Here is a 115,343-nt window from a genome sequence, read left to right on the forward strand (position 1 = left end):
CGCGGGTCCCAGGCGGCGGTGAGGTCGTTGGCGCCGTACATGCGCACGAAGTGGGCGGCGAGGCGGGCGCTGTGCTCGGCCCAGTCGTCCGTGACGAACAGCGCGACGAGTACCGGGTCCTCGGCGACGAGTTCGTAGAAGCGGGTGGCCAGCGCCTGGAAGAACGGTTCGCCGCCGATGCCCTCGTAGAAGTCCTCCACCTTGCGGTCGACCTGCTGCGGGGTCAGGTGCTCGCCGGACTGGAGCCCCTGGTCGGCGACGAGCAGGACCTTGCCGTCGTGGTGCGGTACCGGTGGTTGCGGCACGGACTTCTCCTCATCGGTCGAGCAGCAGGGCTGCCGCGGAAAGGGTGTTGACGGTGCATCCGCGGAGCTTCTTCGCCTGGAGCGTCCCGAGGCCGTACGCCATCGACGTGATCCCCAGGCGGGGGGCGAGTTCCGCGGGGCGGTAGAACATCGTGGCGAAGTAGGTGAAGGAGGCGTCGGGGCGGTCGTAGTCGGTGCCGCTCATCAGGACGGTCCACTGCGCGCCGTCGCGGACGAGGATGCTGAACGAGAGCAGCGCCCCGTCCCGACGGGCCTCCACGACGGTGACGTTCTCCGGGCCGAAGTGCTCGCGCAGGTGGCGCAGCGAGCCGGCCTCCCGCTCGGCGTCCGGGACGCCGCCGTACTTGGTGACGATCTGGTGGCGGAGCCTGACCAGTTCGGGCTCCTCCTCCCCCACCGGGCGCTCGCCGACGACGACGCCGGCCAGCGCGATGTCGCGCAGCTCCCGGCGGACGGCGAACCGGCGCTTGCGCGGCAGCGTCGCGAGGTAGCCGTCGAAGTCCTGCCAGGTGACGTCCATGTCGCAGCGGTCGACCATGGGGACGATGTCGAAGCCCCGCTCGCGCAGGGCGTCGGTGAAGACGGGGAAGTCGGGGCGCAGGAAGAGGCCGGCCACGGACCGCATGCCGTTGTCCCGGGCCCAGTCCACCAGGCCGTCGACCCAGCGGCCGCAGGCCACCGGGTCGTGGGCGCCGGGGCCCGCCGGGGCGGTCTCGTAGTTGGGGAACATCAGCAGGCAGCACGGGAAGACGTCCTCGGGGGCGCGTCCTCGCCAGGGGTGCGGCCCCAGTTCGGCGACGCCGTCGGCGGCGCTGCCGCCGGAGAGCACCCGGAAGGGGTCGAAGCGCACATGGCCGGTGGGCTCGGCGACCGGGCCGCCGACGAGGGCCACCGAGGGGCCGTGCCCGCCGTTCAGCGCCAGGGTGCGGGCGCCGCCGGGGATGCGGCCCTCGGCCAGGGTGATCCAGCGGCGGCTGAGCGTCGCCGGGGAACCCGCTCCGAGGAGCGCGTCCCAGTCGTCCGGCACGCCGGGGCGCACGGTGAAGGCGCCGGGCGGCGCGGGTCGCACGGCGGGGGCCGGGAGGTCGTCCATCTGCGTCACGGCGGTTGTCCTTCGGTCGTGTCCCGGCCGCCGGTGGAGCCGGTGCGGGGCCCGGGGGCCCCAGGCCCCGCACCGGTGCTTGCGGTCGGCCGGACGGGGTCGGTTCACCCCTCGGGCCTCTCGTCCGGATCTCGGCGTGCGCGCGGGCCCCGATCCGTGCGGGAGGCCCCCGGGCCGGGAGGGATCAGACGGTGGCCAGGTCCCAGACCTTGGCCGTGTCACCCTGCTCGTGGGCGTCCCAGACCTGGATCAGGTCCCAGACGGTGAGCTCGTCCCACACCTTGAGCTCGTCCCACACGGGCAGTTCGTCCCAGACCTTCAGCTCGTCCCAGACCTTGAGCTCGTCCCAGACCGGCAGGCGGTCCCAGACCTTGAGCTCGTCCCACACGGGGAGACAGTCCCAGACCTTGAGCTCGTCCCAGACCTTCAGCTCGTCCCAGACCGGCAGGCGGTCCCAGACGGGCAGGCGGTCCCAGACCGGCAGCCGGTCCCAGACCTTCAGCTCGTCCCAGACCGGACTGGCCGTGACGTGCATGTCGTGCATGTCGTGTCCTTCCGATGAGTGCGGCAGTCCGTTCCATTCCAGGAGTCACCGCCTCAACCGTGGGCCGGAGGGCGCAAGCCGTGGGCACTCGGGGAGCTGTACCGCTCGCAGTGAAGCGGTCCTTCCTGGCCATGGCCCGGCGGGGGCCTGATCCGGCCCCCGGTCCGCCGAGTGTTGCAGAGCGGGCAAAGGCCCGTCTTCTCCCAGATTGCTCGGCGCCGCACACTCCGGAAGACGGACGGAGCCGCCGACGAAGCCGCAGGTCACAGCGGTCGGGCGAGGTCAGGTGCCGAAGGCGAGCACCACATTGTGACCGCCGAACGCGAAGGAGTCGGACAGCACGGCCCGCAGGGCGGCCGGGCGCGGTTCGGCACCCACCACGTCGAGCCCGATGGCCGGATCCGGTGAGTCGAGGTTGAGCGTTGGCGGGACGGTGCCGTGCCGCAGGGCCAGCACGCTCGCCACCGCCTCCACGGCACCGGCGGCGCCCAGCGCGTGCCCGGTCATCGACTTGGTGGCCGACACCGGGACGTGCGCCGCGGCCTCGCCCAGCGCGGCCCTCAGGGCCCTGGCCTCGGCGTCGTCGTTGTAACGGGTGCCGGTGCCGTGGGCGTTGACGTAGGAGACGTCCGAGGGCGCCCACCCGGCGGACCGCAGCGCCCGGCGGATCGCGCGGGCCGCGCCCGCGCCCTCGGGGTGGGGGCCGGCCACATGGTGGGCGTCGGAGGTCCGTCCCCAGCCCGCGAGGACGGCGAGCACCTCGGCGCCCCGGGCGCGGGCGTGCTCCTCCGACTCCAGCACGAGCACCGCCGCGCCCTCGGCGAGCACGAAGCCGTCCCGGTCGGCGCCGAACGGGCGGCTGGCGGCGGCGGGTTCGCCACCCCGGCCGGACAGGGCCCCGGCCCGGGCGAACCCGGCGACGATCAGCGCGGTGACGGGCGCCTCGGCGCCGCCGGCCAGCACCACGTCGGCCTCGTCGGAGACGATCATCTGGGCGGCCGTGACCAGGGCTTCGGCGCCGGAGGCGCAGGCGGTGACCACGGAGGTGCTGGGGCCGGTGATGCCGTGGGCGATGGCGACGTTCGCCGCGGGGGCGTTGGCCATCGACATCACGACCGAGCGGGCGCCGATCCGGCGGGGCCCGTCGGTCTGGAGCAGCCGGGCGTTGCGCTCCAGGCTGCCCACGCCGCCGGCGCCGGTGCCGATGGCCACACCCACCCGGTCGCGGTCCAGGGCGGTGAGGTCGAGGCCGGCGTCGTCGAGGGCGAGCCGGGCGGCGGCGAGCGCGAGATGGGTGGCGCGGTCCGTGGCCAGTTCCTCGCGCCGCCCGGGGGCGAGGCCGGGCGGCAGGTCGACCTCACCGGCGATGCGGACGGGGAGGCCGGTGGCGTCGAAGCGGGTGATGGCGCGGATCCCGCTGACCCCCTTGAGCTGGGCCTGCCAGAAGTCGTGGCGCCCGGTGCCGATGGGCGTGACGGGCCCGACCCCGGTGACGACCACCCGCGGGCCGCTCACCGCCGCGCTCCGCTCCCGTGCGCGACGAGGTAGCCGACGACGTCGCCGACGGTGGCGAGCCCGAGGACCGCGTCGTCGTCGACGGGCCGCCCGCTCTCCGTCTCCATGATGGTCAGCAGCTCGACCATGTCGAGCGAGTCGAGGCCCAGGTCGTCCTTGAACCGGGCCTCCGCGGTGATCTCCTCGGGGAGGAGGCCGAGCTTCTCCTCCAGCAGCGCGCTCACACGGTGGAGGATCGCGTCGGCCGAGGTGGTTCCTGTCGTCATCGGTTCGTCCTTCGGTCGAGGGTCGAGGGTGGGGGCGGAGGTGGGGGGCGGAGGTGGGGGCGAAGAGTCGGGGCCGAGGTCGACGGGGTCGACGGGGACCCGGGGGTACTGCGGGCGCGGCGGGCGCGGCCGGTTCAGGTGCGGCCGGCGGGTCCCGGCGCGGGGGGCGCGGTGACGCTGCCTGCGTGCAGCGCGAGATCGGCGCAGACCGCGGAGACGGCGGCCGTGAAGGCGTCGGCCTGGGCGTCGGTCAGGGTGAGCGGCGGCTGGATGCGCAGCACCCGGTTGCTGTTGGCCGTGACGAAGGTGAGCATCCGGTGGTCGCGGGCGAGCTGGGCGGCGAAGCGCAGGCACAGCATGTCCCCGAGGGAGGACTCCAGCGCCTCGCCGGCCCGGCGCACCGCGCTCCGCACGTCGTCGGGCAGCCAGTCGACGAGGCCGTGCAGATCGCCCGGGAGGCGGGTGAGGAGTTCGTCCGCGAGGGCTCCGGCGGCGCCGGAGAAGTCGCCGTCGAACTCGACGGCGTTCATCAGTCCGATGCCGCGCACCTCGCGGACGAAGCCGTACGGGGCGCAGGCCGTGCGCAGTCCCTCGCGCAGCCGTGCGCCGGTCGTCCGGGCCCGCTCGGGGAGGTGCTCCTCCTCCACCACGTCCAGTGCCGCGAGGGCCACGGCGGCGGCGAGGTTGCCGCCGCCGAAGGTCGACGAGTGGAGCACGGCCCGGTCGGTGCTGCCGTAGGCGGCGTCCCAGAGCTCCGCGCGCACCAGGGTGGCGGCGATCGGGACCAGTCCCCCGGAGAGCGACTTGGCGAGGCACACCACGTCCGGTTCGAGCCCGTCGTGCGCGGCGGCGAACATGGCCCCGGTGCGGCCCAGTCCGGTCTGGATCTCGTCGAGGACGAAGGCGGCCCCGGCACGGCGGCACAGGCGCTGCGCCTCCAGCAGGTAGCCGGGCGGCGGCAGCACCACACCGCCCTCGCCCTGCACCGGTTCGACGATGAAGGCGGCGGCGCCCTCGACGGCCCGGGCGAGGGCTTCGGTGTCGCCGTAGGGGACGGAGACGACGTCGCCGAGCAGCGGGGCGAACGCCCGGCCGTGCGCCGCGCGTCCGGTGACGGACAGCGCGCCCATCGTCTTGCCGTGGTAGCTGTTGGCGGTGTGCACCAGGCGGGTGCGGCCGGTGCCGGCGCGGGCGGTCTTCAGCGCCGCCTCCACCGCCTCGGCGCCGGAGTTGCTGAAGAAGACCCGCTCCAGGCGGCCCGGGGCGAGGGAGCTCAGCCGTTCGGCGAGTTCGCCGGTCTGCACCGGCACCGAGACGTACTGGGTGAAGGTGGGGGCGCCCCCGTCGAGGAAGGCGCGCAGGGCCCCCACCACCCGGGGGTGGTTGTGGCCCAGGCTGACGGCACCGTAGCCGGCGACGAAGTCCAGGTAGTCGGTGCCGTCGGCGGTGGTGAGCACACAGCCGTCCGCGCGGGTGAACACCCGGTCCATCCCGTGGGCGGCGAACAGCCGGGACAGGGGCGGGTTGACGTGGTCGCGGAAGCGCCGCCGGCTCGCCGCGTCGGCGGACTCGGACGCCTCGGCGGGTGCGGGGGCGGCGGTTCCGGACGCATCGGCCGATCCGGGGGCGGCGGCGGTTCCGGATGCCTCGCCCGATCCGGGGGCGGCGGCGGACGCGGCGGGTCCGGTGGTCGAGGGGGCCGCGGCGGGTCCGGTGGTCGCGGGGGCCGCGGCGGGTCCGGTGGTCGCGGGGGCCGCCGGCCGGGGCCGCGGGGTGTGGTGGGGGGCCAGCCGGGCGATGTCCTCGTCGGCGAGCGGGCGGCCGAACATGGCGAGCGGGGTGGGCAGGAAGCCGTGGCGGGCGGCGAGCGCGCCGATGCGGCGCACCCCGGCCACGTCGATCTCCCGGCCGAGGGACCAGTTCTCGGCCGTGCCCTCCAGGGCGAGCACCAGGGTCTCGGCCAGGCAGCCGTTGAGCTGCTGGGTGGGGGCGGGGAGGCCGCCGTCGCCGACGCGCACGGACGCGTCGGCGCTGACCAGGCCGCCGTCCACGACGAGCACGTCCCGGCGGGCGGGCGGCAGGGGCGCGTCGCGGGGCAGGGCGACGTCCACGACCACCGAACCGGGGTGCAGCCGGCCGGTGTCGACGACCCCGCCCGAGGAGGTCGCCGCGATGTACAGGCGCGGGGCGGCGTAGCAGCCGGCGATGTCGTCGAGGAGCACCACCCGCTCCCGTTCCGCCGGGTCCAGCCAGCGCAGCAGCCCCCCGGCGGCGCGGCCCCGGCGGACGACCAGTTCCAGGCGGAACCCGTCGGCGAGCAGCAGCCGGGCGACCGCGAGGGCGATCGAGCCGGGGTAGCCGACGACCACCACGGGCGCGTCGGCCGCGGCGGGGCCGAGCAGCCGCGCGCAGCGGCGCAGCGCCTCGTGGGCCGCGTAGGCGGTGAGCGAGTTGCCGCTGGTGACGGGGACGCCGGACCGGGCCGCGGTCCACAGGCCGCGGTCGCCGACGATGGAGGTGGCGCCGCCGAGTCCGACGATCTCCGCTCCGGCGTCCCGCAGCGCGGCCACCTCGGCGGCGACCATCTCCCGGGCGGCGGTGGGGCGTTCGAGGATCTGCTCGGCGGTGAAGGCCAGGCCGCGGACCTCGCCGTCGCACCGGTCGCCGGTCGGCGAGGTGACGGAGGTGAGCATCGGCAGCGGGACGTGCAGCCGCGGGCCGGGCGGGCGCACGGTGCCGCGGTGGTCGTCGAGGAGGCGGCCCAGCAGGTCCAGGCCGCGCATCTGGTTGCGGTGGGCGGGGCTGACGGCGTGGGCCAGGAAGCCGAACTTCACCGGGCTCTCCTTCGTCTGGGAACGAGCGGGTGACTCTCCGCGCGGGTGGCGGGGACGGCCCGGGCGGGGGCGGGGCCGGGAGACGGGCCGGGACCCTGACGGGACGGCGGGGCGCGGTGCCGGGCGGGCCGGGTCAGCGGGCGGGGCGCGGGCCCGGGCGCCGGGCCATGCCGAAGGCCAGGTCCGGCAGGCGGTCGCGCTGCCAGCCGAGGGAGGAGAGCAGACTCAGGCCGTCGCCCTCGTTGTTGTGCTCCAGCGGCACCGTCCAGAGGTCGACCGCCCCCGGTCTGCGCAGGCGGTCGGCGAGCTCGTCGTGGTCGACGTCGTCGAGAACGCGGCGGGTGACGGTCAGTCCGCCGTAGTCGGTCTCCCCCTCGGCTTCCAGCAGATGGAGGACCTGGGTCTGGCGCCCGGCCGGTCCGGCCCGGCGCCCCTCGCGGTAGGTGCGGATCACCGAGTGGCCGCCGTCGACCAGCCGGAAGACGCTCAGGTGGCCCGCGAGGCGGTGCCCGTTGAGGGTGACCTCCTGCACCAGGGTGGGCACGATGTCGGGCACCAGCGCGGCCGCCCCGTCGCCGACGAAGGCCAGCACGTTGTCGTCACGGGTCAGCGCCAGCGCCGGCACCGCCTGGAGGGCGTCGCCCATCAGGGCCCTGCCGTACCAGCCGGAGAAGCCGGGGCCGGTGCGGGGGAGGTTGCGGATCGCGGACAGCCCGCCGCGGCCGACGTCGAAGACACCGGTCCAGGTGTAGCCGTGGCGGCGGACGAGGGTGTCGAGCACGGCGCCGAGCCGGGCGAAGAAGTAGTTGGCGCTCATCGGCCGCACGGGCAGGGTGTGCAGCACGTCGGAGGCGCTGTCGCGGCTGAGCGCGATGGCCCGTTCGCGCCGGTCGCGCAGGGCGTCCGGCACGTCGAGCCGTGCGCGGACGGCGCGCAGGAACGCGGCCGCGTCGCACTCCAGCGGGTGGTCGGCGAACGGGGCCAGATGGGCGCGTTCCCTGGTCACCTGCACGATGCGCAGCGATCGGGCCAGGGCGCGCGGGGAGAACGGGGTGGCGGCCTCCGGTATGCGGCTCTTGAGGAAGAACAGGCACTGCTCGTCCCGGGGGCGCAGGGCGCCCCCGTGGTGGAGGAAGTCGTGGACGCGGTCCGAGTACCCGTAGAGCCCGAGGGTGCCGAGGTAGTACGGCACGGGGCGGCCGTCGCGGAACCGGGCGACGGTGCCCGGGCGGGTGAGCGAGTCGGCGAGGGCGACGCCGGCGCGGGAGGCGATCTCGTGGACCAGGCCCTCCTCCTGCGCGTCGAGCGGCCCGCACTGCCAGAGCACCCGGTCCGGGCCGCGGTTGAGCAGGTCCATGACGGGGGCGAGTGCGTCCTCGCGGACCGTGAGGACGGGCCTCGGGCGCGGGGGCGGCGGCGCGGGCCGGCGGGGCTCGGCCCGCGCCGGGGCGCGCAGCACCGCCGGGGTGGCGAGCAGCACGACGGGGCCGCGGTCCTCCTCGAACGAGGCGTAGGCGGCGCGCAGTTGCTCCTCCAGGCGGGCCGGGTCGTCGAGGTGGTGGAAGGGCACGCCGCGGGCGCGCAGCACCTCGCGGGAGTCCTCGGCGGCGTGGACGGTGCCCTGGAAGGGGAACCAGGCGTCCTCGGGCGAGTCGGCGCAGACCAGGAACCCGCGGGCGCGGGCCTCCCGGAGGTTGGCCAGGGTGCCGCGGAACTCGTCGACCATGCCGCTGGTGACCACGACGAGGAACGGCGCCCCGTCGAGCTGCCAGCGGGCCAGCGCGCCGCAGGCGAGGCTGTGTTCGCTGGGGCCGCGCAGCACGGGGTTGCCGCCCCGGGCGGCGTGCTCCTCCAGGTCGCCGATCAGCCCCGACACCACGGAGCCCGTGTAGTAGTGCAGGCCCCAGCGGGCGCCGGCGCGGGCGTCGAGGAAGGCGGCCAGCTGCTCGCCGAGCAGCGAGCGACCGGTGGCCGACGCGCTCCGCAGCGCCGTGGAGGCGTAGTCGAGCTGGACCCAGTCGGTGAAGGCGACGGCGACGTCGGCGGCGAGCACCCAGTCCCGGTCCGGGGCGCGCCGGCGGCCGTAGGGGCCGGCGACGAGGGCGGGGCCGAGCGGGGCGCGGTCGTAGACGAGGACGGTCCGGGAGGTGAAGGTGTGGGGCGTGTCGCCGAGCGCCTCGGCGAGCAGGGCGAGCCCGGCGGCGATCGTCCCGTCCGGCTGCCGCCGCGGTCCGTCCGGTTCGGTGAGGACGAGGGCGAGCCTGTCGTCCCCGGAGCGCCGGCGGGCCAGTGCGCCGGCCAGCGCCCCGGCGGCGGCCGGGAAGGTGGCGGCGGCGAGATGGCGGACCTCGGCGTCGGGCACCACCCGGTCCAGGAACCTGCGGGCGCGTCCGGCAACGGTGTGCCACTCGGGGTGGTCGGGCGGCGCGGGCAGGGGCCCGGCGACATCGGTGACCAGCCGGGACGCGGCGCCCGGGTCCCCGTCTCCGGTCAGGCCGTTCAGCGCGGCGGCGACCGCGGTGTGGAAGGCGGCGCGGCTCCCCACCGTGACGACGAGGAACCTCGGCCGTTTGTCGCTGTCACTGCCGCTGTCCACCCTTGCCACTCCCCCGTCGACGCGCAGGGCCGCTGTGCCCGTCCAGCAGTCTGCATCGCGCCCGCTGAAGGCGATCTGCATAACCTCTGGAGGCGGCCGGGCGGCAAACGGGCCGTCAGGCGTCCCCGATCAGGTGGCAGCAGAGGCTGTCGTAGGCCCAGTCCTCCCACTGCTCCCTGGTCCAGTTCCGTTCCGTGGCGAGCAGGTGGTAGAGCTCGGGGCCGAGCAGCGCGCCGCAGATGTCGAGGGCGCGTTCGTGTCCGAGCCCCTCGCGCAGGACCCGGCGTTCGGCGAGGGAGTCGACGAAGTGGCCGTGCAGCGTGCGCCGCCGGCTCCGGTTGACCTGCCACTCCTCCATGCCGTCCCCGTAGGTGACGGCGGCGTTGCGGAGCACCTCCAGCAGCGGCGCCGCCTGCGCGTTGACCGTGCTCATGAGCTGGGCGAGGTGGCGCATCTGCTGACGGGGGTCGCGGACGGCGAGCGCCTCGGCGACCCGGGTGAAGGAGGTGAGCCCTTCGGGGCCCTCGGTGCACGGGAGATGGAGGTCGACGAGATGGCCGAGAAGGCGCTGCTTGTTGCCGAAGGCGAAGTAGACCGTCTGCACGGCGACGCCCGCGTGGCGGGCGATGGACTCGATGGTCGTGGCCACGTAGCCGTGATCGGAGAAGAGCTGCATGGCGGCGTCGAGGATGCGCTGACGTGTCAACTGTGCCCGCGTGCGCTTGACATCCTTCGGCAGCACCGGAACTCCTCTTGCTATAGTCGCCGTCTAGAGTCGCCATATATTCACATCGACGGACCAGGGGTGCAAGCGTGACGGCTGATCCCGGCGAAAAGACGACACCGCGCACCACACGTCCTCCCTCGGCCCTCCTCCCCCTCCTCACGGGCGGCATGGGCTTGTCGATGTTCGTGCTCTACGCCATCGGCGCGCTCGGACCGTTCCTCGTCGCCGACCTGGACCTGTCGGGTCCCCGCCTCGGTCTGCTCACCGCGGTGACCTTCGGCACCGCGGCGCTGCTGTCGCTGTACGCGGGGCATGCGGCCGACCTGGTCGGCGGGCGGCGGGCGCTGGCGCTGCTGGGGGTCCTGGTCGCCTGCGCGTTCGCCGCGCTGGCCGCCTCGCACAGCTACGGGCTGCTGCTCGCCGCGCTGGTCGCGGGCGGCGCGGCGCAGTCGCTCGCCAACCCGGCGACCAACAAGCTGATCGCCGCCCATGTGCCGCCGCAGCGGCGGGCGATGGCGGTCGGCGTGAAGCAGTCGGGGGTGCCGCTCGCCGCGTTCACCGCCGGACTGGTCCTGCCGTCGCTGGCGCAGGCCACCTCGTGGCGCACCGCGCTGGCCCTGGTGGTGCCGCTCGCGCTGGCCGCGGCCGGGGCGGCGCTGCTGCTGCCGGCGGACGGCCCGCCGCCGTCCGGGGCCGCCCTGTCGCTGCCGTCGCCGCCGAACACGCCCACCCGCTGGCTGATGGGCGTCTCCTTCTTCATCGGCTGCGGCCTGGCCTCCCTGACCACGTATCTGCCGCTCTACGCCCATGAGCGGCTCTCGCTCGGCGAACGCGGCGCCGGCGCGCTCATCGCCGCCGTCGGGGTCTCGGGCATCGCGGCCCGGCTGCTGTGGTCGAAGTACAGCGACCGGCTGGACGTCCCCCGCTCGCTGCTCGTCCTCGCGGTCGCCGCGGTGGCGTCGGCCCTGCTGCTGCCCGCCGCCGCTGCCGGGACCTGGCTGGTGTGGGCGGGGGCCGTGGGGCTCGGCGGGTCGGCCGCCGCGGCCAACGCGATCACCATGGTCGCGGTGACCAGGGGCAGCGGCTTCGGCAGGACGGGGCACGCCTCGGCCCTGGTCTCCCTCGGCTTCTTCGCCGGCTTCGTGGCGGGCCCCCCGGCCTTCGGCCTGCTCGTCGCGTCCGCCGGCGGCTGGACGGCCGGCTGGGCGCTGGTGACGGCGGCCTTCGCGGTGGCCGCCGTGCTGTCGTGGGCCGGCCGCGGCCCGGTGCGCCGCAGCGTCTGACCGGACCCCGGGGCCGGGCTCCGGGGCCGGGCTCCGGGGCCGGGCTCCGGGGCCGGGCTCCGGGCACGCCGGCGGGCCCGGGAGCAGGCTCCCGGGCCCGGTGGCGCGCCGCCCGTGCGGCCGGTCTCAGGACATGAAGTCGTAGTCCAGGTGCCGGTCCTCGTCCGTGTCCGTCCAGAAGCCGTAGCGGCGCATCCCGTACATCAGCGGGAGCTGGAGCTGGAGCTGGGTGATGGCGGCGACGCGCCCCATCACCACCGCGTGGTCGCCGACCTTCTGGATCTCGTGCACGGCGCAGTCGGCGATGGTGTGCGCCGCCTCGTGCAGGTGCGGGCCGCCGATGTCGCCCACGGTGCGCCAGGCGACCTTGTCGAAGCGCTCCCGGACACCGGACGCGAACAGCTCGGCGGTCGCCCGGGCCTGGCTGTGCAGCAGGTTGACCGCGAACGCGCCGCTGCCCTGCACCGCCTGGAGCGTCGGACTGCCCTGGCGCAGGCAGACCAGCAGGGTGGGCGGGTTCAGCGCCACGCTGCACAGCGAGGTGCAGGTCATCCCCCACGGCTCGCCGTCGGGCGCGACGGCGGTGATCACCGAGACCCCGGTGGGGAACCCCGCCATGAGCGGTCGGATGTCGGGCTGCTCGGACTGCGGCGTCATGATGTCGGCCTCCTGCTGGGTGTCACGTGGACGAGCGGACGAGATCGGGCGAGGCGTGGGCGCCGGGCGGCAGCGCGGCCCTGACCTCCGCGGCCAGGTCCCCGGCGAAGGCACCGAACGCGTCGCCGAGGAAGTGGAAGTGGCCGCCGGGATAGACGCGTTCGGTGAAACGGGACCGGGTCTGCCGCGCCCAGGGCGACATCGCCACCATCGGCGCCCAGGAGTCGTGCGTCGCGGCGAAGACGGTCACCGGGGCGGCCATCGGGGTGCGGTGGGCGTCGGGCCGGTAGCCGGCCACCGCCCGCAGATCGCTGCGGACCAGCCGCAGGAAGCGGTCGCGGAAGTCGGGCACCGCGTCCAGTTGCTGCGGCATGCCGCCCATCTCCCGCAACCGCGCCAGCAGTTCGGCGTCCTCGCTGCCGGGGTCGGGCAGCCGGGTCAGCACCTCGTGGCCGGGCGCCCCGCGCCCCGAGACCCCGACCCAGCGGGGACGGACGCCCCGCTGCTCCAGCGCCCGGGCGGTCTCGTGCGCGACGATCGCGCCGAGGCTGTGCCCGAAGAGCACCAGCGGCGCCCCCTGGGCCCAGGGCAGGACGTCCTCGGTGGCGGTCGCCACGATCTCGTCCATCGACTCCAGCGCCGGTTCGGTGTGGCGCTTGCCGCGTCCCGGGAGGTCGAGCAGGAGCACGTCCCAGTCAACGGGCAGATGGCGGGTCAGCGGGAACCAGGACGCGGCGGAGCCGCCCGCGTGGTGGAAGGCCACCAGGCGGACGGCGGGCGCGTCGAGCCGGCGCGGGCGCACGAAGTTGCTCATGCGTCCCGCTCCGGCGCGCCCTCGGCCGCGGCCGTCGCCGCGATGTCGTCGGCGAGCTTCGCGAACAGCTCCCCGAGGGGCAGGTCCAGTGGCAGTTCCTCGGCCGTCAGCCGCAGCCGGTAGTTCTCCTCGACCTTCGTGATGAACAGCACCGACAGGAACGAGTCGCCGCCGGAGTCGAGGAACGACAGGGTGGTGTCGGGCTCCTCGGACGCGTGCAGCGCCTCGGTCAGCTCGGCGAGCAGATAGGCGCGCACGGCCGCGCGGTCCTGCGGGTCGGGCGCGCCGCGCTTGTGCTCCGGGGCCGCGGCGGCGCTCTCGCCGCCCGCCCCGGTGAGCGGCTCCTCGATCCAGAACCGCCTGCGCTGGAACGGGTAGGTCGGCAGGTCGCCGGTGAACCGGGCCCGCGGTGCCCGCAGCGCGTCCAGGCGGAGGTCGGCCCCCGCGGTGAAAAGGGTGCCGAGCGCGGCGGACAGCAGCGCGGGCGCGCCCTCGGGGTCGTCGCCGACGAGCGGCGCCGTGCGGGTGGCGCCGCCCGCCTCCCACTCCAGCACGGCCGCCTCGCCGAGCTCCGGGTCGAGCCGCGGGCGGACCCGCAGGCCGAGGACGCCGAGCAGACCGGCCAGCCGGGCGGCCGGGGTGCCCTCCTCCTCGGCGCCGCCGGCCGCCGCGGGATACGCCGCGGCGAGGGCGGCGAGGGCCGCGGTGAGCCGCTCCTCGTCCCCGGAGATCCGCAGCACGGCCGTCCGGGGCGCGGCGGGGGTCCGGGCGTCGTCGGCGGGGGTCCGCGCGTCGAGCGCGGCGCCGAGGGCCTCGGCGAGTTCACCGGCGGTGGCACCGGTGACGGCGACGCGGTGGGCGAAGGGGGCGCGGCCGGCACGCAGCGTGTGGCAGACGGACGAGAGCCGCGCCGGTTCGGTCTGCTTGAGACAGGCCCGCACGGAGACGGCGAGTTCCGCGAGGGCCGCCGGGTCCTTCGCGGAGAGCGTCAGCAGCTCCGTCCGCGCGCCGCCGGCGGCGGGGGTCGGGTCCGGGTCCGGGGCGTCGTAGCCCTGGAGGACGACATGGGCGTTGGTGCCGCTCATGCCGAAGGAGTTGACGCCGGCCACCCGGGGCCCGGCGGGCCAGGGCCGGTTGCGGCGCGGCACCGTGACGGAGAGCCGGTCCCACGGGATGTGGGGGTTGAGCGCCGAGCCGTCGTCGGGGAGCGCGGCGGGGATCTCGCGGTGCCGGAGCATCAGGACGGTCTTGATGACGGCGGCGATGCCGGACGCCGCCTCCAGGTGCCCGAGGCGGGCCTTGACGCTGCCGATGGGCAGCGGCGCGCCCCGTTCGCGCACGGCGTCTCCGACGACGGCGTCCAGGGCGCCGACCTCGATCGGGTCGCCGAGGGCGGTGCCGGTGCCGTGCGCCTCGACGTAGCCCAGCTCGCCCGCGCCGACCCGGGCGTCGGCCAGGGCGGCCCGGAACACCTCTTGCTGCGCGGGCCCGTTGGGGGCGGTGAGGCCGGAGGCGGCGCCGTCGTGGTTGACCGCGGAGCCGCGGACGACGGCGAGCACCTCGCGCCCCTCCGCCTCGGCGTCCTCCTGGCGCATCAGGACCAGGACGCCGACGCCCTCGCCCCGGCCGTAGCCGTCGGCGCTGGCGAGGAACGACTTCGACCGCCCGTCCGGCGAGACGGCACGGGTCTGGCAGAGCGAGACCATCAGGCTCGCCGACAGCAGCAGGTTGGACCCGCAGACCAGCGCGTAGCGGCACTCCTCGCCGCGCAGCGCGCGGGTGGCGAGGTGCAGCGCCGACAGCGAGGAGGAGCAGGCGGTGTCCACGCTCAGCACCGGGCCGCGGAAGCCCATCACATGGCTGATGCGGCCCGCGCCGAAGCAGAGCCCGCCGCCGGTGGTGTAGTACGGGTCGATCCGCGTCATGTCGGCGCGGTCCTCGAGGCGTTCGCCGTACTCGGAGGCCATCATGCCGAGGAACACACCGACGTCGAGACGGTCGGAGCGCCGGACGGCGATGCCCGCGCGCTCCAGCGCCTCCCAGGCGGTCTCCAGGAGCATCCGCTGCTGCGGGTCGAGCAGCTTCGCCTCGCGCTGCGAGATGCCGAAGAAGTCGGCGTCGAAGTGGGAGATGTCGGAGAGGAAGCCGGCCCGCCCGACGTAGGAGCGGCCGGGCCTGCCGGGCACCGGGTCGTAGACGGCCCGCAGCCCGGGGCGTTCGTCCGGGATCTCCGAGTCGGCGGTGCCCTCGGCTCGCAGCCAGTCCCAGTAGGCGTCGGGGGTGTCGAGCCCGCCCGGCAGCCGCAGGCTCATGCCGACCACGGCGAGGGGTGCGTGCCGGCGGCCCTCCAGCTCCTGGACGCGGGCCTGGAGCCGCCGGGAGTGCTTGAGCTGCTCCTCCATCAGCTGCCGGATCTGCGCGGGTTCCATGCTTCGGGCGCTCATATCTCTGTCCCCACATCTGCCTGTACGGCTTGGACGAGTTCGTCGAACGACAGTTCCGCCGGGTCCGACGGGTCCGGCCCGGGTGCGGTGTCCCGCGCGGCGGGCGCGGGGTCCGGGGGCGTCGCGGGGGCCGCGGGCCGCTCGGTGGCGGTGCGGTCGCCGGCCGGGTCCGGCGCCGCGCCGGCCTCCGCCGGGAACAGCAGGCCCGTGACGTAGGCCGCCAGCCGGGAGACGGTGGGGTGGTCCAGGGCCACGGTCGCCGGCAGATCGGTGCCGAGCGCGTCCGCCAGCCGGGTGCGCAGATCGATCACCATGATCGAGTCCAGGCCGGTCTCGGTGAATCCGGTGTCGTCGGCCACGGCACCGGGGTCGCCGAGCACCTCGCCCGCCAGGGCGCGGATCTCCCGGTGCAGGAGTTCGCCGCGCTCCTCCGCGTCGAGTCCGGCCAGCTCCCGTGCCAGCCGGCCCCGGCCCGGCCGAGCGGCGGCGGTCCGTGCCGGGCCCGAGACGAGCTGGCGCACCAGGGCGCCGCCGGGGTGCCCCGCGAGCCGCTGCGCGTACGCGTCGCGGTCCATGGCCACCGCGACGAGCCGGCTGCCGGTGCCGCCGGCCAGGACGGTGGCGAGCGTCTCCTCCGCCTCCTCGTCGGTGAGGGGCCGCAGGCCGCGCCGCTCCATGGCCCGCCCGGTGGCCGCCGACGCCGCCATGCCGCCCCGGGCCTTGGGGGCCCAGGGACCCCAGGCGACGCTGGTGGCGGGTGTGCCGCGGGAGCGCAGCAGCGCCGCGAGTCCGTCCAGATAGCCGTTGGCGGCGGCGTAGTTGGCCTGTCCGGCGGAGCCGAGGACGGCGGAGGCGGACGAGTAGAGCACCAGGGCGTCCAGATCCTGCCCCTCCAGCGCCGCGGCCAGGTGGGCGGCACCCTCCGCCTTGGCGGCGAAGACGGTGGTGAAGGCGTCCTCGTCGAGCCGGTCGAAGGACCGGTCGTCGCCCGCGCCGGCGAGGTGCAGTACCGTGCGCAGCGGGGCGTGCTCACCGGCCGCCGCGACGGCCGCGCGGCACGCCTCGGGGTCGGTGACGTCCCCGGCGACGACCGTCACCCGCACGCCGGCCGCGGTGAGTTCGTCGATGACGGTGCGGGCGGTGGCGTCCGGGGCGGACCGGCCCATCAGGGTGAGCGCGGTGGCGCCGGCCCGGGCGAGGAAGGCGGCGCTGCTGAGTCCGAGGGCGCCGAGGCCGCCGGTGATCAGCGCGGCGCCGCCGCGCCCGGACGGGCGGGATCCGCCGTGGCCCCGCGCGGTGTCGGCGTCGTGCGGGACGAGCCGGGCGACCGCGACACCGTCGCCGCCGACGCGCAGCCACGGGTCGGGGAGCCCGGCCGTGACCGCACGGGTCACGGTGGCGGCCAGCGGGGCGGCCTCCCAGCCGGCGCCGAGCGCGACCCGCAGCAGCGGCCGGTCGGTCTGCTCGGCCTCCAGCGAGGCGAGCATGCCCCAGAGGGTCTCGCGGACGGGGGCGGCGGCGGTGTCCGCGGCGGCGAGCACCGCGTACGGCACCGTCCGCTCGGACGCCCGCAGCGCGGTGGCGAGTTCGACGGCCGCCGCGCGTGCGGCTCCGGGCCCACCGGTCCGCTCTCCGCCCGTCTCCGCCGTGAACCGCGCGTCGATCACGAGCTCGGCGGCCCGGGGGGTGTCGGCGCCGCCGGCCGTGCCGGAGGCGGGGCCCGTGCCGGGGGCGGGGCGGGAGCCGTCGCCCGTGCCGGGGCGGTGATCCGTGCCGGAGGCGGAGCCCGTGCCCGTGGCGGGGCGGGAGCCGTCTCCCGTGCGGGGGGCGGGGCGGGAGCCGTCGCCCGTGCCGGAGGCGGTGCGGGAGCCGTCTCCCGTGCGGGGGGCGGGGCCCGTGCCAAGGTCGTCGCCCGTGCCGGGGGCGACGGCAGCGGCGGGATCGGTGTCCGGGACGGCGCCGGGGGCGGCCGGGGTGTCGACCTGGTGGCCCTGGGCGGCGAGGGCCGTGGCCAGGGCCCGGCCGGCCGGGGTCGTGGACCCGAGGAGGGCGATCCGCAGCGGCCGCGACACGATGTCGTCGCCCGCGGGGGCGTGCTGGGGCGTCCACTTCAGGTCGTAGGTGTGCGGGGCGCCCTCGCGCAGGGAGCGTTCCAGGACGGCGCGGGGCGCGCGGCGGAAGCGGAAGTCGTCCACCGCGAGGACGGTGGCGCCGCTGCCGTCGAACATGTGCAGATCGGCCGCCTTGACCTGGAGCAGTCCGTCGTCGGCGCCCTCCTCGACCACCGCCCGCACGTGGCCCCACAGTTCCTGCCCCGGGACGGGCCGGCGCGGGAACGAGAGGCGGGCCACGGCGAACGGGATCGCCAGGCCGTCGTCCTCGGACACCTCGTCGCCGGTGACGGCGAACGCCACCGCGCTCTGGAGGCAGGAGTCGAGCAGGCCCGGGTGGATCTCCCAGCCGTCGGGGGACTCGTTCATCTCCGCCGGCTCGGTGAAGCGGATGAGCGCCTCCTGGCCGCGGATCCACGCCTCCCCGATCCAGCGGAAGGACGGCCCGAGGTGGTAGCCGAGGGCCCGCAGATGGGCGTAGAAGGCGTCGCCCGTCAGATGCCGGTCGGCCGCGGCGGCGAAGGCCGCCGGGTCCGGCGGCGCCGCGCGGCGGGCCTCGTCCGCCGCCGGGCCGGACGGTTCGCCGATCCGAGCGGCCAGGTGCTGCTGCCAGCGCCCCCGCTCCGGGTCGAGCAGGCTGTGGACGCCGACGGCGCGTGCGCGGCCCTCCTGGGCCTCCTCCACGATCTGGAGGTCGTAGTGCTCGCCGTCCCGCAGCACCAGGGCGCGCGGGAAGTGGAGGTCCTCCAGCACGACCGGCGCCCCGCCGGCGCCGAGCGCGGACAGCACCGTCGCGGTCTGGGAGGCGCCGGGCACCGACACGACGCCGAACAGCCGGTGGTCGGTGAGGTGGGCCGGGTACTCGGTGCTGCGCGCGGTGGTCCACACCCGGCCGCCGAAGGCGGGCGAGCGCAGCGGGCTGCCCCAGGCGGGCGCCTGCCCGGCGGGCCGCCGTGCGGCGGGTGCCGGGCCGCCGCCGGCGTCGGTCCAGTGCCGGGTGCGGGCGAACGGGTAGCGCGGTGCGGGCGTGCCGGTGGCCGGCCGCCGCGGGGAGGTGCGCGACCAGTCGACGTCCTGGCCGCCCAGGTACAGCGCCCGGGTCGCCGCCAGCAGCGCCGCGCCGTCGCCGGTGCCCCGGCGCAGCGACGGGACGGTCACGGGCGCGGGGTCGAGTTCCGCCCCGGCGACCAGGTTGACCAGGGTGCGGTCGGGGCCGATCTCCAGGCAGATGTCGATCCCCAGCCCGGCGAGGGCGCGCGCCCCGTCGTGGAACCGCACCGGCAGGCGGGCGTGGCGGCGCCAGTAGGCGGCGTCGTACTCGCCGGGGCCGGCGAGCCGGCCGGTCACGTTGGAGATCACGGGCAGCGCGGGGGCGTGGAACGCCAGCGGCGCGAGGACCTCGTCGAAGGCGGCGAGGGCGGGGTCGAGCAGCCGGGAGTGGAAGGCGTGCGACACCCCGAGCCTGCGGGCCCGTACGCCCTCGTCCTTCAGCCGGGCGGCGAGCGCGTCGACGGCGTCCACGGAGCCGGACAGCACCACCGAGGCCGGTCCGTTGACGGCCGCGACGTCCAGTCCCGTCCCGGCCGCCCACTCGGCGGCCCGCTCCTCGTCGGCGACGACGGCGAGCATCGCGCCGCGCTCGGTGCCCTGCATGAGCCGGGCCCGGTGGGCGATCAGCTCCAGTCCGGTGGGCAGGTCCATCACTCCGGCCGTGACGGCGGCGGAGATCTCGCCGACGCTGTGGCCCATCACGACGGCGGGCCGCACGCCGCGGGACTCCCACAGCGCGGCGAGGGACAGTTCCAGGGTCACCAGGGCGGGCTGGGTCACCCGGGTCTCGTTGACCGCGTCCCGGTCGTCGCCGTAGTACAGCAGGTCGGTGAGCGAGGCGCCGAGGGCGGGCGCGAGGACCCGGTCGCAGGCGTCGAACGTCTCCCGGAACACCGGTTCGCTCTCGTACAGTTCGCGCCCCATGCCGAAGTACTGGCTGCCCTGCCCGGAGAACAGGAAGGCGATGCGCGGGGCGCCGGCGGCGGCGGGGCCGGCCGGGGTGCTGAGCTGCTCGGCGAGCTGTCCGGCGGTGGTGCCCAGCAGGGCGCGCCGGTACGGGAAGTGGGCGCGGCCCGCCCCGGCCTGCGCGGCGAGCGCGTCCAGTTCCCCGTCGGCGGCGTCGCCGAGGCGTACCGCCCAGGCGGCGCCCAGGCGGTCCAGGCCGTCCGGGTCGGGGGCGGAGAGCGGGATCAGCCGGGTGGCCGGGCGGGCGGCGGGGTCCTCGGGCACGGGCGGCGGGGCGGGCGCCTCGTCGGGGGCGTCGGCGACGACCAGGTGCGCGTTGGTGCCGGTGAAGCCGAAGCCGGACACCCCGGCGAGGCGGGGCCCGTCGCCGCGGCGCCAGGCGGTGGCGGTGTCGACGACCCGCACGTTCATGCCGTCCCAGTCGACGTGCGGATTGGGGTCGCCGAAGTGGAGGTTGGCGGGGATCACGTCGTGGCGCAGCGCGAGCACCGTCTTGAAGAGCGCGGCCATGCCGGCGGCGGACTCGCAGTGGCCGATGTTGCTCTTGACCGAGCCCAGGTGCAGCGGGCGGCCGGGGCGGCGCCCGGGGCCGAGGACCCGCCAGGCGGCGGCCACCTCGACCGGGTCGCCGAGGGCGGTGCCCGTGCCGTGCGCCTCCAGGTAGGAGACGTCGGCGCCGTCGACGCCGGCCTGCTCCAGCGCGGCGCGGAGCATGCTCTCCTGCGCCCGCCCGCTGGGGACGGTCAGCCCGGAGGAGGCCCCGTCCTGGTTGACGGCGCTGCCCCGGATGACGGCGAGCACCCGGTCGCCGTCGCGGCGGGCGTCCGCGAGCCGCTTGAGGACCACGACACCGCAGCCCTCGGAGCGGACGAAGCCGTTGGCGTCGGCCGAGAAGGTACGGCACCGGCCGTCGGGCGAGAGCATGTGCGCCTGGCTGACGGCGGCCCAGGAGGCGGGATCGAGCATGACGTTGACGCCGCCGGCGAGCACGGCGTCGCTCTCGCCGGAGCGCAGCGAGCCGACCGCGAGGTGCAGGGCGACCAGTGACGAGGAGCAGGCGGTGTCCACGGCGACGGCGGGACCGTTCAGCCCCAGGGTGTAGGCGATCCGGCCGGCCGCGGCGTTGAGCGCGGTGCCGGTGCTGTAGTAGGCGTCGACCTCGTCGGGGCCGTCGGCGGCGAGCAGCCGGGCGTAGTCGCCGTAGCTGACGCCGACGAACACCCCGGTGCGCGAGTCGCGCAGCGACCGCGGGTCGATGCCGCCGTCCTCCAGGGCGTGCCAGGCCGATTCGAGGAGGATGCGCTGCTGCGGGTCGAGGTTCTCGGCCTCGCGGGCCGGGACGGAGAAGAACCCGGCGTCGAAGCGGTCGATGTCGTCGAGGAATCCGCCCTGGTCGGTGGTGACCGTGCCGGGGGTGAGGGCGTCGGGGTCCCAGCGGCCGGCGGGCACCCGGGTGACGCCGTCCCGGCCGTCGATCAGCAGCTCCCACAGCTCCTCGGCGCTGCGGGCGCCGGGGAAGCGGCCGGCCATGCCGACGATCGCGATCGGCTCCGGGGTGCCGGGGGGCGCCGTGGGGACCGGGGCCGCGGGGGTGCGGCCGGGCGCGGGGGGCGGTCCGGCCGGGCGGGCGGGCGCGGGAGATGCAGCGGCGGGTGCGGCGGCCGGTGCGGCGAGCAGGAAGGCGGCGAGGCGGGTGACCGTGGGGTGGTCGAAGACGTCCGGCACCTGCACGTCGGTGCCGAACTCCGCGGAGAGCCGGGCGGTCAGGTCGACGGCCATGATCGAGTCCAGGCCGAGGTCGAAGAAGCCGACCTCGTCGCGGACGGCGGAGGCGTCGGCGTGGCCGAGCTGGTCGGCGAGCAGTTCGCGGACCAGCGTGCGGGCGGCGGCCGGGCGCTCGGCCGGGGTCAGCGCGGCGAACCGGCCGCCTGCCGCGCCGGTGCCGTCCCGCCCGGCGCCGTCCTGGGGCGCCTCGGGGGCGAACAGTCCGCGCGGGCGGAGCCCCGTCATCACCTGGCGCAGGCGGGCGACGTCCAGCGGGCAGGCCACGATGCGGCCGTCCGCGCCCGGGGCACGGCCCGTCAGGGCCGCGCGGCCGCGGGCCGCGTCGAGGGTGCCGATGCCCATCCGGGCGGCGCGGTCGCGCAGTCCGGCGTCGGCCATGCCCTCGCCGCCGAGCGCCCAGGGGCCGTAGGCGATGCTCACCGCGGGCAGCCCGAGGGAGACCCGGTGCGCGGCCAGCAGGTCGAGGGCGCCGTTGGCGGCCGAGTAGGCGGCGCAGTCCTGGGTGCCCCACACCGAGGAGACCGAGGAGACCAGCACGAAGAAGTCCAGCGGCCAGTCCCGGGCGGCCAGATGGAGCCACCAGGCGCCCGCGGCCTTGCCGCCGAGCGCGTCCGCGAACTCCCCGGCGCCGGTGCGGGCGGCGGGCGCGTAGGAGACGGTGCCCGCCGCGTGCAGCACACCGCGCACGGGCGGCATGCCGTCCAGGGCCTCGCGGGCGGCGTCCACGGCGGCGGGGGTGTCGCAGCCGCCGCCGCGGTAGACGGCGCGGTCGGTGTCGCGGCGCAGCGCGGCGAGGAACCCGGCCGCCTCGGCGCCGAGTTCGTCCTCGGCGCGGCGGCCCACGAGCAGCAGGTTGCGCGCTCCGCGGCGGACCAGCTCGCCGACGAGCTCCCGGCCGACGGCGCCGAGGCCGCCGGTGACGAGGTAGGTGGCGTCGGCCCGGACGGTGAGTTCCGCGGGCTCCCCCGCGGCCTCGGCCAGCCGCGGGACCAGGATCCGTCCGTCGCGCACGGCGGCCACGTCCTCGGCCCCGGCGGTCGCCGTCTGCGCCAGGACGAAGCCGAGCAGCGCGCCGGTGTCGCCCGGTCCGGGCTCGGCGGGCAGATCGACGACGCCGCCCCAGGCGGCCCCGAGTTCGAGCCCGAGCACCGGGGCGAGCCCGTGCAGCAGGCCGTGCGCGGTGGCCGCCGCGTGGTCGCCGTCCGCGGTGCGCACGGCCGCGCGGGTGACGGCGTGCGCCCGGCAGCGGTCGCCCGCGCCGACGGCGGCCGCGGTCACGGCGGCGGCGAGCGCCGCGCCGTCCGCGACGGCGCGGTCGGCGCCGGCTCCGCCGGGTCCGCGGGCAGCGGCGCGCCGCGCAGCGCCAGGACGAGCGCGGTGGGCGCCTCGCCGTCCCGCTCCGCCCAGAACCGCCGCCAGCCGTCGGCGTCCCCGGGCAGCCCGCCGACCTCCCACCCCTCCGCCGGCCCCGGGGGTACGGGAGTGAGCAGGGTCCCCCGCACCCCCCGGGCGGCCGCCTCGCGGACCAGCTCCGCGAGGAGTCCGGAGTCGTCCCCCGCGAGAACGAGCGCGACCTCGCCCGCCTCGGGGGCCTCGGGGGCGCTGCCCCCGGCACCGGGCACGGCATCCGCCACGGGCACCCACCGGGTGACATGCGCCCCCGGCAGGCCGCCGGGGTCGGCGGCGGGCGCCTCGGCACCGGCGGGGACGGGGGCCGAACCGGCAGGCGTGGGCGCCGCGTTGCCGGGCGCGGCGGCCGAGCCGCCGGACGCGGCAGCGGTTCCGGCCGCGACGCCGCCCGCACCGGCGGCGGTGCCGCCGCGACCCGCAGGGCCGCCGGTCGCGACCGGCGAGCCCGGCACGTTCCCTGCCGGGGAGCCCACCGAACCGGCGGACGCGGCGGACGCGGCTGCCGCGTTGCCCGACCCGGCGGCCGAGCCGCCGGACACGCCGGCGGTGCCGCCGCGACCCGCAGGGCCGCCGGTCGCGACCGGGAAGCCCGGCGCGCTCCCTGCCGGGGAATCCGCCGAACCGGCGGACGCGCCCACCGCGTTGCCCGGCCCGGCGGCAAGGCCTGCCGCAGCGGGGGCGGCATGGGCCCCGGCGGCGGTTCCGGCCGCGACGCCGCCCGAACCGGCGGACGCGGCTGCCGCGTTGCCCGCCCCGCCGGGCAGGCCCGCCCCGCCGGACCCGGACGCCGCCGCGTCCGGGTTGCCGCCCACCGCGCCGGCGGCGGTACCCGTCGCGGCGGCGGCGGTGCCCGGCTCCCCGCCACCCGGAAGGTTCTCCGGGGCGAAGCGGAGGCGTTCCCACGGGTAGGACGGGAGGTCGATCACGTCGCGGGGCAGGGCGGCGAAGGGCTCCGCTTCGGCCGGGGGCGGGGCGGCGTCGCCGGACGCCACGGCGCGCAGGGCGCGGGCCGCTTCGTCGGGGCCGGTGGCGGTGATCCGGGCGCGGTGCTCGTGGGCCGTGCGGCCCTCCCCGGCGGAGTAGGCGAAGGCGGGCCAGGAGCCGGGGGCGAGGCCGGTCAGGTGGTCCGCGTAGCGGGCCGCGAGGGCGCGCAGGGCCTGGGGGGTCTTCGCGGAGATGTCGAACCCGGTCACGGCGGGCGCGCCGTCGGCGGGAGGCAGGGGGTCGCCGGGCGGGCCGAGGACGACGTGCGCGTTGGTGCCGCTCATGCCGAACGAGCTGACGCCCGCGTAGGGCCCGGCCTCGTCGGGGAGGTCGGTCAGGGTGTCCGGCACGGTGATGGCGGTGCCCGAGAGGTCGATCCGCGGGTTGAGCGTGCGGAAGTGGACGACCGGGGGCGCCTGGCGGTGGCGTACGCAGAGCATCGCCTTCACCAGGCCGGCGACGCCCGCGGTGGCCTCCAGGTGCCCGAAGTTGCTCTTCGCCGCGCCGACGGCGAGCGGCGCGCCGCCGTTGACCCGGCCGAGGGCGGTGGCCAGCGCCTCCATCTCGATGGGGTCGCCGAGCGAGGTCCCGGTGCCGTGCGCCTCGATGTAGCCGATGTCGGCGGGCCCGAGTCCGGCGTCCGCGAGGGCGCGTTCGACGAGGTCGACCTGGGAGAGCACGTTGGGTGCGGTGAAGCCGCCCGAGCGGCCGTCCTGGTTGACGGCGGTGCCGTGGATGACGCCGTGCACCCGGTCGCCGTCGCGCAGCGCGTGGTCCAGGCGCTTGAGGACGACGACTCCGCAGCCCTCGCCGCGGACGAAGCCGTTGGCGCGGGCGTCGAACGCCTTGCACAGGCCGTCGGGCGCCAGGGAGCGGGTCTCCTGCACCAGGCGCATGGAGCGCGGGGACAGGATGAGGTTGGTGCCCGCGGCGAACGCCACCTCGCAGTCGCCGCGCCGCAGGGCCTGCGCCGCGAGGTGGACGGCGACCAGCGAGGAGGAGCAGGCCGTGTCCACGGCCATCGCGGGGCCGTTGAGGCCGAGCGCGTGGGCGATGCGGCCCGCGGCGAAGTTGTGCCCGTTGCCGGTGGTCCAGTAGGCGTCGGGCTGTCCGGCGAGCCAGTCGCGGTAGTCCTGCCACATGATGCCGAGGTACATGCCGGTCCGGGTGCCGGACAGGTCCCCGGCGGGCAGGCCGGCGTTCTCCATGGCCTCCCAGGCGACCTCCAGCAGCAGTCGCTGCTGGGGGTCGAGGTGGCGTGCCTCCCGGGGGCTGATGCCGAAGAAGGCGGCGTCGAAGCCGAGTACGTCGTCGAGGAAGCCGCCGCGCTGGGGCAGGGTGTCCCACTCGGCGGCGAACGGCTCCTTGCGGTGCGCGGGGACGGGGCGGACCAGGTCCCGTCCGGCCGTCAGCGCGTCCCAGTACCCGTCGAGGCCGTCGATGCCGCCGGGCAGCCGCAGGCCGACGCCGATGACGGCGACGGGCCCGCTGCTCTCCTGCTCCTCGATGCGCCGGCGCAGGGTGCGGATCGTGGCGAGTGCCCGGGTGAGCGGTGTCTGCCCGGTTCCGGCGGGTGCAGCGGTCTCTTCCATGTGTCGGTATTCCTCGCGGTCGTACGACGGGGCGTCGTGGGTGACGGGCAGGGGGCCGGGCACGGGAGGGGTCACATGGCGGCCGCCGGGTCGGGCAGGCGCTCGCACAGCGCGGCGGCGAGGGCCGCGGCGGTGCCGTAGGACCACAGGAGGGTGGGCGACAGCCGGAGCCCGAAGGCGGCCTCCAGCCGGTTGCGCAGTTCCAGGCCCATGAGGGAGTCGAGGCCGAGTTCCTTGAACGGCACCTCGCTGCCGACGCCTTCGGCGCCCAGGCGCAGCACCCGTCCGGCGAGCCGGCGGACCTCCTCCTCGGCGACCGCGGGCCGGTCGCCGGCCGGTGTGCCGAGCAGCCGGGCGAGGAAGTCGCCGCCGCCGGCGGACGCGCCGTCGTCCCGTGCGGCGGTGTGCAGCCGCTCCCAGCTCCCGAGCGCGGCGGTGTCGGGGTAGGCGTCGAACCAGCGGCGCAGGGCGATGGGCACGTAGCCGGTCACCGGCTCGTCCCGCTCCAGCATGCGCAGCAGGGCGGGCCACGCCTCGCCGGGCGGGAAGCCGCCCATGCCGCGCTCCTCCAGCCGTGCGCCGCGCTGCTCCTCGCTCGCGGCGAGGCCGGTCCCGGTGAAGGGTCCCCACTGGACGCTGAGGGCGGGCAGGCCGCGACGGCGGCGTGCCTCGGCGAGGGCGTCGAGGTAGGAGTTGGCCGCCGCGTAGGCGGCCTGTCCCGCGTTGCCGACGAGCGCGGCGGCGGAGGAGAAGAGCACGAACAGGTCGAGCGGTTCGTCCGCGGTGGCCTCGTCGAGGTTGCGGGCGCCGGCGGTCTTCGGCGCGAGCACCCGGCCGACCTGATCTTCCGTCAGGTTCCTTACGGTGGCGTCCTCCAGCAGGCCGGCGAGGTGGACCACGCCGCGCAGCGGCGGCAGGTCCGTGCGGACGCGGGCGAGCACCGCGCGCACCGCGTCCGCGTCGGCCGCGTCGCACCGCTCGGTGACGACCCGGGTGCCGGCGGCCCGCAGGGCCTCGACGCGGGCGGCGGCCTCCGGTCCCGGTGCGGACCTGCCGAGCAGAACGAGGGCGCCCGCGCCGTGCGCCGCCAGGTACTCGGCGAGGCTCAGTCCGAGGGCGCCGAGTCCGCCGGTGAGCAGATAGCTGCCGTCCGCGCGGAGGCGTCCGCCGGTCAGCGGCAGCGCCGTCACCCCGGTGACGCCGGCCGCGCCGGTGAGCACGGTGCGGACGCCTTCCGCGGCGGCCTCCGCGCTCTCGCGCAGTGCGGCGACGGCGTCGGCCATGGGCCGGGTGCGCACCGGCAGGGGCTCCAGCTTGCCGTCGGCGAGCATGCCCCAGGCGGCGGTCAGTGCCGCGGCGAAGCGGCGGGAGCGGGGGCCGAGCAGGGCGGGGAGGTGGACGGCGGACAGGGTGAGGCCCCTGCTGTACGCCTCGGCGCCGAGCGCGCGTCCGCCGGTGCCGCCGAAGGTGATGTACCGGCCGCCGTCGGCGACGGCGTCCAGCCGGCCGTCGCCGGGCCGGCCCGCCGGGGAGGCGAGGACCAGGTCGACGCCCCGGCCGCCGGTGGCGGCCCGTACGGCGTCGGTCCAGGCCGGGTCGGCGGGGTCGACGACGAGGTCGGCGGCGTCCTGGCCGGGCGCGGCCGAGGTGGTGACGATCCGGGCGCCGATCACCCGGGCGACCTGCTCGACGGCGGCCCGCACGGCGACCTGGGGCGGCAGGTCGATCAGCACGGTCTCGCCCGGTTCCAGGCGCCCGAGGTCGGCGAGCGCGTACCAGGCGGCGCCCATGGGCAGCGGGAGGGCGGCGGCCTCGGCGTCGCCGAGGGCCTCGGGCACGGGCACCGCGTGCTCGGCGCGGACGGTGACATGGCTGGCGAGGGCGCCCGCGGCGCAGGCCGCCACCCGGTCGCCGGGGGCGAAGGCGGTGACGTCGGGACCGGTGGCGGTGACCCGTCCCGCGCAGCCGGAGCCGAGCGGCAGCGCCCCGGCGGGGCCGGGTGCCGGGCCGAAGACGCGCTGGGCGTCGCCGTGGTCGAGGGCGGCGGCGAGGACCTCGATCTCGATCTCGCCGGGTCCCGGGGCCCGGCGGGCCAGCGGCAGGAACTCGACCGCCTCCCGGGCGCCGGGGCGCCGGGCGGCGGCGCGGAAGGGCTGGCGGCCGGAGCGGGGCGCCGGCAGGGCGCCGGGCTCCGTGTCCGCGGCGCCCCGGGTGAGGCGGGCGGCGAGGCGGCGGCCGGCGCGCAGGGCGACCTGGTCCTCCGCGGTGTCCCCGACGAGTTCGGCGGCCCAGTCGGCGGCGTCGTCGGCCGGGTCCACGTCGACCACGCGGGCGTGCAGTTCGGGGTGTTCGCGGCGCAGCACCCGGGTGAAGCCCCAGTAGAGGGCGGCTCCGGGGTCGGGCGCGTCGTCGGCGCCGGTGGCCTGGGCGCGGCCGGTGACGACGGTCAGCCGGGGCGGCACGGGCAGGTCGGAGCAGGTGCGGGCGAGGGCGGCGAGGCGGGTGAGCCCCAGGCGCTGGGCCTCCTCTCCGTCCGCCGCGCCGGGGGCGACGAAGGCGACGTGGCCGGGGAGGTCCCCGCCGTCGGGCAGGGCGGTGCGGGTGACCCGGGCCCCGGCGGCCTCCAGCGCGGCGGCGAGCGGGGCGATGACGGACTCCCGGCCGGGGTGCGCGGTGTCCCCGTCCGCGGCCGTGCCGGTGACGAGCCAGTGGCCGGCCCCGTCCGTCCCGGGGCGCGGGGCGGTGAGGTCGGTCCACTCGATGCGGTGGAGGCGTTCGGCGTCGGTCTCCGTGCCGCCGCCCGTGCCGGGGAGCGGGGTGAGGGTCAGCCCCTCCATGACGAGCAGGGGCCGGTGTCCCTCGTCGAAGATCTCGATGTCGAAGAGGCCCTCGGCGCGGCGCACGGCGTGGGACCAGATCCGGGTGGTGCCTTCCCCGGACGTGCCGGGGAGTTCGACGCGCTCCACGGACGTGGGGACCACGACGGCGCCGGGGGCGAGGCCGGCGCAGAGCGACAGGCAGACCTGGAGGGCGCCGTCCCACAGGGCGGGGTGCAGGGCGTGGGTGCGGTTGCCCGCCCGCAGCCGGTCGGCGAGGACGACCTCGCCGAGGGCGCGGGTGCCGTCCGGGTCGGTGACGAGGGTGGTGACGCCCTGGAAGGCGGGCCCGTACTCCAGGCCGCGCGCCGCCCAGTCGCGGTAGAAGGCGGCGGTGTCCCGGGGTTCGGCGCCGGTGTGCCAGTCGGGGAAGACGGGGGCGGGCCGGGGGCCGGGCAGGGCGGTGGCGCGTGCGACGGCGTTCTCCTGCCAGCCGGCGGCGCCGGCGGGCAGGGAGAGCAGCCGGAAGGTGCCGCCGTCGGTGCCGCCGCGCCATTCGGCGGTGAGGCGGGTGATGTCGTCGGTGAGGGCGACCTCCTCGGCGAAGGCGACCTTCTCCAGCCGCCGCACGGCCGGACCGGGCAGCGAGCGGGCGGTGTTGACGGCGACGGCGAGCATCCCGGCCGCGGGGAGCACGGCCGTGCCGTGCACCCGGTGGTCCTCCAGCCAGGGCGGGTTGCCGAGGGAGAGTTCCAGCGCGCCGTGCCGGGCGTCCTCCTCGCCGGGGGCGGGCAGCAGGGGTGCGTCGAAGCCGCGGGCGGCGCCGGAGCCGCGCGGGCGGGCGTCGGTCCAGTGGCGTTCGGGACGCAGCGGGTAGCCGGGCACGGTGGCGGCGGCGTGGCGGGGCAGGTCGCCGAAGGGCTCCAGACCGGCGACGTAGGCGCGGCCGAGGGCGGTGGCGACGTCGTCGGTGCCGCCGTGGTGGCGGCGCATGGTGGTCAGCACGGCGGTGCGGGCCGCGTGCCCGGCGGTGAGCTGCTCGACGGCGGGGGCGAGGACGGGGTGGGGGCTGATCTCGACGACATGGGTGATGCCGTCGTCGAGGACGGCCTGCATGGCGTCGGCGAACTGCACGGGACTGCGCAGGTTCTCGACCCAGTAGGCGGCGTCCATCTCGGGGCCCGTCAGCCGGGTGCGGCGGACGGTGGACAGCAGCGGGATGCGGGCCTCGCGCGGCCGGACGGGGGCGAGGGCGGTGAGCAGGTCCTCGCGCAGCGGGTCCATCTGGGGGCTGTGGGAGGCGTAGTCGACGTTGACCAGCCGGCAGTAGGTGCCCTCGGCGTCGAGGAGTTCCTTGAGGGTGAGCACGGCCTCCTTCTCGCCCGACAGGACACAGGAGTTGGGGCCGTTGTGGACGGCGAGGGAGACGCTGTCCTCGAAGCCCTCCAGGGCCGCGAGGGCGGCGTCCCGGCCGAGGTCCACCGCGAGCATCCGGCCGTGCCCGGAGGTGCGGCGGGCGATGGCGCTGCGGCGGGCCATGACCAGGGCGGCGTCCTCGTAGGAGAGGATCCCGGCGACGGTGGCCGCGGTGATCTCGCCCTGGCTGTGGCCGAGGACGACGTCCGGTTCGATGCCCGCGGCGCGCCAGAGTCCGGCGAGCCCGAGCGACATGGCCCACAGGGTGGGCTGGAGCATGTCGATGCGCCGGGTCCAGGTGTCGTCGGCGCGGCCGGCGAAGATGTCGAGCAGGTTCCAGTCGGTGTGCGGGCGCAGGGCGTCGGCGCAGCGGGTGACGACCTCGGCGAAGAGCGGGCTGTCCTGGAAGAGCCGGGTGCCCATGCCCGTCCACTGGGAGCCCTGGCCGGGGAAGACGAAGGCGGTGCCGCCGTGCGGCACGGCGCTGCCGGTGACGAGTCCGGGTGCCTCCGGTTCGCCGCCGGGTGCCCCGGCGAGCGCGGCCAGTTGCGTGCGCAGGGCGTCGGCGTCGGTGGCGACGAGGGCGGCGCGGTGGGGGTGGTGGTCGCGGCGCCAGGCGAGGGCTCCGGCCTGGGCCGCCGCCTCGGACGCGTCCTCGGGGACGAGCGGGGCGAGGTCGGCGGCGCGGCGGCCGAGGGCCTCGGTGTCCTTGGCGGAGAGCGGGAGCACGGCGGGCAGTCCGGTGGCGGGCCCGGTGCCGTCGGCGGACGGCTCGGCCGCGGGCGGGCTCAGCAGCACGACATGGGCGTTGGTGCCGCCCCAGCCGAAGGAGTTGACGCCGAGGCACAGCGGCCCGGTGGGGGGCAGCGGTGTCGCCTCGCGCACCACGCGGACGTTGATGTCGTCGAACGGGATGGCGGGGTTGAGCTCGGCGGAGTGGAGGCTGGGCGGCAGCATCCGGTGGCGCAGCGCGAGGAGGTTCTTCATCAGGCCGGCGAGGCCCGCACTGGCCTCCAGGTGGCCGATGTTGGTCTTGACCGAGCCGATGAGCAGCGGCCGGTCGCGGTCGCCGCCGAGGACGCGGCCGATGGCGGTGGCCTCGATCGGGTCGCCGCGTCCGGTGCCGGTGCCGTGGGCCTCGACGTAGTCCGGGCCGCCGGCGGGTACGGCGCCCGCGCTGTAGGCGCGGCGCAGCAGGTCCTCCTGCCCGGCGGGGCTGGGGGTGACGAGGCTCTCGCCGCCGCCGTCGTTGTTGACGACGGTGCTGGCGACGACGCCGTGGATGCGGTCGCCGTCGGCGAGGGCGCGGGCCAGGGTCTTCACGTAGAGGGCGGCGACCCCTTCGCCGCGGACGAAGCCGTTGGCCGCGGCGGAGAACGCCTTGCTGCGTCCGTCCGGGGAGAGTCCGCCGAAGTGGGTGAGCCCCACGGTGACATGGGGGTCGAGGATGAGGTTGGTGCCGCCGACGACGGCCGCGTCGATCTCGCCCTCGCGCAGCGCCTGGCAGGCGAGGTGGAGGGCGACCAGCGAGGAGGAGCAGCCGGTCTCCACGGTCATGCTGGGGCCGCGGACCTTCAGGAAGTACGAGAGGCGGGCCGCGATCACGTCGAGGGCGTTGCCGACGAGGCTGTGCGGGGTGGGGCGGGCGTCGCGGTCCTTGCGCAGCAGTTCGTAGTCGTGCCAGGAGGCGCCGACGTAGACGCCGGTGCGGGTGCCGGCGAGGGCGGCGGCCCGCTGGCCGGCGTCCTCGATCGCGCGCCAGCCGACCTCCAGCATCAGCCGCTGCTGCGGGTCGATGGCCTCGGCCTCGCGGGGCGAGATGCCGAAGAACTGGGCGTCGAAGCGGTCGACGCCGTCGATGAAGCCGCCGACGGCCTGGATCTCCTTCTCGGGGTCGAGCTGCGCCGAGCTGTCCCAGCGCTCGGCGGGGACGGGGCCTATGGCGTCCACGCCGTCCATGAGAAGGGTCCAGAAACTGTCGAGATCAGGCGCTCCCGGAAACTTGCCGGCCATTCCGACAATGGCCGTAAGATTCGCCGGGTCACGGTCTGCAATCGCGTCCATGTGCCGTCGCCTTCTCGTCTCGCAACCGAATACCGAAGCAATCCGTCCGAACGTATAACAGCCCATAATCAGGGGAACACCCCTGACATTCCAGGGGTGTTCCCGGGGGCCCCTAAGGGTCGTGCCGACAGCAGTGGTCAGCCGCGGAAGCGCGTCCTGACCAGGCCCTTGCTGGCGTTGATCATGCGCGGCCCGATCTCCGGCGGCGCCTCCCTGCGCGACCAGACGGCATTCATCGCCATCTTGGCCGGACTCATGGCGAAGCAGCGGGTCGACTCCTCGCCGAGGCGGAACGAGGGCGAAATGAAGTCGGCGTTCTCGATGTGCTTGAGAATACGCTTCGCCGCGTCTCCCGGAGCGATGGTCCCCTCTTCCACGGATTCACAGAGATCCCGCGCGAGAATTCCCATCTCGTTGAATCCGGCACTGACCGGGAGCGGGGAGCCGGGGTGCTTGCTCTGCTCCAGGTCGAGGAAGACCTTCTCGTCGCCGGTGGTGTCGAACCGGTAGTAGGCGTCCTCCAGCATCACGTTGCCGAGCATCGTGCCGAGCATCCAGGTGCGGTTGACCGCGTTCCACAGCTCGTAGTCGCGGAAGCCGACGAACGAGCTGTAGACCAGGTTGTCGTGGAAGTCGAACAGCCCCTGCTGGAGGTTCTCCAGGTAGGAGAAGCGCTCCAGCGACCAGTCGCCGTCGCGGGAGGCGGCGATCAGCCGCCAGCCGAGGGCGTTGACCAGCTCCATGGTGTTGGTCAGGCCGCGGGAGTAGAGGGCGTCGATGAATCCGGCCGCGTGGGAGGTGAGGCAGAACCGCTCCCCCACGACCTGCTTGGCCGAGTACTGGAGCCGGCCCGTGGACACCCACGGCCGGACCGCCTTGGCGCCCTGGAACTGCCAGGCGATCTCCGGGTACCGCTTCAGGAAGTCGTCGAACTCCTGCTCGGGGGTGGCGTCGCCCTTGGGGAAGACCCGCGGGTCGTAGGTGAGACCCACGCTGCACAGCGGGTTCAGCGAGTCCTCGTGGTTGTCGAACGGGATGACCCACAGCCAGCCGCCGTCGAAGACGTGGTGCAGGGTGCCGTGGTGCCAGGGGTTGGGCTGCTTGTGGTTCCGTCCGTTGGGCGAGCGGTCGTACGGCTTCACGCCGACCATGTGCGTGAACATGCTGCGCGAGTGGGTGCGCGCCCGGGTGGGCGTCTCCCGCAGGTCGAACTTCTCGGCCAGCGGCGAGCGGAAGCCGCTGCCGTCGACGACGTAGCTCGCCCGGAACTCCTTGCCGCTCTCGGTGCGCAGCACCGCGCCGCTGTCCGGGTCGATCTCGATGTCCGCGATCCGGGTGGCGAGCTGGGGCACCGCCCCGTACTTCACGGCCAGGTGGAAGAGGTAGGCGTCGATGTCCTGCCGGAAGAGGTGGGTCTCGGTCCTGATGGCCGAGGGCACGACGAGCTGGTTCACCTCGGACGGGTTCTGGGAGCGGCCCTCGCGGTGGTAGACGAAGCCGAAGTTCTGCTTCTGCCCGCAGTTGCGGGAGACCTCCTTGCGGATGCCCTTGAAGCTGGAGAGGGCCTTCAGCTCGGGGACCTTGTAGCGGTCGGCGATCAGCCTCGTCATGCCGGACGTGTACGGGATCGTCGACTCGCCCACCGCGAAGCGGGGGTGGGTGCCCGCGTCGAGCAGCAGGACCTTGACGCCGTTGCGGGCGAGGACCGCGCCCAGCATGCCGCCGGCCATGCCGCTGCCGAGGATCGCCACGTCGTACTGGTTCTCGGGTGTCTTCTTCGTTTCCTTGCGCGGCACGCCGCTCACCTGTCTCTCGTCGGTAGGAAAAGGTGCCTGCTCATCTCGCTGCCGCTCCCAGGAAGTAGGTCCTCGGCAGTTCCTTCCGCGTGCGGATGCCGAGCTTCCGGAAGGCCTTCGTGAGGTGCTGCTCCACCGTGCTCACGGTGACGGTCAGGGCCCCCGCGATCTCCCGGTTGGTCCTGCCGTGCGCGGCGAGCGCCACCACCCGGCGCTCGGCCCAGCTCAGCAGGGCGAACGCCGCGCCGTCCGGCTCGGCGACCCCCGCCGTGCCGTGGACCACCGGGGCGGGCCTGCCGACCCCGCACTCGCGCCGCAGGCGCTCGGACTCCTTGAGGGCGGCGAGCCCCCGGGCGGCCTGGCCGCACGCGCCGTACTCGTCGGAGAGTTCGCCGAGCGCCCCGGCGAGCTGGAAGCGGTCGCCGCAGGCGCGGAGGATCTCCACGGCCTCCTCCAGCAGCCGTCCGCGCCGGCCCTCCTCGGCGACCGCCGCGCAGACCCGCAGCGAGATGCCGCGCGCCCGGGAGGGGCGCTCGCCCGCGAGCGCGAGCTGCTGGTGGGCGAGTTCACGGGCGGAGCGGAGGTCGGACAGGGCCAGGTGGGCGCGCGCGGCGCTGCTGCGCCAGGGCACCAGCGTCGGCTGGTCCAGGCCCCACTCGGTCATCAGCTCGCCGCAGCGGCTGAAGTCGTCGAGCGCGGCGTACGGGCGGCCCGTCTCCAGGTGGTAGCAGCCCCTGGCGTGGAGGTAGTAGAGCCCGAAGCGGCTGGAGTACATGCCCTCGGGCACCGGCTGGGCGACGTACTCCGCGGCGGCGCCGAAGTCCCCGGCGGCGGTGGCCGCCTGGACCAGGTTGGCCAGCGGGCCGCCGATGCACACGCCCCAGCTGTCGGCCGGGACCTGGGCGAGGGCCGCCTCGGACAGCATCCGGGCGTGCGACAGGTCGCCCTGCCGCAGCGCGATGCCCGCCCGCAGCGAGGCGAACTCGGCCGCCCACAGCGGCACCTTGCGGGCCCGCGCCTCCTCCAGCCAGTGGTCGCACCAGCGGGCGGCGGCCTCCGGCCGGTCGGCGAACGACAGGGCGGCCACCGCGCACATCAGCCACTCCTGGGTGTGCTTGCCGAGGCGCATGGCGCGCAGGGCGCTCTCGGCGTCGGCGACCGCCGCGTCGTCGGGCCCCCGCGCCAGCACCTTCGACAGCGCGGTGACGCCCAGCAGGCGCGGATCGCCGGCCGCGGTGGAGCCGAGCGGCGGCGGGGGCTGCACGACGGGGTAGGTGACCGACAGCAGCTTCCAGGTGGCGCGCACCTCGGCCGCGTACCCGGGGTCGCTCAGCTCGTCGGTGTCGTCGAGCTGGGCGACCGCGCCCACCGCCTCGTCGAACCTGCCGTGCCACAGCAGGTACTTGGCGAGCATCAGGGTGTGCCGGGCGGGCAGCCGGCCGTCGCTCAGGGCGATGGCCAGCTCGCCCAGGTGGGGTGTGCTGATGGACGGGTTGAGCATCCAGGCGGTCGAGGCCAGCAGGGCCCGCAGGCCGACCCGTTCGCCGTCGTCGCTGCCGAGGCGCAGGGCGGCTTCCAGGCACGAGTGGGCCTCGGCGACCCGGTTGCCGTTGAGATGGCGCTCGGCCGCGTCGCGCAGCACGGGTACGGCCCAGGTCAGCGAGCCGTCGTCGTCGCAGTTGCGCAGGTGCCGGGCGGTGCGGGTGGCGGCGACGCCCTCCTCGTAGCACATCAGGGCGGCGTGCCGGTGGAGCGTGGCGCGCTCCGGGGCGCTCAGTCCTTCGAGCACCGCCTGGGCGGCCACGGGGTGGCGCAGGCGTATCCCGTCGAGGAAGCCGGCGGCGGCCAGTTCCCGGGTGCCGCGGACCACGGTGCCCGGCTCCAGGCCGGTGAGACGGGCCAGCAGCGCGGGGGCGTGGATGTCGCCGTCGAGGGCCGCGAGGGCGCGGGCGAGCCGCAGCAGTGCGGGACGGCCCCGGTGCAGACAGCTCAGCAGGGTGTCGCCGTAGGTGTCGCCGACGACGACGGTGCCCGGGTCGGACGCCTGCCGGGAGTCCTCCAGCAGGGCCCGGACCAGCAGCGGGTTACCGCCGCTGACCCGGTGGCAGCGTTCCGCGAAGACCGGGTCCGGCGGGGCGCCGCGGTGCTGGGCGAGCAGCGCGGTGGTGTCGGTCAGCGAGAGCGGGCCGAGGCTGACGCTGCGGTAGCGGGGCTGGCGCAGCAGCTCGGCGTGGAGCTGCGGGTGCGCCGGTCGGGAGAGCGGGCACTCGGTGAGCGCCAGCACCACCCGGGCGCCGCGCAGTTGCCGGATCAGGTGGAACAGCCAGTGCAGGGTCAGGTAGTCGGTGAACTGCACGTCGTCGACGCACAGCAGCACGGGCGCGTCCTGGGCGGAGCGGAGCACCTCGGCGCAGAGCCCGTGCAGGACGTCGGTGGTGTCGGGGTCCAGGGTGAGCGGGGTGTCGCCGGCTCCGGCGGCCACGTCGTCGCAGGTGCCGCGGAGCCGGTCGAGCAGGGCGGCGGCCGGGCCGGGGGCCCCGGCCGAGCGCAGCAGCTGCTGGAGGACGCTGCCCGGGGACAGCCGCTCGGGCCAGGAGCCCACGGCGTCCAGGACGGTGAAGCCCCCGTCCCGCGCGGCGCCCTTCACCGCCGTCAGGAGTTCCGTCTTGCCGCATCCCATGGCGCCGCCGATCATCGCGACGCCGCCGCCGTCGCCGCGGGCGCAGGCGTGGAGGAGGTCGGTCAGTTCGGTCAGTTCGCGGTCCCGGCCTATCAGCCGCATGTGGTCCACTCCTCCTATCCGGCCGACGAGGTCACGCGTTCGGGTTCCGCCTTGCCCGCCGGGGCGGGGACCTCGACCGGTTTGCGGTAGACGCGGGCGAGCAGCGGGCCGGTCATGGCCGTGGTGACCACCGCCATGACGACCATCAGCGAGTACAGGTCGGCGTCGAGCAGGCCGAGTTGGAGTCCGACGCCGAGGATCACCAGTTCGGTGAGCCCTCGGGTGTTCATCAGGACGCCGAGCGCCGCCGCCGGCCGTGACGGCAGCCCCTGGGTGCGGGCGCCCGCATAGGTGCCGCCGAACTTGCCGACCACCGCGACGAGCAGGATGAGGCCCAGCTCGGCGAAGTCGGACGCCTTCATGGAGCCGAGGTCGACCTTGAGCCCGGCCACCACGAAGTAGACGGGCAGCAGCAGGGCGGTGACCTGCCCCATCCGGTCCTCGATCTCGTTGCGCACGAGGAGGGTCTTCTCCCTCGGCATGATCGTGCCGAAGAGGAAGGCGCCGAAGATGAAGTGCATGCCCATCGCCTCGGTGGCCGCCGCCGAGAGCAGCACGCCGATGAGGACCAGGGCGACGTGCCAGGGCGCGAAGGGCACCGCCTCGCCGTTCCTGACGAAGACGCGGCGCAGCAGCGGCCGCACCACGAACAGGGTGACGAGGACGTACGGCACGGCGAGCGCCACCCGCCAGTGCTCGCCCCCGCTGCCGACCGACGCCTGGACCGCGGCGAGGGCGGTCCAGGCGACGACGTCCACGGAGGCGGCCGTGGCCAGGGCGATGCCGCCGATCGTCGTCCTGCTGAGCGCCCGTTCGGTGAGGATCCGGGCGAGCACCGGGAAGGCGGTCACCGAGACGGAGAGGCCGATGAACACGACGAACGCGGCCGTGTTCGTGACCTCGTGGGTGCGCATCAGGTAGAAGGCGAGCCCGATGCCGAGCAGGAACGGGATCACCGTGGAGCCGGTGGCCGCTCCGCCGGTGACCCGGCTCCTGCCCCGCAGCGTGGCACGGTCCAGCTCCATGCCGACCGTGAACATGAACAGTGCCACGCCGACGTCCGCCATGCCCGTGAGCAGCGGACGGATGTCCGCCGGGAACAGCAGATCGGATATCGCCCCGTTGAACAGGGTCGGTCCCAGCAGGATGCCCGCGACGATCTCGCCCACCACGGCCGGCTGGTTCACCCGGGCCGCGAGATGCCCGAGGGCTCTCGCGAGGAAGAGGATCAGCCCGAGGTCGATGAAGAGCAACGTGATCTGATGACTGCTCATGACGGCGGCATCCTGCCCGTCCTTGTCTCAGGGGTGTGGGGGTCGCCGGGGCCGAAGGCCCCGGGTCAGCTCTCCGCGGCCTCGGCCGTCCCGGCGGGCTGCCCGATCAGGTCGTCGATCTGGAGCGTGAGCATCGGGTGCTTGCCGCTCAGGCCGGAGATGAGCTGCACGAAGTTCGAGGAGGGCGTGCGCTCGCGGTCGGGGTCGACCATCTCCGAGGCGAGGCTGTGGTAGAACTCCTTGTACTTCGACCGGTCGTAGAACCGCTCGACGAAGACGCGGATCTCGTCGAAGAACGCCCGGTAGGCGGTGACGTACCGCTTGAGCGCCTGCTCCTCGATCTCCGGGTGCTGGATGATCTGGTCGACGATCTTCGCCAGGGTGCTGCCGGCCAGGGTGGCCAGCGCGACACCGGTGGAGAACAGCGGGTCGACGAAGGCGGCGGAGTCGCCGACGCAGACCCAGCCGTTGCCGTTGAAGCTCTGGCTGGTGTACGACCAGTCGCGGGCCGTGCGCCAGCCGGCCGACTGGTTGGCGCCCGCGAGCATCTTCTTCAGCTTGGTGGACTTCTCCACCTCGCTCTTGAAGAGGTCCTCCAGCGACTGGCCGTCCTTGCCGGCGTCCGCGGAGCGGGTCACGTAACCGACGCTGACGGTGCCCTTGTCGATCGGGATGGCCCAGAACCAGCCCTCGTCGAGGCCCTCGATGAGGATGTTGGTGTACTCGTCGCCGCCGAGGCGCTCGCAGTTGTCGAAGTACGTCCAGACGGCGACGTTGCGGAGCTCCTCGTGCCAGGTGATGTCGGCGTAGCGGCGGCTGAGGAGACGGGCCTGGCCCGAGGCGTCGATGACCAGCTTGGCGCGGGCCTCGTGGGAGCCGTCGGTGCCGCGCAGTGTGTAGCGCACGCCGGTGACGCGGCCGTCGGTCTCGATGGGCTCCTTGACGGTGGCCTCTTCGAGGATGAACGCGCCCAGTTCACGGGCGCGGTCGAGGATCAGCGAGTCCATGTCGGCCCGGCGGGTGTGGTACGCGTACTCGTGGCTGCCGCCCTCGATGAACGAGAAGTTCCACGGGATCTGGGCGTTGCCCCAGACGAGCGTGCCGCCGTACTTGCGCTCGAAGCCGCGGGCGTCCATGCGCTCGGTGATGCCCAGCTCCTCCATGGGGCGCATGAAGGCCGGGATGAGGGATTCACCGACGTGGTAGCGGGGGAACCGCTCGCGGTCGAGGACGAGGACGCGGTGTCCGCGCTTCGCGAGAAGTCCCGCGGTGGTCGAGCCGGCCGGCCCACCACCGATGACGATGACGTCGTATTCGTCAGGTACTCCGTGAAGAGTCGACGACATGACACTTCCCTTCTTGCTTCGACAGACGTGCCCGCTTTGCGCGGAGCTCGCACCGGCATTCCTCAGAGCCTGACGTGTGGCCCATAAAGGTCTTCTGGACGGTCTCTGGATTTCAGTTCCAGGGCCGTTTCACAGGTATGGACCGCGCGCGGGGCGGCACGGCAGCGGTGCCGCGCCGACCCGTCCGGGCCTGACCTGGAAGGACATGACGGACCCACCCCGTCGCACACGAACGCGGCGACGAGGTGAGGACGATGTCCGGAATTCACGCCGCACACGGGCAGCGCAAAGACGGGGTGAATACGGGCTCACGACGAACCGGAGTAGCGGATGAATGGCCCGGCCGCGGTGTGCGGTGGCGCATTGTCCCCGTCCGGCACGCCATTCCTTTCGCCCGGGATGATTTCCGCCGTCCCTATGATTGTGGACTGGCGTTCGGACGGTGGCATCTCCCGTGTTGCTCTCCCGTCACCGGGCCCGGCGGTCCTCCGCGTCCCACCAGCCGGGGTGGTCCCGGTACCAGGCCACCGTCTCGGCGAGGCCCTGCTCGAAGGGCACGGCGGGCTCGAAGCCCAGCTCCTCGCGGAGTTTGGTCCCGTCCAGCGAGTAACGCCGGTCGTGGCCCTTGCGGTCGGCGACCGGGCGGACCCGGCCGGGGCCGGCCCCGCAGAGGGCCAGCAGCCGTTCGGTGACCTGCCGGTTGGTCCGCGGCGTACCGCCGCCGACGTGGTACACCTCGCCGGCGCGGCCCTTGGCCAGGACGAGCTGGAGCGCCCGGCAGTGGTCGTCGACGTGGATCCACTCCCGCACGTTGGTGCCGTCGCCGTAGAGCGGCACGCTCTCCCCGGCCAGCAGCCGGGTGGTGAAGAGCGGGATGAGCTTCTCCGGGTGCTGGTGGGGCCCGTAGTTGTTGGAGCACCGGGTCACGGACACGTCCAGGCCGTGGGAGTGCCAGTAGGCGCTCGCGATCAGATCGCTGCCCGCCTTGGTCGCCGCGTAGGGCGAACTCGGGTCCAGCGGCCACCCCTCGGTCCACGAGCCGTCGTCGATGGAGCCGTACACCTCGTCCGTGGAGACATGGAGCACCCGGGGCACCTCGGCGTGCAGGCACGCCTCCAGCAGCGTCTGGGTGCCGGCCACGTTGGTCCGCACGAACGCGGCGGGGGCGGACAGCGACCGGTCGACATGGGACTCGGCGGCGAAGTGCACCACCGCGTCGTGCCCGGGCAGCAGGTCGAGCAGGAGCGGCGCGTCGCAGACGTCCCCCCGGACGAACGTCATCCGGGGGTGCGCGGCGGGCAGGTTGCCGCGGTTGCCGGCGTAGGTGAGCAGGTCGAGCACGGTGACATGGGCGTCCTCGTAGCCCGGGTACTCGCCCCTGAGCATGGCGCGGACGTAGGCCGAGCCGATGAACCCGGCACCGCCGGTCACGAGAATTCTCATCCGGTCAGCCTCATCAGGTCGTCTGGGTCAGGTGGTCTGGAGGCGCACGCTGGCGTGGTCGCCGACCATCAGCCGGTGCCGGCGTTCCGGTCCGGCCGACGTCACCTGGGCCGCCCGGCCGATCACCGAACCGTGCAGCCCCTCGACGCCGTCGACTGTCGCCGCGTCGAGCACGATGGAGTACGAGACCTCGGAGCCGGTCACCACGCAGCCGTCGCCGACGGCGGTGTCGGGGCCGATGACGCTGCCCTCGACGACGGTGCCCCGGCCGATGCAGACGGGGCCGGTGATGGTCGAGCCGGCCACCCGGCTGCCGGCCCCGATCCGGACGGCGCCGGTGATGCGGCTGCTGTCGTCGACCGTGCCCGCCACCTCGGGGACGAGGGTGCGCAGCATCTCGCGGTTGCACTCCAGCATGTCGTCGACGCTGCCCATGTCCCGCCAGTAGCCGGTGTGCCGGGAGGCGCGGACGTCGTGCCCGCGGTCGATCAGCCACTGGACGGCGTCGGTGATCTCCAGCTCGCCGCGGGCGCTCGGCCCGATCGCGGCGACGGCCTCGTGGATGCGCGCCGTGAAGACGTACACCCCGATCAGCGCCAGGTCGCTGCGCGGCCTGGCCGGCTTCTCCACGACGCGCACCACCCGCCGCTCGGCGTCGAGTTCGGCGACACCGAAGGCGCGCGGGTCGGCGACCGGCTGGACGGCGAGCCGCGCGGGGGTGCGGTGGGCCCGGAAGTCGTCGAGGACGCCGCCGATGCCCTGCGGCAGCATGTTGTCGCCGAGGTACATCACGAAGTCGTCGTCGCCGAGGAACTCCCGGGCGACGGCCACCCCGTGGGCCAGGCCCCGGGGCGCGTCCTGCGGGAGGTAGGTGATCCGCAGGCCGAGCGCGCGGCCGTCGCCGAGCGCCTCGGCGATGTCCTCGGCGTAGCCCCCGACCACGATCCCGACCTCGGTGAGGCCCTGCGCCCGCAGGTCCTGGAGGATGTGCACCAGCACGGGCTTGTTGGCCACCGGGATGAGCTGCTTGGGCATGGTGTGGCTGAACGGCCGCAGCCGGGTGCCGGTGCCGCCCGCGAGGACGAGGGCCTTCACGAGGCGGCCCCCGTCCCGGGCGCGGACCGTGACACCGGCTCGCCGGCCGGCGCGGGCGCTGGCGCGGTCCGCCCGCCGCCGTAGACCAGCCGGCGCATCAGCGCGTCCAGCGGGCCCTGGCGTCCGGCGCGCTCCAGCGCGACGGCGACGGCCACCACCGTCAGCCAGACCCCGACGGCGACGGCCGCGGCGCCGGTGGCGTGGATGTGGTCGCCCAGTCCGAAGGCGACCCGGGCGAGGACCAGGGCGAGCAGCGCGGACTGGAGCAGATAGCACGTCAGGGAGCGCCGGCCCACGGCCGCGAGGGCGCGGCTCACCGGCCCGGGCTCCAGCCCCCGGTCCCGCGTCCGCGCCACGAGCAGCCCGAACACGGCCGCGTAGGCGAGGCCGCCGCAGAAGCCGGTGACCACGTGCAGGCCGGTGACGAGGCCGGTCGCCAGGTCGCCGGCCCGCCAGGTGCCCGCGCCGACGAGGGCGAGCGGCACGCCGCCGAGCACGGAGACCGTGCCGCCCCACACCGCGACCCGCCGCAGCAGCGCCCGGTGCGCGCCGGGGTCGTCGAGGTAGCGCTTGCGCGCGGCCCAGGCGCCGACCAGGATCGCGGCCGGGATCGGCCAGCCGAGCAGGATGTGCAGCGAGGCGAACGGCACCTGGGCGAGGCGCTCGCCGAGCGCGGAGACGTAGTCGTCGGCCCACACCGTGCCGCGCACGGCCGCCGCGTCCTCGGTCTGCTCCACCGCCACGGCGACCGACAGCAGGACGGCGGTGACCGCGCCCACGGCCGCGCTGATCACGACGCCCTTGCCCAGCGCCCGGTCGCCCCGGGTGAGCAGCCAGCCGAACAGCAGCGCGGCGACCCCGTAGGGCGCGAGGATGTCGGCGGGGAAGACGAACACGAAGTGCGCGAAGCCGAACAGCACCAGGAAGAGGCCGCGCTTGCGCAGCAGCCGGCCGGACGCCTTCGCGGAGGTGCCCGCGGCGCGCTGCCGCATGACGAGCATCGCCATGCCGTAGCCGAAGAGCGCGGCGAACATCGGGTAGGCGCGGTTGTCGACGAGGTCCAGCCCGAGGAAGGTGACGGTGCGGTCGAGCGCGTCACCGCCCTGGGGGTGGGTCACCGGGCCCGGGTCGCTGCCCGTCACGTACATCGGCGCGTGCGCCAGGGCGATGAGCAGCAGCATGAAGCCGCGCGCGATGTCGGGGGCCGGGGAGCGCTCGGCGGCGGTCACCCCCCGGCGTCTGACCGGCGTGTTCTCAGTCCTGCGGGTCGCCATGGAGTCCTCCGAGGGGTGGTGTCCGGCCCGGGCCGGCCGGGCCGGGCCCTCACGGTCGGGCATGGGGTGTCTGCTCACCGGGAAAGGGCCCGGCAGGCCGCGTAGTCGGGCAGCAGGCCCGCCGCGCGGGCCTCGGCGAGGGTCGGCGCGGCGAGGTCGCGCGCGGACATGACGGGCTCGGTCCCCTCCGGGAGGGGCAGCCCCAGCTCCGGGTCGTGGAAGGAGAGCGCCAGTTCGTCGGCGGCCACGTAGCTGCTGGTCAGCATGTAGGACATGACGGTGTCGTCCTCCAGCGCCACGAAGGCGTGGCCGACGCCGACGGGGAAGTACATCGCCCGGAAGTCGACCTGGTCCATCAGCACCGCGTCCCACTTCCCGTAGGTCGGGGAGCCGACGCGGATGTCGACGACGATGTCGAGCGCGGAGCCGCGCGCGCAGTACACGTACTTGGTGGTGCCCGGCGGTGTCGCGGTGTAGTGGATGCCGCGGACGACTCCCCGCGCGGAGCGGCTGTGGTTGGTCTGCGCCGCCCGGAAGTGCCGGTGTCCCACCGCCTTCTCGAACGCCGCCGACTGGAACGGCGAGACGAACAGGCCGCGTTCGTCGGGGAAGACGGTCGGGGTGAACTCCACGGCTCCCTCGACGGCGAGTTCGCGTACTTCCATGGCTCCTCCAGGGCACGGGCCCGTCGCGGTCGCCGACGGGAGGGGGCGGGGCGGTGGCGGCGGGCCGGCGGCGGCCCGGATCCGCCCAGGTCCGGGCGAAGGCCCCTACAGCGCGGCCAGCACCTCGCGCAGGACGCCGATCACGCGGTCCTGCACGGCGGGGGCGAGCGAGGGGTACATCGGCAGCGAGAAGATCTGTCCGGCCAGCGACTCGGTGACGGGCAGCGAGCCGGCCGGCACACCGAGGCCGGCGAAGCCGGACATGGTGTGCACGGGCCAGGGATAGCTGATGTTGAGGTCGATGTCGTGCTCCCGCAGCGCCTGGAGGATCCGGTCCCGCTCGGGGTGGCGCACCACGTACACGTAGTAGACGTGGTCGTTGCCGGGGGCGAGGGCGGGCAGCACCAGGCCGGTGCCGGCCAGGCCCTCGGCGTAGCGCTCGGCGACGGCGCGGCGGGCGGCGACGTAGGCGTCGAGGCGGGGCAGTTTGCGGCGCAGTATCTCGGCCTGCACCTCGTCGAGCCGGGCGTTGTGGCCCGGGGTCTCGACGACGTAGTAGCGCTCCTCCATGCCGTAGTACCGCAGCCGGCGCAGCCGTGCGGCGGTGTCGTCGCCGCGCACCAGCACCGCGCCGCCGTCGCCGTAGGCCCCGAGGACCTTCGTCGGGTAGAAGGAGAAGGCCGCCGCGTCGCCGGTGGTGCCCGCGAGGACGCCGTCGTGCCGGGCCCCGTGGGCCTGGGCGCAGTCCTCCAGCAGGGCGAGTCCGTGCTCGGCCGCGACCGTCCGCAGCGGTGCCAGGTCGACGCACTGCCCGTAGAGGTGGACGGGCAGCAGACAGCGGGTGCGCGCGGTGACGGCGGAGGCCACCTGGGCGGTGTCCATCAGGTAGGTGTCGGGGTCGATGTCCACGAACACCGGCTTCGCGCCGACCGAGTCGATGGCGACCACCGTCGGCGCCGCCGTGTTGGAGACGGTGACCACCTCGTCGCCCGGCCGGACGCCGAGCGCCTGGAGGGCCAGTTTGATGGCGTTGGTGCCGTTGTCGACGCCGACGCAGTGCGGCATGCCGTGGTAGGCGGCGAACTCCCTCTCGAAGCCGTGGGTGCTGGCGCCGAGGACGAGCCGGCCGGAGGAGAAGACGGTCTCGACGGCGTCGAGGATGTCCTTCCGCTCGGCGGCGTACTCCTCCAGGTAGTCCCACACTCTGGTCGTCACGGGCGGTCCGCTCCTTCCTTCACGCCGAGGAACACGCCACGGCCGGACTGGGATCCTTCGATGAACTCGGGCGTGAGCCCCGCGTCGCGCAGGGTCCGCTCGTACAGCGCGCGCGGGAAGAGCTGGTGGACGTAGGACTCGGTGAAGTGCCGCGCCCCGGTCTTGGGGTCGGCGACCACGTAGTGCACGTCCATCCGGGAGGCGTCGCCCTCGCGGGTGGTGTGGGAGAGCCGGGTGACGGTGCGGTGGTCGGGCCGCAGCACGTCGGCGGCCACGTACCCGTCGGTGAACGTCTCGGGGAACCACCACGGTTCGACGACGACCACGCCGCCGGGCCGCAGGTGCCGGGCGAAGCAGCGCATGGTGCCGCCGAGTTCGGCCGGGTCCTGGTGGGCGACGGCGGCGAAGAGGCACACCACGGCGTCGTAGGCGCGGCCGAGGTCGAAGTCGCGCATGTCGCCGTGGTGGAGGCGGGCCTCGGGCAGCCGGTCCCGGGCGACGGCGAGCATCGCGTCGGACAGTTCGACGCCCTCGGCCCGGTCGAACATGCCGAGGAAGTGGCGCAGATGGCCGCCGGTGCCGCAGGCGACGTCGAGGATCGAGGACGCCCCGGGCACCCGCTCGCGGATCAGGCCGGCGACGTAGGCGCTCTCCGCCGGGTAGTCCTTGCCGCGCAGGGTGTACACGAGGTCGTAGATCTCGGCGAACTCCGGTCCGTACACGCTTGTCCCCTGTCCCCTCAGTCGGATGTCGTGGTGCCGGCCAGGGCGGCCACGGTCCGCTCCAGGGCGTCCCGCAGCCCGATCTCCGGCCGCCAGCCGGTCACGGCCCGGTAGGCGGCGGAGTCGATGGTCACGCTGTCGAAGTCCGTCGCGGGCGCGGTGGGCGGCGGCTCGACGGAGACGACCGGCACCGGGTCGCGGCCGAGCCGCAGCGCGACCAGCTCCGCGACGGTGCGGCACACCTCGCCGAGCGCGTCGCCCCGGCCCGCGCCGAGCGGCCAGTGGCGTCCGGCCAGTTCACCGCCGTGGCCGAGTGCGGCGGTGAACGCCCGGGCGATGTCGTCGACGTGGACGAGGTCGCGCTTGACGCTGCCGTCGTGCCAGAGGGTGAGCGGTTCGCCGGCGAGGGCGCGCCGCACCATGAAGGAGACCACCCCGCGGTCCGCCCCGTGGGGGGCGCCGGTGTGTCCGAAGACCGTCGGCAGGCGCAGGCTGACGCCGCGTACGACGCCGTCCGCGGTGGCGTCCAGCAGGATCCGCTCGGCCGCGAGCTTGTGCGCGTCGTAGGCGGTGTGCGGGCGGTCCCGCTCGCCGCCGTCGACCGGCCGGCCACCCGTCAGGCCGACCTGGGAGGCGGCGCCCGCGTAGAGGACCAGCGGCGGCGTGCCGCCCGGCCGCCGCTCGCGCAGGATCCCGCAGAGGTTCTCCATGACGCCGACGTTGGCGGCGCGGGCGGCGGGGTCGCTCTCGGCGGCCCGCCAGCCGCCGCCGTGCATCACGAGGTGGACGATCACGTCCGCGCCCTCGACCGCGGCCGCGAGCTCACCGGCGTCGGTGAGGTCGGCGCGGCGCACCTCCGCGGTGCTCCCCGGGGAGAGGACCGGGCCGCTGTCGCGGCGGGCGACGGCGCGCAGCCGTACGGGCCGTCCGGCGAACGCGGCCGTCACGGCGGAGCCGACGAAGCCGGAGGCACCGAGGACGACGACGCCGGGCGGGCGGTGCGGGCCGTGCTCCGGCGCGCCGGAGCGCTGTGCCGCGGTGGTCATGACGGCTCCCCCCGCCCGGCTTCCGCCGTGCCGTACGCCGGGTGCTCCAGGGCGTGCAGACAGGCCAGCAGGCTGCGCGCCTGCATGGTGACGTAGTGGCTGTGGCGCAGCAGCGCGGAGAGCTGGGCGGGGGTGGTCCAGCGGTAGCCGGGCGGTTCCGGCAGGTGTCCGGTCTCGACGATCAGGTGGCGGCTGCGGGTGTGGAAGAGCCGGCCGCCCTCGTCGGAGAGGACGGTGTCGAAGAGGATCCGGTCCGGCCCCGCGCCCAGGACCTCGTCGAGGAAGCGCGGCCGCCCGGTGCCTGAGTCCGATTCGTGGTCGCGCGGGGTGCACTGCACGGTGGGGCCGAGTTCGAGGACGTCGACGAAGCCCGGTTCGACGCGCTGCCGGACGAGCACGTGCAGCACGCCCTCGACCCGGGTCACGAGGAAGGCGACCAGGCCGGTGCCGTGGGCCGCGATCATCGGCTGGCCCCATGCGGCGACCTCGCGGCCGGCGGCCTTCACCCGGACGCCGATGACGTCGAAGAAGCGGCCGCTCTCGTGGGAGATGGCGAGCGGGTCGCGCCGCCAGCGCTCCAGCCGGGGCAGCGGCACGCGTTCGGTGGTGACCTCGATCCGGCTGCGGGCCTCGGTGATCCAGCTCAGGAGCGGTGCCGTGCCGGAACGGCCGCCCGGCGGGGAGGCCGGGGCGTCGGGCGGGAAGGGCAGACAGGCCAGCACGCTGCGGGCGTCCATGCCGACCAGGTCGTCGAAGCGGAGCAGGCCGAGCAGTTCGCCGAGCGGCAGCCAGCGGAAGCCCTCGGCGGCCGGCACCTCCTCGGCCGTCTCCACGATCATGTTGCGGTTCCGCTTGCGCAGGAACCACGTGCCCTGCTCGGACTGCCGGGAATCGGCGAGGATGCGGTGCGCACCGGCCTCACGGAAATACCGGAGATAGGGAACCGATTTCCCGCGGTGCACTCCGGTGAAATTGCTCCGGGTGGCCTGGACGGTGGGAGAGAGCTGGAGTCCGTTGATGTTCCCCGGCTCCGCCTTCGCCTGCATCAGGCAGTGGAGTTCGCCGTCGATCCGGCGTACGAGAATTCCGAGGATTCCCGTCTCCGGCTGGTTGATGACGGGCTGGTCCCAGTGTTCGACGGGGCCGCCCGCGTGATGCGTCCGGATGCCCTCTATGGAGAAGAAGCGGCCGGTGTGATGCGTCAGGGCCGGGGCGTCGGGGTCGCAGTGCCAGCCGGTCACGGAGGCCAGCGGGACCCGCTCGACGTGGGTGTAGATGCTCTTCCGGGCGTCCTCGAACCAGTGCCGGAAAGCTGACGGCACGGATGGTGAATCACCCATTGATGCATTCATCAGCAACTCTCGGGGACTAGGTCGGGACTGCGGCATCACATTTCGTGGTGCCTGATTTTCTCGCAGTCCGTCGCCTTGTGGCGTCTCCCAGATTGCTCACACCGGGCGTCGGGCCTTTACTTCCCGGCATGGGGCGGCCGGCCGGGGCCGGCCGCCGGTGCGATCATTCCTGAGCGCCGGTCAGATGGTGGCAATGGCCCTCGTACACCCACTGCTCCCATTCCTCGGGCGTCCAGCCGCGTTCGGTCACCAGCAGATGGAACAGCTCCGGTCCGAGCAGGACGTAGGAGATGTCGACGGCCCGCTCGACGGAAAGGTCCTCGCGCAGCGCCTTCTTGGCGACCAGCGACTCGGTGAAGCGCCGCTGGACGACCTGCCGCTGGCGTTTGTTGGCCTCCCACAGCTCCGCGCCGTCGCCGCTGGTCGTCGCCGCGTTCCGCAGCACCTCCAGCAGCGGGCCGACGCGTTCGTAGACCTCGCGCGTCAGCCGCACCTGGAGACGGATCTGCTGCCGGGGGTCCTCGGCCTCCAGGGCCTCGACCACGTGGGGGCGCTCCAGCGTCGGGACCGGGTCCTCGTCGCCCGCGATGTGGACGTCGATGAGCTCCTTGAGGATCTGCTGCTTGCTCCCGAAGGAGAAGTAGATCGTCTGCACGGCGACCTTCGCCTCGCGGGCGATGGAGTCGATCGTCGTGGCGCCGTAGCCGTGCTCGACGAACAGACTCATCGCGGCCTCCAGCATCCGGTTGCGGGTCTGCTGCGCCTTGAGCCGGCGGCCGGGGGACTTGCTCACCATCGTCGATCACTTCCTCGTCACTGCTACGGCGTCCGGCGCCACGGGGTGGAGAGCGGAGGACCGCCGGGCCGGTCGCCGCCGCACCGGCAGACCAGGCAAGTATGACTGCCGGCCGGCGGCCCCGGCGGACGGCCCCGCCCGGGGGCGGGAAGCGGTGGAGCCCCGGCAGGGCGGGCGGTCAGTCAAGGGCGCCGGCCGCGGGTGAGCGGCGCGCCGCGATCAGCGACCTGACGACCCGGTCCGGGCGGAGGACCGCGGCGGGCTTCGCGAGCAGGTGCTGCACGTCCAGCATGACGCGGTGCGCGGGCACCGAGACATGGCTGGCGAGCATGACCTGGCGGACGTAGCGGTTGAGCAGGTCCGTCCCCACGCCCTTGGCGCCGACCGTCTCCGGGTACATGAAGTCGCTGCTGGTGGACATCTGCCACGGCGTGTCGATCACCCGGGCCGCCGCGCGGTAGAAGCGGCGGGCCATCGCGGGGGTCGCGGCGCCGTGGCGGTCGAGGGAGCGGGCGAGCTCGACGGCCTCCAGGGTGGCCGTCGTCATGCCCTGCCCGTACAGGGGGTTGAAGCTGCAGATGGCGTCGCCGAGCGCGACGAAGCCCTCCGGCACCTTCTTCAGGCGCTCGAACCAGCGCCGCCGGGCGGCCGGGTAGGTGAAGCGCTCCGCGTTCTGGTCGTCGACCGGCTTGGTGCGGGCCAGCAGGTCCGAGACGATGGAGGTGGGCAGCCCGTCGGCGAAGGCGGTGAAGCCCTCCGGGTCGACCGGGGCGTGCGAGCGGTGCCAGCCGCCGAGGGTGACGATCCAGCGGTCGCCCTCGACCGCGAAGACCGCGGCGGCCCGCTTGTCCCCGGGCGGCACCGCGGACATCAGGAACAGCAGGGCGTCGTCGGCCAGTTCACCGCCCTGGCGGTGCATCACCCGGGTCGTGTAGCCGACGTCGATCTTGACCGTGGTGGTCTTCGGCGCGGGGCAGTCGAGCTCCTCCAGCCAGCGGTCGGTCCGTCCGGCGCTGCGCCCGGTGGCGTCGACGACGAGTTCGGCGCCGATCCGCGATCCGTCGTCGAGTTCGACGCCCAGCACCCGGCCGGACACGCCGAAGAGCCCGCTCACCGCCGTGCGGTCGCGGATCTCCACGTTGGGCAGGGCGGCCACCCGGCGGCGGATGGTGTGCTCCAGGTAGGCGCGGGTGAGGCTGATGCCGAGCTGACCGCTCTCGAAGCGGGTGCGCAGCGCGCCCATCTGGTGGAAGAGCAGGTCGTGTCCGGGGTCGAAGGGCACCGCGCCGCCGGCGATCAGCTCGTCGGTGAGGGCCGGGAAGAGCCGGTCCAGTGTGCGGCGCCCGCTGATGAGCAGCGCGTGGGCGTGCGGGCTCTGCGGCACGCCCTTCCGGTCCGCTGCCGTGTCGGGGAGCGTGTCCCGGTCGAGGACCGTGACCGATGTGAACCTGCTGGACAGCGTGCGGGCGGCGACCAGGCCGCCGATCGACCCTCCGATGATCACCGCGTGTCCGCCGATGACGCCCACGAGCCCTCCCCTGCAAGATGGCGAAATGCGGTGCGAGCGCACCGCCCGGCACATTCTCGGCAGGCCGCCCGGGAATTGTCTTCTCCAGGGTTGCTCAGCGGCCCGGGATTGCGTCAGCAGGCGAAGAGTTCCGGGAGGGCGGCGCCTATCGTGGCGCGTTCCGCGTCGAAAAGCCTTACCCGGGAGGGGGGTTGCAGGACGAGATCGACCGTCACCGTGGAACCGGGCGAGATGTAGAACGGACCGGCCGTGCCCACCGCGATGGGCTGCTTCCCGCCGCCCACTCTGCGGGACACGGCCTGAATGTGCCAGGGGCCCTCGGGGACGTATTCGATGCACCACGTTCCTTTTCCCTGTTCCATTCGGCAGCAGCGGGCGGGGCGTTCCTGGCGGGTGAGCGGGGGAATGGCGGCGACGAACACCGGCTCGTCCTCCTGGCCGTCGGCACGGAAAATCCGGCCGCGGAACGATCCGTAGGCGAATGGCGCGTCGTCCCTGCGGCCGGCGGTGAAATCGACGGCGGCGGGGCCGAGCTGGGCGAGCCGCCGGAAGCGGCCGGGCGAGACGCCGACGCTCCGGGTGAAGCGGGTCGTGAAGGTGCCGAGGCTCGAGTAGCCGACCTGTACGGAGATGTCGGCGACGCGGTCGGAGGTGCACAGCAGCTTGCGCTTGGCGACCTCCTGGCGGACCGCCGTGAGGAAGCGGGCGGGCGGGAGCCCGGTCTCCTGCCGGAAGAGCCGGGCCATGTGGAAGGAGCTCAGCCGGGCCGTGTCCGCCAGGACACAGAGCGACAGCTCCTCGTCGTACCGGTGACGTATCGCTTCGACGACGCTTTCGATCTCGGGCCGCATGCAGGACTCCCCGTGAGGTGTACGCGCACCTGCACACCCCTGCCGGACCGGGACCGCATGGCTGGCGGGCTCCGGGGGCGAAGTGTGCCGACATCTGTGGAGCCGCTGGTCACCGCGGGGGTTCCCGAACGGCTTGCCTGTAAGCGTAGTGTACCTCTAGAGTCCGACATGAGACAGTGACTCTAGAGAGGGACTTGGCCATGACCGTCGTCCGGATCACGCGCTTCAGGACCGACCCCGCCAACGACGCGGAGATGATCGACAAGCGGGCCACCCTCATCGCCGCGGTCCGCGAGTCCTACCCGGGGCTCACCGAGGCCCGCCTCGGCCGCCTCGAGGACGGCACCTGGGTGGACCACTGGTACTGGGAGTCCACCGAGCACATGCAGAAGGCACTGGCCGCGGCGCCCACCATCCCCGAGGCGGGTGCGGCGTTCGCGCTCACCACGGACACCACCGCCGAGTCCGCGGAGATCGTGGCCGTCGTCTGAGGCACCGCCGGCCGCGGCCGGCACATCGCGCACCACGGCTTCTGCCCGCACGGTTCACCGTGCGGGCAGAAGCTTTTTTTGCATTTCCTTGGTGAACCCCCTGCGATTTCCCCGGTCGCTTACCCGGCCACCACGCCCGGACATTCCCGAAGGCGCCCAGAAGGGCATGCGGCAGAGATATCCGACATCCGCGCCATACCGCTGCCGTAGGGGCCACCCCTAAGGGGGGAACCGCAAGAATGAAGAAGACACCGGCATCCGGGGTCTGCGAGGCTCTCCGGGTAAGGGCAGTCCACCGTCGCCGATGCGGAACTCACCCCGGACACACAGCCGGTGAGCCGATCTCGAATATCACGCGCACTATGTGAGAACCAACGCGTCGCACCGTCTTCGCGCAGTCGACCGCACATCCCGGAGACAGCCGCCCCGGACATTCCGCCACGTATTTCCGGGACTTGGCACATCATGCCCGCCGAGCTGTCTCCCGTCCGGGTCCACGCGCGACACATCGCGCTGCACGGGCACTTCCGTACCACGGAGTTCCACCGGAGTTCCACGGACTTCCACGAAGAAGAATCCACATGGGGGCCATCATGGAGTACGCAATTCAATGCGCAGTGAAGACGATCCGAGAACGGTACTTCGAACCGCTGACACTGGATGAGTTAGCCCACGCCGCCATGGTGAGCAAGTTCCACTTCCTGCGGTCGTTCCGGCGCATCACCGGAGTCACCCCCGGCCGTTTTCTCAGCGCGATACGGCTCCATGAGGCGAAGATCCTGCTGCTCACCACCTCGCTGAACGTGAGCGACATCGGCGCCCAGGTCGGCTACAGCAGCACCGGCAGCTTCACCCGGCGCTTCAGCGAGTCCGTGGGCTGCTCCCCCACCCAGTACCGGCACTCCGGCCACAGCCAGAACCCGCCCGTCGACCCGGGCATCGCCCTCGCCGCCGAACGTCCCGCCGAGCGGGAGCGGGACCTGCTCCCGGAGGCGGGACCGCGCCAGGAGCAGGAGCAGGGCTGTGTCACCGGAGTGGTGAAGGCCCCCGGCAGGACCGCGTCCGGCATCTACATCGGTGTCTTCGAGAGCCCCATCCTGGAGCGCACGCCGGCGGCCCGCGCGGTGGTCGCGCACTCGGGCCAGTTCCGCATCGGCGGGGTGCCCGAGGGGACCTGGTACGTCCACGCGGTGGCACAGGGGACGCATCCCTGCGGCACCGGGGACACCACGGCCCGTCAGCTCCTGGTGGGCACCGCGGGACCGGTCCAGGTGGGGCCCGGCACCGACCCGATCGTGCAGATGACGCTCCATCCGCTGGGCTGGTCCAACCCGCCGATCCTCTTCGCCTTCCCCGGCGAGGGGGCCGCCTGACCTGCGGGGCCGTCTCGCGGGCCGAAGCCCCCGAGACGCGTCGCGAGGGCCGGTCCGGATGTGCGCCGCACATCCGGACCGGCCCTCGTCGTCATGCGGCCGGGCGTCCGGCCGGGGAGATCAGAAGCTGTACTCGCCGAAGCGGCCCCAGGCGACGAACGCGGCCAGCGCCAGCAGGACGAGGTTGACCACCACGGCGGGCGCCTCCTTGCGCCGGATGTGGACGACCGCGGCGAGGGCCATGGTGATCGCGAGTCCGGTCGCCGCGACGGGCACCAGCACGGGGGCGATGTCGAGGACCGCGGGCAGCACCAGGCCGATGGCCCCGAGCACCTCGACGACCCCGATTCCCTTGACCGCTCCGTCGGAGAAGTCGGCGGCCCACGGCATGTTGCCGGCCACCAGCTTCGACTTCGGGGTGACGACCTTCATCAGGCCGACGGCGGCGAACAGGAAGGCAAGGATTCCGGCGACGATCCATAAGGTGGTGTTCATGTCTGTCTTTCCTCTGCTTTCTCATCGGTGAGCTGAGTCAAAGGCTCCCCCCGAACGCCTCTGCGCTGTCTGTGTCGTCTGCGTTCTCTGCGTATCTCCGGTCCGGCCGGAACCACCGCACGGACGTGCCGGAGCCCCGGCACGGGACATCCCGTGCCGGGGCCGCGTCACACGGTGCGGACGACGGCCGTCACACCTCCCCCTCGATGTGCGACCGGACGAACTCGTATGCCCGGTCGCCGATCTTGCGCCCCATGGACCAGGACGCCTCGATCGCCGGCATGAAGTGGACCCCGCCCCAGAACCGGCTGAGTCCGCAGTCCCTGGTCCAGTCGGTCCAGGAGGTCCAGTGGAGCTCCAGCGGCTGACGGGGCGTCACATCCGGTTCGACGGCCGAGGAGTGCGCGGCGCGGGAGACCCTGATGTCCACCGCGTCCGTCCCGAGGAAGCGCCGGACCGACTGCGCCTCGGCGGAGCAGAGCGAGGTGGATCCGGACGGGTACTCGGGGTGGTCGGGGGTGCCGAGGTAGCTCCGCCACTGGTCGGCGGGGATCGACACGGTCCCCTTGCCGGGCCCGCCCCAGGCGCGCACGGGCTTGCGTCCGTACACGTGGCGGATCGCGGTGTGCGGGCGGACGGTGTCGTAGACGACCTTGTTGTACCAGGCGAAGATGCTGGCGTCGAAGGTCGCCGTGTCCGCCACCGTGTGCAGGTGGATCCAGCCGTCGAGGTCGAGCCGGGCCGCATCCGACGCGGAGCCCACGGCGGCGCCGAGGCTCAGGAACTTGTCGTCGAACATCTCGCACTTCATCTTCTGCTCGTCCGTCAGGCTCGCGGACATGGCGAGGATGTCGTCCACCTGGCGCCGGTACTCGGCGCGGTTGTGGTGGTTGCTGGCCCTCGGCACGGGCGCCCGGAACTCGCTCGGGTCGCTGTACGAGTAGGGCCGCACCCGGGCGAGCTGCGGTGTCACGAACTGCTGGACCTGGAAGATCCCGTTGCCCTTGGTGACGACGAGCGGCTGCCACCGCGACGGGTTGCGCAGCCGGTAGGCGGTGTTCTCCGGCTGGTAGCCGGTGTAGTCGGCGTAGGCCAGGCGGTTGTACTCGCGGCCGCCGTGGTCGCCGAGCTGGTTCATGCCGTCGTGCAGCCGGCTCTCCAGGACGTGGCGGGCGGCGAGGTTGCCGATGCCGGCGGGTGTGCCGGTGTCCTCCCGCGCGTCGTCGGGGTCCATCCCCACGGAGACCATGGTGTCCCGCCAGAGCTGCTGGTAGCCGGGCAGCAGGAAGTTGTACATGCGGTACGTGGCGTAGAGCAGCGCGATGTTCTTGTTGCGGTTGGTGGCCGCCTCCGAGGCGGGCCGGCGCCCGAGGTCCGAGTGGATCCCGACCGCGGTGGGGTGGTACGGCGCGATCGCGTCGAACCAGGCGTGCGCCACCAGGTTGGCGAAGCGGATGATCAGCGAGGCGTCGCTCGGCGCCACGGCCGCCCGCGCGGGCCCGCCGGAGACCGGCCCGAACACGTCGAGCGCGGCGTTGCCCTTGTCGAAGTCGAAGTGGTGGCGCGGTGTCGCCGCGGCCGCCGGGCGGGCGGCCAGGCCGAAGCCGTCGGTGGCGACCGCGCCCGTGCCCGCGGCGATGCCGAGCAGAACCGACCTGCGCGGCGTGCCGGGTCTTCCGTTGACCGTCCATGCGCTCATCTGCGGATCCCCCTTGTCCGGAAAACGACGGCGGATGTGCCGCCGGGGCACGACCTTCACAGGGGTCACGAGAGGTGTCGCCTCCTGGATTGCTCAGGCGCCCGGCGCGCGCCACGGACCCTCCCGCCCGTTTCACAAGAGGGAGACACTAGAGCCCTCATATAGTAACGTCTTCCGGCAGCCGGGGTCACACGGAAACAGGACGGACCCGAAGGCCCGTCCCGTCCGGTGCGCCGCCCTCCGGGGCGGCCGTCCGTGCGGCCGTCAGTGCGGCGAAGGGGGCTCCACCGCACCGACCAGGTGGACGTAGACGACGGAGGAGTCGACGCCGTCGAGCCCCAGAGCCGCGTTGACCGTGTCGTCGTAGAAACCGCCTATCCCCACCGACGACTTGCCCAGCCACGTCGCGACGAGCGCCAGGTTCTGCGCGAGGTGGCCGCTCTCCTGAAGGACGAGACGATAGGAGCGCAGGCCGTAGTGGAGTCTCTGGAAGGTCAGGTCCGCGACCGTGAACACCCACAGCGGACAGTCGTCGACGTGCAGGTTCCCGCCCGCCTTGGGCGGGAAGACCACGCTCGGGTCGGTGGCGGGCGCCATCCGCATCAGCTCGGCGCGGATGTCCTCGTCGCCGATCAGCTCCAGCGCGTGGCCCTCGGGGTCGTAGAGGTACGTCCCGCGCCCGAGCCCCTCGACGTCGTGGCAGTGGAGCAGGACCCGCAGCGGGTAGCGGGTGCCGCCGCTCGGGTACGGGCGCACCGGGTACGAGGCGTCCGCCCCCGGCATGGTCTTGCGCGCCGTGACCCCGGCCGAGAAGTACAGCAGCGTGCCCAGGTCGCCGAGGGTGAACGGCCCGCGGTAGGTGCCGTACGCGCTGCGCCGGGCGAGCAGCACCTCCTCGAAGGCGGGGGCGCCGGCCGGCACGGCGGGGCGCTCCAGCGCGATGCGCGCGAGCGGCGTCGGGAGTTCCTGGCGCCCCTCGGCGGTCGCGCCGGGCATGTCGGGGCGCTGGTCCATGAGCCGGGCGTCGAAGAACTTGCCGTGCTCGTGCAGCAGCCGGTCCGGGGCGAGCTGGGTGTCGGCGAAGTAGGGCACCCGGGGCCCGCCGGACACCAGGTCCATCGACACCAGCCAGGCCGCGTACGCCTCGTCCTGCGCGGTGAGCCCCAGGTGGTTCGCCAGCAGCCGGGCGACGGTCCGCAGCACCTCGCCGGGAGCGGCGGTGAGCAGTCCGGCCTCGTGCGCCGGCACCAAGGCGGCCAGCAGCGCGCACTGGTCGCGGTACCAGTCGCCCACCGTGGTCCCGGGCAGGGCCAGTTCGGCGCGGGTGGCGGTGTGCCGCTGCCGCCATTCGGCCTCGTTGCGGAAGTGGTCCTGCTCCGCCGCGCTGCGGGCCGCGTGCCGGTCGGCGGCCAGGGTGGAGGTGTGGGTGCGCAGCCAGGACGCCGCGTGCCGCGGCTCCGGGCGGGCCGCCGTGGCGGAGGCGAGCAGCAGCGCGGCGGCGGCCCGCAGGCGCTTCTCGCGCGAGGGCGTGGCGCGCAGCACGGCGAGAGCGGTCCGCGCGGTGGAGGCGAGGTGCGGCAGGCAGCGGGCGAACCCCTCGTCGCCGCCGAACGGGGCCGTGTCGGGGCCGGGTCCGGCCACCGGGCCGGCGTCGACGGCCGCCGGGTCGGGGACCGCGGCACGGAGCGCGTCGCCGAGCGCCGCGAGGGCGCCGTCGTCCGGGCCGTGGAGGTGGACGGTGAGCCGCCCGCCGTCCTCGTCGGTGCGCTCGGCGAACCAGCCGCGCACGTCGCCGGCCGCCTCGCGCGCGGCCGCCCAGGGGGCGACGGCCGCCAGGAGCAGGCGCTCCGCCAGTGCCCCGTCCTTGTCGAGCGCCACGCCCAGGGAGTGCCGGCGTCCCGCCGTACCCTCCGTGCCGTGCGCCCGCGCCATTGTCGTCATTCCGTCACCCGTCCTCGTTCCGCGGATAGTCAGGTAATTCATCCGCACCGCCTCGGAATTGGTGACGATAGCCGCGCCGCGGCAAGCGCGACAAGACCCGAAGAGGCCCGCCCGAGAAAGCAATTTGGGATATTCTCGCACCGCCCGCCACATGCGAAAATGCCCCTTAATACACAAGGGAGCCACCCCTCTCCCGGGAAAGTGCGACACAGCACCAGGTAATCGCGGAATAGCCGCCCCCCTACCTCCCGGACGGACGTCCGGGCTCGATTCGCCGCCCTGCGCACAGCGCGGGCGGTGGTGTTGAACGTGGCAGAAGACAGCTCGTCCCCGCCCGTGACCGGGCCGGGGGCATCAGCTCGGGAGACTCGGAAATGAAGTCGATCAAAGTACTCGTCGCCGGCGGGGGGATAGGCGGGCTCGCCCTCGCCGTAGCCCTGCGCGAACGCGGCATCGCCGTGGAGGTCTTCGAACGCGCCCGGGGGTTCGGGAATACCGGTTCAGGCATCGAACTGACGCCCAACGGCGTGAAATCGGTGGACCGGATCAGCGCCGGACTGGGCGAGGCCGTGCGCCGGGCCGGCTGGTCCAGCGAGAGCCACGCCTGCGACATGCCCATCATGTCCTCGGAGGGCAAGCTCCTGAAGAGCCGCGAGGTCGGCAACTTCCCGGCCAAGTGGGGCGCCCCGATGATCGGCATCCTGCGGGCCGACCTCCACCGGATCCTCGCCGACGCGGTGAGCCGCCCGGGCGCCGCGCCCGTGACGGTGCACCACCAGGCGGCCGTGGTGGGGGCGGCCACCGACGGGCGGACCGGGAGCCTGACCCTGGCCGACGGCCGCACCGTCACCGGCGACGTGGTCGTCGGCGCGGACGGGGTGCGCTCCACCCTGCGCGGGATCGTCGCCGGGGAGGTGCCGCCGCGGTACCTCGGGTTCACCTCCGTCCGCGGCATCTCCAAGCGGCCGCCGCAGCACGGCGACGGCTTCGTCTTCGTCGGCCCGGGCGGCCACTTCTTCGCCGAGGCGTTCGACGACACCCGGCTGTTCTGGACGGCGACGGTGAACTCCCCCGAGCACGTCTGGCCGGCCAAGCCGGTGGAGCAGGCCAAGGCGGACCTGCTGGAGCTGTGGGGCGGCTGGTCGTCCCCGCTCCCGGAGACCGTGGCGTCCTGCGCGCTGGAGGACATGGTCGTCACCGACGTCCACGACTGCCCGCCGCTGAAGCGGTACCACACCGGGCGGCTCGTGCTGCTCGGGGACGCCGCGCATCCGATCGGCCCGGTGCTCGGCCAGGGCGCCAACATGGCGCTGGAGGACGTCGCGACGCTGGCCTGCCTGCTGGCCGAGCAGGACGTCCCGGCCGCGCTGCGCCAGTACGGGCGGGTCCGGTCCCGCCGCGCCAACAAGATCGTCCAGCACTCCCGGCTGCTCGCCCGGCTGGGGCACACCACGAACCCCCTGGTGGGCCGGATCCGTGACGCGCTGATCAGCTCCATGAAGCGCCGCGAGGAGACCTACCGGGACAAGGAGCTGTTCAGCTACAGCCCTTGAGTCCCGCAGCACCACCGCATCAGCTCCCGATCCGCCCCGCACCGCGACGCCGGTACCTACCGAGACAGAGGACAAGATGACCAACCTCGCCGACTACGTGTTCCACAACGTCCCCGCGCAGCTCAGCCCGCTGGAGGAGTTCCTCGACCCCTTCACCCGCGCCGAACTCGCCGAGATCGCGCCCGCGCCGGGCGGCCGCTTCCTCGACCTGGGCGCCGGCGGCGGCTCGGTGACCCGGATGCTGTCCGAGATCGCCGGCGCGTCGGGCACCGTCGCCGCGGTCGACCAGGACACCCACATGGTGGCGCCCGCCCCCAACGTCTCCATACACACCCAGGACCTGAGCACCGGCGAGCCGCTGCCCGCCGAGGGCCCGTTCGACCTGGTGCACGCCCGGCTGCTGACCCACCACCTGGAGAACCGGGTGGAGTTCGTGCACCAGCTCGCCGGTTCGCTGAAGCCGGGCGGCTGGCTGCTGCTGGGCGAGTTCGTCCGTTCGGCGCCCAAGGTCGTCTCCGCTCCCAGCGAGAAGCACGCCGAGGCGTTCGTCCGGGTCCTGGACGGCCTCTACGACGTGATGACGGCCCGTCACACCCACGGCGCCTGGGGCCACGAGGTGCACGCCACCATGCTCGACGCCGGGCTGACGGACGTGCGCACCCAGTGGCACTACCAGAGCTGGACCGGCGGGGGCCACGGCTGCCGCCTCTTCGAGAACAACGTCAGCCAGAAGCGCGACGCCATGATCGAGGCGGGCTTCGACGCCGCGGACATCGACCTGTTCCTCGCCTCGATGCACGACCCGGCGATGGTCGTCCGCAGCCACGAGTTCGTGTCCATCCGCGGCCGGCGTGGCTGAGGGAGGCACCGCCGTGAGCAGCCGCAGCCGGCACATCGCCTTCTTCAACGTCCCCGCCCCGGGGCATCTGATGCCCACGCTCGCGGTCGCCGAGGAACTGGTGCGGCAGGGCCATCGCGTGAGCTATCCGGCGACCGCGGCCCACGCCGAGGACGTGGCGTCCACGGGCGCCGACGTCGTCCCGTACGAGTCCACCATCGACGTGCAGCGCGACTTCCCGGCCGGCACCGAGAACTGGCTGGCCAAGGTCCTGCTCAGCGGTGTGCGCGAGGGCATCCACACCACGTCGCTGTTCGACGCGCACTTCGCCGGCGACCGCCCGGACGCCGTCGTCTACGACGGCTACGTGCGGTGGATCGGTGAGCTGTTCGCCGAGAAGTGGCGGGTGCCGGCCGTCCGGCTGTTCCCGGTGGGCTGTGTCAGCCAGCACGTCACACCGGCCGCCATCGGCGACGCCGCCTACGCCGAACTGACCGGGGAGATGGGCCGGTTCGCCGCGATGAACGGCATCGACCCGGAGTTCGGCTTCCACGGGCTGAAGGGCGACCCCGACGCGCTGAAGATCGTCTTCTATCCGAAGCGCTTCGGCTACGTCGACGCCGAGACCGACGACAGGTTCCGCTTCGTCGGGCCGTGCCTGCGGGCCAAGTCGCTGGAGGGCGACTGGCAGCCGCCGGCGAGCGGCAGGCCGGTGGCGCTGCTGTCCCTGGGCACCAGCTTCAACCAGCAGCCCGAGCTCTTCCGGATGTGCATCGAGGCGTTCGAGGACCTGCCGTGGCACCTGGTGGTCGCGGTGGGGCCCGGTGTCGACCCGGCCTCGCTGGGGCCGCTGCCGCCGGACGTGGAGGTGCATCCGTGGGTGCCCTTCCAGGCCGTCCTGGAGCACGCGCGGCTGATGGTGTGCTCCGGCGGCACGGGCACCGTGATGCACGCGCTGCACACGGGCACCCCGCTGGTGGTACTGCCCCAGCTCGCCGCGGCTGACGGGCTGGCGCGCCAGCTGGAGGAGTTCAACGTGGGCCGGATGATCGGCCGGGAGGAGGCGTCGGCGAAGGCCGTGCGGGCGGCGGTGCTCGATCTCGCGTCCGACGGGTCGGCGGCACAGGCCACCCGGGAGATGCAGCGCCATGTCCTCGACTCGGGCGGCGCCGTGCGCGCCGCGGCCGAGATCCTGGCGCACATCGACGGCGCCGCGTAGGCCGCGCCGGAGAACGGTGGCACCACGGGCCGGCGCGCCGGAGAACGGTGGCGTCAAAGGCCGGCGGCGTCGGAGAACGGTGGCGTCAAAGGCCGGCGGCGTCGGAGAACGGCGGCACCACGGGCCGGCGCGCCGGAGAACGGTGGCGTCAAACGCCGGCGGCGCCGGAGACCGCCCGCGCCGCGGGCCGCCGCGGGCACGGCCACGGCGGCTGCTGGACCGTGAGGTTCAGGAGCCGTCGTAGTCGGTGCCGGAGAGCTGCTGCGCGAAGTTGATGAGCTCGGTCTCGAAGAGGGCGCCGCTGTCGGTCACCGCCCAGTCCATGTGGCCGAAGATCTCCATGGCGATGATGCCGTAGAGCCGTGCCCAGGCGGCCAGGAAGGCGAAGATCACCGGGAGGGGCAGCCCCTCCTGGCCCTCCAGATAGTCCCGCAGGCCCGGGGCGAGACGGTCCTCGATGAGCTCGACCGGCGGGGTGCGGAGCTGACCGCGCCGGTCCAGCTCGGCGATCTCGCCGAGGAAGGTCACGCCCACGCAGGCCGGCGCGTAGTCCGGCTCGGGCGAGTCGCCGCGTTCCGCGCCCGGCGGCGGCGGTCCGAGCATCAGCCCGAACTCGGCGCGGTGCTCCAGCCCCCAGTCCCGGAAGGCGCGTGCCATCGCCAGCAGGCGGGGCAGCGGATCGCCCCCGGCGACGCCGTCGCGCGCGAGGGTGGTGACGGCGCCCAGCTCCTGGAAGAGGTCGCTGCGCACGTCCGCGAGCAGCGCCTCCAGGCTCGGGTAGTAGCGGTACAGCGCGGAGGGCGTCATGCCCATCTCGCGTGAGATGGCCCGCAGCGACACCGCGCCCGGACCGCCCTTGACCAGCAGCTCCTTGGCCACGTCCTTGATCTCGGCCACGGCGGACGCGCGCCGCTTCTCACGCCAGTTCGTTGCCATCCGCGCTTCCAGTCCTTCGGTCGACCTGTCCCCAGCATTCCATGGACGGCTCTCTACGAGAACACGCTTGACAGTAGAGTACAGCGACCTGCAAAGTGAACGGTGTTCTCGTTTCGGCGCAGTGTTAACGCGATGAAGGTGCGAATGTGAGTACCCAGACCCAGGCACCGGCGGGCCCCGACCGGCCGGGAGACGTCACCGCAACCCCCGCGATCGAGATCAGCGGGCTGACCAAGACGTACGGCTCGTCCGACACGCCGTCCGTCGACAACGTGTCCCTGTCGGTCCCGGCCGGCACGGTCTTCGGCTTCCTGGGCCCCAACGGCGCCGGGAAGACCACGACGATCAAGATCCTGGCGGGGCTGCTGTCCCCCACGTCCGGCAGGACCCGGCTGAACGGCTACGACGTCGCCAAGCAGCGCTCGGCCGCGATGCAGCAGTTCGGCGCGGTCCTGGAGGGCTCGCGCAACGTCTACTGGACGCTCTCCGCCTGGCAGAACCTCCAGTACTTCGGCCGCCTCAAGGGCATGCGCGGCGCCGATGTGCAGGTGCGCGCGGAGGAACTGCTCAAGGGCCTCGACCTGTGGGACCGCCGGGACGAGAAGGTCGGCGGCTACTCACGCGGTATGCAGCAGAAGGTCGCGGTGGCCACCGCGCTCATCGCCGACCCGCCCATCGTGCTGCTCGACGAGCCGACCCTGGGCCTGGACGTCGAGGCGACCCGCACCGTCATGGAGTGGATCCGCACCCTGTCCCGCGAACGCGGCAAGACCGTGCTGCTCACCACCCACCAGATGAACGTGGTGGAGGAGCTGTGCGACCGGGTCGCGGTCATCCGCAAGGGCCAGGTCATCGCGGACATGTCGACCGACCGGCTGCTGTCGCAGTTCCGCGAGCGCGACGCCTACGAGGTCCGCATCGAGGGCGACCTGCCGGAGCTGTCGCTGCCGGCCGGCTTCACCGCCACGAGCGCCGAAGGAGCCACGATCGTCACGGGCCGGGTGGCCGAGCCGCAGGAGATCTACGCCCTGGTGGACCGGCTGCGCGAGCAGCACGCCGTGGTGCAGTCGCTCTCCCAGGTGGCGCCCGACCTGGAGGACGTGTTCATGGGTCTCATCAAGGCGCCCGCCCATGACTAGCCTCGCCCCCCTCCCCGCACAGCGCGCGGCCCGCCCGGCCGCCGGCTGGAAGCTCACCCCGCGCACCGGAATGAGCGTGCTGGGCGCCGAGATCCGCAAGGGTCTGCTGTCCCAGCTCGCCCACCCGGTCGGCCACATCATCATGCTGACCATCAGCACGGTGCTGTACCTCGGCATGCAGTACGTGATGGGCCAGGGCGAGCTGCGCCGCGACCTGATCCCGGAGACCCTGGTCGCCATCAGCGGCTACTGGTTCCTGCACTACGGCAGCCTCGTCATGGTGGCCGACCTGGTCGAGGAGAAGCGCGGCGGGACGTACGCCCAGAGCCACATGTCGCCCGCTCCCCCGTGGGTGTTCATGATGGGGCGGCTGTTCACGGCCTCCCTGATGGGCCTGATGGTCGCCGTGGTCGCCACCGTGGTGCCGATGCTGGTGACCGGGGTGACGATCCCGCTGAAGTTCGCGGCGCTGCTGCCCTACGCGCTCGTCGTGGTCAACGTGCTGGCGTTCACCTTCGTGCTCGCCGCCATCGCGATCAACTCCCCTATGGTCGGCGCCCTCCACTCGCTGTTCACCTCGCTCGTCATCCTGCTGAACGGCTCGATGATGCCGCTCGGTCTGTACCCGGACTGGCTGGCGGTGGTCGCGCGCTTCCTGCCGACCACGCTCGGGATCGAGGCGACGACGAAGGTCCTCTTCGACGGGGCGTCGCTCGGGGACATCTGGTCGGACGGGACGCTGCCCTGGCTGCTGGCGTACACGTTCGCCCTCGTCCTCTTCGGCGGGTGGATCTTCGCCCGCAACCAACGCCGTGCCGTCCGCGACGGCCGGCTCGGCCAGTACTGACATGAGCGGGGACCTGTCATGACGACGCTCACTCCCATCGCCGACCGCGTCGGCCCGGCCCCTGCCGCCGGCCGGCCGGGCGCCGCCACGTACTACAACGGCTTCAGGAACGAGGTGCACAAGGGGCTGCTGAACTTCGCCGCCGGCTGGCGCGAGGTCGTGATCCAGATGATCACCTTCCCCGTCTTCTTCCTGCTGCTCGTCCTGTTCATGGGCAAGGGGCAGCTCAAGGACGAGCTGCTGCTGCCCGGCCTGCTCGGCATGGTGTCGCTGACGTTCATCCACGAGCAGGTGAACCGGGCCTTCTGGAGCTACCTCGGCGACATGCAGTCGGGTGTGCTCGAACAGACCTATCTGACGCCGCTGCCGTCCTGGACGCTGATCCTCGGCCGCCAGGTCGCCGCGGTGGTGTCGGCCCTGCCGAGCGCGCTGTCGGTGCTCGTCGTCGGTGTGATCACCATCGAGGCACGCGGCGGGGACACGCCGTTCGACGTGCAGATCCTGCTGCCGCTGGCCTCCATCGTGCTCGGGACCTGCGGTCTGGCGCTGATCCTGTGCGGCCTGACCCTGGTGTTCAAGCGGATCGAGATCATCACCCAGTTCTCGATGGCCATCTGGTTCATCGCCGGCGGCACCTTCGTGCCGCTGGACAACGTGCCCGACGTGACGGCCTTCCTCAGCCGGCTGCTGGTGCCGATCGCACCCGGCATCGAGGCCATCCGGGACGTCCTGGTCGGCGGCCACTCGCTGCTGGACCTCCAGACCGGCTGGGGCCTGTGGTGGGTGATCGTCCAGCCGCTGCTGCTGGTCGGCATCGGCGTGGTGCTCTTCGGCCGGCTGGAGCACGTGGCCAGGCGCCGGGGCACCCTGGGCCGGTACTGACACCGGCCCCATGACCCTCCGGGCCGTCGGCGACAGAGCGTCAACCCCCGTCCGAGAAGCCGTGCCGGGCATCCCCCGTACCGGCCGGCCAACGGATGACGCTCCCGCCGACGGCCCGGAGTCCTCCGTCCGCCACAACCGAGTAGTGGTCACCGTCCAGGAACTCGACCTCGGTCCGCGGACACACCGCACGCCACCCGGCCCCCGGCGCGTGCGGGTCCCCCTCCCGCTCCCGCGCCACGAACAGCAGGGCGGGGACGTCGCAGGGGGCGGGCCGGTAGTCGGCCAGCACCGACAGATGGTGGGCGTGGGCGGCCGCCAGCCGTGCGAAGGCCTCCCGGTCGGCCTCCTCGGGGAACAGCCCGTGGGCGACGGCGGCGGCCCTGGCCGCACCGAGGACGTCGCCCCCGGCCGCGTCGCGCACCGCGGCGAGGAGGCCGGCCGGCGGACGGCCGCCCGCCAGATCGCCCAGGAACTCGGCCAGACGGGCCGCCTCGCCCACCGGCCGGCGGCCCTCGGCCACCAGGCTGTCGATCATCACCACCCGGCAGTCGTGCCCCTCTGCGGTGAGCTGCCGGGCCGCCTCGTAGGCGAGGACTCCGCCCATCGACCAGCCGCCCAGCAGATACGGGCCCTCGGGCACCAGCTCGCGCAGCTCCCGCAGATAGCCCGCCGTCATCGTCTCCAGGTCCCGGTCGCCCGCGGTGCCGGGGCCCCCGGCGAGCATCCGGCTCTGGAAGGCGTGCACGGGCCCCGGCCACACCTGCGCCAGGTCCCGGTAGCAGGCCACCGAACCGCCGACCGGGTGGAACAGGACCAGCGGCCGCCCGCCCGGGTCCGTGCCGTCGGAGAGCGTGACCGCGCAGGCCGCGGGGCCCGTGCCGGCGTGCACGGCCGCGGCGAAGGCGCGCAGGGTGGGCGCTTCGAAGATCCGGCCGAAGGGGACCGCCGTGCCGAGTTCGGTGCGCACCCGGTTGACCAGCCGCAGCGCGAGCAGCGAGTTGCCGCCGAGGGCGAAGAAGTCGGCGTCCGGGCCCGCCTGACGCACGTCCAGGAGTTCCTCCCACAGCTCGGCGAGCCGGCGCAGCACCTTGTCGTCCGGCGCCGGCCCGTCCGCGGCGCCGTCCGGCGAGGGCGCCGACAGCAGCTCGGCGATCCGGCCCGTGTCGACCTTGCCGTTGGCCGTCAGCGGCAGCCGGTCCACGATCCCGAGCTGCCCGGGCACCATGTAGGCGGGCAGCCGCTCCCGCAGATGCGCCAGGATCCGCGGCGCGTCGGCGCCCGTCCCCTCCTCGGGCACCACCAGGGACACCAGCCGCAGCGCGCCGCCCGGCGACGGGGCCGCGCAGACCACGCACTCGGCGACCTCCGGGTGGCTGCGGACGGCCGCCTCGACCTCGCCCGGCTCCACGCGGAAGCCCTGGATCTGGACCTGGCGGTCCTCCCTGCCGAGGAACTCGATGGTGCCGTCGGGCCAGTAGCGGCCCAGATCGCCGGTCCAGTAGAGCCGTTCGCCGGTGTGCGGATCGCGCACGAAGCGTTCGGCGGTGCGCTCCGGGTCCCCCGCGTACCCGTCGGCGAGCCCCGCTCCGCCGATGTGGATGCGGCCGGTGGCCCAGGGCGCCCGGACCCTCATGCCGTGGTCGAGCACCCGCATCGTCTGCCCGTCGAGCGGGGTGCCGTAGGGGATGCTGCGCCAGGTCGGGTCCACCCGGTCCACCTCGTACCAGTTGGACCAGATGGCCGCCTCGGTCGCCCCGCCGAGGGCCAGTACCCGCACCCCGTCCCACAGGGCGCGCATCCGGTCCGGGAGGGTGACGGGGATCCAGTCGCCGCTGAGCAGGAAGGCGCGCAGCGGGGGCAGGTCCCCCGCCGGCGGCTGCGCGAGGACCTCGACCAGCATCTCGGCCAGCGCGGGGACGGAGTTCCACACCGTCACGCCGTGGGCGGCGGCGGACCGTGCCCAGCCCTCCGGGTCGGGGCGCCCGGTGGCGTCGGGGACCACCAGCGCGGCGCCGGCGGCGAGGGTGCCGAACACGTCCCACACCGACAGGTCGAAGCTGAGCGAGGAGATGCCGAAGACCCGGTCGCCGGAGACCAGGCGCAGCCGGCGGTTGATGTCGGCGACGGTGTTGAGCGCCGCGCCGTGGGAGATCATCACGCCCTTGGGCTCGCCGGTCGACCCCGAGGTGTGGATGACATAGGCCAGGTCGCCCGGTGTTCCGCCGCGCGCCGCGAGCGGCGGCCCGCCGGCGCCGGTCCGGTCGACGTGCAGGGCGGGCCGGCCGCCGAGGGTGTCCGCCGCGGGGGCGGTGCGGGACTGGACGAGCACGGCGCGGGCGGCGCAGGCGTCCAGCAGGCGCCCGATGCGGGCCGGCGGCAGATCGGCGGCGACGGGGCAGTAGGCGGCGCCCGTCCGCAGCACGCCGAGCACGGCGGCGACCTGTTCCCAGCCCTTGGCCATGACCACGGGCACGGTGTCGCCGGGGCCGATGCCCCGCCCGGCCAGCCAGTGGGCCACCGCCCGTGAGACGCCTTCGAGTTCGCCGTAGGTCAGGGTGCGGTCCGCGGTGACCACGGCCGGGCGGCCGGGCTCCTCGGCCGCCCGCCGCAGGAAGCCGTCCTCCAGCCGGCCGGCCGGCGGCTCGGCCCCTGCCGGGTTGAGCCGTGCGACCAGCGCGCGGTGGGCCGCGCCCGGCGCCTCGGGCGGGGTGTCGGCGCCGCCGGGGGCGGCGAGGTGGGCGACCATCCGGCGGTAGGCGTCGAACATGGCCTCCGCCGTCCCGTCGGGGAACGCCTCGTCGACGGTGTCCCAGACGCACTCGACGCCCCCGCCGGGGGCGTCCTTGAGCTGCTGGTCGATCAGGACCTGCGGGGTGCGCAGCGCCGAGGCCACGGTGCGGCAGAAGCCGCGCCCGGCGGCGGGGCGTCCGGCCGGCCCGAGCATGCTGTTGAAGACGTACGGCAGCGCGGCACGCGAGGTCCAGCCGCGCCGGGCGGCCAGTTCGCGGGTGACCCGGATCGCGCTCACGTCGCAGTGGCGCATGTCGTCCCACAGGCGCTTCTGGAGGGCGGCGGCCCGGACGAAGAAGTCCGGGGACCCCGTCAGGTCCACCTCCAGCGGCAGGGTGGCGCTGAACTGGCCGACCACGCCCGCCGCCTCGGGCCGGCGGGTCACCCAGTTCTGGTGCAGCACGTTCACGCAGAAGCCGGGCTCCGCCGCCCAGGCGCCGAGGATCTCGGCGTACACGTGCAGCAGTCCCGTCGTCGGCATGACGCGGTGGGCGCGGAAGGCGGCGCCGAGCCGCTTCCACTCGTCGGGGCCGAGCACGAAGGAGCGGCGGGTGAGGCGGGCCGGTGCGCCACCGCTGCCGGGGGCGGCGAGCGGCAGCCGCGGGGCGCCCGGCAGGGTGTCGAGGCGCTCCTCCCAGTAGCGCCAGTGCTCCTGGTGCGCGGGGGACGACTCCTCGGCCGCACGGGCGAGGACGCTCTCGCGGAACGTGCCGGTCACCGGGGGCAGTTCGGCATCGGGGTCGCGGTATAGCGCCCACCACTCGGCCTGGAGGCGGCGGGTGCTCGCCGAGTCCAGCAGCAGCAGGCTCATCGCGAAGTGCACCCGGGTGCGGTGGCGCCGCACCCGGTTGGCGGTGATCTCGAACAGCGGCCACCCGGTGGGCGCCGGGCCCTCGTCGCGCATCCGCTCCCGGGTGCGCCGCAGTGCGGCCTCGCGCTCCCCGGGGGTCAGGCCGGTCAGATCGGCGGTGTCCAGCCGGAACGGTGTCACCTCGCCGGGGCCGAGGACCCGCTGGCCCTCCTCGGACATCACGGTGCGCAGGTGCTCGTGCCGGGCGATCAGCAGGTCGATGGCGCGGCTCGCGGCCACCGGGTCGAAGCCGACGACGTCCGCCTCGGTGTAGAGGGTGGGCCGGAATCCGCCGAGCTCCATGAGCGGGCTCGATCCGACCAGATAGGCCGCCTGGAGATCGGTCAGCGGAAAGAGGTCCTCGGGCCCGGCGGGCGCGGCGGCCGTCCGGTGGGGTTCCGTGGGGGTCACTGCTGCCTCCCGGTGAGTGCGCCGCTCGGCGCGGGCAGGTGTGCGGCGAGCGCGGACAGGACCTGGTCCCGGGCGCCCTCGTGCAGGAAGAAGTGGCCGCCGTCGAACAGCCGGACCTCGGCGTCCGCGGCGGTGTGCCGCTGCCAGCCGGCGAGTTCGCCGGGTGTGGCCAGCGGGTCGTTGCGGCCGCCGTAGACGGCGACGGGGCAGTCGAGCGGGGGTCCGGGCCGCCACCGGTAGGTCTCGGAGACGGCGAAGTCGGCCCGCACCATGGGCAGCAGCGCGGACAGCGCGGCGGCGCTGTCGAGCACCTCGGCCGGGGTGCCGTTCAGCTCCCGCAGGTGGTCGACGAGTTCGCGCCGGGGCGCGGCGTGCACGGCGGGCTGCCGGGACGGCAGGTGCGGGGCGCGCCGGCCGGAGGCGATGAGCAGCCCGGGGGGCCGGACGCCGCGTGCGCGCAGGGTCCGGCACATCTCGTAGCCGATCAGCGCGCCCATGCTGTGGCCGAACCAGGCGTACGGGCGGTCCAGCAGCGGTTCGACGGCGTCGGCGAGCGCGCCGGTGAGGTCGTCGAGGCGGCGGTAGGGCGTCTCGGTGAACCGTTTCTCGCGGCCGGGCAGCCGGACGGCGAGCACATCGGCCCCCGGGGCGAGGTGTCCGGCCCAGTCGCGGTAGAGCGCGGCGCCGCCGCCGGTGTGCGGCAGGCAGAACAGCCGTACGGGGGCGTCGGCGGAGTCGGCCCAGCGCACGCACCAGTCGCCGGCGGACGCGGTGCGCCGGGGGCGGGAGGTCAGCGGCTCCACGACGCCGCCCTCTCGCCGAGCATGATGGCGCTGAGGTTGACGGGTGCGGCGGGGACGACGGGCATCACGGAGGCGTCCACGACGCGCAGGCCGCCCAGCCCGTGCACCCGGAGCCGTTCGTCCACGACCGCCTCCGGCCGGCCGGCCGGTCCCATCGCGGCCGTGCCCGCCGGGTGCCAGGACGGGCAGACGAAGCGGGTGACCGCGCGCCGCAGCAGGTCGTCGTCCCGCACGGTCCGCTCCGTCCACAGGAAGAGACGTTCCGTCAGCGGGGCCAGATGCGCACCGGCGACGGCGGACCACAGCATCCGCACGCCGGCCATCAGCCGCTCCACGTCCCGGGGGTCGGAGGCGAGGCCGAGTTCGATCACGGGCGGGCCGTCGGGCGCGGCGAGGCGGACCCGGCCGCGCGAGCGGGGCGTCAGCAGCGAGGCGTGCAGCGAGAAGGCGGTGCGGCCGCGCAGCACACCGGCCATGCCGGGCACGTCGAGCCCGCCGACGGCGTTGACCAGGGTGAGGTTGAGCTCCGGGACGCCGTCGGGGCCCGCCACCCGCGCGAGCACCTGGTGCATGGCCTCCCCGGGCCGGACGGCCTCCGGTGCGGGCAGCCCCCACAGGGCGACGAGCGGATGCTCCGACAGGTTGGCCCCGACGCCCGGCAGGTCGGCCACCGGGCGGATGCCCAGCCGGCCGAGGTCGCCGGCGGGGCCGACACCGGAGCGCAGCAGGATCGCGGGGGTGCCGACGGCTCCGGCGCTGAGCGTGACGCGGTCCGCGCCGATGCGCAGCGGCCGGCCGTCCCGTACGGCCTCCACCCCGACCGCGGTGGAGCCGTCGAAGAGGACGCGGTGCACCCGGCAGTCCGCCGCGACGGTGAGCGAGGCCCGGCCCCGCGCGGGCGCGAGATACGCCTCGGCGGTGGAGACCCGCCGCCCGTCCGCCTCGTTGCGGGGTATCGGGCCGGCCCCGGCCGTGCAGCCGGGGTCGTTCAGGTCGGCGGCGGCCGGCAGCCCGAGGTCGCGGCAGGCGGCGAGGAAGCCGTGGGACAGCGGCCCGAAGGCGTCCTCGGACAGCCGCCGTACCGGTACCGGGCCGTCGGCGCCGTGGGCGGGGCCCTTGACGTCGGCGTCGGCCTCCAGCCGCACGAAGTACGGCAGCACCCTGTCCCAGGACCAGTCGGGGTTGCCGGACGCCGCCCAGGCGTCGAAGTCGGAGGCCAGGCCCCGCAGCGCCAGGGCGCCGTTGACGGCCGAGGAGCCTCCGACGGCCCGGCCGACGGCGTACGGGTAGCGGCGTCCGGCGTCGCCCTCCCGGCCGATGTGCGCCGAGTGGTCCCAGTTGGCGCCCGACAGCACCGGGTTGTCCGGGGATCCGGGGACCCGCCCGTCGGGGCCGGCCTCCAGCAGGAGCACCCGGCGGGCGGGGTCCTCGGAGAGCCTGCCCGCGAGGGCCGCGCCGGCCGAACCGGCGCCGACGATCACCTCGTCCCAGTGGCCCTCGACGGTGTCCACGGCGTTCGTCCTCCCTCGTGTCGGGCCGGCCGTGTCGTCCGCGCCGGCCGCGTCATCCGCCTGTCGTGTGCGTCATCCGCCTGGCGTGTGCGTGCAGGCGTGTCGTGGCGTCCTTGTGCCGTGCCGCCCGTGTGCCGCGCGGTCCGGCACGGTGTCAGCGCCCGGCGGCGAGCCGGGCGGCGAGTTCGGCGATGGTGGGGCACTCGAAGAGCAGTCCCAGGTCGTCCTCGGTGCCGTCGGACAGCCCGATCTCCTCGCGGATCCTGGTGAGGATGAGGACGGCGTGCAGGGAGTCGCCCCCGAGTTCGAAGAAGTTGTCGTCGACGCCGAAGCCCTCCTGTTCGAGCACCTCGGTCCACATCCGCATCAGCCGTGACTCCAGCTCGTCGCGGGGCGCCGTCCGCTCCTCCGGCGCCAGCGAGGCCCAGGGCACCGGCAGGGCGGCGCGGTCCACCTTGCCGTTGGCACTGAGCGGCACCTCGTCGACGAAGAGGAGGTGCTGCGGGACCATGTAGTCCGGCAGCAGCTTCTCGGCGGCGGCGCGGACGGCGGCGACGGCGTCCGGCCCGCCGGGCGCCCCCGCGGCGCGCACCAGGTGGGCGACGAGCTGGCGCCGCCCGGTGGCGGGGTTGCGCTCCACCCCGGCGAGCGCCTCCGCGACGTCCGGCGCCGCGCGCAGCACGGCCTCGATCTCGCCCAGTTCGATGCGGTAGCCGTTGAGCTTGACCTGGAAGTCGGCGCGGCCGAGGAAGTCGATGTCCCCGCCGGGCAGGTAGCGCCCCAGGTCGCCCGTCCGGTAGAGCCGTTCGCCGGTCACCGGGTGGACGACGAAGCGCTCGGCGGTGAGGTCGGGCGCGGCCCAGTAGCCGCGGGCCACGCCGGTGCCGCCGATCCAGATCTCCCCCGTCGTCCACACCGGGCAGGGCTCCATGTGCGCGTCGAGGACGTGGAGGGTCTGGTTGGCCAGCGGCTTGCCGTAGGGGATGCGGGTCCACTCCGGGGGCACCTCGCCGATGCGGTGGTGCACGGACCAGATCGACGCCTCGGTGGCGCCGCCGAGGCTGACGACCCGCGCCCCGGGGTGCTGTTCGCGGACCGCGTCCGGGAGGGTGACCGGTATCCAGTCGCCGCTCAGCAGCACCAGGCGCAGCGGGGAGTCGGCCGGGGCGGTGCCGGGCGCCGCGGCACGGGCCTCGGTCATCGCCTGCATCAGGGCCGGCACGGAGTTCCAGACGCTCACGCCGTGGCGGTGCACCAGGTCGTCCCAGTGCAGCGGGTCGTGGGCCTGGCCCGGGGACGGGAAGACCACGGCGGCGCCGGCGGCGAGGGCGCCGAAGACGTCGTACACGGAGAGGTCGAAGCTCAGCGCGGACAGGGCGAGGACCCGGTCGGCGGGGCCGACGGCGAAGCGCCGGTTGATGTCCTGCACGGTGTTGGCGGCGGCGCCGTGGTCGATCATCACGCCCTTCGGCTCGCCGGTGGAGCCGGAGGTGAAGATGACGTACGCCAGGTCGCCGGGCGCGACCCCGGTGTCGGGCGGGGTCGGGTCGGCGGCCAGCACCTCGGGGTCGTCGGCGGTGACGACGACGACGCCCTCGGGCCAGTCGAGCCCGTCCCGGCCGGCGCGGTCGGTGACGACGACGCGTGCCTCGCCGCGCTCCATGAGCCGGTGGCGCCGGGCGGCCGGCCAGTCGGGGCTGATCGGCAGGTAGGCGCCGCCGGAGAGGGCGACCGCGAGCACGGCGGTGACCTGGCCCGCGCCGCGTCCCATGACGACGGCGGTCAGGGTGTCGCGGCGGGCGCCGAGGTCGACGAGCCGGCGGGCCAGCCGCGAGGCGCCGGCCAGGATGTCGGCGTAGCTGTGGGAGCCGTGCTCGTCGACGACCGCGACCGCGTCGGGGCAGGCCAGGGCGCGCGAGACGACGAGGTCGCCCAGGGTGCGGGCGGGGATCGGCTCGGCGGTGTCGTTGGCGGCGTCCCGCTCGGCGCGCTGCCGGCCGGGCAGCAGGCCGCCCGTGCCGGTCCCGGTCCAGGAATCCGGGTCGGCGGCCAGCCGGTCCAGCAGCGCGCGGTAGGCGGCGAACATGTCGTCCAGCAGACCGGCCGGGAAGAGCGCCTCGACGGCGTCCCAGTTGTAGAGCAGCGCGCCGCGTTCCTCGGTGACCTGGTGGTCGAGCCACACCTGGGGGGTCTGGGTGATGCCGTACACCTCGTCGCCGAAGAAGCGGATGCCGTCCGACGGGTCCGCTCCCCCGCTGCCGAGCACCAGGGCGCTGGTGAAGACCACCGGCATCGACGCGCCGGGGCCGCCGCCGCCGCGCCGGGTCCGCTCGCGCAGCACCCGCACCCCGCTGAACTCCGGGTGCTCCAGGTCGCGCATGAGCTGCTGCTGGAGCCTGCGCACCCGGTCGCCGAAGGACTCGCCGGCCCGCGCGGTGACCGCGAGCAGGGACACGGAGGTGAAGTCGCCGATCAGTTCGCCCATCCGCGGGTGGGACTGGGGGCGGTTGAAGAGGGTCAGGTCCAGGGTGAGGTCCGGCTCGCTGGACCAGGTGCGCAGCACATCGGCGTAGGCGGTCATCAGCACGGCGGACGGGGTCGCGCCCGCCTGCCGGGCGCGTTCCTTGAGCGCCGTCCAGAGTTCCGGCTCCAGCCGGCCGCCCCGGTGCGAGAACTCCGGGCGGCCGATCGTGGCGGGCTGCACGGCCAGCGGCAGCGCGGGGGCGGCGGGCAGGCTGTCGAGGCGGTCCAGCCAGTACGCCTCGGCGGCCCGGTAGCGCTCCGAGTCCTGGGCCGCCGTCTCCGCCAGCACATGGTCGCGGTAGCTCAGGTCCAGGGGCTCGGGGGACCAGGACGGGTCCTCGTAGAAGCGCCGCCAGTCCTGGAAGAGCAGGTACATGCTGTAGCCGTCGAGGATCAGGGTGTCCAGGCTGATGTGCAGCCGCAGCCGGCCGGCGTCGAGCCGGGTGGCGCGGATGTCGAACAGCGGCCAGCGGTCCGCCGGCAGCACCTGGTGGTCCATCTCCTCCCGGGTGCGCAGGATCTCCTCCTCCTGCTTCTCCCCGGCGAGCCCGCTGAGGTCGGCGACGGGCAGCCGGTAGGCGGGCACGTCGGCGAGCACCCGCTGACGGCCGTCCGGCGCGATGACGGCCCGCAGCATGTCGTGCCGGGCGACGACCGCGCGCAGGCTGTGCTCCAGGCGGTCGGTGTCGAGTCCGGTGCGTTCGAGTTCGAAGTAGATGTGGGTGGAGACGCCGCCGAGTTCGACGGCGGAGCCGCGGCCCACCCAGTAGGCGTGCTGGATGTCGGTCAGCGGGAAGGGTTCGTGGCGCTCCCCGGGGCGCGGCACCAGTGCGGGTGCCGCGGCGGGGGCCGCGGACATCCGGAGCATGGCCACCAGGTCGTCGCGGTGGGCGCGCAGTTCGTCGCGCAGCCGCGGGGTCAGGGCGCCGGCCGGGGCCACCACGTCCAGTGCCCCGTCGTTGAGTCGGAGCCTGATGCCGTGCCGGCGCAGTTCGCCGAGCAGGTCCTGAATCACCGTGGATCTCCTCCGTCTCCGGCTGGCGTGGTCACCGGGGCCCCGCGGCCCGGGTGGGGGTGCCGTCCAGCGCGTCGGCGACGATGTCCGCCGACGGGCCGGAGAGCAGGGTGTGGTGGGTGCCGGGCACCCGGCGGGTGTCGACGGCGCCGGTCGTCAGGTCGGACCAGCCCCAGTCGGGGTCGTCCGCGCGGGGATGGCCCGCGAACTCGCTGACCTGGCCGTCGGTGGCGCGCAGCACCGTGATGTCGGCGGCGACCGGGGAGGCCGTCCACCGGTTGCAGGCGTCCACCACCGCGCGGAACACGGCGAAGGTGTCGGCCAGTTCGCGCCGGTCGGTGCCGGGGGTCGCGAGGCCCCGGGCGCGCAGCGCGTCGAGCGCGGTCCCGAGCCGTTCCCCGGCGGGCGGCCCGGCGGGGCCCGGCAGGCCCTCGGCGCCCGGGGTCCGCGCGTCGAAGCCGATGTCGAGGTCCTCCAGGAACCAGAGCAGCATCCGGGTCTCGTCCACGGGCCCCGCGGCGGTGTCCACCGCGCCGGGCAGCGGGGCCGGCGAGTCGACGACCACCAGCCGTTCGACCGTCTCCCCGCGCTCCTCCAGCAGCCGGACCACCTCGGCGGCGATCACCGCGCCGGACGACCAGCCGCCGATCCGGTACGGCCCGTGGGGCCGTTCCCCGGCGATCGCGTCGGCGTACAGGGCGGCGAGGGCGGGCACGCTGTCCAGCGGTTCCCGGCCGGTGGCCGGGCCGGGCGCCTGGAGGGCGAGGAAGGGGCGGTCGCGGGACTCGGCGAGGCCGCGGTAGCACAGCACGTTGCCGCCCGCGGGGTGGACGAAGAACCACGGGACCCCGTCGCCGCCGGACGGGCGCAGCCGCACCAGCGGGCTCCACTCCCCGGGCCGGCCGTCCAGCCACGCCGCCAGCTCGGCGACGGTGCGGTGCTCCAGCAGGGTGCCGAGCGGGACCCGGTGCCCGAGGGCGCGGGCGATCTGCCCGATCACCCGCAGGGCGGTGAAGGACTGGCCGCCGAGGTCGAAGAAGTCCTCGTGGACGCCGACGTGTTCGCGTCCGAGTACCGCCCGCCAGATCTCCGCCAGCGCCCGTTCGGTGGGGGTGCCCGGACCCTCCGGGGTGTCGTCCCCGCCGGTGGCGGCCGGGCGCATCGCCTCCAGTGCCTTGCGGTCGACCTTGCCGTTGGAGGTGAGGGGCAGCGCGTCCAGGACGGTGACCTGGGTGGGCACCATGTAGCCGGCGAGGCGGCGGGCGAGCGCCTTCTGCACCTCGGCGGGCACCGGGGCGGGCCGTCCCGGCTCCGCCGTCAGACAGGCCGCGAGCTGCTTGCCCGAGTCGGTCGAGCGGGCCACCACGGCGGCCGCGGCGACGCCGGGGATCTCCAGCAGCGCGTGCTCGATCTCGCCGGGCTCGACGCGGAAGCCCTGGATCTTGACCTGGAAGTCCGTCCTGCCGAGGAACTCGATGTCCCCGTCCGGCAGCCGGCGGCCCAGGTCCCCCGTCCGGTACAGGCGTTCACCGGTGCCGGGGCGGCGGACGAAGGCGGCGGCGGTCCGCTCCTCGTCCCCCAGGTAGCCGAGGGCGACGCCGGCTCCGCCGATGTACAGCTCGCCCGGCACCCAGTCGGGCGTCTGCCGGCCGAGGCCGTCCAGGACGTACCAGCTCTGGTTGGCGAGCGGCCTGCCGTACGGGATGCTCGTCCAGGCGGGGTCGGTCCGGTCGACGGGGTGGCAGATCGACCAGATGGACGCCTCGGTGGCGCCGCCGAGGGCGACGACCCGCGCGCCGGGGGCGACGGCCCGGATGCGGTCGGGCAGTCCGACCGGGATCCAGTCGCCGCTGAGCAGCACCGTCCGCAGCCGGGGGAAGGTGAGACCTGCCCCCTCGGCCTCCTCGACCAGGAGCTGCATCAGGGCGGGCACCGAGTTCCACACCGTGACGCCGTGCTCGCCGAGGGCCCGTGCCCAGGCGGCGGGGTCGGGCGGGCCGGGGTCGGCGAGCACCAGCCGGGCGCCGGCCCGCAGGGTGCCGAAGATGTCGTGGACCGACAGGTCGAACCAGAGCGACGACACCCCGAACAGCACGTCGTCGGCGGTGATGCCGAACCGGGTGTTGATGTCGACGACGGTGTTGAGCGGCCCCCGGTGGTCGAGCACCGCGCCCTTGGGGCGTCCCGTGGAGCCGGAGGTATAGATGACGTAGGCCGGGTCGCCGGGGTCGCGCGCCGGACCGGGGCGGGCCGTCTCCCGGCCGCCGCCGTCCGGCGGCCCGCCGGCGGCCAGCACCGGCGCGCCGGTCAGCGCGGCGAGCGCCTCCCGCCGGTCCGGGGTGGTCAGCACGGCGGCGGCAGCGGTGTCCGCGAGGACCCAACGCACCCGGTCGGCGGGCCAGTCGGGGTCGACGGGCACATAGACGGCGTCCGCGCTCAGCGCGCCGAGGACCGACGCGACCTGCTCCGCTCCGCGCGGCGCGGCCACGGCGACCATGTCACCGGGCCGCACCCCGGCGGCCCGCAGCGCGCCCGCGGTGTCCCGGGCGCGTGCCGCGAGGTCGCCGTATCCGACGACGGCGCCGCCGGCGACGAGGGCGGGACGCTCCGGCGCCTCGGCCGCGCGGCGTGCCAGCGCGTCGTGCAGCAGGCCGGCGGGCGGCTCGCCCGCGGGGGCGTTGAGCGCGGCGACGCGCTCGGCCTGGTCGTCCGGCAGCGGGGCGAACGCCCGCTCCCGCCATGCCTCGTCGCCCGCGGCGAGCCGCAGCACGATCGAGCGATACGCCTCCTGCATCGCGTCGATCAGCCCCGCGGGGAACATGTCCTCGATGACGTCCCAGATGACCCAGAGGCTGCCGTCCTTCAGGTCCCAGAACTCGCAGTCGATCAGCGTCTGCGGGGTCTCCAGCAGGCTGTCCACGGGCCGTTCGGCCCCGCCGACGAAGAGGGCGCTGCCGACGGCGAACGGACACACCGCCTTTCCGGGGGTGCGCCGGTGCTGGTTGAGCGCCTGGAGCACCTTCACACCGCTCCAGTACACGTGCTCGACGTCGTCGAGCACCTGCTTCTGGAGGCGCAGCGCCCGGTCCTCGAACGCCTCGTCGTGGCGCCAGTCGACCTCCAGCGGGTACAGCGAGGCGAAGTTGCCGAAGACCTCGCCCATCTGCGGGTGGAGCGGCAGCCGGTGGGTGATCATGTTGTTGAGCAGGAAGTGCCGCGACCCGCTCCAGTAGGCGAGCACCTCGGCGTGGACGGCGCACAGGACGTTGGTGGTGGTCAGCCCGCGGGCGGCGGCCTTCTCCTTGACGGAGGCCCAGACCTCGGGCGGGAAGAGCAGCTCCCGGCGCTCCAGCCGGGAGCGCCGCCTCGGGTCGGCGCCCTGCGCGAGCGGTATCTCGGGGGCGCCGGGCCAGCCCGCGATCCGGTCGGTCCAGTACGTCCGGGACGCCTGGCCGAGCGGGGACTCCTCCAGCTCGGCGAGGGCCAGCACACAGTCCCGGTAGCTGATCTCCAGTTCGGGCGGCGCGTAGCCGGGGTCGTCGTAGCGGCGCAGCACGGTGTCGATGAAGCGCAGGGTGGCGGGGGCGTCGCTGAAGAGGTTGTTGTTGTTGTAGTGCAGCTTGGCGGAGCCGTCCGGCAGCAGGCTGAGCCGCATGTCCACCCACGGCCACCGGTCGTGGACGGGCTCGCGGCGCTTCATCTCGTCGCGGACCCGGCCGATGTGGGCCCGTAGGCCCTCGGTGTCCTCGCCGCGGACGTCGTAGACCTCGATCCTGGCGGGCGCCGGGTCGCGGACGGTCTGGAGCCGCAGGTCGTCCCGCACCACGACGAGGTTCCTGCGCTGGTGCTCCAGTTCCCGGTTGAGGGCCTTCTCCAGCCGTCCCGGGTCCGCTTCGGCGAGGTCGTACTCCATGTACTGGTGGGGGCGCACCCAGTACTCGAAGCCCTCCCGGCCGCCCATGATGAAGGAGGTCTGGAGGTCGGAGGGCGCGAACGGCTCGTACAGGTTCGCCTCGTCCGCGCGGACGACCGGCAGCTCCCGGGCGGGTTCGCGCCGTTCGCGGCTGCTGCCGAGCCAGCCGACGAGTTCCGGCTTGTGCCGGGTCAGCCGCTCCCTGAGCGCGGGGGTGAGCGCCCCCTTGGGGGCGATCACCTCGATCCTGCCGTCCGCGGCGAGCCGCAGTCGGACGCCCGCCCTGGCGAGGTCGTCGAGCAGGGCGGGAACCTCGGCCGTGCTGTTGTCGGTCACCGCGGGGTCTCCTTGTCCGCCGGTTGACGAGTCGTGGGGGCCGGGAAGCGGCCGGTGCGGGAGCGGCGGGGCGGTCACAGCGTGAGCACCTCGGTCCCGGCGTCGTCGAGCTCCTCGTCGTCGGCGGCCAGCACGCTCATGGCGGCGAGCTGACGGCAGATCAGTTCGGCGATCCGGCGAGCGGTGCCGCCGCCGAAGAGGAAGTCGGCGGGGACGTCCGCGAGGAAGTCGGCCCGCAGCCGGTTGCGCAGCCGGATGGTGGTGAGGGAGTCGAAGCCGAGCTCGTTCAGGCGCCGGTGGCCGAAGGCGGGGCGCATCGCCTCGCGTTCGGCGTCGGAGAGGCCGAGGACGGAGGCGACCGTGTCGAGCAGGCGTCCGAGCACGGCCTCGGGTGCCTCGTCGGGCCGTTCGACGGCCAGTCGCGCCAGCTCCTGGGCGGTGTCGCCGCCGCCGGGGGTTCCGGCAGCCGGACCGGTGACGGCCGGCAGCAGCCCGGCGACGAGGGTGTCCGGCCGGGCGCGGTCCGCCGCGGCGGCGAGGCGCGCCCAGTCGACCGCGCCCACCGCGACGTGCCCCGTGCCGTCCGCCGGCACCCGGTCGAGGGCGTCCAGCGCCTCGTCCGGCGTCATCCCGTGGAACCCGAGGGCGGCGAAGCCGTCGAGCAGCCCGCGGTCCGCCGCCATGCCGACTCCGGACCAGGCGCCCCAGCCGACGCTCAGCGCCGGCAGGCCCTCGCGCCGGCGGTGGACCGCCAGCGCGTCCAGGAAGCTGTTCGCCATCAGATAGCCGGGCTGGCCGGCGAGTCCGGTCAGCGCGCCGAGCGCCGAACAGAGCACGAAGAAGCCGAGGTCGAGCCCGCGGGTGCGCTCGTGCAGCAGCCAGGCGCCCCGGACCTTGGGGTCCATCGCGCGGCGCAGACCGTCCCGGTCCGCCTCCTCGACGGCCGCCCCGTCGGTGACACCGGCGGCGTGCACGATCCCGTGCAGCGGCGGCAGTTCGGTCTCCGCACGGCTGAGGAGCCGGTCGAGGGCGGCCTCGTCCGCGACGTCGGCGGCGACCGTCTCGACGCGCACACCGCGCTCCCGCAGGGCGGCGATCCCCGGCGGCGTCGCGGCGGGCAGGGTCCGGCCGACGAGCAGCAGGGTGTCCGCGCCCCGGTCGGCGAGCCGGCCGGCCACGGCGAGGCCGATGCCGCCCAGACCGCCGGTGATCAGGTACGTCGCTCCGGCGCGCACCGGGAGCGGGCCGGGCGCGGCCGCCGGGGCGGCGGTCTCCGCGAGCCGGGCCTCGTACCAGCGGCCGGCGCGTACGGCGAGATGGCCGGACCCGCCCAGCGCCGCGACCCGGCCGAGCACCTCGTCGGGTGCGGGCGCGGGGTCGCCGGAGTCGCCGGAGCCGACGTCGACCTGCACACAGGTGAGTTCGGGGTGTTCGGCGACGACCGCGCGGGTGAGCCCGGTGAGCACCGACCGGCCCGGGGCGAGGTGCCCGCCGTCCGGGGTCGTCGCTCCCGAGGTGCAGACGACGACGTCGGGACGCCGGGCGGCGAAGCTCCGCAGGAACGCGCCGAGCACGGCCGTGCCGTCCTCCGCCAGCCGGTACGCGGTGGCCACGACGCCGTCGCCGGCGGCGGTGCCGGAAGGTGCGGGGGCGGTCGCGCCCGCGGGCTCCGCCGCCCCCGGGGCCGTGCGCGCGTCCCCGGCCGGGGTGCCCGACGCCGTGCCCGGGACGCCGTCCGTGAGCAGGATCAGGCCGGCGACGGCGGCCCCGCTCCGGTGGATGTCCTCGAAGGCGCGGCGTGCCGTGGCCGCCGGGCCTCCGGTGTCGCCGGCGCCGGGCGCGGTGGGCACGGCCGTCGCGGTGACGCCGCGTGCCGCGAGCCCCGCGCACCAGGCGGTGACGGCCGCGGCGTCGGCGCCGCTGACCAGCCAGTCGCCCTCCCGGACGGCGGTCGCGGCGGGCACCGCGGCGGACGGCTGCCAGGTGACGGCGTACGTCCGGGCCGCGGGCGGCGTGGAACCGTCCGGCACCACACGGAAGCGCAGCCCCTCGACGACGGCCAGCACCTCGCCGCCCGCGGACAGCACGTCCAGGTCGAGCAGCACGTCCTCGCCGCCCTCCGCGTCGCGCCGGCGGGCCCGGCAGGTGACCTCCGGGGGCAACGGGGCGTACACGTCGAGGCGTTCGAGCCCGACCGGCACCCGGAGGGCACCGTCGTCGGCGAAGGCGATCAGCGTCTGGAAGCAGGCGTCCAGCACCACCGGGTGCAGCAGATAGACGTCCTTGTCCCGGGCGGCCTCCGGCACCTCGACGCGGGCCACCGCACGGTCGCCGTCGCTCCACACCCGGCGCAGCGCGCGGTAGGCCGGTCCGTAGTCCAGGCTGACGGCGCGGTAGGCGTCGTACAGCCGGCCGGTGGGCAGCTCCGGCATCGCCCCGGTGGGCTCCGCCTCCCGGGCCGGGGCGGGCGCGGGCCGGTCCGAGGGCCCCGCCGCGCCCACCGTGGCGTGCTCGGTCCACTCGGCCGGGCCGTCCGGGCGCCGGCTCAGGCACCGGACCCGGCGGGTGGCGGACGTGCCCTCGGCCACCGCCTGCACCGGGACCGGGCCGCCGTCGGCGGGGAGCGGCAGGAAGGCGTCGAAGCTCACGTCGCGCAGCGTCCAGCCGCCGGGGGCCGTTGGACCGGCCGGGCGGACGGCGGCCAGCGCCCATTCGAGCATCGCGCTCCCGGGCAGCACCGTCCGGTCCGCGACGACATGGCCCTCGGTGAACCAGGGCCCGGTCGTGGAGAGTTCCCCGGCGAACCAGCTCTCCCGGCCGGACGCCAGCTCGATCCGCGTGCCCAGCAGCGGATGGGCGCCCTGGGCTCCGGCGCGCGGCCGGCGGGCCGTGCCGTGGTCGAGCCAGTGCCGCCGGCCCTGGAACGCGTAGGTCGGCAGGTCCACCTCGGGCGTCCGCTCGTCGTGTCCGATGCGGGGGCGTGCCACGGCGACGTTGGCGACATGGATGCGGGCGAGGGCCGTCGCCAGGGTGCGGGCCTCGGGCCGGTCGTGGTGGAGCGCGTGGGCGAGCACGGGCGGGGGCGTGGTGGCGCCGGCCGCGGCGCACTCCTCGACGAACGCGGTGAGGGTGGCGCCGGAGCCGAGTTCCAGGAAGGTGTGGACGCCCTCCGCGAGCAGCGTGCGTGCCCCGTCCATGAAGCGCACCGTCTCCCGCAGGTGCCGGACCCAGTAGTCGGGGGTGCGGAGGTCGTCCCCGGTGGCGGGCAGGCCGGTGAGGTCGGAGACGACGGGCACGGCCGGCGGGTGGTAGGTCAGGGTGCGGGCCACCGCGCGGAACTCGTCCAGGACGCCGTTCATCATCGCGGAGTGGAAGGCGTGGCTGACGCGCAGACGGGTCGTGCGCCGGCCGCGCGCCGCCCAGTAGGAGGCGATCTTCTCGACGGTGGCGTCCTCGCCGGAGATGACGACGGAGCGCGGCGCGTTGACCCCGGCGACCGAGACGCTGTCCCCGAACTCGCCGAGGCAGACGCGCATCTCGGACTCCTCGGCCTCGACGGCGACCATGGCGCCGTCGTCGGGGGCGGCCTCCATCAGCCGGGCGCGGGCGGCGACCAGGGTGCAGGCGTCGGCCAGGTCCAGCACTCCGGCGGCGTGGGCGGCGGCGATGCCGCCCACCGAGTGGCCGAGCAGCAGGTCGGGGGCCGGTCCCATGGAGCGCACCAGGGCGTGGAGTGCGGTCTGGAGGGCGAAGATGGCCGGCTGGGCGTACGCGGTGCGGTCGAGCAGCGCCGCCTCGGGCGAGCCCTGCTCCGCGAACACCACCTCGCGCAGCGGGCGGTCGAGGTGGCGGTCGAACTGTGCGCAGACCGCGTCCAGCGCCTCGGCGAAGACGGGGTAGGTGCGGTACAGCTCGGCGCCGGTGCCGGGGCGCTGGGAGCCCTGTCCGGGGAAGAGGAACGCGGTCCTGCCGCTTCCGGGGGTCGCGGTGGACACCTGGGCGGTGTTCTCGTCGCGGGCGAGGGCGTCGAGCCCGGCCAGCAGCTCCGCCCGGTCCTCCCCCACCACCACCGCACGATGCTCCAGCAACGCCCGCGTCGACACCAGCGAACGCCCCACCGCCGCAGGCTCCACGTCCGGACGCTCCTCCAGGAACACCCGCAACCGCGCCGCCTGCGCCCGCAACCCCTCCACCGACGCACCCGACACACACCACACCACCGGACCCACCACCGGCGACGCCTCCGGTGTGGTCTCCGATGCCGTCCCCGGCGGCTCCTCCACGATCACATGCGCGTTCGTCCCACTGATCCCGAACGCCGACACACCCGCACGCCGACGACCACCCGACTCCGGCCACCGAACCGCCCGCGACACCACCTCCACCGCACCCGACGACCAATCCACATGCGGCGACACCTCCCCCGCATACAACGACGCAGGCACCACACCCGCCCGCATCGCCATCACCATCTTGATCACACCGCCCAACCCCGCAGCCGCCTGCGCATGACCGATGTTCGACTTCAACGACCCCACCAACAACGCACGCCCACGCTCACGACCCGGCCCGAACACAGCGAGCAACGCACCCGCCTCGATCGGATCCCCCAACGCCGTCCCCGTCCCATGCGCCTCCACCACATCCACCTCGGACGCACACACCCCCGCATCCGCCAACGCCCCCGCAATCACCCGCTCCTGAGCCCCACCCGACGGCGCCGTCAACCCATTGCTCGCACCGTCCTGATTCACCGCAGAACCCGACACCACCGCCAACACCGGATGACCCAACCGCACCGCATCACTCAACCGCTCCAACACCAACGACGCCGCACCCTCACCCCACACCGTCCCGTCCGCCCCCGCACCGAACGCCTTGCACCGCCCATCGACAGCCAACCCACGCTGCCGAGAGAACTCCACGAACATCCCCGGATGCGGCATCACCGACGCACCCCCCGCCAACGCCAGATCACACTCACCCCGACGCAACGACACACACGCCTGATGCAACGCCACCAACGACGACGAACACGCCGTATCGATCGTCAACGCCGGACCCTCCAGACCCAGCACATACGCAAGCCGACCCGACGCCACACCCGACGTGTTCCCCGTCAGCAAAAACCCCTGAACACCCTCCGAAGCCTCATGCAACAAAGGCCCGTAACCATTATGAACAACCCCGACGAAAACCCCCGTCCGCGAACCCCTCAACGACAAAGGATCAATACGCGCCCGCTCCACCGCCTCCCACGACGTCTCCAACAACAAACGCTGCTGAGGATCCATCGCCAACGCCTCACGCGGCGAAATACCGAAAAACCCCGCATCAAAATCCGCAACCCCCCGCACAAACCCACCATGACGCGCATACGACGTCCCCACATGATCAGGATCAGGATGAAACAACCCCTCCACATCCCACCCCCGATCCCCCGGAAACACCGACACCGCATCCACCCCACCCGACACCAACCCCCACAACCCCTCCGGAGACACCACACCCCCCGGAAAACGACACCCCATACCCACCACCGCCACCGGCTCATGAGCGCGTTCCTCGATGTCGCGCAGTCGGCGCTCGGCCTTGTGCAGGTCCAGGGTGACGCGCTTGAGGTATTCGGTGAGCTTCGCTTCGTTCGTCATGAGCGGTCCCCCTGGTTGTCGGAACCGGCCTTGGCGGGCCGGCCCATTCGGCTGTCGATGAGGGCGAGGATTTCGTCCGGAGTCGCCGACAGAATGGCGTCGGTGAGGTCGCCGGAATCCTCCGCGGCGGGATCACCGGGGCGTTCGACGAGACGCAGCAGGGCCGTCAGCCGTGCCGCGATCGTGTCGCGTGTGTCCCTGTCGGCGGGGTCGAGCGCGTCGACCGCCGTCTCCAGGGACGTCAGCCGCGCCAGGGGCGAGGCGTCGTCGGCGGGCGGGGCCGCCGGGACGAGCAGGGTGCGCAGCCGGTCCGCGAGGGCGGCGGCCGTCGGGTGGTTGAAGACGACCGTCGCGGGCAGCCGCAGGCCGGTCGCCGCGGCGAGCCGGTTGCGCAGTTCGACGGCGGTGAGGGAGTCGAAGCCGAGGTCCTTGAAGGCGCGGTCGGCGTCGAGGGTCCGCCGGGGGCCTCCGATGACGACGGAGGCGTGGGTGCGGACCAGGTCGAGGAGGAGGGCCTGCTGTTCGGGCGCCGGCAGCGGGGCCAGCCGCCCGGCCCATCCCTCCGGTCCGGACGGCGCGGCGGCGGCCGCGGCCCGCCGCGGCCCCGGCGGGGGCGCGAGACCGCGCAGGACGGCGGGGAGCGGGCCGTCGGCGGCGAGGCCGCGCAGCGCGCGGGTGGGGATCCTGGCGGGCACGGCGAGCGCCGGGCCGGCGGCGAGGGCTTCGTCGAGCAGGTCGAGCGCCTCGTCGGTGGGCAGCGGTTCGAGACCGGTGCGGGCCATGCGGGAGACGTCCGCCCCGGAGAGGTGGCCGGTCATGCCGGTGGCGACCTCCCAGTACCCCCAGGCGAGCGAGGTGGCGGGCAGTCCGGTGGCGTGGCGGTGGGCGGCGAGTCCGTCCAGGAAGGCGTTGGCGGCCGCGTAGTTGGCCTGTCCCGGGGTGCCGATGATCCCGGTGACCGAGGAGAACAGGACGAAGGCGGAGAGGTCGAGGCCGCGCGTCAGCAGGTGCAGGTTCCAGGCGGCGTCGGCCTTCGGGCGCAGCACCCGGGCGAGGCGGCCGGGGGTGAGGGCGTCGACGGTGGCGTCGTCGAGCACGCCCGCCGCGTGGACGACGGCGGTGAGCGGACGGTCGGCCGGGATCGTGCCGAGGACGGCGCGCAGCGCGTCCGGGTCGGCCGCGTCGCAGGCGACGGCGGTGGCCTCGGCGCCCTCGGCGGCGAGTTCGGCGAGGAAGGGGCCCACTCCGTCGGCGTCCGGTCCGGTGCGGCTGGTCAGCACCAGCCGGCGGACCTGGTGCCGGGTCACCAGATGCCGGGCGACGAGCCGCCCCAGGGTGCCGGTGCCGCCGGTGACCAGGACCGTGCCCCCGGGGTCCGGCGCGGGGGCGGGCCGCTCGGCCCGCGGGAGTCCCCGGACCAGCCGGGGTGTGTACGCCCGCCCCCCGCGCAGGGCGGTCTGCGGTTCCCCGGCGGCGAGTGCGGCGGGCAGGGCGCGCAGCGAGGCGTCCGAGCCGTCGGTGTCGATCAGCGCGAGCCGTCCGGGGTGTTCGGCCTGGGCGCTGCGGACCATGCCCCACACGGCGGCGCCGGCGAGGCCGGGGACGTCCTCGCCGGGGCGGGCCGCGACGGCGCCCCGGGTGAGGACGGCGAGCGGGGCGGTGTCGCCGCCCGGGGTGGTGTCGCCGTCGTCCGCCAGCCATGACCGCAGCACACCGAGGACCTCCTCGGTCGCCTCCAGCGCCTGGGCGGCGGGAGCGGCGTCACCGGTGCTGTGCGCGGGGGCGTACAGCACCACGGCGGGCGCCGGTTCACCCGCCGCGCGGGCGGCGAGGAGGGCGGCCGGGCCGTCGTAGCCGCGGACCACAGCGCCGGTGTCCTCGATCGCCGGGCGCAGGGCGCCGGCCCCGTCGCCGAGCAGCGCCCAGGCGCCCGGCCGGGGGGCGGTGGCGGGGGCGGGCGCCTCCGGCCAGTCGAGCCGGTGGAGCCGGCTGCCGCCCTGCCGGGCGGCGGGCTGCTCGGGGGCGGCGGTCAGGGTGAGGGCGCGGGCGGTGAGGACCGTGCGTCCGGCCGAATCGGCCGCGTGCAGCCGGCAGCGGTCCGGTCCCAGGGCCGTCAGCCGTACGCGGAGGAAGGCGGCCCCGGTGGCGTGCAGCCGGAGGCCGTCCCAGGCGGAGATCCTGCGCGGGGCGGGCCCGGCGTCGGCGGTCAGGGCGGCCAGGGCCCGGCCGGCGGCGTCCAGCAGGGCGGGGTCGATGCCGAACCCGTCGTCCTCCCGGCCCGGTTCGCCGCCGGTCCCGACCTCCGCGTACAGGTCGCGGCCCAGGGTCCAGGCGGCACGGACGCCCCGGGCGAGGGCGTCCTGCCACGCCTCGGCCGCGTCGCCGCCGGGGGCGGGGGCGTAGGCCGTCGCGCCGGGGGGCGGCCAGGCGCCGTCCGCGAACGCGGTGTCGTCGTCGGTCCCGGGTCCCGCCGGCTCACCGGGGCCGACGACGGCCTCGGCGTGGCGCGTCCATCCGGCGTCCTCGTCGGCGTCCGGCCGGGTGTGCACGGCGACCCGGCGGTGCCCGTCGGGGCCGGCGGCGCGGACGGTGACCTGCACCCGGCGGCGGGCGCCCGCGACGAGGGGGGTGCGCAGGGCCAGTTCGCCGGCCGAGGGGCAGCCGGCGCTCTCTCCGGCGTGCAGGACCAGCCCGGTGAGCACCGCGTCCGCGAGGGCGGCGTCCTCTCCGGTGCCGTCCGGCCCCTGGAGGTCGGCGGGCTCCAGCACACCGGTGAGCACGAGGTCCCCGCTGTCGGCGAGCGTCACCGAGGCGCCCAGCAGGGGATGTCCGGCCGCCGACAGTCCGGCGGCGCTCACACCGGCGGAGCCGGAGGCGCTCTCCAGCCAGTACCGGTCGCGCCGGAAGGCGTAGGTGGGCAGCTCCACCGGCGCGGTGCCCGGTCCCGGCACGGCGGTGTTCCAGTCGACGGCGGTGCCGTGGGTGTGGACTCGGGCGGCGGACAGCAGGAACCGCCGCCGGCCGCCCTCGTCGCGCCGCAGGGTGCCGGTCACCAGCGGCTGCCGCCCGGCGCCGGCGGCGTCGGCCGCCGTGTCCTGGACGGCGGCGGTCAGCACCGGGTGGGGGCTGACCTCGACGAAGGTGCGGTGGCCGTCGGCCAGCAGCGCCCGGGTGGCCGGCTCGAACAGCACGGTCTCCCGGAGGTTGCGGTACCAGTACGCGGCGTCGAGCGCGGTCGTGTCGAGGAGCCCGCCGGTCACGGTCGAGTAGAAGGGGACGGCCGAGGGGACGGGCGTGATGCCGTCCAGCACCTTGGCGAGTTCGTCCCGGAGCGCCTCCACGTGCGGGGAGTGGGAGGCGTAGTCGACGGCGACCCGCCGGGCGTCCACACCGGCCGCGGCGCAGGCCGCCAGCAGTTCGTCCAGCGCCTCCGCGTCGGCGGCGACGGTGGTGGACGCGGGGCCGTTGACGGTCGCCACATACACGTGTCCACGCAGGCCGTCGATCAGCGGCCGGAGCTCGGCGGCGCCGAGCGCGACGGCCGCCATGCCGCCGTCACCCGCCCGCGCGGCGATGGCCCGGGACCGCAGGGCGACCACCCGTGCCGCGTCGTCGAGACCGAGCGCGCCCGCCACATGGGCGGCGGCGATCTCGCCCTGCGAGTGCCCGACGACGGCGTCGGGCTCGACGCCCACCGAGCGCCACAGCGCGGCCAGCGAGACCATCACCGCGAACAGCGCGGGCTGGACGACGTCGACCCGGTCGAGGCCGGGGGCGTCCGGCGCACCGCGCAGGACACCGGTCAGCGACCAGTCGGTGTGCGGTGCGAGCGCCTGCGCACAGTCCTCGATGCTCCGGGCGAACACCGGTGCGGTGTCCAGGAGTTCGCGTGCCATCCCGGCCCACTGGGAGCCCTGTCCGGGGAAGACGAAGACGGTGCCGGCGCCGGGGTCGGCGGTACCGGTCACGACCTGGGCGGTGTTCTCGTCGCGGGCGAGGGCGTCGAGCCCGGCCAGCAGCTCCGCCCGGTCCTCCCCCACCACCACCGCACGATGCTCCAGCAACGCCCGCGTCGACACCAGCGAACGCCCCACCGCCGCGGCACCCACCTCCGGACGCTCCTCCAGGAACACCCGCAACCGCGCCACCTGCGCCCGCAACCCCTCCACCGACGCACCCGACACACACCACACCACCGGACCCACCACCGGCACCACTTCCGGCGACGCCTCCGACGCCGTCCCCGACGCCGTCCCCGACGCCGTCTCCGGCGGCTCCTCCACGATCACATGCGCGTTCGTCCCACTGATCCCGAACGCCGACACACCCGCACGCCGACGACCACCCGACTCCGGCCACCGAACCGCCCGCGACACCACCTCCACCGCACCCGACGACCAATCCACATGCGGCGACACCTCCCCCGCATACAACGACGCAGGCACCACACCCGCCCGCATCGCCATCACCATCTTGATCACACCGCCCAACCCCGCAGCCGCCTGCGCATGACCGATGTTCGACTTCAACGACCCCACCAACAACGCACGCCCACGCTCACGACCCGGCCCGAACACGGCAAGCAACGCACCCGCCTCGATCGGATCCCCCAACGCCGTCCCCGTCCCATGCGCCTCCACCACATCCACCTCGGACGCACACACCCCCGCATCCGCCAACGCCCCCGCAATCACCCGCTCCTGAGCCCCACCCGACGGCGCCGTCAACCCATTGCTCGCACCGTCCTGATTCACCGCAGAACCCGACACCACCGCCAACACCGGATGACCCAACCGCACCGCATCACTCAACCGCTCCAACACCAACGACGCCGCACCCTCACCCCACACCGTCCCGTCCGCCCCCGCACCGAACGCCTTGCACCGCCCATCGACAGCCAACCCACGCTGCCGAGAGAACTCCACGAACATCCCCGGATGCGGCATCACCGACGCACCCCCCGCCAACGCCAGATCACACTCACCCCGACGCAACGACACACACGCCTGATGCAACGCCACCAACGACGACGAACACGCCGTATCGATCGTCAACGCCGGACCCTCCAGACCCAGCACATACGCAAGCCGACCCGACGCCACACCCGACGTGTTCCCCGTCAGCAAAAACCCCTGAACACCCTCCGAAGCCTCATGCAACAAAGGCCCGTAACCATTATGAACAACCCCGACGAAAACCCCCGTCCGCGAACCCCTCAACGACAAAGGATCAATACGCGCCCGCTCCACCGCCTCCCACGACGTCTCCAACAACAAACGCTGCTGAGGATCCATCGCCAACGCCTCACGCGGCGAAATACCGAAAAACCCCGCATCAAAATCCGCAACCCCCCGCACAAACCCACCATGACGCGCATACGACGTCCCCACATGATCAGGATCAGGATGAAACAACCCCTCCACATCCCACCCCCGATCCCCCGGAAACACCGACACCGCATCCACCCCACCCGACACCAACCCCCACAACCCCTCCGGAGACACCACACCCCCCGGAAAACGACACCCCATACCCACCACCGCCACCGGCTCATGAGCGGGATCGGGAGCGTCGCTGCGGAACGCGGGCGGCAGGGCGGGGACCGGGGCGGGTGCGGCCGGGGCGGCGAGGAGTGCGAGCAGCCGGTCGACGACGGCCGCGGGGGTGGGGTGGTCGTAGGTGAGGGTGGGCGGCGGCGTGAACCCGAGCGCCGAGCCGACCCGGTCGCGGAACTCGACCGCGCCGAGGGAGTCGAAGCCGAGTTCCTTGAAGGCGCGGGTCAGCGGCACCGGTTCGCCGGGCGCGAGACCGAGCACCTCGGCGACGGCGTCCCGCACCAGCGCGGTCAGCCGGCGGCGGTCGGGGGCGGGCTCCGCCCCCGCTCCACGGGGCTCGCGGTCACCCGGCACGACGGGCAGCGGTTCCGTCGTGCCGGGCGCCGCGCCGCCGACGGGGGCGGGCACCGCAAGGGAGGGCTGCGGTGCCCGTTCCGCCGTACCCGGTACGGCGTCACGCCGTCCGGATTCCGTCTCCGGCGAGGGCGGGAAGGGCCAGTGCCTCCGCCGGAGGAAGACGCGGGTGGGCAGGTCGGTGCGGCGGCCGCCGGGGATCACGGCGGCCCAGTCCAGTGCGCGGCCCTGGGCGTGGGCGGTGGCGAGCGCGGCGGCCGCGGTCGCCGTCTCCGGTCTGCCGCGCCGCAGCGCGGCGGTGAAGGCCGCGTCCGGCAGGCCGGTCAGGGCCTCGCGTGCCAGGGACGCGAGCACCGCGTCGGGCCCGAGTTCGAGGTAGGTGGCGCAGCCGAGGTCGCGCAGGGTGCGCAGGCCGTCGTGGAAGCGCACCGGCTCGCGGACCTGGCGGACCCAGTGTCCTGGGGTGTCGATGCCCTCGGCCGGGCGGCCGGTGAGGCCGGAGACCACCGGTGTCACGGGGGGCCGGTAGTCGAGGCGCTCGGCCACGGCGGCGAAGGCGTCGAGCATCGGGTCCATGTGCGCCGAGTGGAAGGCGTGGCTGACGGAGAGCCGGCGGGTGCGGCGCCCCTCGGCCCGCCAGTGCGCGGCGACGGCCTCGACGGCGTCCTCGTCGCCGGAGACGACCGTGGCGCGGGGGCCGTTGACGGCGGCGACCGAGACCGCCGTGCCGTCCAGCAGGGGGGCGACCTCGTCCTCGGCGGCCTCCACGGCGGCCATCGCGCCCTTCGCCGGGAGCCGCTGCATCAGCTCGCCGCGGGCGGCGACCAGCGTGCAGGCGTCGGCGAGGGAGAGCACGCCCGCCGCGTGGGCGGCCGCGATCTCGCCGACGGAGTGCCCGATGAGCTGGTCCGGGGCGAGGCCCTGGTGGGCGAAGAGCCGCAGGAGGGCGACCGAGAGGGCGAACAGCGCGGGCTGGGTGAAGGCGGTGCGGTCGAGGAGAGCGGCCTCCGGGCTGCCGGGGCGGGCCCACATCACATCGCGGAGCGGCCGGTCCAGCAGGGGGTCGAGACAGGCGCAGATCTCGTCGAGCGCCGCGGCGAAGACGGGGTGCGCGGCGTACAGTTCGCGGCCGGCGCCGAGGCGCTGCGCACCCTGCCCGGGCAGCAGGAACACGAGCGGCGCCGCCCCGCCGTCCGGTCCCTGGGCGACACCGGTGACCGTACCGGCGGGCCGGCCGCCCGCCGCGAGGGCGTCCAGCGCGGCGAGCCGTGCGTCGGCCCCGTCGGCGAACACGACGGCGCGGTGCCGCAGCGGGGTGCGGGTGGTGGCGAGGGAGTACCCGACGTCCTCGGCCGACGCGCCGGGCGCCGCCGCGAGAAACTCCCGCAGCCGCGCGGCCTGCCGCCCGATGTCCTCCGCGTCCCGCCCGGACACCACCCACGGCACACTCCCGCCGCCACGGGGCCCCGCCGCACTGGTCACACCTCCGCCGGCCTCCGCCCCGGACCCGTCCGCGTCGGGACCGCCTCCCCCGGCAGCCCCTCCGGTCCGGACCGCGCCGGCACCTTCGCCGCCCTCACCGGCCCCCGCCCCACGGGTCACACCTCCGCCGGCCTCCGCCCCGGACCCGTCCGCGTCGAGACCACCGCCCCCGGCAGCCCCTCCGGTCCGGACCGCGCCGGCACCTTCGCCGCCGCCACCGCCCCCGCCGCGCGGGCCGCGCCCGCGGGCGCGGCCGTTCCGGCACCGCTCGGGCCCGTGGCCCGGGGCGCCCCGGCGCGGGACGTGTCCGTGCCGCCGTCCCGGCCGCCCGCGGCCCGGGGCGCGCCGCCCGGGAGCGAACCCCTGCCGTCACCTCCGGGCGCCTCCGTCGCGGGGCGCCCCCCGTCCTCACCGGGGCCCGCCCCGGGGGGTGCCTCGGCGAGGAGGAGGTGGGCGTTGGTGCCGCCCATGCCGAAGGCGCTGACGCCGGCGCAGCGCGGGCGCCGGTCACGCGGCCAGGGGAGCAGGCCGGTGACCACGCGCAGGCGCAGGTCGTCGAGGGGGATGCGGGGGTGGGGGGTCTCGAAGCCCAGGCTGGCGGGGACGTGGCCGTGGGCGACGGCGAGTCCGGCCTTCAGCAGGCCGGTGATCCCCGCGGCGCCCTCCAGGTGGCCCACGTTCGTCTTGGCGGAGCCGACCAGCAGGGGATCGCGCGGGTCCCGGGAGACGCCGTAGGCGGCGCCGAGCGCGGCGGCCTCGACCGGGTCGCCGACGCGGGTGCCGGTGCCGTGCAGTTCCACGTACCGGACGTCGTCCGGTGCCGTCCCGGCGGCGGCGCAGGCGGCGCGGATGACGGCCTCCTGGCCGCGGGGGCTGGGGACGGCGGTGCCGTCGCTGTCCTGGCCGTCGTTGTTGACGGCGCTGCCGCGGATGACGCAGTGGATACGGTCGCCGTCCGCCGTCGCCCGGGAGAGCAGCTTCAGCATGAGGACGACACCGCCCTCGCCGCGGACGTAGCCGTCCGCGCGGGCGTCGAAGGTGCGGCAGCGGCCGTCGGCGGAGAGCGCGCCGAACCTCTCGACGGCGCGGGTGCCGTCCGGGTCGAGCACGAGGTGGACCCCGGCGGCCAGCGCCGTCCCCGACTCGCCGCTGCGCAGGCTCTCGCAGGCCAGGTGCACGGCGACCAGGGAGGAGGACTGCCCGGTGTCCACGCACAGGCTCGGGCCGCGCAGGCCGAGGGTGCGGGAGACCCGGTTCGCCAGCAGGGTGCGCCGGGTGCCGGCGAGGGTGTGCCGGGTCGTCGCCCCGGCGCCGCGGCGGGCGGTGAGCCCGGCGAAGTCGTCCGCCATCGCGCCCACGAAGACGCCGGTCGCGCTGTCCCGGAGCGAGCCCGGGGCGACCCGGGCGTCCTCGGCGCACTCCCAGGCGAGTTCGAGCAGCAGCCGCTGCTGGGGATCGGTCTCGGCGGCCTCCCGCGGAGAAATTCCGAAGAATTCCGCGTCGAATCCGTCGACATTCTTCAGGAATCCGCCGACCGGCTTCCCCGCTTGTTGCGCGGAGGTTTCCCCGGACTCACGGCCGAGGGGTACATTCCGTTCGTCCGACATGGCCGAAACGGCGCTCAGACCGTCGCTCAGCAGCTTCCAGAATGCCGCCGGATCATCCGCTCCAGGCAGCCTGCACGCCCATCCGACAACGGCGACGGCTTCGTGGACACGCCCGTCCGCTCCGCCCGGCGCGGGAGATTCGGCGGGTTGTACCGCATCCGTCCGTCCTGCCGCACCACGCATGAGGAACCCCCGATCCACGTGCACCGAACTGTGCTGGAAACTTTCCCAGAGGCCGTGTGGGCACGCACCTCCGATATTGCTCTGCTCAGCTCACACGCAAGGGGTTGCGTAAATTCCGCGATAAGGACGCGACAAAGACGCGAGACGCCGGCTCTCCTTATTCGGATCACCGACGTCCGCCGCGCGCTCCGCGCGCTGATCCTTTGTGCCGGATCACTGTCAGATCGCGGAAGCGAATTCCTCTTCGGCGAGTAATCGGGCGAGTGCCACGGTGCGATGACGACTCGGTTCCCGTTCGGCGCACTCGGCCGCGTAGATCCGCAGCAGCGTGTGGAAGCGGAACACGCCGCCGCCCGCCTCCTCGATCATGTGGTGGTCGGCGAGGACCTGGAGGAGCTGCGCGGCCGTCGAGGGATCCGTCTCGGTGAGGGCGGCGCCCGCCGCCGCGGTGATCAGCTCGCCCTGGTGGAGGCCGAGCAGACGGAACAGCCGGGCGGCGTCCGCCGGCAGCGCGTCGTAGACGACGTCGTAGGCCGCCCTGAGGCTGGCGGCGACGTCGTCCTCCACCGCCAGCCGGTCGAGGCGGCCCTCCTCCGCGGCGTGCTGCTGCACCATGTCCGCGAACGACAGCCGAGGATGGTCGGCAAGACCCTCGGCAGCTATCCGCAGGGCGAGCGGCAGTCGGCCGCACATCTCGGCGAGTCTGGCCGCCGCCTCCCGCTGGCCCTCCATCCGCCCCTCACCGATGAGATAGGTGAGCAGGCGAACCGATTCGCCGAGGTCGAGCGGCTTGAGCCCGATGCGGTACGCGCCGTCGCGCACCACGAGCCCGCGCTGGGCGCGGCGGCTGGTGACCAGGACGCACGAGGGGCCGCTGGGCACCAGGGGGCGCACCTGCTCCGCGTTGACGGCGTCGTCGAGCACCACGAGCATCCGCTTGCCGTGCATCAGGCTGCGGTAGAGCGCGGTGCGTCCGGCGAGGTCGTCGGGGAGGCGGGAGTTGGGCACGCCGAGGCTGCGCAGGACCTGGGCGAGGGCGTCGAGTCCGCTCAGCGCGCGGTGGCGCCGAGCGCTGCCCTCCAGGTCGACGTAGAGCTGTCCGTCCGGGAAACGGCCGGCCAGCCGGCGGGCCGCGTGCAGGGCGAGGGTGGACTTGCCGACCCCGGGGGCCCCTTCGAGCACCACCAGGGTGGGGCGCATCTCGGGCCGTCCGCCGCTCTGCGCGGTGAGGAGGTCGAGTTCGGCGAGTTCCGTCGAGCGTCCGACGAACCCCCGTGCGCTGTAGGGCAGCTGCGCGGGCCGGACGAGGCTCTCCGTGAGGGGCTGCTGTGCCGGGGTCCTGCCGTGGGGTCGACAGCTCTCGCGCAGCGCGGCGACGTCCGTGACCCGGCCGAGGAGATCCGGATGGCCCTCCAGGATGTGGCTGTGCAGGGTCTGGAGCTCGATGCCCGGCTCCAGGCCCAGTTCCTCGCTGAGCAGCCGCCGGGTCTCCCGGTAGACGCCCAGCGCGTGGGCGCGGCGGCCGCAGCGGTAGAGCGTCAGCATCAGGAACCAGCGCAGCCGTTCCCGCAGCGGTTCCTTGGCGACGAGGTTGGAGAGGACGGGCACGACCTCGGCGTGCCGGCCGACGGCGAGCATGTCCGCGGCCCATTCCTCGACGGCGGTCATCCGCAGCTCGCCCAGGCGGGTCCGCTCCATCTCCGCGAACGGGCCGGGGACGTTGGCGTAGGCGTCGCCGCGCCAGAGGCCGAGCGCGGTGTCGAACTCGCGCAGCGCCTCGGGCAGCCGGCCCTGGCCGTGCAGCCGGCGGGCCTGGGCGTGGTGGCGTTCGAAGAGCGCCGTGTCGACGTGGCCGGGGTCCAGGCACAGGGCGTATCCGCCGCCCGACGAGACGAGCACACCGCCCGACTCGCGTCGTCCGCGGCCGGGGTCGAGCACTCTGCGCAGTCCGGCGACATAGGTGTGGACGCCGTTCGCCGCGGTCTGCGGAACGGCGCTGCCCCACACGGCGTCCACGATCTCCTCGACGCCCACGATCTCGTTGATCCGGCTCACCAGTACGCCGATCACGGCGCGTTGCTTGGGCGGGCCGAGCAGTACCTCCGTGCCGTCGCACCACGCCCTCACCGAACCCAGCAGTTCCAGCCGCATGATCCCCCTTGTCCGACAACGCCGATGACATCCGGACCGGCGCCGCTGCGCCGCGTCCGTCCGGTGAAGAATCGCGCCCCACTGTTACCCAGACATCACACCCGCGCCCCGTATCACTTCGTCCACAATCTGCGCTCCAAGCGCTGATTGCGCGCTGACCACAGCGCAACTTCCAGCAAAGGTAGCCATCATTCGAACACCTGTCACCGCCCACATTGCTCACCCGTCACAGCCGCTCGGGTGCCGCCGGTGACACGTATAAGAACAGGGCCGAGTCCCTCCTCGCGACGGGACGCATCATGCCCCCCAGGGGTTGTCCACGGCCCCTGGAATGTCACGCCGGGCGCGCAGTTCCGGCCACTGTCACGCGATGTGCCCCTGACCGGCCGGTCAGGGGCACATCCGGTCACGGGACCGGCCGGGGCGCGCGGGCCCGTTCAGACGAACAGCGCGGCGAGGGCGTCCAGGCTCCGCAGCGTGTCGTCCTCGGGGACGGTGGGCAGCGTGAACAGGATCCGGTCAGCGCCCGCCTCCACGATCGAGGCGACCACCGCCTTGTCCGGCGGCACCTGGTACGCCGTCACCGGGATGTAGTCCCGGCCGCGTTCCTCCGCGCGCCGGCGGAAGTCGGCGATGACCGGCCCGAGCGCGGCTTCGCCCTCCATCATCATGGGCAGCCAGATCAGGCCCCAGTCGTCGCCGTAGTCGAGCACCCGCTCGACGGCGGCCGGATGGTTGCCGCCCACCATCACCGGCGGGTGCGGCCGCTGCACCGGCTTGGGCCAGGAGTACACCGGGTCGAAGGAGACGAACTCGCCGTGGAACTCGGCCTGCTCCTCGGTCCACAGGGCCTTCATGGCGAGGACCCGTTCGCGCATCAGCGCCATCCTGGTCCTCGGCTCGGTCCCGTGGTTGCGGATCTCCTCACGGTTCCAGCCCGCGCCGACCCCGGCCACCGCCCGGCCGCCGGAGATCAGGTCGAGCGAGGCGATCTCCTTGGCGAGGGTCAGCGGATCGCGCTGCGTGACCTGGAAGACGCCGCCGCCGAGCAGCAGCCGCTCGGTGACCACGGCGGCCGCGGTCAGCGCCACGAACGGGTCGATCGTGCGGTAGAGCTCCCGCATCGGCTCCCCGCCGCCCGGCCACGGGGTCTCCCGCTTCACCGGGATGTGGGTGTGCTCACCGACGAAGAGCGACTCGAAGCCGCGCTCCTCCAGTGCCCTGCCCAGGCTCGCCGGGCCGATCCCCTCGTCCGTGACGAGTGCCGACACACCGAATTTCATGAGTGATTCCCCTGCTCGATCCGGTTGCCGGGGTACCGGCACGGCACCTGCTCAGGCTCCGGCGGGCTCGCCCGCCCGCGCGATCGGGACGGTGTCGGACACTCCCTCGGCGCGGATGACCTTGCCGTCACGGATGATCCAGAAGTGCACGAAGCGGACGTTGAACTCGTTGCCGGTCTCCTTGAAGCGTCCGCTCCACCAGCCGAGCGCGGTGACCCAGTCACCGGACGGGAGCAGTTCCTCGACGTCGAACTTGGCCTGATCGAGGTGCCCCAGGGCACTGGCGAAGTACGCCTTCGCCCCGTCCAGGCCCTTGTAGTCGCCCTCCGACCACGGCAGCGACTTGGGGGCGACGATCTCCACCTCGGGGTCGCAGGTCCCGAGGACCATCTCGATGTCGAAGGCGGTCAGGCCCGCGTAGAGGCGCTTCACCGTGTCGACAGGCTGTTCCGTCATGCTTCCTCCAGTGTTCGTCCGGCGGTTCGCCGGGTGGTTCGGGCTGGGAAGGGCGGTGCGGTCGCGGCGCGCCGGTCCGTCATCCGACGGGGCTGCGCACGGCGCCGGGCCGGGAGCTCACCGCGGGGGACCTGCGGGCGGCGCGCAGCGAGCGCGCGATCACCCCGGGCCGCAGCAGCGCGGACGGCGGGGCGAGCATCTGCTGCACCTCCAGCATCACGCGGTGCACGTCGACCGAGGTGTGGCTGGCGCGGGTCACCTGGCCCACGTACCAGTTGGCCACGTCCGTACCGAAGGCCTTGGGGCCCACCGTCTCCGGGAAGATGAAGTCGCCCGCGACCGAGATCCGCCAGGGCATCTCCAGCAGCTTGCCGACCGCCCGGAAGTACGTCCGGGTCATCTCCTCGGTCGGGCCGCCGCAGCGGTCGAGGCTGTCGCCCAGTTCGAGGGCCTCCAGGATCGCCACGGTCATGCCCTGGCCGTACAGCGGGTTGAAGCTGCACACGGCGTCGCCGATGGCGACGTATCCGGCCGGGGGCCGGCGCAGGCGCTCGAAGTAGCGTCTGCGCGAGTTCGGGTACGTGTAGCGCAGGGCGTTGCCGGGGTCCACCGGCTCGGACCGCGCGAGCAGGTCCTTCATGTGGGAGGTGGGCAGCCCGGCCGCGAAGGCGGCGAAGCCGTCCGGGTCGGTCGGCGCGTAGGAGCGGTGCCAGCCGCCGAGGGTGATGATCCAGCGGTCGTCCTCGACCGCGAACGCCGCCGCCGCGCGCTTGTCGTTCGGCCCGATCGAGGCCATCAGGAAGAGCAGTCCGCCCATCTCGGTGAGGCGGTCGCCGGGGGTCCGGTGGAGCATCCGGCTCGAATAGCCGACGTCGATCTTGACCGTGTCGACCTCGGGGGCCTGGCAGCCGACCTGCTCCAGCCAGCGGTCGCCGCGGTCGCTGCGGCCGGTGGCGTCGACGACCAGATCGGCCTCGATCACCTCCCCGTCGTCGAGCTGCACCCCGGTCACCCGGCCCGGCACCCCGACCACCTGGGTGACCGCCGCGTTGTCCCGCAGCACCGCGTTGGGCAGCGCGCCCACCCGCCGGCGCAGGGAGTGCTCCAGATAGGCCCGGGTCAGACTGACGCCCATCATGCCCGTGGAGTAGGGGATGCGGAACGCGCCCATCTGGTGGAACAGGAGGTCGTTGCCCGGGTCCCAGGGGACGGCGCCGCCCGCGGTCAGCTCCGCGGTCAGACCGGGGAAGACCTTCTCCAGCGCGAGCCGTCCGCCGATCAGCAGGGCGTGGCTGTGGCGGGCCTGCGGCACGCCCTTGCGGTTCGCGGCGTCGGACGGCAACGCGTCCCGGTCGAGCACCGTCACTCTCTCGAACCTGCCGGCCAGAGCACCGGCGGCGGTGAGCCCCGCGACGGAGCCTCCGACGACAACCGCATGCTTACCGAGCACCACGCGAACACCCCCACCTTCACGAGCGGCCCACTGCCGCTCCTGGATCTCCGGGACTGGTGTGAGTCTGCGCGGACCCACCTGGGCGGAGCGCCTCCGTGGTTGCTCAATCGCCCCAACCACCCCAGCCCGTACGGCGATTGAGGCGACGTCCGCAGGACAGCACGGGCCGCCCTCCCAGCCCGTCCGGCACTTGAGGACACGACCACCGGCCCGCACGGGCCGCCCCTCCCAGCCCGTCCGGCGCTTGAGGACACGACCACCGGCCCGCACGGCCCCGCGTGCGGGCCGGTCCCAGCCCGTCCGGCGCTTGAGGACACGGCCGCAGGCCCGCACGGCCCCGCGTGCGGGCCGGTCCCAGCCCGTCCGGCGCTTGAGGACACGGCCGCAGGCCGTGCCGCGGCCACCGGCCCGCACGGCCCCGCGTGCGCGACCAGGTCCGGCGAGGCTGGACGTAGCCCCCCCGGGAGGAACCCCCGTCAGGCCGCCCCGTGCGCCGCGCAGGCGAACGCGGACGCCGACCGGGACGACCGCGCCGGAGCACTGCGCGCCGTCCGGCCGGTGATCTCCAGCGAGCCCTCGCCCGCCCACCGGCCCAGATACCCCGAGGACATCAGCGACCCCCGGTGGCCGACGGCCGGTTCACGGCAGCCGTCGCACAGCCGGTCGAAGGGAAGCGCCGCACCGGCGGCCCAGATCCGCCCCGTGGCGCCGGCCGGCACCGGACGGCCCTCCTCGTCGCGGACGGTCACCCGCACCCGGGGCACCGCGGATCCCGCGCCGGATCCGTCCGCGTGCGCCGAGGTGCAGTCGGCGGCCGTCCACGGCATCGCGCCGTCGCGCGGCGAGAACTCGGCCAGCAGCCGGGTGTACGGCAGCAGTTCGCGGTGGCGCGCCACCAGCCCGGCCGGCAGCGCGCCCCCGATCACCAGGGCCGTGCCCGGCGCGCCGGTCACCGCCCCTTCGAGGAACTCCGCGTACTCCTCGGGTCCGTACACCGCGGCCGCCCCCGCCTGGTCCCGGCCGGTGGCCGGAGCGGCGGGGCCGTTCAGCCGGCTTCCCGCGGAGATCGCCCACCACAGCGCGGCCAGGCCCAGCGCCCCGCCCGGCCGCCGGCCGGTCCGTACGCCCCGTCCGGGTCGTCCCGCGCGGCGCAGCCGGGCGCCGGTGGCGAGCAGCCAGGCGCGGTGGTCGACGAGATGGCCGACGCAACCGCCGCCCTCGGTGCGCTCCGTGAGGAGATAGGCGACGTCGTCCGGACCGGAGCGCGGCAGCGAGCCGTCGACCCGGACCGGGGCGATCCGCGCCCAGGTGCGCGCGTCGTCGAGCACCATGGCGTCCAGCGCCCAGCGCTCCCGGTGGACGCCGCTGCACAGCACCAGGGTGGCACCGCTCATCTCGGCGATACGGGCCGCGTCCCGCTCGCCGGCCCCGTCCGGCACCGGCACGCAGACGCCGCCCAGGGCCAGTACGGCGAGCTGCGCGACGAGGGACTGGGCGTGGTCGGCGGTGTGGACGAGCACCGGGTCGCCGAGCTGGACCCCGTAGCGGAGCATCACGGAGGCGAGCCGGCTCGCGTTCTCCCGGGCCGCGCCGTAGGTCAGGGGCCGGCCGCCGTCGGCAACGACCACTTCTGAGGGCCGCCGGGCGGCTGCGTGCGCGAACAGGCCGTCGACGGTGACGGGTTCGGCCGCCGTCCGCGACCGCTTCGCGGGGCGTCCGCCGCTGTCACCGCCGGTCTCCCGCCCACCGGTGCCGATCATGGTCACTGCGCTCACTCGGGCCCCCCAGGTACGGCGTGCACACGGGCGTCCCGGGATCGGAGACCGTCTCCGGCCCGGGTGCGAACAGTGTCACCGGGCGTCTCTGGGCAAGTTCTTGAGAGAATGTGCCGTCGCCGTGGGCGCCCCTGCCGGGGCCGGCTCAGGCGCCGCTGACCAGCCGGTCGATCGCCGCCGTGCCCGAGGTGTAGCCGGCCGTCATGGCCCGGACGAGACCGGTGCGCGCGGCCTGCGCGGGCGGGCCGGCCGCATCGGGGCACACCGGCTGCGGCTGTTGCGGGGGCACGGCGGGCTCCGGTGCCAGGGCGGCGGCCGGGACGAGACCGCGGGCGGCCGGCGGGCGCTCCACCGCCTGCGGGACGGCGGACGGCGGTCGCTCCACCGCCTGCGGGAGGTCCGGCGCGGGCACGCCCGGCGGGCCGGCCGGCACCTGGGCGAGCATCGGACGGGGCGCCTGGGGCGCGGGCGCGGGGGTGTGCACGGTCCGGCCGTAGAGCACCTGCTCCATCGCCGACACCAGACGGACGACATCGGCCTGCGGACGCACCACGAGCCGGACGAAGCGGCTGGAGCTGCCGATCTTGTTGCCGCACTCGCGCACCAGCACGCCGTGCTCGGTGAGCAGCCGGTCGCGCAGCAGTGCGCCGTCGACGCCGGCGGGGAGCCGTACATAGACGAAGTTGCCCTGCGAGGGATAGACGGTCAGACCGGGCAGGTGGGACAGGTACCGGATCATCTCGTGCCGGTCGCCGCGCACCCGGCGCAGACTCTCGGCGTACTCGTGACGGTGCTCCCGCAGCATGAAGACCACGGCCTCCGCGAAGGAGTTGAGGTTCCACTTCGGCAGCGCGCCGCGGATCAGGCCGGCCAGGCCGGGGTGGGCGACGAGGTAGCCGAAGCGCACCCCGTGCAGGCCGAAGTTCTTGCCGAGGCTGCGCAGCACGACGACGTTGGGCCGCAGCACGGCCTCGGCGGCCACGCTCGTCTCCTGGCCCTCGTCGGCGAATTCGAGGAACGACTCGTCGACGACGACCAGATCGAGGTCCTGGAGGCGGTCGAGGAGTCCGAGGACCTGCGGCTTGGACAGCAGCCCGCCGTCCGGGTTGTTGGGGTTGCAGACGACGGCGACGCGCGAGCCCCGGGACTCGACGAACCGCACGAACGCCTCCGGGTCGAGGGCGAAGCCGCGGGCCTCCGGCAGCAGCAGCATGTCCACCCGCTTGCCCGTCTCCATCGGCTGGTCCGTCCACCGGCCGAACGTGGGCACCGGCACGGCGAGCGACTCCCGCACCAGCAGATGGTCGATCCAGGTGATCAGCTCGGTGGAGCCGTTGCCCATGGCCACCGTCGCCGGGTTGAGGCCGAGCAGCCGGCAGAGTTCGGCCGTGACGGTCTCCGCGCTGCTCGGGTAGTACGTCAGGATCTCCCGCAGCCCGGCGCCCAGCCGGTCGAACATCGCGGGGGTCGGGAAGTACGGGTTGCAGGGGATGCAGAAGTCGGCGATCTCCCCCGCCTGCGCCCCGGTCGCCCTGGTGAGGGTGAAGTACGACGGGCTGTGCGCGGTGGACGCGCCGAACAGCGCGGTGACGTCGCTGCCTGCCACAAGGTGCCTCCCTGCCTGCCTGGCGGCGGGGTGCCCTCGCGCACCCCGCCGCCGACAGATACGCGCGGCACCGGCCCGGCGTTCACGCCTGCGCGCCGCCGTCCGGTGTCAGCAGGCGGCGCGTTCGGCGGCATCTCCGCACCGGCCGGGCCGCTCGGGGCCGCCCGGCCTGCGCCTGCCGTGCAGCAGCAGGTAGAAGCGCTCCAGGGACTCCGCGGGGCCGTGCTCGAAGCGCTTGACGACCTTGCCGAGCGGGTTCCAGACGCGGCCGTCCGGCATCCTGATGCCCACCGGCTGCCCGAAGAGCTCCCGCTCCCGCTCGTCGAGATCCACCCACCGCGCCCCCGCCCGCCGGACGACGACCTCCCCCGCGTACGCGCCGAGCCCCCGGAGCACCCCCTCCACGGCGGCCCGCTCCGAGGTGCTGCGTCTGAGTCCGTCGACGACGAAGTCCACCAGCCTGAGGCTGGCCACCGTGTAGTCCAGCGGCAGTCTGCTCCGCTCGCTCAACTCGGCGACGAACCCTGCGGCATACCCCTGCATGCCGTCGGCGCCCGGCAGCCGCGCTGCACGCCCTTCCTTCGACATCCGTACCTCCCGAACCTGCGGCCACGTCGACCACGCCCGTCCCAGCGGAACGGGGGCGGGAAGCGTCACGGGGCGCGCGGGTGTCGGTTCTCACAGCCCGGACGCCGCACCCCCGTACAACCATCACCCGCCCTCGCGCGTCCGCGCGCCCCCGGCCTCTCGGCCCCGGATGCGCGCACAGGGCCGGTGCGCCCCGGTGGCCCCGGCACCGCGCTGCGCACGGCGTCCTCAAACGCCGGACGGGCTGAAGTCGCCCCGCGCCTCGGGCCGCGTGCCTGCAGGCTGGTTATCAGCCTCGCCGGCGATTGAGGCGCGGGGTGCGGGGCAGAGCCCCGCCGGACCCGGATACACGCACAGGGCCGACGCGCCCCGGTGGCCCCGGCACAGCCTACGGCCGTGTCCTCAAACGCCGGACGGGCTTGGAGTCGCCCTGCGTCTCGGGCCGCGTGCCTGCAGGCTGGTTATCAGCCTCGCCGGCGATTGAGGCGCGGGGCGCGGGGCAGAGCCCCGCCGGACCCGGATACACGCACAGGGCCGACGCGCCCCGGTAGCCCCGGCACCGCGCCGCGCACGGCATCCTCAAACGCCGGACGGGCTGAAGTCGCCCGGTCCGGCCCACCCCCAGAGGGAACGCCGGTCGAACTGCAGTTGCCCACCTGAACACCCCCCAGAGGGAACGCCTGACAGGCTGGAGTTGCCCACCTCAACGCCCCCAGGGGCTTCAACGCTTCCCTCGCTTCGCCGGCCGCTCACGCCTCGGGGGCGAAGCCGGCGCGTCCGCGAGCAGGCGGGCGCAGTACGCGGCGATCTCCTCCGGGCCCCCCGCGGCCCGCGCCAGCCTCTCGTGCACGGGATGCTCCGGGTCCCGCGCCCACCCCGTGCCCTCGCGGCCCGCCCCGTACCGCCGGCAGTGCGCGAGGTCGTCCTTCGCGGTCGGCGGCCGCTCCCGGCCGCGCTCCGGGGTGGCGACGGGCGAGGGGCGGCCCGACGGAGCGGGATCGCTCCGTACGGACGGCGGCCCGGCAGGGAGCGTGCGCGGCGCGGGCGAGGGCGCCCGCGGGGAGGGTTCGGCGAACGGCACGGGAAGCGCACCCGCCGCCATCGCCACCCCGCCGAGCAGCACCCCGGCCGCCAGCGCGCCCGCCCCGGCCTTGAGCGCCCGCGCGGGCGGCAGTCGCCGCCGGGGGACGGGGGCGCGCCAGTCGTCCGGACCGCGGACGGGCTGCCCGAGGGCGCCCTCGTCACGGGCGGACCGGAAGGCGGCGAGCGCCCGCCCGGCGGGTCCGGGCGCCACGGGGCCGGGGCGGGCGGCGGCCAGGAGCAGCTCGTCGAGCGCGTCGGCGCCCGGCCCGGGCGCGGGTGCGGCGCCCGCCGCCTCGGGCCGCACGGGCTCCGCCGGCTCGGCCGGCTCGGCCGGCTCGGCCGATCGGTTTTCGGTCATCTCGCACCACCCAGCGCACGCCGGTCCGAATCTGTCACGGACCCCCCGGCCCGCAGCTCCGCGAGCTCCCTCTCCAGCCGTCGCAGACCCCGGTGGGCGGCGGACCGGACGGCTCCCTGCCGGGTGCCGAGCACCCGGGCGGCGGCCGGTCCGTCGAGCCCGATGACGGTCTGGAGCAGCACGGCCTCCGCCTGCCGGCGCGGCAGCCGGGCGATCAGCGCCAGGGCCGCGCGGGTGGACACGGTTTCGAGGACCTCCTGCTCGGTGTCCTGACGGGACGGCAGCCCTGTCAGGTCGACCTCCAGGAGGCTGCCGCGCGGCCGGCTCCCCACCCGCCGCAGATGATCGACGGCGCGGTGGCGCGCGATCTGGGCGGTCCATGCCCGGAAGCCGGCCCCGTCGCCGCGGAAGCGCCCGATGTCACGTGCGATTTCCAGCCAGGCATCGGAGGCGACGTCCTCGGCGTCGTCCCCGACGAGTCCGCGCAGGAAGTTGAGGAGGGGCGGATGCACGATCCGGTACGCGGTGGTGAAGGCCGCCTCGTCCCCCTGCTGGGCCCGCTCGACCGCCCGGCCGAGCTCCGTGTCGCGCTCCTGCGCGCGGCGCCTGATCCCCTCGGTGCGCGGCTCGGCGCGCGCCTCCCCCTTCCAGGGGCCGCGACGGCCGCGGTGCTCCGCCGGACCCGAGACGGACCGTCCGTCCCCCGCGCCACGGGACTCCGCCGACCCCGGCAAGGACCGCCCCTCCCCCGCCTCACCGGACTCCGCCGAATCCGGCAAGGACCGTCGGTCCCGGTGCTCCGCCGACCCCGGCAAGGACCGCCCCTCCCCCTCGCCACGGCGCTCCGCCGACCCCGGGGACGGACGATCCCGCCCGGTCTCCCGTTCGCCGGGATTCCCGCGCGTCCCCCCTGTCGGCACCGGCGCGCCCCTCCGTTCCCCTCGCTCTTCGTCCGCGGGCCCCCGGCTGCCGACCCCCTCGCCCGGCATCGGACCCGCACGGCATGCCCATGCCATGCAGCACCGCGGAATTCCCCCACACACCCTCAGCGTCAGCACCGACGGAAACGTCACTGATGACGGACGGCAGCACGAAGGCCGGACCCGCGCGGAGCGCGGATCCGGCCCGTGCCGGGGCAACCGGTGCCCCGTGTGCGTCAGTTGCCCGGTCGGTGGCCCAGGATCGGCGGCTCGGCGAGCCGTACGAGCTCCAGCGCCTGCTCGGGGAACCAGCCTCCCGCCGCGGGGTCGACCATGCCGCGCTCCGGGTCCTCGGGGCCCTGCGTACCGCGCAGGCACAGCCCGTCCGACTCACCGGGGATCTTGATCCACAGCTTGGCGTCGTACAGCGGGTCGCCGGTGTTCAGGGTCGGACGGTCGCCGAGGCCGCGCCCGGGCGGGTTGCACCAGTCCTGCGCGTCGGTGTACTTGCCGGGCGGCGGGGTCCAGGGTCCCAGTCCGTTGCGGCTGGTGTCCGTCACGAAGTGCTTCCGCTCCCCGAGGGGCGTGGTCACGTTCTCCTTCAGCCACGTCTCGGCGTCCGCCCGCGGCCAGTACTGGTTCGGGCAGGCCGCGGCCTCGCCGCCGTCCTGGACGTAGCCGATGCAGGACGAGATCAGCGTGCCGTACCAGTGACTGTCCTCCTCGGTGCGGTAGTTGGAGGCGTTGGTGAAGAACCCGGTGGCCTCGCCGACGCCCGCACGCAGCAGCCGGGGCACGATCGACTCGACGCCGTGCCAGCCGGGGTGGCCGGTGTCGAGGTAGACCTTGGTGCCGGCCAGCGGCTCCAGGCTGTCCACGGCGTAGCGCACCTCGTCGTAGCGGGCCGCCGTCTTCGTCCCCTGGGCGTCGTCCTGGCCGCAGTCGGCGGGAAGCAGCGCCAGCGAGTCGGGTTCGAGGACCACCATCGCCGGACGGTCGCCGATGCCCCGGGCCACGGCGTCGATCCACTCCTTGTACTCGGCGGTCGTGGAGGCCCCGCCGCCCGAGTAGTTGGAGCAGTCGCGGCCGGGCACGTTGTAGAGGGCGAACACCGGCGTCGTCCGCTTGCGGGCGGCGTCGCGGACGGTCCTGCGCGCCGACTCCTCCACCTCCGCCGGGCTCTGGTCGCCGTACCAGACGGCCTGGGGCGTGTGCGCCATCGCCACGATCCCGGCGGCGTCGGCGAGCCGCCCGGAACGCGCGAGGTCCAGTGCCTGGTCGTACGCCGCGGGGTTGGCCGGCGGGGTGTACAGGCGCGCGGCGGACGGACGCGCGGCCCCGTCCCCGGTGTGCCCGGCCGCGGCCGCCGGCACCGTGAGCAGCGCGGCGGCGAGTGCCGCGGCGGACACCAGGGGGGGGAGGGCTGTTCTTCGGCGCATGCTCAGGGCCCTTCGTGACGGCAGGACGGAGAGGACGGAGAGAACGGACATGGCGGAGAGGACGGACAGGGCGGAGCGCCGCCCCCGCGATCAGTTCATGGGAGCGCTCCCATGACACCCTGCCACGCGCGGGTGGCGGGCCGTCAAGAACCGTGCACAGGTTCACCGTGCACGGTTCCCGGCGAGCCGGGGCACCCCGGACGAAGCGGTCAGGCCACCGAGCCGATGCGCCCGGCGACCGGGCCCGGCCCGTCATGGTGGATCGGGGTGTGCGCGCCCGTCAGGGAGACGCCCGAGCCACCGCGCCGGACGGCGACGATCTCGGCGCCGATGGACAGCGCGGTCTCCTCCGGGGTGCGCGCCCCCAGGTCGAGACCGATCGGCGAGTGCAGGCGGGCCAGTTCGATCTCGGTGACGCCCACCTCGCGCAGCCGCCGGTTGCGGTCCTCGTGGGTGCGGCGGGAGCCCATCGCGCCGACGTATGCGACCGGCAGCCGCAGCGCCCGCTCCAGCAGCGGGACGTCGAACTTGGCGTCGTGGGTGAGCACGCACAGGACCGTGCGGCCGTCGGTCGCGGTGGAATCCAGGTAGCGGTGGGGCCAATCGACGACGACCTCGTCCGCCTCCGGGAAGCGGGCCGCGGTGGCGAAGACGGGCCGCGCGTCGCACACGGTGACCCGGTAGCCGAGGAACTTGCCCACGCGCACCAGCGCCGCGGCGAAGTCGATCGCGCCGAAGACGATCATGCGCGGGGCGGGGACGCTCGACTCGACGAAGAGGGTGAGCGGCTGCCCGCAGCGCGAGCCGTCCTCACCGATGACGACCGTCCCGGTGCGCCCGGCGTCCAGCAGGGCGGCCGCCTCCGCGGCCGCGGTCCGGTCGAGTTCGGGGTGGCCGCCGAGCGTCCCGTCGTACGTCCCGTCGGGGCGTACCAGCAGGGCCCGGCCGGCCAGCGCGGCCGGACCGTCGGTGAGCCGGGCCAGCGCGGCGGCCTCCCCGCGTGCGGCGGCGGCGAGCCCGGCGGCGAACACCTCGCGCCAGGGCGCGTCGACGCCGACCGGGACGACCAGGACGTCGAGGACCCCGCCGCAGGTCAGCCCCACGGCGAAGGCGTCCTCGTCGCTGTACCCGAAGCGCTCGGCGACGGTGTCGCCGCTCTCCAGCGCCTGCCGGCACAGGTCGTAGACCGCGCCCTCCACACAGCCGCCCGAGACCGAGCCGATCGCCGTGCCGTCGGCGTCGACGGCGAGCGCGGCCCCGGGCTGCCGGGGCGCGCTGCCCCCGACGCCGACGACGGTGGCGACGGCGAACGAACGGCCCTGCCCGACCCACCGGTCCAGCTCTTCGGCGATGTCCAGCATGTCGGTCTCCTTGATGACGAAGCGGTGCGGAGGGCGGGCCCCGGCCCGAGGGCCGGCAGGCTACGCGACGCCCAGCCAGCCCTCGATGGGGCTGAGGGCGAAATAGGCCACGAAGACGGCGGTCAGCACCCACATCAGCCAGCCGACCTCGCGGACCTTGCCCTGGACGGTCTTGATGAGCACGTGGGAGATGACACCGGCCGCGATGCCCGCGGTGATGGAGTACGTGAAGGGCATCAGGACGGTCGTCAGGAAGACCGGGATCGAGGTGGCCTGGTCGGTCCAGTCGATGTGGCGGGCGTTGGCCAGCATCATCGAGCCGATGACGACGAGGGCCGCGGCGGCGACCTGCGACGGGATGAGCTGGGCGAGCGGGGTGAAGAAGAGGCACAGCGTGAAGGCGAGTCCGGTGACCACACTGGCGAAGCCGGTGCGCGCGCCGTCGCCGACGCCGGCGGTGGACTCGATGAAGACGGTCTGCCCGGACGCGCCGGCGAAGCCGCCGATCGCGCCGCCCGCGCCGTCCACGGCGAGGGCGCGGTTCAGGCCGGGCATCCGGCCCTTGTCGTCGGCGAGGCCGGCCTGCTGGCCGATGCCGATGATGGTGCCCATGGCGTCGAAGAAGCCGGCCAGCACCAGGGTGAAGACGATGACGCCGACGGTGATGCCGCCGATGTCGCCGATGCCGCTGAACGAGACGGAGCCGAGGAGCCCGAAGTCGGGCGCGCTGACCGGCGAACCGCTGAGCTCCGGCGCGTTCAGTCCGCCCCAGGCGGCCCGGTCGAGGCCCGCGAGCTGGTGGACGACCGCCGCGAAGACGGTGCCGCCGACGATGCCGATGAGGATGGCGCCCGGCACCTTGCGGACCTGGAGGGCGAAGATCAGCAGCACGGTGACCGCGAAGCAGAGGACCGGCCAGCCGGTGAGCATGTCGTGGGTGCCGAGCTGGATGGGCTTGGCGCCGGCGACACCGCCGGGACCGGGCATCGAGGTGACGAAGCCGGCCGAGACGAGACCGATCAGGCACACGAAGAGGCCGATGCCCATGGTGATGGCGTGCTTGAGCGCCAGCGGAATGGCGTTCATGATCAGCTCGCGCAGGCCGGTGACCACCAGCAGCACGATGACCAGTCCGTAGATGACGCACATCCCCATCGCGTTCTCCCAGGTCATCTCGGGCGCGACCTGGAAGGCGATGACCGCGGAGACGCTGAGTCCCGCGGCGAGGGCCAGCGGCACATTGCCGATGAGCCCCATGACGATCGTGGTGGCCGCCGCGGCGAACGCGGTGGCGGTGGTGAGCTGGTCGCCGTCGAGCCGGGCGCCGGTGGCGTCGGGGACCGACAGGATGACCGGGTTGAGCAGGATGATGTACGCCATCGCCATGAAGGTGGTGATGCCGCCGCGCACTTCTCGACCGATGGTCGATCCGCGCCGGGTGATGTGGAAATACCGGTCGAGCCAGGATCTTCCGGCGGGCTGGCGTGTGCCGGCTCCGGCGTCTTCCGCCGTCGTCCGCGGCTCGGTGGACTGCTGGGTCATGGGCCTACTCCCAAGGTTCACAGGGGCACCCGCCGTGGAGACTGGAGATGGCGGGATTTGGGAAGGTGCTTCGGCTGCACGACCCGGGGGACGGCCCGAGATGAACGTGCTCTGCGGGATGGTGCGGGGTACTGCGTGGGGGTGGTGGTACGGCCGCGAGCGGTGCGGCACAGGGGTCTCCGGGCGGTGCGGGCACGGTGGAGGAAGGTGACGTTCCTCGGAGGCATGGCGCACACCGCCCGGAGAGTCTCGGAGACCTGATCAGGTGCCGGTGAGGTGCTCGGGGCGCACCGGCGTCCTGTTCAGTTCCAGTCCGGTCGCGTTCCGGATCGCCGCGAGGACGGCCGGGGTGGACGACAGGGTGGGGGCCTCGCCGAGACCGCGCAGCCCGTAGGGGGCGTGCTCGTCGGCGAGTTCGAGCACGTCGACCGGGATGGTCGGCGTGTCGAGGATGGTGGGGATCAGGTAGTCCGTGAAGGACGGGTTCCTGACCTTGGCCGTCTTCGGGTCGACGATGATCTCCTCCATGACGGCGACACCCAGCCCCTGGGTGGTGCCGCCCTGGATCTGGCCGACCACGGACAGCGGGTTGAGCGCCTTGCCGACGTCCTGGGCGCAGGCGAGCTCGATCACCTTCACCAGGCCGAGCTCGGTGTCCACCTCCACCACCGCGCGGTGCGCGGCGAAGGAGTACTGGACGTGTCCGTTGCCCTGTCCGGTCCGCAGGTCGAAGGGCTCGGTGGGGCGGTGCCGCCACTCGGCCTCGATCTCGACGGCGTCGTCCTCCAGCACGTCGACCAGGTCGGCGAGGACCTCGCCGCCGTCGGTGACGACCTTGCCGCCCTCCAGCAGGAGTTCGGCGGTCGCCCAGGCCGGGTGGTAGGAGCCGAACCGGCGGCGCCCGAGTTCCAGGACCTTCTCGCGGACCAGCTCGCAGGAGTTCTTCACCGCGCCGCCGGTGACGTACGTCTGCCGGGAGGCCGAGGTGGAGCCCGCCGAACCGACCTGGGTGTCGGCCGGGTTGATGGTCACCTGGGTGACCCCGAGCTCGGTGCGGGCGATCTGCGCGTGGACGGTGATGCCGCCCTGGCCGACCTCCGCCATCGCGGTGTGCACGGTGGCCACCGGCTCGCCGGCGATCACCTCCATGCGCACCTTGGCGGTGGAGTAGTCGTCGAAGCCCTCGGAGAAGCCGACGTTCTTGATGCCGACCGCGTAGCCGACGCCGCGGACGACGCCCTCGCCGTGGGTGGTGTTGGACAGACCGCCCGGCAGGGCCCGTACGTCGGCGCCCGCGGTGGTCTCCCACTGGCGCTCGGGCGGCAGCGGGCGCGCCTTGACGCGGCGCAGCAGTTCGGCGACCGGGGCCGGGGAGTCGACCGGCTGCCCGGTCGGCAGCAGGGTGCCCTGCTCCATGGCGTTGAGCTGGCGGAAGGCGACCGGGTCCATGTCGAGGGCCTTGGCGAGCTTGTCCATCTGCGCCTCGTAGGCGAAGCACGCCTGGACCGCGCCGAAGCCGCGCATGGCGCCGCAGGGCGGGTTGTTGGTGTAGAGGGCGATCGCCTCGATGTCGACGTCCTCGACGACGTACGGGCCGACCGAGAGCGAGGAGGCGTTGCCGACGACCGCCGGGGAGGCGGAGGCGTAGGCGCCGCCGTCCAGGACGATGCGGCACCGCATGTGGGTGAGCTTGCCGTCCCTGGTCGCGCCGTGCTCGTACCAGAGCTTCGCCGGGTGGCGGTGCACATGCCCGAAGAAGGACTCGAAGCGGTTGTAGACGATCTTGACCGGCTTGCCGGTGCGCAGCGCCAGCAGGCAGGCGTGGATCTGCATCGACAGGTCCTCGCGGCCGCCGAAGGCGCCGCCGACGCCGGAGAGCGTCATCCGCACCTTCTCCTCGGGCAGGCCGAGGACGGGCGCGATCTGGCGCAGGTCGGAGTGGAGCCACTGGGTGGCCACGTAGAGGTCGACGCCGCCGTCCTCGGCGGGCACGGCCAGACCGGACTCGGGGCCGAGGAACGCCTGGTCCTGCATGCCGAAGACGTACTCGCCCGAGACGATCACGTCGGCGCGCTTCGCCGCCTCGGCGGCGTCGCCGCGGACGATGGGCTGGCGGTGCACGATGTTCGGGTGCGCCACATGGCCGGCGTGGTGGTCGTCGCGGCCGGGGTGCAGCAGCGGGGCGCCGGGCGCGGTCGCGGACGCCTCGTCGGTGACGACGGGCAGTTCGCGGTACTCGACCTTGATCTTGGCCGCGGCGCGGCGCGCGGTCTCCGGGTGGTCGGCGGCGACCAGGGCCACCGGCTCGCCGTGGTGGCGCACGACACCGTTGGCGAGGACGGGGGTGTCCTGGATCTCCAGGCCGTAGTTCTTCACCTCGGTCGGCAGGTCGTCGTAGGTGAGGACCGCGTAGACGCCGGCCTGGGCGAGGGCCTCGGAGGTGTCGATGGAGACGATCTCGGCGTGGGCCACGGTGGAGCGCAGGATCTGGCCCCAGAGCATGTCCTCGTGCCACATGTCGGAGGAGTACGCGAACTCGCCGGTGACCTTGAGGGTGCCGTCGGGGCGGAGCGTGGACTCGCCGATGCCGCCCCGGGTGCGGGAGCCCTGGGTGACGGTGGTGGGCGTGCCCGCGGGGGCGGACGCGGCCCGGGTGTGCTGTGTCATCGTCAGACCGTCGCTTCCTCGTGTCCCTGGCGGGCGGCCGCGAGGCGGACGGCGTCCAGGATCTTCTCGTAGCCGGTGCAGCGGCACAGGTTGCCGGAGAGCGCCTCGCGGATGTCCTCGTCGGACGGCGAGGGGTTGCGCTCCAGCATCTCGTCGGCGGCGACCAGCAGGCCGGGCGTGCAGAAGCCGCACTGCACGGCGCCGGCGTCGATGAACGCCTGCTGGACCGGGGAGAGTTCGGTGCCCTCGCCGGTCTGCGAGTCGGTGCCCTGCGCGCTCCAGCCCTGGGCGTCCTGGAGGCTGGTGCCGCAGGCGCCGGAGGCGCAGCCGCCGTGCTCGGCGCGCTGCCTGGCGTAGTCGGCGAGCCCTTCGACGGTGACGACCTCGCGGCCCTCGGCCTGCCCGGCGGCGACCAGGCAGGAACAGACCGGCACGCCGTCCAGGCGGACCGTGCAGGAGCCGCATTCGCCCTGCTCGCAGGCGTTCTTGGAGCCGGGCAGCCCGAGGCGCTCGCGCAGGACGTAGAGCAGGCTCTCGCCCTCCCAGACGTCGTCCGCTTCCTGGCGGCGTCCGTTGACGGTGAAGTTGACGCGCATGACTATGCAGCTCCTTCCAGCGTGCGGGCGGTGCCGCGGTACTGCTCCCAGGTCCAGCCCAGCGTGCGGCGGGCCATGATGCCGACCGCGTGGCGGCGGTACTTCGCGGTACCGCGCACGTCGTCGATCGGGTTGCACGCGCCGGAGGCGAGCTCCGCGAACTGCTTGGCGACCGACGGGGTGATGATCTTGCCGCTCTCCCAGAAGCCGCCCTCGTCCAGCGCTGCGTTCAGGAACTCCTCGGCCTCCTTCGCGCGCACCGGGGTGGGCGCTGCGGAGCCGATGCCGGTGCGCACCGTGCGGGTCTCGGGGTGCAGCGCGAGACCGAAGGCGCACACCGCGATCACCATGGCGTTGCGGGTGCCGACCTTCGAGTACTGCTGGGGTCCGTCGGCCTTCTTGATGTGCACGGCGCGGATCAGCTCGTCGGGGGCGAGCGCGTTGCGCTTGACTCCGGTGTAGAACTCGTCGATGGGGATCATGCGCGTGCCGCGCACCGACGCGGCCTCGACCTCGGCGCCCGCGGCGAGCAGGGCCGGGTGGGCGTCACCGGCCGGGGACGCGGTGCCGAGGTTGCCGCCGACGCCGCCGCGGTTGCGGATCTGCGGGGAGGCGACCGTGTGCGAGGCCAGCGCGAGCCCGGGGAGCTCGGCGCGGAGGTTCTCCATGATCGCGGTGTAGGGCACGGATGCCCCCAGCCGGACGCTCTCGCTCCCGACCTCCCATTCGGTGAGCTCGCCGATGCGGTTCAGGTCCATGAGGTACTCGGGCCGGCGGTGGTCGAAGTTGATCTCGACCATCACATCGGTGCCACCCGCGAGGGGGACGGCTGTGGGGTGCTCGGCCTTCGCGGCGAGCGCCTCCTCCCAGCTTGCGGGGCGAAGGAAGTCCATGAGTGGCTCTCTTCTTCTTGATCGTGTGACCGGGGTCCGTCGCAACGGGCCCGGGACGGCCGGCCCTCGACTGGAGTGTTCACGTGGTGTTCATGCGATGTGGTCCAGTACACAAGGCGTGATCGGCCGGGTGCAGTCACTGAAGACATGAAGGAGTTGGCTGGTCGCCTCCCTCGTCTTGTAGATTCGAACGAAAAGCGGAGATCAGCAACCTCACCGTTTCCCCCTGGAAACCCTGGCCACGGATTTCCGCTCCGTACCCGGCAACAACGAGACAGATCGGCGGCGACGAGATGCGGCTGCGCGCACTGCTGGAGAACGACGCGCTGGGCCTGCGGCTGCTCGGCGGCGAGGACGAGCTGGACCGCGGGGTGCGCGGCGTGATGACCACCGACCTCAAGGACCCGAGCCGCTACCTCTCCGGCGGGGAACTGGTGCTGACCGGCCTGGCCTGGCGGCGCGCCGCCGAGGACTCCGAGCCGTTCGTGCGCATCCTCGCGGGCGCCCAGGTGGCCGGACTCGCCGCGGGCGAGGCGGAGCTCGGGGACATCCCCGACGATCTTGTCGAGGCGTGTTCTCGCCACCGGCTCCCGCTGTTCGCGGTGAACGAGTCCGTTGCGTTCGCGACGATCACCGAGTACGTCGTGCGGCAGGTGTCCGGGGAGCGCGCCGGTGACCTCGCCGCGGTCGTCGACAGGCACAGGAGGCTGATGACCTCGGGCCCGGCGGGCGGCGGACCGGACGCGGTCCTGGACCTCCTCGGCTCCGACCTCGACCTGCGGGCCTGGGTGCTCTCCCCCACCGGCCGCCGGATCGCCGGCGCCGGCGGCGCGCCCGGCGGGCTGCCCGCGACGACCGGCGCGCTCCTCGCGGGCGAGCACCTGGCCGCCGTGCGCACGGGCCGGCGGGCCCCGCACCGGGTGGTGGCCGACGGCGCCACCTACTCCCTCTTCCCGATCCGGAACACCGGACGGGGCGCGGTCCCGGCCTCCCGCGACGTGCGCGAGAGCGTGCTGTCGGACTGGCTGCTCGCCGTCGAGGCGGACGCCGGGGACTGGCCGGCCGCCCGGCTCGACCTCCTCCAGGGCGTCACCCAGCTCATCGCCGTCGAACGCGACCGCCGGGAGGCGGCGCGCACGGTGCGCCGCCGGCTCGCCCAGGAGGTCCTGGAGCTCGTCCAGACGGGCGCGGCGCCCGCGGAGATCGCCGCCCGGCTGCGGGTCGCCGCCCCCGTGCTGCTCCCCGGCCTGGGCACCGCACCCCACTGGCAGGTGGTGGTCGCCCGCGTCGAGTGGGGCGCGGACACCGAGGTCGAGTCCGGCCCGGTGGCCCAGTCGCTGCTGGAGGAGATCCTCGTCGACCCGGCGGCGACCGGCCCGGAGTCGGCCGACCGGATCGCCGTCGCCCACAGCGGCGACGAGGCCATCGCCCTGGTGCCGCTGCCCGCGCTCGGCCCGCTGGGCGACGAGGACGAGGAGGCGGCTCCCCTGGACGAGGGGCTGCACGCCGACGCCCTGCTGGAGTCCGTCCGCCTCCCGCTGTCGGCGGGCCTCGCCGACGACGGGCGCCTGACCCTCGGCGTCAGCGCCGCGGTGCACTCGGCGGAGGGGCTGCGCGGGGCGCTGGAGGAGGCCCGCCACGCCCGCCGGGTCGCGGCGGCGCGCCCCGGCCGGGTCTGCGCGGCGGGCCACCACGAGCTCGCCTCGCACGTCCTGCTGCTGCCCTTCGTCCCCGACGACGTCCGCCGCGCCTTCACGGCCCGCCTGCTGGACCCGCTGCGCGACTACGACCGCCGCCACCGCGCGGAGCTGATCCCCACCCTGGAGGCCTTCCTCGACTCCGACGGCTCCTGGACGCGGTGCGCCTCCCGGCTCCACCTCCACGTGAACACCCTCCGCTACCGCGTCGGCCGCATCGAACAGCTCACCGGCCGCGACCTGTCCCGCCTGGAGGACAAGCTCGACTTCTTCCTCGCCCTCCGCATGAGCTGACCCCCGCCCTTCCACCCCGTCCGGGCATCCGGGCCGTCCGGGTGTCCCAGCCCGTCCGGCGCTTGAGGACACCGCGCGCAGCGCGGTCCTGCGACCACCGCCCCGCAGGGCCGCACGGCGCCGCCCCACCCCATCCCAGCCCGTCCGGCGCTCGAGGACACCGCGCGCAGCGCGGTCCTGCGACCACCGCCCCGCAGACTGCCGCCGCCCCGCACCGCCCCGCCGGTGGCACGGCACGGCCTCCGGCCGTGTCCTCGAGCGCCGGACGGGCCGAGTTGCCCCCGCGTCCACCCC

64 protein-coding genes and 2 pseudogenes (1 of these 66 running past the window's edge) are annotated in these 115,343 nt (G+C 74.5%); 10 read left to right on the top strand and 56 right to left on the bottom strand.

The genetic code is table 11. The annotated features are described in order from the left end of the window. The 8 genes from JE024_RS06760 to JE024_RS06795 all read right to left on the bottom strand — a co-directional run. A protein-coding gene (locus JE024_RS06760) for a truncated hemoglobin (protein WP_205372722.1) crosses the window boundary here: on the bottom strand, nt 1–305 show its 5' portion. Its footprint begins 220 nt before the window's first position; 305 of the gene's 525 nt are visible here — the first part of the coding sequence; its start codon is at nt 303–305; the stop codon falls past the left edge of the window. A 10-nt stretch (nt 306–315) separates the two neighbouring features. After that, nucleotides 316–1,428 carry a peptidogalycan biosysnthesis protein gene (locus JE024_RS06765; RefSeq protein WP_205372723.1) on the bottom strand — a complete coding sequence of 371 codons (1,113 nt, stop codon included), beginning with the start codon at nt 1,426–1,428 and terminating at the stop codon, nt 316–318. 184 nt (nt 1,429–1,612) lie between these two features. After that, a complete protein-coding gene (locus JE024_RS06770) occupies nt 1,613–1,972 on the bottom strand; it encodes a hypothetical protein (RefSeq protein ID WP_205372724.1) in 360 nt (119 codons plus the stop codon). Nucleotides 1,973–2,254: 282 nt separating this feature from the next. Beyond that, entirely contained in the window at nt 2,255–3,487 is a 1,233-nt protein-coding gene (locus tag JE024_RS06775; protein ID WP_244882635.1) for a beta-ketoacyl-[acyl-carrier-protein] synthase family protein, read from the bottom strand. Next, nucleotides 3,484–3,753, bottom strand: coding sequence for an acyl carrier protein (locus JE024_RS06780; protein WP_205372725.1), 270 nt, complete (start codon nt 3,751–3,753; stop codon nt 3,484–3,486). The genes JE024_RS06775 and JE024_RS06780 overlap by 4 nt, the downstream gene beginning before the upstream one ends. 134 nt (nt 3,754–3,887) lie before the next feature. Then, complete coding sequence (gene pigE / locus JE024_RS41900) at nt 3,888–6,587, bottom strand: prodigiosin MAP biosynthesis aminotransferase PigE (RefSeq protein ID WP_205372726.1); 2,700 nt, start codon at nt 6,585–6,587, stop codon at nt 3,888–3,890. Between the two features lie 133 nt (nt 6,588–6,720). Then, nucleotides 6,721–9,183 carry a hypothetical protein gene (locus JE024_RS06790; RefSeq protein ID WP_205372727.1) on the bottom strand — a complete coding sequence of 821 codons (2,463 nt, stop codon included), beginning with the start codon at nt 9,181–9,183 and terminating at the stop codon, nt 6,721–6,723. A 115-nt stretch (nt 9,184–9,298) separates the two neighbouring features. Then, a complete protein-coding gene (locus JE024_RS06795; protein WP_205372728.1) occupies nt 9,299–9,925 on the bottom strand; it encodes a TetR/AcrR family transcriptional regulator in 627 nt (208 codons plus the stop codon). Nucleotides 9,926–9,996: 71 nt separating this feature from the next. On the opposite strand from JE024_RS06795, the gene JE024_RS06800 reads away from it, so the two are divergent. Beyond that, on the top strand, nt 9,997–11,193 hold the full coding sequence (locus JE024_RS06800) for an MFS transporter (protein WP_244882636.1): 1,197 nt from the start codon (nt 9,997–9,999) through the stop codon (nt 11,191–11,193). A gap of 126 nt (nt 11,194–11,319) precedes the next feature. Here the strand turns inward: JE024_RS06800 and JE024_RS06805 are convergent, their stop codons facing one another. The 21 genes from JE024_RS06805 to JE024_RS06905 all read right to left on the bottom strand — a co-directional run bounded on the left by JE024_RS06805 (nt 11,320) and on the right by JE024_RS06905 (nt 50,487). Beyond that, on the bottom strand, nt 11,320–11,850 hold the full coding sequence (locus JE024_RS06805; protein ID WP_205372729.1) for a flavin reductase family protein: 531 nt from the start codon (nt 11,848–11,850) through the stop codon (nt 11,320–11,322). A gap of 22 nt (nt 11,851–11,872) precedes the next feature. After that, nucleotides 11,873–12,664: a thioesterase II family protein gene (locus JE024_RS06810; protein ID WP_205372730.1), complete on the bottom strand. Its 792-nt coding sequence runs from the start codon at nt 12,662–12,664 to the stop codon at nt 11,873–11,875. After that, the gene (locus JE024_RS06815; RefSeq protein WP_205372731.1) at nt 12,661–15,108 is read right to left on the bottom strand and encodes a beta-ketoacyl synthase N-terminal-like domain-containing protein; all 2,448 of its coding nucleotides are present in this window, start codon (nt 15,106–15,108) and stop codon (nt 12,661–12,663) included. The genes JE024_RS06810 and JE024_RS06815 overlap by 4 nt, the downstream gene beginning before the upstream one ends. Continuing rightward, entirely contained in the window at nt 15,105–22,298 is a 7,194-nt protein-coding gene (locus JE024_RS06820; protein WP_205372732.1) for a type I polyketide synthase, read from the bottom strand. The genes JE024_RS06815 and JE024_RS06820 overlap by 4 nt, the downstream gene beginning before the upstream one ends. Then, on the bottom strand, nt 22,295–25,006 hold the full coding sequence (locus tag JE024_RS40930) for a beta-ketoacyl synthase N-terminal-like domain-containing protein (RefSeq protein WP_244882638.1): 2,712 nt from the start codon (nt 25,004–25,006) through the stop codon (nt 22,295–22,297). The genes JE024_RS06820 and JE024_RS40930 overlap by 4 nt, the downstream gene beginning before the upstream one ends. Nucleotides 25,007–25,077: 71 nt before the next feature. After that, a complete protein-coding gene (locus JE024_RS06830) occupies nt 25,078–31,368 on the bottom strand; it encodes an SDR family NAD(P)-dependent oxidoreductase (protein ID WP_443742865.1) in 6,291 nt (2,096 codons plus the stop codon). 71 nt (nt 31,369–31,439) lie between these two features. Continuing rightward, nucleotides 31,440–33,098, bottom strand: a complete 1,659-nt coding sequence (locus JE024_RS06835; protein WP_244882641.1) for an NAD(P)/FAD-dependent oxidoreductase — start codon at nt 33,096–33,098, stop codon at nt 31,440–31,442. A gap of 40 nt (nt 33,099–33,138) precedes the next feature. Further along, nucleotides 33,139–35,880 carry an AAA family ATPase gene (locus JE024_RS06840; protein WP_205372734.1) on the bottom strand — a complete coding sequence of 914 codons (2,742 nt, stop codon included), beginning with the start codon at nt 35,878–35,880 and terminating at the stop codon, nt 33,139–33,141. A gap of 14 nt (nt 35,881–35,894) precedes the next feature. Further along, nucleotides 35,895–37,154 (bottom strand): cation:proton antiporter domain-containing protein, encoded by a 1,260-nt coding sequence (locus JE024_RS06845; protein ID WP_205372735.1) that lies wholly within the window; start codon nt 37,152–37,154, stop codon nt 35,895–35,897. 65 nt (nt 37,155–37,219) lie between these two features. Continuing rightward, the gene (locus JE024_RS06850) at nt 37,220–38,500 is read right to left on the bottom strand and encodes an NAD(P)/FAD-dependent oxidoreductase (protein ID WP_205372736.1); all 1,281 of its coding nucleotides are present in this window, start codon (nt 38,498–38,500) and stop codon (nt 37,220–37,222) included. A 468-nt stretch (nt 38,501–38,968) separates the two neighbouring features. Further along, entirely contained in the window at nt 38,969–39,943 is a 975-nt protein-coding gene (gene rfbB / locus JE024_RS06855; protein ID WP_205372737.1) for a dTDP-glucose 4,6-dehydratase, read from the bottom strand. A 27-nt stretch (nt 39,944–39,970) separates the two neighbouring features. Continuing rightward, a complete protein-coding gene (locus tag JE024_RS06860) occupies nt 39,971–41,038 on the bottom strand; it encodes a glucose-1-phosphate thymidylyltransferase (RefSeq protein ID WP_205372738.1) in 1,068 nt (355 codons plus the stop codon). Continuing rightward, nucleotides 41,035–42,375 (bottom strand): DUF418 domain-containing protein, encoded by a 1,341-nt coding sequence (locus tag JE024_RS06865; protein ID WP_205372739.1) that lies wholly within the window; start codon nt 42,373–42,375, stop codon nt 41,035–41,037. Before JE024_RS06865 ends, JE024_RS06860 begins: the two co-directional genes overlap by 4 nt. A gap of 11 nt (nt 42,376–42,386) precedes the next feature. Then, a complete protein-coding gene (locus tag JE024_RS06870; RefSeq protein WP_205372740.1) occupies nt 42,387–42,977 on the bottom strand; it encodes a dTDP-4-dehydrorhamnose 3,5-epimerase family protein in 591 nt (196 codons plus the stop codon). Between the two features lie 105 nt (nt 42,978–43,082). Next, a complete protein-coding gene (locus JE024_RS06875) occupies nt 43,083–44,192 on the bottom strand; it encodes a DegT/DnrJ/EryC1/StrS family aminotransferase (RefSeq protein ID WP_205372741.1) in 1,110 nt (369 codons plus the stop codon). Continuing rightward, on the bottom strand, nt 44,189–44,914 hold the full coding sequence (locus JE024_RS06880) for a class I SAM-dependent DNA methyltransferase (RefSeq protein WP_205372742.1): 726 nt from the start codon (nt 44,912–44,914) through the stop codon (nt 44,189–44,191). The genes JE024_RS06875 and JE024_RS06880 overlap by 4 nt, the downstream gene beginning before the upstream one ends. A 17-nt stretch (nt 44,915–44,931) precedes the next feature. Beyond that, nucleotides 44,932–45,960 carry an NAD-dependent epimerase/dehydratase family protein gene (locus JE024_RS06885; RefSeq protein ID WP_205372743.1) on the bottom strand — a complete coding sequence of 343 codons (1,029 nt, stop codon included), beginning with the start codon at nt 45,958–45,960 and terminating at the stop codon, nt 44,932–44,934. Continuing rightward, nucleotides 45,957–47,282 carry an NDP-hexose 2,3-dehydratase family protein gene (locus tag JE024_RS06890; RefSeq protein WP_244882644.1) on the bottom strand — a complete coding sequence of 442 codons (1,326 nt, stop codon included), beginning with the start codon at nt 47,280–47,282 and terminating at the stop codon, nt 45,957–45,959. The genes JE024_RS06885 and JE024_RS06890 overlap by 4 nt, the downstream gene beginning before the upstream one ends. Nucleotides 47,283–47,475: 193 nt before the next feature. Continuing rightward, nucleotides 47,476–48,108: a TetR/AcrR family transcriptional regulator gene (locus tag JE024_RS06895; RefSeq protein ID WP_244882646.1), complete on the bottom strand. Its 633-nt coding sequence runs from the start codon at nt 48,106–48,108 to the stop codon at nt 47,476–47,478. Nucleotides 48,109–48,286: 178 nt separating this feature from the next. Continuing rightward, nucleotides 48,287–49,636 (bottom strand): NAD(P)/FAD-dependent oxidoreductase, encoded by a 1,350-nt coding sequence (locus tag JE024_RS06900; protein WP_205372745.1) that lies wholly within the window; start codon nt 49,634–49,636, stop codon nt 48,287–48,289. Nucleotides 49,637–49,749: 113 nt separating this feature from the next. Beyond that, entirely contained in the window at nt 49,750–50,487 is a 738-nt protein-coding gene (locus JE024_RS06905) for a helix-turn-helix domain-containing protein (RefSeq protein ID WP_205372746.1), read from the bottom strand. Nucleotides 50,488–50,687: 200 nt separating this feature from the next. Between JE024_RS06905 and JE024_RS06910 the strand changes: the two genes are divergently transcribed. Together JE024_RS06910 and JE024_RS06915 are read left to right on the top strand one after the other, a co-directional pair. After that, complete coding sequence (locus tag JE024_RS06910; protein ID WP_205372747.1) at nt 50,688–50,978, top strand: antibiotic biosynthesis monooxygenase; 291 nt, start codon at nt 50,688–50,690, stop codon at nt 50,976–50,978. A 593-nt stretch (nt 50,979–51,571) separates the two neighbouring features. Next, nucleotides 51,572–52,351, top strand: coding sequence for a helix-turn-helix transcriptional regulator (locus JE024_RS06915; RefSeq protein ID WP_280521571.1), 780 nt, complete (start codon nt 51,572–51,574; stop codon nt 52,349–52,351). 120 nt (nt 52,352–52,471) lie between these two features. On the opposite strand, the gene JE024_RS06920 is transcribed toward JE024_RS06915, so the two are convergent. The 3 genes from JE024_RS06920 to JE024_RS06930 form a co-directional block, all read right to left on the bottom strand. Next, on the bottom strand, nt 52,472–52,846 hold the full coding sequence (locus tag JE024_RS06920; RefSeq protein WP_205372749.1) for a DoxX family protein: 375 nt from the start codon (nt 52,844–52,846) through the stop codon (nt 52,472–52,474). A gap of 190 nt (nt 52,847–53,036) precedes the next feature. Beyond that, the gene (locus JE024_RS06925; RefSeq protein WP_205372750.1) at nt 53,037–54,545 is read right to left on the bottom strand and encodes a vanadium-dependent haloperoxidase; all 1,509 of its coding nucleotides are present in this window, start codon (nt 54,543–54,545) and stop codon (nt 53,037–53,039) included. Between the two features lie 264 nt (nt 54,546–54,809). Beyond that, nucleotides 54,810–56,486 carry a SagB family peptide dehydrogenase gene (locus JE024_RS06930; protein ID WP_205372751.1) on the bottom strand — a complete coding sequence of 559 codons (1,677 nt, stop codon included), beginning with the start codon at nt 56,484–56,486 and terminating at the stop codon, nt 54,810–54,812. A 374-nt stretch (nt 56,487–56,860) separates the two neighbouring features. Between JE024_RS06930 and JE024_RS06935 the strand changes: the two genes are divergently transcribed. The 3 genes from JE024_RS06935 (at nt 56,861) to JE024_RS06945 (ending at nt 60,096) form a co-directional block, all read left to right on the top strand. Then, nucleotides 56,861–58,039 (top strand): FAD-dependent oxidoreductase, encoded by a 1,179-nt coding sequence (locus JE024_RS06935; RefSeq protein ID WP_205372752.1) that lies wholly within the window; start codon nt 56,861–56,863, stop codon nt 58,037–58,039. Nucleotides 58,040–58,115: 76 nt separating this feature from the next. Continuing rightward, entirely contained in the window at nt 58,116–58,898 is a 783-nt protein-coding gene (locus JE024_RS06940; protein WP_205372753.1) for a class I SAM-dependent methyltransferase, read from the top strand. Nucleotides 58,899–58,911: 13 nt separating this feature from the next. Next, a complete protein-coding gene (locus tag JE024_RS06945; RefSeq protein WP_205372754.1) occupies nt 58,912–60,096 on the top strand; it encodes a macrolide family glycosyltransferase in 1,185 nt (394 codons plus the stop codon). A gap of 228 nt (nt 60,097–60,324) precedes the next feature. Here JE024_RS06945 and JE024_RS06950 read toward each other — a convergent pair whose 3' ends face one another. Continuing rightward, complete coding sequence (locus tag JE024_RS06950) at nt 60,325–61,032, bottom strand: TetR/AcrR family transcriptional regulator (RefSeq protein WP_205372755.1); 708 nt, start codon at nt 61,030–61,032, stop codon at nt 60,325–60,327. 146 nt (nt 61,033–61,178) lie between these two features. On the opposite strand from JE024_RS06950, the gene JE024_RS06955 reads away from it, so the two are divergent. Genes JE024_RS06955 through JE024_RS06965 form a run of 3 tightly spaced genes read left to right on the top strand, consistent with a single transcriptional unit; the run spans nt 61,179 to nt 63,900 of the window. Next, nucleotides 61,179–62,171, top strand: coding sequence for an ABC transporter ATP-binding protein (locus tag JE024_RS06955; protein WP_205372756.1), 993 nt, complete (start codon nt 61,179–61,181; stop codon nt 62,169–62,171). Further along, nucleotides 62,164–63,018, top strand: coding sequence for an ABC transporter permease (locus JE024_RS06960; RefSeq protein WP_205372757.1), 855 nt, complete (start codon nt 62,164–62,166; stop codon nt 63,016–63,018). The genes JE024_RS06955 and JE024_RS06960 overlap by 8 nt, the downstream gene beginning before the upstream one ends. A gap of 18 nt (nt 63,019–63,036) precedes the next feature. Then, nucleotides 63,037–63,900 (top strand): ABC transporter permease, encoded by an 864-nt coding sequence (locus JE024_RS06965; RefSeq protein ID WP_205372758.1) that lies wholly within the window; start codon nt 63,037–63,039, stop codon nt 63,898–63,900. 40 nt (nt 63,901–63,940) lie between these two features. Here the strand turns inward: JE024_RS06965 and JE024_RS06970 are convergent, their stop codons facing one another. From JE024_RS06970 to JE024_RS07080, 23 genes and pseudogenes are all read right to left on the bottom strand, one after another. Further along, a complete protein-coding gene (locus JE024_RS06970; RefSeq protein ID WP_205372759.1) occupies nt 63,941–67,954 on the bottom strand; it encodes a non-ribosomal peptide synthetase in 4,014 nt (1,337 codons plus the stop codon). Next, nucleotides 67,951–68,757 (bottom strand): thioesterase II family protein, encoded by an 807-nt coding sequence (locus JE024_RS06975; protein ID WP_244882648.1) that lies wholly within the window; start codon nt 68,755–68,757, stop codon nt 67,951–67,953. The genes JE024_RS06970 and JE024_RS06975 overlap by 4 nt, the downstream gene beginning before the upstream one ends. After that, nucleotides 68,745–70,268 carry a GMC family oxidoreductase gene (locus JE024_RS06980; protein ID WP_205372760.1) on the bottom strand — a complete coding sequence of 508 codons (1,524 nt, stop codon included), beginning with the start codon at nt 70,266–70,268 and terminating at the stop codon, nt 68,745–68,747. The genes JE024_RS06975 and JE024_RS06980 overlap by 13 nt, the downstream gene beginning before the upstream one ends. A gap of 154 nt (nt 70,269–70,422) precedes the next feature. Next, complete coding sequence (locus JE024_RS06985; protein ID WP_205372761.1) at nt 70,423–73,806, bottom strand: non-ribosomal peptide synthetase; 3,384 nt, start codon at nt 73,804–73,806, stop codon at nt 70,423–70,425. Between the two features lie 31 nt (nt 73,807–73,837). After that, nucleotides 73,838–78,055, bottom strand: coding sequence for a non-ribosomal peptide synthetase (locus tag JE024_RS06990; protein ID WP_205372762.1), 4,218 nt, complete (start codon nt 78,053–78,055; stop codon nt 73,838–73,840). A gap of 74 nt (nt 78,056–78,129) precedes the next feature. Continuing rightward, nucleotides 78,130–83,664 (bottom strand): annotated as a pseudogene (locus JE024_RS06995) (type I polyketide synthase); the annotation flags it as partial. Between the two features lie 38 nt (nt 83,665–83,702). Further along, nucleotides 83,703–91,052 carry a type I polyketide synthase gene (locus tag JE024_RS41905; protein WP_205372764.1) on the bottom strand — a complete coding sequence of 2,450 codons (7,350 nt, stop codon included), beginning with the start codon at nt 91,050–91,052 and terminating at the stop codon, nt 83,703–83,705. Between the two features lie 413 nt (nt 91,053–91,465). Next, nucleotides 91,466–92,887: pseudogene (locus JE024_RS07005) on the bottom strand (beta-ketoacyl [acyl carrier protein] synthase domain-containing protein); the annotation flags it as partial. Between the two features lie 219 nt (nt 92,888–93,106). After that, nucleotides 93,107–95,038, bottom strand: a complete 1,932-nt coding sequence (locus tag JE024_RS07010; protein ID WP_244882650.1) for an AfsR/SARP family transcriptional regulator — start codon at nt 95,036–95,038, stop codon at nt 93,107–93,109. A 437-nt stretch (nt 95,039–95,475) separates the two neighbouring features. After that, a complete protein-coding gene (locus JE024_RS07015; RefSeq protein WP_205372766.1) occupies nt 95,476–96,321 on the bottom strand; it encodes an LLM class F420-dependent oxidoreductase in 846 nt (281 codons plus the stop codon). A gap of 51 nt (nt 96,322–96,372) precedes the next feature. Beyond that, nucleotides 96,373–96,777: a nuclear transport factor 2 family protein gene (locus JE024_RS07020; RefSeq protein ID WP_205372767.1), complete on the bottom strand. Its 405-nt coding sequence runs from the start codon at nt 96,775–96,777 to the stop codon at nt 96,373–96,375. Nucleotides 96,778–96,856: 79 nt separating this feature from the next. Further along, complete coding sequence (locus JE024_RS07025) at nt 96,857–98,230, bottom strand: NAD(P)/FAD-dependent oxidoreductase (RefSeq protein WP_205372768.1); 1,374 nt, start codon at nt 98,228–98,230, stop codon at nt 96,857–96,859. A gap of 476 nt (nt 98,231–98,706) precedes the next feature. Continuing rightward, nucleotides 98,707–100,005, bottom strand: a complete 1,299-nt coding sequence (locus JE024_RS07030) for an AMP-binding protein (protein WP_205372769.1) — start codon at nt 100,003–100,005, stop codon at nt 98,707–98,709. Between the two features lie 145 nt (nt 100,006–100,150). Then, nucleotides 100,151–101,611, bottom strand: a complete 1,461-nt coding sequence (locus JE024_RS07035) for a pyridoxal phosphate-dependent aminotransferase (protein WP_205372770.1) — start codon at nt 101,609–101,611, stop codon at nt 100,151–100,153. Between the two features lie 108 nt (nt 101,612–101,719). Then, on the bottom strand, nt 101,720–102,199 hold the full coding sequence (locus JE024_RS07040; protein ID WP_244882651.1) for a hypothetical protein: 480 nt from the start codon (nt 102,197–102,199) through the stop codon (nt 101,720–101,722). 721 nt (nt 102,200–102,920) lie between these two features. Then, nucleotides 102,921–103,640, bottom strand: coding sequence for a hypothetical protein (locus tag JE024_RS07045; protein WP_205372771.1), 720 nt, complete (start codon nt 103,638–103,640; stop codon nt 102,921–102,923). Next, nucleotides 103,637–104,251, bottom strand: a complete 615-nt coding sequence (locus tag JE024_RS40960; RefSeq protein WP_244883136.1) for an RNA polymerase sigma factor — start codon at nt 104,249–104,251, stop codon at nt 103,637–103,639. The genes JE024_RS07045 and JE024_RS40960 overlap by 4 nt, the downstream gene beginning before the upstream one ends. 545 nt (nt 104,252–104,796) lie before the next feature. Further along, entirely contained in the window at nt 104,797–106,050 is a 1,254-nt protein-coding gene (locus JE024_RS07055) for a glycoside hydrolase family 6 protein (RefSeq protein WP_244882653.1), read from the bottom strand. A 158-nt stretch (nt 106,051–106,208) separates the two neighbouring features. Then, nucleotides 106,209–107,360 carry an XdhC family protein gene (locus JE024_RS07060; protein WP_205372773.1) on the bottom strand — a complete coding sequence of 384 codons (1,152 nt, stop codon included), beginning with the start codon at nt 107,358–107,360 and terminating at the stop codon, nt 106,209–106,211. A 60-nt stretch (nt 107,361–107,420) separates the two neighbouring features. After that, a complete protein-coding gene (locus tag JE024_RS07065; protein WP_205372774.1) occupies nt 107,421–108,902 on the bottom strand; it encodes an NCS2 family permease in 1,482 nt (493 codons plus the stop codon). Between the two features lie 261 nt (nt 108,903–109,163). Beyond that, nucleotides 109,164–111,569, bottom strand: a complete 2,406-nt coding sequence (locus JE024_RS07070) for a xanthine dehydrogenase family protein molybdopterin-binding subunit (RefSeq protein ID WP_205372775.1) — start codon at nt 111,567–111,569, stop codon at nt 109,164–109,166. Nucleotides 111,570–111,571: 2 nt separating this feature from the next. After that, complete coding sequence (locus tag JE024_RS07075) at nt 111,572–112,165, bottom strand: (2Fe-2S)-binding protein (RefSeq protein ID WP_205372776.1); 594 nt, start codon at nt 112,163–112,165, stop codon at nt 111,572–111,574. 2 nt (nt 112,166–112,167) lie between these two features. Beyond that, complete coding sequence (locus tag JE024_RS07080) at nt 112,168–113,058, bottom strand: FAD binding domain-containing protein (RefSeq protein ID WP_205372777.1); 891 nt, start codon at nt 113,056–113,058, stop codon at nt 112,168–112,170. Nucleotides 113,059–113,351: 293 nt separating this feature from the next. Between JE024_RS07080 and JE024_RS07085 the strand changes: the two genes are divergently transcribed. Then, a complete protein-coding gene (locus tag JE024_RS07085; protein ID WP_205372778.1) occupies nt 113,352–115,049 on the top strand; it encodes a PucR family transcriptional regulator in 1,698 nt (565 codons plus the stop codon). Nucleotides 115,050–115,343 lie beyond the last annotated feature (294 nt).

This window comes from Streptomyces zhihengii (assembly GCF_016919245.1).
Classification (GTDB): Bacteria; Actinomycetota; Actinomycetes; order Streptomycetales; family Streptomycetaceae; genus Streptomyces; species Streptomyces zhihengii.

Excerpts from the sequence above, each read along its gene's own strand:
- JE024_RS06930 (WP_205372751.1), bottom strand. The coding sequence starts at position 56,486 with ATGACGACAATGGCGCGGGCGCACGGCACGGAGGGTACGGCGGGACGC.
- JE024_RS06920 (WP_205372749.1), bottom strand. The coding sequence starts at position 52,846 with ATGAACACCACCTTATGGATCGTCGCCGGAATCCTTGCCTTCCTGTTC.
- JE024_RS06865 (WP_205372739.1), bottom strand. The coding sequence starts at position 42,375 with ATGCCCGACCGTGAGGGCCCGGCCCGGCCGGCCCGGGCCGGACACCAC.
- JE024_RS06910 (WP_205372747.1), top strand. The coding sequence starts at position 50,688 with ATGACCGTCGTCCGGATCACGCGCTTCAGGACCGACCCCGCCAACGAC.
- JE024_RS06885 (WP_205372743.1), bottom strand. The coding sequence starts at position 45,960 with ATGACCACCGCGGCACAGCGCTCCGGCGCGCCGGAGCACGGCCCGCAC.
- JE024_RS06905 (WP_205372746.1), bottom strand. The coding sequence starts at position 50,487 with ATGCGGCCCGAGATCGAAAGCGTCGTCGAAGCGATACGTCACCGGTAC.
- JE024_RS06770 (WP_205372724.1), bottom strand. The coding sequence starts at position 1,972 with ATGCACGACATGCACGTCACGGCCAGTCCGGTCTGGGACGAGCTGAAG.
- JE024_RS06830 (WP_443742865.1), bottom strand. The coding sequence starts at position 31,368 with ATGGGCTGTTATACGTTCGGACGGATTGCTTCGGTATTCGGTTGCGAG.
- JE024_RS07065 (WP_205372774.1), bottom strand. The coding sequence starts at position 108,902 with ATGACCCAGCAGTCCACCGAGCCGCGGACGACGGCGGAAGACGCCGGA.
- JE024_RS06870 (WP_205372740.1), bottom strand. The coding sequence starts at position 42,977 with ATGGAAGTACGCGAACTCGCCGTCGAGGGAGCCGTGGAGTTCACCCCG.
- JE024_RS06780 (WP_205372725.1), bottom strand. The coding sequence starts at position 3,753 with ATGACGACAGGAACCACCTCGGCCGACGCGATCCTCCACCGTGTGAGC.
- JE024_RS07070 (WP_205372775.1), bottom strand. The coding sequence starts at position 111,569 with ATGACACAGCACACCCGGGCCGCGTCCGCCCCCGCGGGCACGCCCACC.
- JE024_RS07010 (WP_244882650.1), bottom strand. The coding sequence starts at position 95,038 with ATGCGGCTGGAACTGCTGGGTTCGGTGAGGGCGTGGTGCGACGGCACG.
- JE024_RS40930 (WP_244882638.1), bottom strand. The coding sequence starts at position 25,006 with ATGGAAGAGACCGCTGCACCCGCCGGAACCGGGCAGACACCGCTCACC.
- JE024_RS07060 (WP_205372773.1), bottom strand. The coding sequence starts at position 107,360 with ATGCTGGACATCGCCGAAGAGCTGGACCGGTGGGTCGGGCAGGGCCGT.
- JE024_RS06840 (WP_205372734.1), bottom strand. The coding sequence starts at position 35,880 with ATGCGGCTGATAGGCCGGGACCGCGAACTGACCGAACTGACCGACCTC.
- JE024_RS06965 (WP_205372758.1), top strand. The coding sequence starts at position 63,037 with ATGACGACGCTCACTCCCATCGCCGACCGCGTCGGCCCGGCCCCTGCC.
- JE024_RS06940 (WP_205372753.1), top strand. The coding sequence starts at position 58,116 with ATGACCAACCTCGCCGACTACGTGTTCCACAACGTCCCCGCGCAGCTC.
- JE024_RS07085 (WP_205372778.1), top strand. The coding sequence starts at position 113,352 with ATGCGGCTGCGCGCACTGCTGGAGAACGACGCGCTGGGCCTGCGGCTG.
- JE024_RS06925 (WP_205372750.1), bottom strand. The coding sequence starts at position 54,545 with ATGAGCGCATGGACGGTCAACGGAAGACCCGGCACGCCGCGCAGGTCG.
- JE024_RS07015 (WP_205372766.1), bottom strand. The coding sequence starts at position 96,321 with ATGAAATTCGGTGTGTCGGCACTCGTCACGGACGAGGGGATCGGCCCG.
- rfbB (WP_205372737.1), bottom strand. The coding sequence starts at position 39,943 with ATGAGAATTCTCGTGACCGGCGGTGCCGGGTTCATCGGCTCGGCCTAC.
- JE024_RS06815 (WP_205372731.1), bottom strand. The coding sequence starts at position 15,108 with ATGAGCGCCCGAAGCATGGAACCCGCGCAGATCCGGCAGCTGATGGAG.
- JE024_RS07040 (WP_244882651.1), bottom strand. The coding sequence starts at position 102,199 with ATGTCGAAGGAAGGGCGTGCAGCGCGGCTGCCGGGCGCCGACGGCATG.
- JE024_RS06805 (WP_205372729.1), bottom strand. The coding sequence starts at position 11,850 with ATGACGCCGCAGTCCGAGCAGCCCGACATCCGACCGCTCATGGCGGGG.
- JE024_RS07075 (WP_205372776.1), bottom strand. The coding sequence starts at position 112,165 with ATGCGCGTCAACTTCACCGTCAACGGACGCCGCCAGGAAGCGGACGAC.
- JE024_RS06935 (WP_205372752.1), top strand. The coding sequence starts at position 56,861 with ATGAAGTCGATCAAAGTACTCGTCGCCGGCGGGGGGATAGGCGGGCTC.
- JE024_RS07055 (WP_244882653.1), bottom strand. The coding sequence starts at position 106,050 with ATGTCCGTTCTCTCCGTCCTCTCCGTCCTGCCGTCACGAAGGGCCCTG.
- JE024_RS06850 (WP_205372736.1), bottom strand. The coding sequence starts at position 38,500 with ATGTCGTCGACTCTTCACGGAGTACCTGACGAATACGACGTCATCGTC.
- JE024_RS06960 (WP_205372757.1), top strand. The coding sequence starts at position 62,164 with ATGACTAGCCTCGCCCCCCTCCCCGCACAGCGCGCGGCCCGCCCGGCC.
- JE024_RS06915 (WP_280521571.1), top strand. The coding sequence starts at position 51,572 with ATGGAGTACGCAATTCAATGCGCAGTGAAGACGATCCGAGAACGGTAC.
- JE024_RS07020 (WP_205372767.1), bottom strand. The coding sequence starts at position 96,777 with ATGACGGAACAGCCTGTCGACACGGTGAAGCGCCTCTACGCGGGCCTG.
- JE024_RS06950 (WP_205372755.1), bottom strand. The coding sequence starts at position 61,032 with ATGGCAACGAACTGGCGTGAGAAGCGGCGCGCGTCCGCCGTGGCCGAG.
- JE024_RS07045 (WP_205372771.1), bottom strand. The coding sequence starts at position 103,640 with ATGACCGAAAACCGATCGGCCGAGCCGGCCGAGCCGGCCGAGCCGGCG.
- JE024_RS06810 (WP_205372730.1), bottom strand. The coding sequence starts at position 12,664 with ATGAGCAACTTCGTGCGCCCGCGCCGGCTCGACGCGCCCGCCGTCCGC.
- JE024_RS06845 (WP_205372735.1), bottom strand. The coding sequence starts at position 37,154 with ATGAGCAGTCATCAGATCACGTTGCTCTTCATCGACCTCGGGCTGATC.
- JE024_RS06895 (WP_244882646.1), bottom strand. The coding sequence starts at position 48,108 with ATGGTGAGCAAGTCCCCCGGCCGCCGGCTCAAGGCGCAGCAGACCCGC.
- JE024_RS07080 (WP_205372777.1), bottom strand. The coding sequence starts at position 113,058 with ATGGACTTCCTTCGCCCCGCAAGCTGGGAGGAGGCGCTCGCCGCGAAG.